Genomic DNA, 115,343 nt, shown 5'->3' on the forward strand with positions numbered 1-115,343 from the left:
TAGACAGCTAGGATGTTGGCTTGGAAGCAGCCATTCATTTAAAGAGTGCGTAACAGCTCACTAGTCGAGCGGTTCGGCATGGATAATAATCGGGCATAAACATACTACCGAAGCTATGGACTTGTAAAAGTGGTAGGGGAGCATTGTAGTGTCGTCGAAGGTGTACCGTGAGGTATGCTGGAGAAGCTACAAAAGAAAATGTAGGCATAAGTAACGATAATGCGGGCGAGAAACCCGCACACCGAAAGACTAAGGTTTCCTCAGCTATGCTAATCAGCTGAGGGTTAGTCGGGACCTAACGCGAACCCGAAAGGGGTAGTGGATGGACAACGGGTTAATATTCCCGTACCTGCTCACACTAAAAGTGACGGAGGCGTATATTTGGTGCGAACTGACGGAATAGTTCGTTGAAGCCAGTGGTAACACGGCGATAGTACACTGAGGCTACGGCCAAGGTGATAATCCAGAGAAGCGACTTCCAAGAAAAGCGAGTGAAGCAGCCCGTACCGTAAACCGACACAGGTAGTTGGGATGAGAATTCTAAGGTGCTCGAGAGATTCATGGCTAAGGAACTAGGCAAAATAGACGCGTAACTTCGGGAGAAGCGTCGCCTATCGTAAGATAGGCCGCAGTGAAAAGATCCAAGCGACTGTTTATCAAAAACACAGGGCTCTGCTAAATCGAAAGATGATGTATAGGGCCTGACACCTGCCCGGTGCTGGAAGGTTAAGTGGAGGGTTTAGCTTCGGCGAAGATCTCAAATGAAGCCCCAGTAAACGGCGGCCGTAACTATAACGGTCCTAAGGTAGCGAAATTCCTTGTCGGGTAAGTTCCGACCTGCACGAATGGTGTAACGATTTGGATACTGTCTCAGCCATGAGCTCGGTGAAATTGTAGTATCGGTGAAGATGCCGATTACCCGCAGTGGGACGAAAAGACCCCGTGAACCTTTACTATAGCTTAGTATTGGCTTTGGATAAGTAATGTGTAGGATAGGTGGGAGACTTCGAAGCAGCGTCGCCAGGCGTTGTGGAGTCATTGTTGAAATACCACCCTTTGCTTATCTAGAGTCTAACCTCTAACCAGGGACAGTGCTTGGTGGGTAGTTTGACTGGGGTGGTCGCCTCCAAAAGAGTAACGGAGGCTTCTAAAGGTTCCCTCAGCACGCTTGGTAACCGTGCGCAGAGTGCAATGGCATAAGGGAGCTTGACTGAGAGACATACAGGTCGATCAGGTACGAAAGTAGAGCATAGTGATCCGGTGGTTCCGCATGGAAGGGCCATCGCTCAAAGGATAAAAGGTACTCCGGGGATAACAGGCTGATCTCCCCCAAGAGCTCACATCGACGGGGGGGTTTGGCACCTCGATGTCGGCTCGTCACATCCTGGGGCTGGAGAAGGTCCCAAGGGTTGGGCTGTTCGCCCATTAAAGTGGCACGCGAGCTGGGTTCAGAACGTCGTGAGACAGTTCGGTCTCTATCTACTGTGGGCGTTAGAAATTTGAGTGGATCTGACTCTAGTACGAGAGGACCGAGTTGGACGAACCTCTAGTGTACCTGTTGTTCTGCCAAGGGCATTGCAGGGTAGCTACGTTCGGAAGGGATAAGCGCTGAAAGCATATAAGCGCGAAACCCACCACAAGATGAGATTTCTTTAAAGGGTCGTGGAAGATGACCACGTTGATAGGCTACAGGTGTAAAGGCAGTAATGTCATAGCCGAGTAGTACTAATAACCCGTAGGCTTATTGTACGCCGCTCTTTTTATAAGTACATATTTGTATAGCTCTCTAATTATCATATATCTATGACGTTTATCGTCTTTTTCAATATGTCAACAATATTAGTGTTGACCAAACTATAGTCAACCAAGATTTAAGGTGGTTATAGCGACGGGGCTCACCTCTTACCATTCCGAACAGAGTAGTTAAGCCCGTTAGCGCCGATGGTACTGCTTACTGTGGAAGAGTAGGTCGCCGCCTTTTTTGAAAACCCTTACTATTTATTAGTAAGGGTTTTTTGCTTTTTAGCCAGAGTGTTATTAACCAATTCCTTTTTTAACTACTCTTTTCTATTAAATAGTTATTTTTACCATTAATGGATAATAATAAAGAGTTACGGTTAGCTTGGGATTTTGTAAACAAAAGCCAGCGAAATATTTTCTTAACAGGTAAAGCTGGAACAGGAAAAACAACGTTTCTTCATAGATTAAAATTAAATTCACTTAAAAGAATGGTTATTGTTGCTCCTACGGGTGTAGCAGCAATTAATGCTAAAGGCGTTACTATTCATTCATTCTTTCAGTTACCATTTGGACCTATACTTCCTGATGATACACTTTCTGCTAGTAATGGATTTAAAAATAAGTTCAGTAAAACAAAAATTAATATTATTAAATCGTTAGACCTATTAGTGATTGATGAAATTAGTATGGTTAGAGCTGATTTATTAGATGCTATTGATAAAACGCTTAGACGATATAAAGATAGAAATCAAGTTTTTGGTGGTGTTCAAGTTCTTATGATAGGCGATTTACAACAGTTGTCACCTGTTGTAAGAGATAATGAATGGGAACTTCTCAAACCATTTTACAATAATGCTTATTTTTTTAGTAGCCATGCGTATCAATATTGTAACCCTATAATGGTTGAATTAAAGCACATATACAGACAAGATAATCCTAAGTTTATTAATATTCTAAATGAAATTAGATCTAATAATCTATCTCAGCAATCAATAGAAGAACTTAATAAGCGTTTTGATTCTAATTTTTCACCTTCAGAAAATGAAGGCTATATATTTTTAACCACTCATAATAATAAAGCTGATCAAGTCAATAAATCAGAATTAGATAAACTTTCAAGCAAAACAGTAAGTTATTCAGCTAAAGTTGAAGGTAAATTCCCTGAGTTTTCCTATCCTAATGAGGATAAATTAGTGTTGAAAGTAGGTGCGCAAGTCATGTTTATTAAAAACGATAGCTCTCCAGAAAAACGCTTTTTCAATGGGAAAATAGGAAAAGTAATTCATTTGGATAGAGACGAAGTTGTTGTAAAATGTCCAGATGATGATTTTACAATCATAACTAAACCTGAAACCTGGGAAAACATAACTTACAAAGTAGATAAAGAAACAGACGCTATTACCGAAGACAAAATTGGCAGCTACACGCAGATGCCTTTACGCTTAGCTTGGTCAATTACAATTCATAAAAGTCAAGGTTTAACCTTTGAAAAAGCTGTTATTGATGCAGAAGGTGCTTTTGCTCATGGACAAACCTATGTTGCTTTGAGTAGATGTAAATCTTTAGAAGGATTAGTTTTGAAAAGTAAAATTGATTCAAGACATATTATAAGTGATACCAATGTTTTAAACTTTACTAAACAAGCTGAAGAAAACCAACCAGATGTTGTCGAATTAGAGCAATCAAAATCTATATTTCAGCTTCAATTAATTTCAGAAGTTTTTGATTTTTTTCAATTTATATATCCTGTAAATAGAGTTTTAGATATTTATTATAAAAACAGAGGAAGTATTGAAGGCAATTTAGAGCAACCTTTAATCAATATAAAGGATTGTGCTACAAACTTACTGAAAGTAGCCAATTCATTTAAAATTCAACTAAAAGAATTAGCTAAAGTTAAGTTGCCAGAAAATGATCAAGTTATACAAGAGCGTTTTAAAAAAGCTATTACTTATTTTACTGAAGAAACTAAAAATAAGATTATTGATGCATATCAACACTTTAGTTTTAGCACAGATAACAAAGCTTTAAATAAAGATATTAGTAAACAATTAGATGCGATTGAAGAATTTATAGCGATTAAAAAACTCTATTTTTCTGAGTTGAAAGAAGGTTTTGAAGTCAATAAGTTTTTAGGATTAAGAGCTAAATCGGTCTTTTTAACTAAAGACAAACCAAAAAAGCTAAGAAAAACAGTCGTTGATGGTACAACAAATATCGAGTTATTTGAATTATTAAGAGAGTTAAGAAATACACTTGCTCAAGAACATGATTTAATTCATTATCAAATATTCACCCAAAAAGCACTTTACGAGATGTGCGAAACCTTACCAAAGACTAAAAAAGAATTATTACAAGTCAATGGTTTTGGTAAAGTGCGAGTTGAAAAGTATGGAAACGATATTCTATTAGTAATTAGAGAGTATTGTGAAGAGAATGATATTGATACTTCAGATGCAAATCAATTTGAATTTGTAGAAGAAAAAAAACCTAAACGTAAAAAAGGCGACACACAAAAAGAATCTTTAGCGCTTTTTAAAGATGGTAAAACCATAGAAGAAATTGCTCACATTAGAGAATTAAATGAAAATACAATTTTTGGTCATTTAGCTAAATTCATTAAGTCTGGTGAAATTAAAATTTACGATTTAATGCCAAAAGCGCATTATCAAGAGTTAAAAGAATTGATCCCAAAACATACATTTGATACACTTTCAGATTTAAAGCATCAACTAGATGATAAATATAGTTATGGTGAAATCAGATTGGTTTTAGAAGAATTAAATTCATAAAAAAGGCTTCAACATTACATGCGAAGCCTTTTCAGTTTTATATTATTGAAAATGTTATCCTTTAATAACACCTCTAGAAATTACAATCTTTTGGATTTCAGAAGTACCTTCATAAATCTGAGTGATTTTTGCATCACGCATTAAACGCTCTACGTGATATTCTTTAACAAAACCATTTCCACCGTGTATTTGTACAGCTTCAACCGTTTGTTCCATTGCAACTTTACTAGCGTATAATTTTGCCATAGCGCTAGACATATCGTAATTGTTACCTTGGTCTTTGTCCCAAGCAGCTTTCATAACTAACATACGTGCAGCTTCAATTTCTGTATACATGTCTGCAAGTTTAAAAGCAATAGCTTGATGGTTACATATTTCAGTACCAAAAGCTTTACGTTCTTTACTATATTTTAAGGCTAGCTCGTAAGCACCAGAAGCAATACCTAAAGCTTGTGCAGCAATACCAATACGTCCACCAGAAAGTGTTTTCATTGCGAATTTAAAACCAAATCCGTCTTCACCTATTCTGTTTTCTTTTGGTACTTTAACATCGTTAAATTGAAGTGTATGTGTATCACTTCCTCTAATTCCTAATTTATCTTCTTTTGGACCAACATCAAAACCTTCCATGCCTTTTTCAACTATAAAAGCATTGATTCCTCTATGTCCTTTTTCTCTGTCAGTTTGTGCAATTACTAAGTAAACATCAGCACGACCACCATTAGTAATCCAATTTTTTGTTCCGTTTAAAACATAGTGATCACCTTTGTCTATAGCAGTAGTTTTTTGCGAAGTTGCATCACTACCTGCTTCAGGTTCACTTAAACAAAACGCACCAATTTGTTCACCAGTTGCAAGTTTAGTTAGGTATTTTTGCTTTTGTTCTTCGCTTCCATAAGCTTCAAGACCGTAACAAACTAAAGAGTTGTTTACAGAAACCATTACAGAAGCAGAAGCATCTATTTTAGATAATTCTTCCATAATTAATACGTAAGAAATGGCATCCATACCACTACCACCGTATTTTGGATCTACCATGATTCCCATAAAACCAAGTTCGCCCATTTTTCTCACTAATTCTTGTGGGAATTGTTGTTTTTCGTCACGTTCTATAACACCAGGTAATAATTCTGTTCTTGCAAAATCACGAGCAGCGTCGCGAATCATCAAATGTTCTTCTGTAAGATTAAAATCCATGTAATATCTTAATTATTGATTTGATAAAAATTTCTTGCAAAGATAATTTTTTATTGCGGTATTTTCAATAAGTAGTATTATTTTTACTAATATGTTAAAATCAAAATATAAAGTCATCGGAGTAATGTCGGGAACATCATTAGATGGCATAGACATCATATTCGCAACCTTTGATTTTGATGAGTATTGGAAGTTTGAAATAAAAGAAGCCATTACTTTTCCTTATAGTGAACGTTGGAAGAAAATGTTGAGTCATCTAACTGGAGAATCAATGAAATCACTTCAAGATTTAGATGAAGATTATTCCACTTTTTTAGCAGAGCAAATCCAGATTTTTATTGATAGTGATAAAATTGAAGATATAGATTTTATTGCTTCTCATGGTCATACAGCTTTACATCAACCAGAACGAGGTTTGACATACCAAATTGGTAACCGTCAAATCATAGCAGATATTTTGAAGCAAAAAGTAATTTGTGATTTTAGAGTTCAAGATGTGGAATTTGGTGGGCAAGGAGCTCCGTTAGTTCCAATAGGAGATCGCTTACTTTTTCATAACTATGATTTTTGTTTAAACCTTGGTGGTTTTGCAAACATATCTTATGAAGAGGGTGATGAAAGAATTGCTTTTGATATCTGTCCTGTAAATATTGTGCTAAATCATTATGTTGCCCAAATACATTTGGAATATGATGATAAAGGACAATTAGCAAAAGAAGGTAGCATCAATGAAGAACTATTGAATAAACTGAACAAAATTGAGTTTTATAAAAACAAACCTCCTAAATCTTTAGGATTAGAATGGGTAAACAAAAACATTTTTCCTTTAATAGATGCATATCAGCTAGAGCTAAAAGATATTCTAGCAACATTTGTTGAACATATTGCCATTCAAATTTCAAAAGTTTTAAACATATCTAATAAAAGTGTTTTGGTTACAGGTGGTGGAGCTTATAATGATTTTCTAATTAATAGAATACAAGAACTTTCTAAAACTGAAATTGTAATCCCGAGCAAAGAAATTATAGAATACAAAGAAGCGTTGGTCTTTGGGCTCCTAGGAGTTCTAAAAGATCGAAATGAAATTAATTGCTTAAAAAGTGTTACAGGAGCAAGTCAAAATCATTCTTCAGGTAAAATATTAATTCCGAAAATTAATAATTAATTCACTTTTTAGGCTTTTTTGTTTTTTATATTTGTTTCAACTAAAAATTAACTAAAATTGATAAAAGAGTTACTTCACAAGTACGAAGATAAATCCCCAGAAATAGTCTTTCATTGGAATGACCCAGAAACCGAAGCAGAAGGTTGGACCGTTATAAATTCTCTTAGAGGAGGTGCTGCAGGAGGCGGTACCAGAATGCGTAAAGGTTTAGATATGAATGAGGTTTTGTCATTGGCAAAAACCATGGAAGTTAAATTTACAGTGTCTGGTCCTGCTATAGGTGGAGCCAAGTCAGGTATAAACTTTGATCCACAAGATCCAAGAAAAAAAGGAGTTTTAGAGCGTTGGTATGCTGCTGTTTCTCCTTTGCTGAAAAGCTATTATGGAACAGGAGGTGATCTAAATGTAGATGAAATTCATGAGGTAATCCCAATCACGGAAGAAAGTGGTGTTTGGCATCCTCAAGAAGGTGTTTTTGAAGGACATTTTAAACCAACACAAGCCGATAAAATCAATAGAATTGGTCAGTTGAGACATGGTGTTATCAAAGTTTTGGAAAACCCAACGTATTCACCAGATGTTACTAAAAAGTATACTGTAGCAGATATGATTACGGGTTATGGTGTTGCAATTGCAGCAAAACACTTTTATGACATCAACGAAGACTCTATCTATGGTAAGCGTGTTGTTGTACAAGGTTTTGGTAACGTTGGTGCTGCTGCAGCATTTTATTTTGCTCAAATGGGAGCAAAAGTAGTAGGAATTATAGATATCGTTGGAGGTTTGATTAATGAAGAAGGTTTTTCTTTCAAAGAAATTACAGATCTCTATTTGAATAAAACAGGAAATACTTTAGTAGCCGATAATTTAATTCCTTTTGAAGAAATTAATAAGCGTATTTGGTCTTTACAAACTGAAGTTTTTGCTCCTTGTGCAGCTTCTAGATTGGTAACCAAAGATCAGATTGATCAAATGATTGAAACAGGTTTAGAGGTTATTACTTGTGGAGCTAATGTGCCTTTTGCTGATAAAGAAATATTCTTCGGACCAATAATGGAACACACCGACCAAAAGGTAAGTTTAATTCCAGACTTTATTTCTAATTGTGGAATGGCAAGAGTTTTTGCGTATTTTATGGAGCGAAAAGTCCAGATGACAGATGAGGCTATTTTTAATGATACTTCTGAAGTCATAAAAAAAGCACTATTAGAAGTTCAAGAAAATAATTCAACTAAAAAAGGTGTAAGCGAAACAGCTTTTGAAATAGCACTACGACAACTAATATAAAACATCCCTTAATATGGAAACCGTAATAATTCTCGTTTTTGTTTTTGGCTACTTAGCTATAACATTAGAGCATAATATTAAAATTGACAAGTTAATCCCAGCACTTGTTATGATGGCGATAAGCTGGGCATTGATTTCTTTAGGAATAGATGATTTTTCTAATTGGTTCGATTCTTCAACTCACAATTTATTAGAAAATTTTGGTTTGATGGAGCATGAAGAGAAAATGCACCTTATGGAGGAAACCTTACTGCACCATTTAGGAAAAACAGCTGAAATATTAGTATTCTTATTAGGAGCTATGACGATTGTTGAAATCATTGATTACTTCGATGGCTTTTCTACGATAAAGTCAGCAGTAAATTTCAACAGTAGAAAAAAACTGTTGTGGATGTTCTCAATATTAGCATTTGTATTATCAGCTATTATCGATAACCTTACAGCTACTATTGTATTGATATCTATACTTCAAAAAATTGTAAAAGACAGAAGCGTAAGAATTTGGTATGCAGGTTTAATCATTATTGCTGCAAACGCAGGTGGTGCATGGTCGCCAATTGGTGATGTTACAACTACAATGCTTTGGATTGGAAATAAGGTGTCTACAGGACATTTATTTGGTTATTTATTTTTACCATCTGTTTTATGTATGGCAGTACCAACGTTCATAGCTTCTATGTTACCTGTTTTTAAAGGTGAAGTGGAACTTCAAGAAGACGATGGTAAAGCTAAAAGTAAGTTTAGCTCAACTATGTTATTCTTAGGTTTAGGCGCTATTGTGTTTGTACCAATTTTTAAAGTAATTACGCATTTACCTCCTTATGTTGGTATGATGTTATCTCTTGGTGTAGTAGCAATATTTGCTGAAGTGTATAGTAATTCTAAATTCGCTATTTCAGAAGCTAATTCAGGAGAGCACGAAGCCCATGCAAGCCATAGTCCAGTACATCATTCATTGTCAAAAATTGAATTACCAAGTATATTATTTTTCTTAGGTATTTTAATGGCTGTAGCTGCATTAGAGTCTTTAGGTATTTTATTTGGTTTTGCAGATTCTCTACAAACATCAATGCCAATGTTAGGCACTGAGCTTCATGGTGAAGGTGTTTCAGACCTTGTAGTGTTATTATTAGGTGTTGGTTCTGCAGTAATTGATAACGTTCCATTAGTAGCGGCTAGTTTAGGAATGTTCTCTGAGCCTTTAGATAACGAGTTGTGGCACTTTATTGCTTATTCTGCAGGTACAGGAGGAAGTATGCTAATCATTGGTTCGGCAGCAGGTGTTGTAGCTATGGGTATGGAAAAAATAGATTTCTTTTGGTACTTAAAAAAGATATCTTGGTTAGCTTTAGTAGGATTTTTGGCAGGAGCAATTGCATTTATGTTTACTAGAACTATATTCTAATATAATTTAGAACAAAACTTAGCGTTATAACTAACACAACTTAAAACTTAAAAAATTAATTATATGATATTACTAAGTAATATTCAAGATGGATCGGAGGTTTTACCTGAAGGTGAACAAGTAGAGAAAACGCTTTCTATTATTGAGCTTATCACCACTGGTGGTACAGCTGGTATGATTATTATACTAATTCTGTTTTTACTTTTAATAGTAGCTATATACATTTATTTTGAACGATTGTTCACCATTAAATCAGCTTCAAAAGTAGATTCAAACTTCATGAATCAAATAAAAGACCATGTTAGTAATGGAAAAATTGATTCTGCTCAAATGTTATGCGCACAACAAAATTCACCAGTATCAAGACTTATTGGTAAAGGAATTACAAGAATCGGGAAACCTTTAGAAGATATCAACACAGCAATAGAAAATGCAGGTCGATTAGAAATTTACGGTCTAGAAAAAAACGTTAGTGTTTTGGCAACTATATCTGGTGCAGCACCAATGATAGGATTTTTAGGTACGGTTATTGGTATGATAATTTCTATATTCGAAATCGCAAATTCTGGAGGATCGATAGATATAAAAACTTTGGCAGACGGACTCTACACAGCAATGACCACTACTGTAGGTGGATTAATTGTAGGTATTGTTGCTTATGTGGCTTACAACCATTTAGTGGTGAAAACCAATAAGGTGGTTTATCAAATGGAAGCTAATTCTGTAGAGTTTCTAGATCACTTAAACGAGCCTATCTAATATGAATATCAGAGGAAGAAATAAAGTAACACCAGAATTCAATATGTCGTCCATGACAGATATTGTTTTTTTGCTGTTAATATTTTTTATGATTGCATCTACATTGGTTTCGGCTGAGGCGATAGACTTATTATTGCCAAGTTCTACAAGTAAAACAACACAGACAAAAAACGTTTCTGTGAGTGTGAATAAAGATTTGCAATACTTTGTGGAAATGAAACAGGTGTCTAAAAGTCAATTGGAAGCTGAAATATTAGCGAAAGTAGGCAATTCAGATACTCCAACGATTACTATTCGTTCAGACGAAAATGTAGATTTAAAACATGTTGTTTATATTATGGATATAGCCAATAGAAATAGAATAAAATCTACGTTAGCAGTTAAATCACAATAATTAAATTTTCAGATTTAATAAAACCATCATATTAAGGTGAAATACTTAGAAACCAAACACGAACAGAATTCTGCAAAAATTACAGCACTTGTTGTTGTGATATTGCTTTTGCTTTTGTTTGTTGCAGGTCCTAATTATTTAGATCCACCGGAAGAATATGGAGTTGCAGTCAATTTTGGAACTACAGATGTTGGCAGTGGTAATAAGCCTTTAAGCGAACCAAGAAAAGCTGTGCAAGAAGAGGTTGTAGAAGAAACGCAACCTGAAGAAACAGAAGTTACTCCAGCAGCACCAGCCGAAGCAACTCCAAAAACGGAGGATGTAATGACGCAAGATGAAGCAGAAGCAATTGCTATAAAAAAGCAAAAAGAAGCTGAGGCAAAAGCAAAAGCAGAGGCGGAAGCCAAAGCTAAAGCTGAAGCAGAACGAATCGCTAAAGAAAAAAGAGAAGCCGAAGAGAAAAAGCGTAGAGAAGAGGAGGAAAAAAAGCAAAAACTAGATAATCTTATTGGTGGAGTGAAAAATGCTAATGGAAAAGATGATGGAGGCGAAGGTCCAGATAATAAAGGAGGTAATAAAGGAGAGTTAGATGGTAATCCTTATGCACCAAGTTATTTTGGAGGTTCAGGACCTGGTAAAGGAGGAGTAGGTTATGGGCTAGGTGGTCGTGGTCGTCCATCACGCCAAATCTATAAACAAGATTGTAATGAATATGGTCTGGTAGTTGTTAGAATAGAAGTGAATCAACAAGGTAAGGTTGTTAAGGCAACACCTGGTATTAAAGGTACTACCAATACAGCACCATGTTTATTAGAACCTGCGAAGAAAATCGCTCTATCTCATAAATGGCCAGCAGATTCTAATGCTCCTACAACTCAAGTAGGTTTTGTGAGTATTAATTTTGATGTAGGTCAGTAAACCATGAACTATCAAGATACTGTGAGTTGGATGTTCCAACAGTTACCTATGTATCAAAATAAAGGTAAATCTGCTTTCAAAAAAGATTTATCTAATACATTAAAACTTTCAGCACAGTTACATCATCCAGAACAAAAGTTTAAATCCATTCATGTTGCTGGGACTAATGGTAAAGGTTCTACAAGCCATATGATGGCTTCAATACTTCAAGAAGCTGGTTACAAGGTTGGGCTTTATACGTCACCACATTTAAAGGATTTTAGAGAGCGAATACAAATCAATGGTGATGTTGTGTCAAAACAATTTGTTACAGGCTTCATAAAGCGAAATAAAGCGTTTTTAGAGTCTAATAATTTGTCTTTTTTTGAAATGACTGTTGGTATGGCTTTCGACTATTTTGCAAAAAAACATGTTGATATTGCTATTATCGAAGTCGGATTAGGTGGTCGGTTAGATTCTACTAATATTATTACACCCGAATTATCTATAATTACCAATATAGGATTTGATCATACCCAGTTTTTAGGAACTACTTTACCAGAAATCGCTTCTGAAAAAGCAGGTGTTATCAAACAGAACATTCCAGTTGTAATTGGAGAAACACAACATGAAACGGAAAATGTTTTTAAAAATAAGGCTGAGGAGAATAATTCTGAAATCTATTTTGCAGACCAATTGATACATGACGTTTTAGAAAGTGATTTAAAAGGAACGTATCAGCTTAAAAATATAAAAACAGTAATGCAGTCTGTTGAAGTTTTACGAAAATCAGGCTTTAGAATTACTGAAACACATTTAAAAAATGGACTTTTAAATGTGGTAAAGAATACAGGTTTACAAGGAAGATGGCAGATTCTAAATTCTAACCCTAAGATTATATGCGACACAGCTCATAATAAAGAAGGGCTAACTTATATTTTTGACCAGATTGTGAAGGAAAGTTTTAATCAACTCCATATTGTTTTGGGTGTTGTAAATGATAAAGATTTAAATTCTATTATAAGCTTACTACCAAAAAACGCGACATATTATTTTTGTAAACCTAATGTGCAACGTGGATTAGACGAAAATACACTTAAGGATTACTTTCACGATAAAGGTTATGTAGGCAAGTCTTATGTTAGTGTAAATGAGGCATTAAAATCGGCTAAAATTAATGCTAATTCAGATGATTTAATTTATGTGGGAGGAAGTACTTTTGTTGTGGCAGAAATAATTTAATTTTTTTCAAAAAAATATTTTGAGATATCAAAAACTAATCTATCTTTGCAGTCCAAATAAATAAGGGCGCGTAGCTCAGTTGGTTCAGAGCACTTGGTTTACACCCAAGGGGTCAGGGGTTCGAATCCCTTCGCGCCCACAAAAGTTCACAGAAATGTGAACTTTTTTTGTTTATAAAGGGTCATTAACTCAGTTGGTTTAGAGTGTTACCTTGACAGGGTAGAAGTCACTGGTTCGAATCCAGTATGACCCACTTAAAAAAGGAAATCCAAACATTTTGTTTGGATTTTTTATTTCTAGATATACTCTAAAATACGTTCTAAAGCCATACCTCTGGAGCCTTTAATCAGCAGATAGGAGTTTGATAAATCTAGAGCAGGTAATAAGGGTTTTAGTTCTTCAAAAGTTGAGAACTTATTTATGGAATCTTTGGTGTTGGTTTCAAAGAAGTTTTTACCAACCAAATGCACATTGTTTGAAAAATTTTCTTCAATAAAGTTTACAATAGCTTGATGTTCTTTCTTTGCCGAATCGCCAAGTTCAAACATGTCTCCTAGAAATAAGTATTTATTGCCACTAGGCAGTTGTTTAAAGTTTTTTAATGCAGCAAGCATACTTGTTGGGTTGGCATTATAAGCATCTAATATTATTTTAGTGTTATTACCCTTTTCGATAATTTCTGAGCGGTTATTGTTAGGTCTATAGCTTTCAATAGCCTGTTTTATATTTTGGGAACTGACCTTAAAATGTTGTCCTATGGCTACAGCTACTGCAATATTACCGTAATTGTAATCGCCTATGAGTTGACTATTAATTTGTGTGTCATTAAAGCTTAATACAACATAAGGATTAGCTTCCTTAAACTTAATGGTATGATTGTTAGTAGATGTAGTACCAAAGGTTATAATCTTTGGATAATCGTTTATTTGTTGTATTTGTTTGTTGTCATCAGTATTGATAAAAGCTGTTTTGTTGTTAACCTTCAAATATTTGTAAAGTTCAGATTTACCTTCTATAATACCTTCTTCACTCCCAAAACCTTCTAAATGAGCTTTGCCGAAGTTTGTAATTAATCCATAGTCTGGTTGTGCTATGTTACAAAGAGATTCAATTTCTTTTTTGTGATTAGCACCCATTTCTACAATACCAAAATCTAAATTTTCATTGAAGCTTAGTAAAGTTAAAGGAACTCCAATGTGATTGTTTAAATTCCCAACGGTAGCTTTGACATTGAATTTAGAAGCTAGTACAGCATTTATCAGTTCTTTTGTAGTGGTTTTGCCATTACTACCTGTTAATGAAATGATCTTTATACCAATTTCATTTCTGTGGAATTTTGCCAATTCTTGTAACGCGATTAATGAATCGTTAACTAGAATGCAATTTTCATTTATCACAGCATTTTCGTTGTCAACAACACAATATTTTGCACCGCCTTCAAAAGCTTTATCTACAAATTTATTACCATCAAAATTATCGCCTTTGAGAGCAAAATACATACAGTCTTTATGAAGCTTTCTCGTATCTGTAGATACTGAGGAACAGGCTTTGAATTGTTTATATAGTTCTTCTATTTTCATATATCTAAAATAAAAAAGTCCTGATAATTTTATCAGGACTTTCTTAAAATTTATTTAACGAATATTAGTTACGCTTCTTTCCGCCAGCTTGAGATTTAGAACCAACTCTAGATACTGCACATCTAAAGCCAATATAATCTGTAGCCATATCTTGTGGGAAGTAACGACGTTGCGCTGGATCCATCCAGTAAGCTCTATCTCTCCAAGAACCTCCTTTATAAACTCTTACATCATCATTAATTAAAGAAGTTCTATTGTTAGATTTATCGTACTCTCTTACAAGTTTACCTTCTGTAGAATCTACCTCAACACTATGTTTAGGTGAGTTATACATTTTTCCTGTATTATTTGATTCATCATCAAAGTTTGATCTATAGTAACGAGAAGAACGCTTGTCACCATCTCTAAAGTTTCTGTTGTCACTTGTGCTAAAGTTATCTCTTAAGTAAGTTTCTTCTTCATCAATTGGAACTTTTGCGATTTCACCTGGTAAATCTCTAGCGATGATTTTACCATTACTTAATGTATCGTATACGATTTCATCAACAGTTACAATCTTTACAGAACCATCTTCGTTGATAGCATTTTTAGTATAAACGTTACCTCTATAGTAGTTAAAGTCATTAAACTCATCATCTACAATAGGTCTGTAAACATCAGCTACCCATTCTGCAACGTTACCAGCCATATCATATAAACCAAAATCATTTGGCTCATAAGATTTAACTTCAGCTGTAATATCAGCACCATCGTCAGACCATCCTGCGATTCCACCGTAATCACCTTTACCTTGCTTGAAATTTGCTAACTGATCTCCACGGTTAACACGTTTTCCAGATCTTGTGTATTGACCATCCCAAGGATATTTCTTACGACCTCTGTAAACGTTGTATTCTCTAAGTTCACTAAGACCAAGTGCAGCATATTCCCATTCAGCTTCAGTAGGAAGTCTATATTTTACAGGAATTAAGCCTGTTTCTCTACTTGCGTAGACGTTAATTGGGTTACCTTCTGCATCAGTTTGTTGTCTACGTTTACCACCTTCTAATACTTCAGTGTTTCCACCGTAAGTTTCAGATGGTGCATTGATGTAGGTGTCAGTGCTAAAAGTACTTTCTGCACTTACATCAGTAAGGTGAGCATCTCTTTTGATGTACCCAGCTTCTTGTAATGATAATTCAGCTACACGGTCTGTTCTCCAGTTCGCATATTCTACAGCTTGTATCCAGCTTACACCAACTACAGGGTAATTAGCATAACCAGGATGACGAAGGTAGTTTTCTGTCATCATTTCATTATAACCTAAACGATTTCTCCAAACTAGAGTATCAGGCAGGGCACCTTGATAAATTAAAGAGTAGTTTGGGTCGTCTGGTGGATATACATTCTTTAAATAATATAAATAAAGAGTATAGTTTAAATTCGTTACCTCATTCTCATCCATGTAAAAAGACTGTACATGTTGTTGGTTAGGTGTGTTATTCCAATCGTGCATTGGATCATCTTGTACTTTACCCATTGTAAAAGTTCCACCTTCAATGAACGCTGTTCCTGGAGGAGTTTCTTGTTCTTTAAACTGGGTGTTGTACTGAAAACCACCTTTTTTGTCGTTAATTTTCCAGCCAGTAGCACTATCTACATTGCCAGAATTAGAAGAACGCTTACAACTCACAATCGAGGCGCAAAGCGTTATTGCTAGTAAAAATTTTAGGTTTGAGACATTTTTCATATCCATACGTTTAAGTAAGCTCGTTAAATTTTAGATGCGCAATATAACAATTAAAGGTAAACTAACAACTTTTTTTTGGGTCAAAATTCAAAAAAATGTGCATTTCATCCTTTTTTTTGAACACGATAACGGATTTTTGGTCGATTTATCGTTGTTTTTTGCTCTTTAAGAACGACTGTCTAAATAAATTATTGTTGTACTTTTGAAATTAAAATTGCAATCTTATAATAAGGTGTTTGTATAGACGTTATTTTACAGAGCATATTAAATGTCTCAAAATGTGCTAATTTCTATGCTCACTAATCTAAATTGAATGAAGAAAAATTTTCTTGTATTTATTTTATTGTTCACTCTAAATTGCTTTGCACAGCAAAAACAGTTTAGTATTAATTGGACAAACGATAAAGTGTTACAAACAGATTTTGGTAAACTTATAGTTCCTGCTTTTGATACCGAACATTTTAATTACAATGACGAAAGAGGATTAACTTATTATGCGCAATGGGAAAATAATGGAGGTTTTATAGATGAGAACTCAGTAACAGTATCTAATGTAGCGTTTCAAACTATGGCCCAAAGCGAATTAAAAGATTTAGATCCAAAACTTATTCCTAGTTCAATTACCTATAATATATATAATGTAAACGCTCGTGGTAATCGATCTTATTACTTTCAAATAAGCCCTATTATAAAAGAGAATGGTGTTTATAAGAAAATAACGTCATTTTCTATACAATATAATACAAGGGCAAGTAGAAACGCTGTTACTTCAAATAGTGTAAATGCAATTACTAATTCTGTACTTAGTTCTGGTCAGTGGTATCGTTTTTATATAGAAAGATCAGGAGTGTTTAGACTATCAAAAAGTTTTTTAAATAGCCTAGGCATAAATACAAATGCAGTAGATCCAAGAACCATTAAGATTTACGGAAATGGAGGTAGAATGTTACCTTTATCTAATGCTGAAAATTACCCGTTTGATGTTGTTGAAAATGCCGTAAGATTTGTAGGTGAAGAAGATGGAAGTTTTGATAATGGAGATTATATCTTGTTTTATGGTGAAGGGCCAACGACCTACAGCCAAGAAAGTGACACAAATTTAAATTTGTATACAGACCGCACCTATTATTATGTTAATGTGGGTTCAGGTTATGGAAAAAGAATTGAAGCTATGCCAACAATTACAGCAGAAGCCGATATTCAAATAAATACATTTCAAGATTATCAGTTTTATGAAGTAGATGAATATAACCTAGCAAAACTTGGACGTAGGTGGTATGGTGATAATTTTAGTATAGAAAATGAGAGAGAATACAATTTTCAATTCCCTAATTTAGTATCCACAGAGCCAGTTCATCTTTCAGTTGGTCTTGGTGCTGTTTCAGAGCAAGCTTCAAGTTTTAGTATTACCGTTAATGGTAGTGCGGTTTCAACTCAAGGTTTAAACCCTATAGTGGATGGATCAGTTATGGCATCTGGTTCTACTTACTCAGGTGACATAAATATAACATCAGATGATATTTCGGTAGTCCTTAATTATAATAATAATGGTAACCCCTCTGCGGATGGTTATTTGGATTACATAAATATTGAAGCTATAAGAAATCTTATATATGAAGGAAGCCAGCTTGTATTTAAGAATGATGAAGTGGTTACAACACCCGGAATCGCAGAGTATACTTTGTCTAATACTTCAAATGTGAGAGAAATTTGGGATATAACAGATCGTTTTAATGTCACAGGTTTATCTAATTCTAATAACGAAAGTACTATAGTTTTCAAAGCGCAATCTGGTGAAGAACGTACTTATATAGCATTTTCAAATTCAAATACTTTTGAACCTCAAAGAGATGCTCGCTCTTCAGTAGCAAATCAAAATTTAAAAGGAACGATATTTAATGATAATCAAGGTCAGTTTGAGGATATAGACTATATAATACTTGCACCAAATCAATTATTGTCACAAGCAGAGAGGTTAGCCCAAATCAATAGAAACCAATACAACTTAAATGTAAAGGTTGTGGATTTACAAACGGTTTACAACGAGTTTAGTACCGGAAGTCAAGATATCGCAGCTCTTAGAAACTTCATTAAATATGTGTATGACAATGCAAGTAATCCTAGTGAACGACTAAAATATGTTTGTCTATTTGGTGAAGGCTCTTACGATTATAAAGATAGAATTAGAAACAACACTAATTTAGTTCCATCATGGTATTCCTTACCCAGTTTTAGTTTGACCAATTCCTTTGTCTCTGATGACTTTTATGCCATGTTAGACGATAATGAAGGAGCTATGACAACTGCAGATAGGATGGATGTTGCTGTTGGAAGAATTTTAGCAGAAGACATTCAACGAGCAACGGAAATGGTAGATAAAATAGATGCTTATTATAAGGAGCAATCTTATGGTAGTTGGAGGAATAATATAGTAATGATTTCCGATGATATAGACGAAGCTTGGGAACGTGTATTGCAAGAAACAACAGAAGAAATAGCGACTAATATAGAAGAGGAAAGACCTTTTTTTAATGTTGTAAGAATTCATACGGATGCTTTTCAGCAAGAATCATCTTTAGCTGGTGATAGATACCCAAAGGTTAATGAAGCTATTAAAGACGCTATAGAAGTAGGTGCGTTAATGGTTAATTATTTTGGACATGGTGGAGAGGACGGATTAGCCAAAGAACGTATTTTTGATAAGTTTGATGCACAAGAAGTCAACAATATTTGTAAATACAACTTATTCGTTACGGTAACTTGTGAGTATACAAAATTTGATGATCCTGGTAGAGATACTGCTGGTGAATTTACTTTTTGGAATACAAACGGTGGTGCTATAAGCTTAATAACAACTACAAGACAAATCTTTGTTAATGTTGGGGTTTCTTTTAATGAAGTGTTAGATGATTATCTTTTTGCTTTTGACTCTAATGAATATACTTCTATAGCAGAAGCTTTACGATTAACAAAAGCCAGCAACAGCATAGCAGGAAATACTCAAAAACGTTTAGTGTTTTTCATTGGAGATCCAGCAATGAAACTGGCAGTGCCACAACCAAATGTTAGGTTAACTAAAGTTAACGATGTTGATATTAGTCAGGCAACAGATATCTTAAAGGCACTTAGTTACACTAAACTGTCAGGAGAGGTAACCGATGTTAATGGAAATTTACTATCTAATTATAATGGTACGCTAACAGCTACAGTGTTTGACAAAGAAATAGAGCGTCAAACCTTAGGTAATGATGGAGTAACAGATAATAATGGATTGATTTTAATGGATTTTGAAACTTTAGGCGAAATCATTTTTAAAGGCCAAGCTACAATTATAAATGGTCAATTTGATTTTGATTTTATAGTGCCGAGAGACATTGGTATTCCTGTTGGAAACGGAAAAGTCAGTTTTTATGCGCAAACTACAAGTCCTCTGGTAGATCAAACAGGGGCAAATTTTGATATTCAAATAGGTGGTATTAATGAAAATGCACCTGAAGATAATATTGGGCCTTTGATCAATCTATATATGAATGACGAAAATTTTGTGTCAGGTGGTATTACAAATGAATCTCCAAGCTTATTGGTAAAGCTACAAGATGATAACGGAATCAATACAGCCAGTGGTATTGGGCATGATATTACAGCTATAATAGATGGAGATGAAACTAACCCTATTGTTCTAAATAATTACTATCAAGCCAATATCGATGATTATACAAATGGTACGGTTAACTATCCTTTCAGAGATTTAGAGCCAGGATTACACACCTTAACTTTGAAGGCTTGGGATGTATACAATAATTCATCTACTGCAGAAATCCAATTTACGGTTTATGATAAAGATGAAGAATTGGTGATAACAAATGTTTTAAACTACCCTAATCCATTCGTAAACTATACTGAGTTTTGGTTCAACCATAACAGCCCTGATCCATTAGATGTATCAGTTCAAATTTTTACTGTATCAGGAAAGTTAGTTAGAACGTTAAATGGGCAAACAGGTTCTGAAGAGTGTTGTAATGGTGGTTCTTCCTCGCTTTCTAGAAATATTGTTTGGGATGGAAGGGATGATTTTGGTGATAAAATTGGAAAAGGTGTTTATGTTTATAAACTAAAAGTGAAATCTAACCGTTTAAATAAACAAGTTGAAAAAATCCAAAAACTTGTAATACTATAATAAAGATTTATATTTGCTAACGATTTAGTGCTACTTTTTTAGTGCTAAAAATCAAAAAATAAAATGAAAAAATACGGACTACCCATAATCGCTTTTTTAGCATTAAATTTAATCTACGCTCAGAATACAGTTCAGATAATTCCTAACTCAGATGATACTAGAGTAATCACTACTGGTGTACCATTTATGCTTATTGCACCAGATGCAAGATCAGCTTCAATGGGTGATATGGGTGTAGCTACTTCGGTTGACGGATATTCGCAACAATATAATCCAGCAAAATATGCTTTTTCCGAGGCTAAATCAGGGGTGAGTTTAAGTTACACCCCTTATTTAAGTAAATTGGTTAACGATATTTCAATTAGTTATGCAACATATTTTAATAGGCTAAACGAATATAGTGCTGTTTCAGCAAGTTTTAAATATTTCAGTTTAGGACAAATAGACTTAACAGATCAAACCAACCCTGGTCCAGGAGAGGAAATAGTATATACACCTGTAAAACCTAACGAATTTACATTTGATGTCGCTTATACCTTAAGGTTAGCGGATCAATTTGCTATGGCAGTAGGTGTTAGATATATGAGATCTAATCTTAGAATTGGTCAATTGCCTAATTCAAATGCGCAACCTGCAAGTTCTTTTGGTGCGGATATAGCTGGGTACTATCAAAGTGAAGAGGAAGCTTATAATGATTTTAATGGTAGATGGAGATTAGGGTTTGCTATACAAAACTTAGGCCCAAAGTTTAAGTATGATGATGGTGGAGCTGAAAATTTTCAACCAACTAATTTGAGATTAGGAGCAGGGTTTGATTTTATATTTGATGAATATAATAAATTAGGAGTTACTGCCGAAGTAACTAAGCTTTTAGTCCCAACTCCACCAATTTTAGGAGAAAGAATAGTTTTTACAGATGTTAATGAAGATGGAGTTTTTGATGAAGACGATGGCGATTTTCAGACAGATGAACAATTAGCAGCTTCTGAAAATAACGTAATAGTTGAAGGTCAGGATAATAATGTGAGTTTTCTTAATGGGGTTTTTCAATCTTTTGGAGATGCACCAGGAGGTTTTAGTGAAGAATTAAAAGAGTTTACTTACGCATTAGGTGCAGAATATACATATCAAGAAAGTTTTGCTTTTAGATTAGGCTATTTTAATGAAGCTGAAGATAAAGGTGCTAGAAAGTTTTTTGCTTTAGGAGCAGGTTTTAAGTACACTACTATAAATGTAGATTTATCATACCTGTTTTCTGCATCAAAAGTACAGAGTCCTCTAGAGAATACGCTGAGGTTTTCATTGACTTTTAATTTTGGAGATGGTGAGTATGACGAATATTAGAAAGCAATTATAAATTAAGATATAAAAGACTATTGTTTTGTAATAAAGCAATAGTTTTTTTGTCTAAAAGCGATACTGAAATATGAAGGAAATCAACATTTCTACGCAATTACAGGTTTATGATGATTGTAGTGAGCTTACTGAAGATGTACAAAGTCTAATGAAAGCTGCTGTAAAAGCAAGGGAAAATGCTTATGCGCCTTATTCAAAATTTAATGTTGGTGCAGCTTTATTGTTAGATAATGGTGAAGTGGTAATAGGGAGTAATCAAGAAAACGCTTCTTATCCATCCGGACTTTGTGCAGAGCGTACAGCGGTTTATTATGCAGGTGCAAAGTATCCCAATTCCAAAATAATAAAAATGGCAATTACGGCATCGTCCCAAAATCAAATAACTGATTCTCCAATCCCTCCATGTGGTGCTTGCAGACAAAGTATTTCTGAGTACGAAATAAAACAAAAACAACCGATTGAAATCTTCTTCATGGGAGTCAAAGGAAAGGTTGTAAAATCTAACTCACTTGCCAATTTATTGCCTTTAGGGTTCGATAGAAGTTTCCTATAACGATTTCGTAACAAATTTTACGATATACAGTTTTTTCGTTACTGTCTAATATGTTATTTTTGTTATTCGATTTTTAAAGAACTCATCAAAAAATGCAAAAAATAACAAAAGAGGTATACCTTAAGTGGTACGAGGATATGTTATTCTGGCGTAAGTTTGAAGACAAACTTGCCGCAGTTTATATTCAACAAAAGGTTAGAGGATTCCTTCACCTATACAACGGTCAAGAGGCTGTATTAGCAGGAGCATTGCATGCTATGGACCTTTCAAAAGATAAGATGATTACAGCGTACCGTAATCACGTTCAGCCAATCGGAATGGGTGTAGATCCAAAGCGAGTTATGGCAGAATTGTATGGAAAAGCAACAGGTACTTCTCAAGGTCTTGGTGGTTCTATGCACATTTTCTCTAAAGAACACCGTTTTTATGGAGGTCATGGTATCGTTGGTGGTCAGATTCCTTTAGGTGCAGGTATTGCATTTGGAGATAAATATCACGGAAGTGATGCCGTAACAATTTGTTGTTTTGGTGATGGTGCAGCAAGACAAGGTTCGCTTCACGAATCTTTTAACTTAGCTATGTTATGGAACTTACCTGTAGTATTCGTTTGTGAAAACAATGGTTATGCTATGGGTACTTCGGTAGAGCGTACAGCAAATCATACAGACATCTGGAAATTAGGTTTAGGTTACGAGATGCCTTCAGGTCCTGTAGATGGGATGAACCCTATTAAAGTAGCAGAAGCTTTTGATGAAGCTATTCAACGTGCAAGAACAGGTGGTGGTCCGACATTCTTAGAGGTTAAAACTTACCGATATAGAGGGCATTCAATGTCTGATGCACAGCACTACAGAACAAAGGATGAGGTTGAAGAATACAAGAAGATAGATCCTATAACTCAGGTGAAAGATATTATTCTTGATAAAAAATATGCTACAGAAGCAGAGATAAAAGATATAGACAAACGCGTTAAAAAATTGGTTTCTGAATGTGAGAAATTTGCTGAAGAATCACCATTCCCAGAAAAGAATGTGATGTACGATTCAGTTTATGAGCAAGAAGATTACCCATTTATACAACACAAATTATAAGCTATGGCAGAAGTAATAAATATGCCTCGTTTGAGTGACACCATGGAGGAAGGTACTGTTGCAACTTGGTTAAAGAAGGTTGGCGACAAAGTAGAAGAAGGTGATATTTTAGCAGAAATTGAAACTGATAAAGCAACAATGGAGTTTGAGTCTTTCCATGAAGGAACATTATTACATATTGGTGTTCAGGAAGGAGAAACTACTAAAGTAGACGAGCTTTTAGCTATTATTGGTGATGAAGGTGAAGATATTTCAGGCTTGTTAGGTGGAGGTTCTTCAAAAGAAGAAACTAAGTCAGAAGAAAAGGCTGAAGATAAAGAAGAAGAAATAACTGAAGATGATTCTACAGAGAGTAGCTCAGAAGAATTGCCTGATGGTGTAACTGTTGTGACTATGCCACGCCTAAGTGACACCATGGAAGAAGGAACCGTTGCAACTTGGTTAAAGAAAGTTGGTGATGAGGTAGAAGAAGGTGATATTCTTGCTGAGATTGAAACTGATAAAGCTACTATGGAGTTTGAGTCTTTTCAATCCGGAACGTTATTGCATATTGGTTTAGAAGAAGGTCAGTCAGCAAAAGTTGATGCTTTACTAGCTATTATTGGTCCTGAAGGAACGGATGTTTCTGGTGTGGCTAAGAATTTCACTGCAGGAGGTGGTTCAACGGCTAAAAAAGAAGAAAAGAAAGAAACAAAATCTGAGTCTAAAAAAGAAACACCTAAGGCAGAAACTAAAAAGACAGAAGAAAAGAAAGAGGAAGTAAAATCTTCAAGTTCAGATTCTGGAAGAATATTTGTATCTCCTTTAGCTAAAAAAATGGCAGAGGAAAAAGGTATTAAACTTTCTGATGTTAACGGTTCAGGTGAAAATGGACGTATAGTAAAAAGAGATATAGAGAATTATAAATCGAGTCCAAAAGCTGAGACGTCTGCTGCTGCTGCAACTGTTACTAACTTTGCTATTGCAGGGGAAGAAAGTACAGAAGAGGTTAAAAATTCCTCGATGAGAAAAGCTATTGCTAAATCTCTTGGTAACTCTAAGTTTAGTGCACCTCATTTCTACTTAAACATTGAAGTAGATATGGATAACGCTATGGCTTCTCGTAAGACTATAAATGAATTACCAGATACAAAAGTATCTTTCAACGATATGGTGGTGAAGGCCTGTGCTATGGCATTGGTTAAGCATCCTCAAGTTAATACAACTTGGGCAGACGATGTAACTAAGTATCACAAACACATCCATGTTGGTGTAGCAGTGGCTGTAGATGAAGGTTTAGTTGTACCTGTAATAAAACATACCAATGCATTAAGCTTAACTCAAATAGGTGGTGCAGTACGTGATTTAGCTGGTAAAGCAAGAAACAAAAAGATTAAGCCAGATGAAATGACAGGTAGTACATTTACAGTGTCTAACCTTGGAATGTTTGGTATTGAAAGTTTTACTTCAATCATTAACCAACCTAACTCAGCTATTTTATCTGTTGGTGCAATAGTTCAAAAGCCTGTGGTTAAAGATGGTCAGATAGTTGTTGGTAACACAATGATGCTAACGTTAGCTTGTGACCACAGAACAGTAGATGGTGCTGTAGGTGCTCAATTTTTACAAACATTGAAAAGCTATATTGAGAATCCTGTAACAATGCTTGCTTAATGCATATTGTTGCTAATCAAAATAGATTTCAATAATCATAAACTAATCCTGATTTGATAATTTACAAATCAGGATTTTTTATATTTAAACTTTAACCAAAGTCATATGAAAAAATTTTTATTCATTGTTGTTATAGTACTATGCTATTCGTGCTCTTCTAATAAAATCACTGAAGCTTCCATAAAAAAAAGTATGGAATATTTAGCCTCTGATGAGCTACAAGGACGTGCTACAGGAAGTGAAGGCATAGAAAAAGCCGCTGTATATATTGAAGATTACTTCAAGAGCAATAATATTAAGCCTTATTTTGAAACTTATAGAGATTCCTTTCAATTAGGTGAGATAACAGGGTGTAATATTGTGGGTGTTATAGAGGGTAATGATCCTAAATTAAAAGACGAATACGTTATTCTTGGTGGTCACTATGACCATATAGGAAAAGGGAAAACTGTAGAAGGAGACAGTATTGCAAATGGTGCAAATGATGATGCTTCGGGTACTATTGCAGCGATGGAATTTGCGCGTTATTTCGCAAAGTCAAAATCCAACAAGCGTAGTATTTTAATCACGCTTTATTCGGCAGAAGAAATGGGACTTAAAGGTTCTGCTCATTTGGCAAAACGGTTAAAAGATGAAGGGTTAAATGCCTATACCATGATTAATTTTGAAATGATTGGTGTACCACGAGCTAAAGGAGAGTCTATGGCTTACATGAGCGGTTATGATATGTCTAATTTTGCGCAGATACTTAATGCGTATGCTGGTGAAGAGGTTGTTGGTTTCTTTCCAAAAGCAAAAGAGTTCAAACTATTTTATAGATCTGATAACTTTCCGTTTTATCAAGAATTAAACATACCGGCTCATGCGATTTCAACCTTTGATTTTACGAATTTTGATTATTACCATCATGTTGATGACGAAGCGGATAAAATGGATTATGTTCATATGAAAAGTTTCATGGATAAAATGATTCCAGCTTTGGAAGGTATGGTTAACGCAGAAACAAAAGAAGTCGTTTTAAAGGAAAAGGATGAGTAAAAATATAATTGTAACAGGGACCAGTAGAGGAATAGGTTTTGAATTGGTACATTTGTTAGCCAATCAAGGTCATAATGTTTTAGCACTATCAAGAAATGCTAAACCAGTTTCTAACCTTCAATTTGATAACATTTCGTCTTTTGCTTTTGATTTATGTGAAAAAGGTGACTATGAAAAGGTAACTGAATTCATAAAGCAAGAATGGACGCAAGTTGATGTGTTGATTAACAATGCAGGCGCTTTACTCAACAAACCGTTTGCAGAAACCACTTTTGAAGATTTTGAATATGTCTATAAAACCAATGTTTTTGGCGTCTCAGAAATGACTAGGCTTGTTTTGCCTTTTATGAAAGCTGATGGACATGTGGTAACGATTAGTTCTATGGGAGGTATTCAAGGGAGTATGAAATTTCCGGGTTTAGCAGCATACAGTTCTAGTAAAGGAGCGGTAATTACCCTTACCGAATTACTGGCAGAAGAGTATAAAGCGTCTGGTCCTCAATTTAACGTTCTAGCTCTTGGAGCTGTGCAAACAGAAATGCTTGAAGAAGCATTTCCTGGATATGAAGCACCAACAACAGCTAAGGACATAGCAAAATATATTTCTGATTTTGCACTTACAGGAAATAAATATTATAACGGTAAGGTTTTGCAGGTGTCTAATTCTACACCTTAAAAATGATCTTCATAACGTCTTAATCTATTTTTTGTAGAAATGAGTTCAGACTGAAGTTGATCTATTTTATTCAGTAAGTTGAATACGGTATCAATACCCTCAAAGTTGAGATTTAAATCACGATGGAGGCGTATCATTTTTTCAACATCAGCAATATAATCTTGATGAATACAATATGTTTTTTCAACAGAAAGTATTTCTATAAGTCCGTTGTCATTTAGCCCATTAAAAAAAGACATCTCTATTTGATGATGAGCACATAAATCTGGTAGTGAAATATAATTTTTATCTTTCATAACTATTTCAATTTTGCTAATTCTTCAAAGAGTTCTTTTTCTCTTTCGGTTAACTTTTTAGGAAGTTCTACTTTGTAGGTTATATAAAGATCTCCAAATTCTCCATCCTTTTTATATATAGGAAAGCCTTTACCTTTGAGCTTAACTTTTGTGCCGTTTTGAGTTAGTGGTTTTACATTGAGTTTAGCTTTGCCATCAAATGTGTCAATAGTGACTTCACCACCTAAAATCGCGTCATAAAGACTAAGGTTTACAGTTTTGTAAAGATTAGAACCATCACGTTTAAAATCTGTCGTATTTACAATATTAAACTCGATATAAAGGTCACCATTTGGACCTCCATTAATGCCTTCACCACCTTTTCCATTTATTTTTATGATTTGTCCATTACTAACTCCAGCTGGTATGGTTAATCTAATGTTTTTTCCATTTACAGTAAGGACTCTTTTTTGGGATGTATAAACATCTCTAAGGTCAAGTTGTAATTGTGCATTAAAGTCTTGGCCTCTGAATTTTACATTACCACCTCTGCTTCTTCCAGAAAAACCACCACCAAACATAGATTCAAAAAAGTCGGAATGATCACCATCTCCAAAGCCTTCAAAAGTTGAATAATCGGTATATTGTCTTTGTTGTTGGGATTGACGTTGCTGTTTTTGCGCTTCTTCATAAGCTTCACCATGTTGCCAATGCTCTCCGTATTTGTCATATTTTTTTCGGTTCTCGTCATTGCTAAGAACCTCATTAGCCTCATTGACTTGTTTAAATTTTAATTCGGCTTCCTTGTCGTTCGGATTTAAATCTGGATGATATCTTCTAGCTAATTTTCTGTAAGCTTTTTTAATTTCATCCTTGGATGCATTTTTATCAATACCAAGTATTTTGTAATAATCAATAAAAGCCATGATAGTAAATTTTCTGTGTTTTCAGACCTGTAGAAATCTCTTACTAAGTTACGCAATATTTAGTCTATTTTCAAGTGTGTTTTTATATTTGTATGAAAACTTTGTGTTTGCTTTAAGTTTTGTTTTTTCTTTTTAATATTAAGTTTTTTTCAATAAAAGAGGCTATTTAATTTTTATTTCACTTTAAATAAGTTAAAAAAACGAAAATAAATTGATTTTAATTTTAGTTAATAAAACGTTAAAACGAATTTTATATATTTAAAGTAAAATAGCATTTTTTATGATTGAAAAATTACTCAAAACTAAATATGTATTGCTTCTTTTTTCTTTGTATGTAATAAGTAATAATTACGTTTCTGCTCAGACTTTTGAACGTGTTGAAAATATTGTTGGTTTAGGAATTTTAGAGGAGAACAATGGTGTAGCTGTTGCAGATTATGATGGTGATAATGACTTAGATATTTTTGTTGTAGCAAAAGCAAAAGATAATACCGGAAGTCCGAAAACATTAAGCAGATTATTTAGAAATAATAACGATGGATCTTTTACTGATGTAACTGAGTTTGCAGGTTTTCAGGATCTATTGACCCAAGAAGAAGGAGGGAATCCTTATTTAGGTTTAGATGGGCATAAAAACGGAGCCTTTTGGGGAGATTACAACAATGATGGTTTTCCTGATTTATTACTCACATATTCCCTGAAAGTACAATTGTGGAGAAATTTAGGCAATGGAACATTTGCAAATATTACTTCAATTTCAGGTCTAGATACTGTTAACAGCTGTTTAAATACTGGTGCTACTTGGTTTGATTATGATAATGATGGTTTACTGGATATTTATATAAATGATTGGGCCGGATGTGGCAGTAACAGACTTTTTAAGAATAATGGTAATAATACATTTACCGATGTTACTGTTACTACAGGAATTCAACAAGCCTCTAATTACGGTAGCTATACGGCATTACCTTTTGATTTTAATGAAGATGGATATATCGACTTGTATGTTACTAATAATGCACAAGACTCAAACAGTCTATATATTAATAACAATGGAACTTCATTTTCTGATCAGGCACAATTGTATGGTTTAGATACCGCAGGAGAGGATAAAGGCATTTCAATTTCGGATTATAATAATGATGGTTTTTTTGACTTTTTTGTCTCTGATGAGAATAACAATTTTTTCTTAGAAAATAATGGTGACAATACCTTTGCGGATTCTGCGAACGACTTGGGTATAGGTAACTCGCAGTCATCCTGGGGAACGCTTTTTTCTGATTTTGATTTAGATGGAGATGAAGATTTATTAGTGTTGAATGGTAATTTCTACGGTTCGTCTTCACAAACAAATTATTATTATAAAAACCTAACTATTGAAGGTCAGGAGATTTTTGAAGATAATTCACTAACATCTATACTAGGTGAAACAGCAATTAGTGTTACCGCTGTAGATTTTGATTATGATAACGATGGAGATAAGGATGTAATAGTTACAAATAGTGACGGTTCTATATTCTTTTATGAAAACAAATTATTGAATTTTGATGATGCTGTCACTTCCAAAAATTGGTTCAAAATTAAGTTAGAAGGAACTACTTCTAATAGAGATGCTATCGGAACTATAATCACTTTGACCACTTCAAACGGTACTTTAAAGCGCTATTATCCAGGTGTTGGTTTTTTAAGTCAAAACTTAAACGGAGTTCACTTTGGGTTAGATAACGCTTCACAAATATTGAGTTTAGAAATTAAATGGCCTTCAGGATTGATTGAGACTTTTAATAATTTAGATGTTAATGCCACAATAAAAGCAACTGAGGGTTCAGGTTATGAAATTTTAAATATCATTCCAAGTCAAAAAATATATGGCTGTACAGATCCAATTTCTTGTAATTATAATCCAGACGCAACATTAGATGATGGCTCATGTAGTTATATAGATTCTCAGACCATAGTAGGAAATGTATCATCATCTTTTCTCAGTACAGAAACTTACAGTTATGCTATAGGTACAGAATCTACAGCATCTTGGCAAGTTACTGGAGGTGAAATTATGAGTGGTCAAGATACAGGACAAATAACAGTAAAATGGGCCATAGAGGAAATGGGACATATTTCAGTTACTGAATCTAATGACACTTGTTCTAGTTTACCAGTTTCTATTGATGTAAGTTTAGGTGCAGATAATCTTCCGACAAATGTTTCTGTGGCAAGATTATGGAATGAAGCTTTGCTAGAGTCTATAAGAGGTGACTTTGCAAGACCTACTGTCCATGCTAGAAACTTATTTCATTCAAGTGTAGCAATGTATGATATTTGGGCAATTTATGATGATGTTGCCAGTCCATATTTAATGGGGAATTCAGTTCATGGTTTTTCAAGCGCATTGGCCGATTTTATACCTTCAGAATCTGTAGTTGCCTCACAAGAAAAAGCAATAAGTTATGCCATGTATCGTCTACTGTCTTATCGCTTTCAAAATGCACCACAAGCAGCATCATTGCAAGTTTTGTACGACTTGCTTATGGATGAATTGGGTTATGATATAAATGACACCTCCTTATTATACGATTCTGGCAATGCAGCAGCTTTAGGAAACTATGTAGCTCAAACTATAATCGATTATGGACTTCAGGATGGTTCTAGAGAATCAACTGGCTATGATAATGATTATTATGCACCTATAAATACTCCTCTTGCTTTAGATGTAAATGATAATACACCTATGACAGATCCAAATAGATGGCAGCCTTTGGCTTTTGAGGTTTTTATTGATCAGTCAGGGAATGTTATTGATGGAAATATACCTGGCTTTCTAAGTCCTGAATGGGGAAATGTCCTTCCTTTTGCTTTAACAGATGAAGATAAAGTAACCTATGAAAGAGATGGTGATTTTTACAATGTATATCATGATCCTTCTTCACCACCTCGGATAAGTCTAATCGATAATAATGATTCTAGTGATGCATATAAATGGGGGTTTTCTATGGTTTCTATTTGGCAATCGCATTTAGATCCTACAGATGGAGTAATGTGGGATATATCACCAAATTCTTTTGGTAATGTGGATATTAGTAATTTTCCAACAACCTATTTAGACTTTCCTAGTTTTTACAACTTTTTTGATGGAGGTGCTATGAGTAATGGTCATACAGTAAATCCCATAACCGGAAACCCGTATGAAGTGAATATGGTGCCAAGGGGTGATTACGGAAGGGTATTAGCTGAATTTTGGGCGGATGGACCACATTCTGAAACTCCACCAGGACATTGGTTTACAATATTAAACTATGTCAATGATCATCCGCAATTTGAAAGACGTTTTCAAGGTGAAGGAGATGAATTAGACCCGCTTGAATGGGATGTAAAAGCCTATTTTATCCTTGGTGGTGGTATGCATGATTCGGCTATTTCAGCATGGAGCGTAAAAGGTTGGTACGATTATATTAGACCTATTTCTGCAATTAGGTCTATGGCTTTACGTGGACAAAGTACCGATAATACCTTGAGTAATTATCATGTGGGAGGTATTGAACTCATTGAAAATTATATTGAAGTCGTAGAAGCTGGAGATCCTTTAGCTGGGTTTGCAAACCAACACGTAGGCAAAATAAAATTATACACATGGAAAGGGCACGATTATATCGGAAATACCGAAACAGATATGGCTGGTGTAGGTTGGATTTTAGCTGAAAATTGGTTTCCTTACCAAAGGCCTACATTTGTTACACCCCCTTTTGCAGGCTATGTTTCAGGGCATTCAACATATTCAAGAGCTGCATCAGAATTGATGACAATGATGACAGGAAGCGAATATTTTCCTGGAGGTTTAGGTGAGTTTGTGGCTAGAAAAAATGAATTTTTAGTTTTTGAGGAAGGACCATCCGTAGATGTAGTTTTACAATGGGCAACTTATAAAGACGCTTCAGATCAAACGAGTTTAAGCCGTATTTGGGGTGGAATTCATCCACCAGCAGATGATATTCCAGGAAGATTTATTGGTCATGAAGTTGCAACAGAGGTGTTTGATTTTGCTGTGCCTTATTTTGAAGGTTCGTTAAGTATAGAAGATTTTGAAGTTTCAAATCATAAAATTTATCCTAATCCAACTCAAGATAAGGAAGTGTATGTAACCAATACTAATATCTCAGATGTGATTAGTGTATTTGATTTAAGAGGGAGACAAATAAATGTTTCTACCAGTTTTGATAGTGTCAATAATACTACCAGAATTAAATTTAGCTCTTCTCAATCTGGAATTTATCTTTTGAGGGTAAATAGTTATTCAGAAATGATAGTGGTTAAGAACTAGATTTGAGGTTTTCTATTCTTTGGAAAATTGAATCTTATTAGAAATTAAAGTTTCATCATCTACTTTAATCTGTTTTTTAGTTATAATCGCATAGATGGTGTCTGTTGTTTTTGAGTTGTCAGATACCTTATTATAAGAAAGCTTTAGTTTTTGAGTACTATCATTAACAAAAACAGCCTTGCCTATAGGTTTTATATTTTTTATGATGAAAAAATCATCGGTTTTATATTTGTTGATGGAGTCGTTAGTGAAGTTTTTTAATTGTTCAGCGACTTCATTGTTAAACTCGGGATGCTCGCTTTGTAAGGCTAATAAGTCGTAGAAGTCTTGTAATTTTTGGTTGATAAGCTGATTATTAAACTCATATTCTGCATCAATAACATATTCTTCTAAAGCCTCGACTTCTTCTGAAGCTTCTACTTCTTCCGTTGCAAATACATCATAGCTTTCACTTTTTGCTTTTTTTGTTTCCATGGCACATGCAACAAAAAGCATACTTACTATAAATAATGTGATATGTTTTAGCTTTAAATTCATATCTAATTAATTATAAATTTTAGCTTAACAATCTTTCCTTCTATTTCCTTTTTCTCTAAAATTTTCATCCCTTTTAAGCTTCGGGTTGGTATTGTTAATTTCTGAATAAATTCTTGTTTAGAGTAAATTTCTACAAAATCACTATTCTCAAAAAACTGATATATTTCGGCATTATCACTAAAAATAGTATTCAGTTTTTCTCTATGCTTTTTCCATTCTTTAATGTTTTTGTTGGTATAGTAATTAAGCATTAAAGCATAATCATCAGTTTTTAGTTTTATAATTTTGTTCTTACCAGAATTGTGTTTTCTTACAATAGTGTCCGTTTTATAATAAGGTGATTCAACAATAAACTTTATTTCCTTTTCATCAGTTTCGTAATTAAAACAACCCAAAGAATCTGTGTGCTGATGTATTGGAGATTGTCCGTTTTTTAAAACTTTAATATTTAAAATAGTGCTTTTTATAGGTTCATTTTTTATTGAATCGTAAAAACAGAATTCATAATTGTAGCTAGTGTTAATGATAGAAAAAGCAAGCAATGCACATGGCACTATTAAAAGTATCCACAGATACTTTGAGAAAGCTTTTTTGTGAGTCTTAATTTGCGTTGAGGTTTTATGATGTGCTTTAAAATCATTCCAGTTTTGATAGCCAACATAATTGCTAAGTAGGTTGAGCATGTCGATTCTGGGTAATTTTTTGGCTTCATTCTTTATATAAGTATAAAACCATTTTTCGCTAACTCTTGCTTTTACTTTACTAAATAAATCTTCCTGAAAGGCAACAATATCATCTCCTTTCCAGTCTTCAATTATTTTAGAAGCACTATTGTTTTCCAAAAACTTTGAAGCTATAGCCAGTTTCAACTGGGAAAAAATATGTTGTTCTTCTAAATTCAAAATTAATTTAAGAGGTTAAAAACCAGTTGTATATAGGTTGTAAACTGTTTACAAAAGATATACAAGTGTTTTTCAAAAGATAGGTGTTAACGAATTATAGGTTTGCTCTTATAACGATTAAAAATATAAAATTATGAAGGCAAAATCATCTAAATCTCTAATTAAATTATCAGTAGTATTGTCAATACTATTGTTAAGCAACGCATGCGAAGTACATTCGGGTAAAGCAAAAAGTGACATGTACGAAATTGAAGCAGTAGAATTATATGAAGCTACTGATGAAGAAGTTGTTTTAGAACATAACACAGAAGAATACGATCGTATCTACGAAAACGACTTTAAAAATGCAATTCAGAATCCTTTATCCACATTTTCAATAGATGTAGATAATGCATCTTATAGTAATGTAAGACGTTTTTTATCTAACAATCAACTACCGCCAAAAGATGCTGTGAGAGTAGAAGAGATGATTAACTATTTTAATTACGATTATCCACAACCTAAAGATAAGCATCCCTTTTCCTTTTCTAATGAAGTTACAGATTGTCCGTGGAACACTAAGCATAAGTTGGTACATATTGGACTGCAAGGAAAATCATTAAACTACGATGATTTAAAACCAAGTAATTTGGTATTCCTAATTGATGCATCTGGCTCTATGAGCGACAACAATAAATTGCCATTGCTAAAGAAAGCTTTAAAGTTGCTAATTAATGAACTAAATGATAACGATAGAATCGCTATTGTTGCTTATGCTGGTTCGGCAGGTGTTGTTCTGCCATCTACCAAAGTTTCAAACAAAGAAGAAATTATTGAAGCTTTAGATAGGATTGAGTCTGGCGGTTCTACGGCTGGTGGTCAAGGCATTCAGTTAGCTTATAAAATTGCAAAGGAGAATCTATTTAAAGATGGAAATAATAGAGTCATCTTAGCAACAGATGGCGATTTTAATGTTGGAGTTTCCTCAAGTTCAGAATTGGTGAGATTGATAGAAGAAAAACGAAAAGAAGACATCTTTTTAACGATATGTGGTTTCGGAATGGGAAATTATAAGGATGGTAGAATGGAGCAAATTAGTAATGCAGGAAATGGAAATTACTTTTACATAGACAATATTAAAGAAGCCAAAAAAGTGTTTTCTACAGAGATGAGAGCCAATATGTTTACTATAGCTAAGGATGTAAAAATTCAAATTGAATTTAATCCCAATCAAGTAAAAGCATACCGATTAATTGGTTACGAAAACAGAGTAATGAATAATGAAGACTTTAACGATGATAAAAAGGATGCAGGTGAGTTAGGTGCAGGTCATACAGTGACAGCATTGTATGAAGTTGTACCAGTAAATTCAGAAGATTCTGTAAAGAAGCATGATGATTTAAAATATCAAAAAACAGAAATAGTAAATGCTTCAGAAAATGATGAAATGCTGACCATTAAATTCAGATATAAAAAGCCTAAAGAGGATAAGAGTTTATTAATAACAAAAACTATTATAGATAATGGCTTGAAGCTGGAATCAACATCAGATAATTTTAGATTTTCTTCAGCTGTTGCAGGTTTAGGGCTTTTGTTAAGAGATTCAAAATATAAAGGAGATATGACTTATGAACTCGCTAAAAAACTAGCAGTTGGCTCAAAAGGAAAGGATGCAAACGGTTACAGAAGTGAATTTGTAAGCATGATAGAGACCGCAGAATTACTTTCTGAAAAACTGTAAGAATAAAACCAGGAAAATATCATTCTATCAAAATTGAAAAAGCACTTCTCTAAAAAGGAGTGCTTTTTGTTTTATAGATTTCATAAAAGCATTAAATCAATTATTTTTGTGCTAATGCAAACAAAGCTTTTAGAATTCATTCCTATCGAAGCTCAGTCAATGGTTAATAATCTATTGGCTGTTGATAATCTTACTGTTAAGATAAAAAGTGAACGAAAAACCAGACATGGTGATTACAGGGAATTACCAAATGGTGAACATCAAATTACGGTAAACTCAAACTTAAATCCGTACCGTTTTTTAATTACACTGATTCACGAGATAGCCCATTTTGAAGCTTATAAAAAGTACGGAAGGTTCATAAAACCCCATGGTAAGGAATGGAAGCATACTTTTCAGTATTTAATGTTGCCATTTTTACACCCTGAAATTTTTCCCTTGGAAATATTACCGCTTTTAGCTAGGCATTTTAAAAATCCAAAAGCTTCTAGTGATACAGATACGCATCTCGCCTTGGCTCTTAAGCAATTTGACGAACCAAGCGATAAAACTTACGTATTTGAAATACCTTTAGGGCAAAGTTTTAAGCTCTATAACGGGCGAGTTTTTAAAAAAGGAAACAAAAGAAGAAAACGTATAGAATGTGTTGAGGTTAAAACAGGAAAGTTATATTTGTTCAGCCCTAATGCAGAAGTAGAATTAATAGATTAACTACTAATATGAAAAATAAAAATTATTACGCCATACTAATGGCAGGTGGAGTAGGTTCGAGATTTTGGCCTGTGAGTACGCAGGATTTTCCTAAGCAATTTCATGATATGTTGGGAACAGGCGAAACTTTAATTCAAAAAACGTTCAACCGTTTAGCAAACCTTATTCCCGAAGAAAATATTTTTATTTTAACCAATGAGCGTTACAATGATTTGGTTTTTGAACAATTACCGAGTGTTACAAAGCGTCAGGTGGTACTTGAACCTGCAATGCGTAATACAGCACCATGTATTTTATATGCGGCGTTAAAAATTCAGAAAGAAAATGAAGATGCGGTAATGATTGTGGCACCAAGTGATCATTGGATTGAAGATGAGCAATCGTTTTCAGACAATGTCCAAGTGGCTTTTGATTTTTGTGAATCCAACGATGCGCTGATGACTTTAGGCATAAAACCTACGTTTCCAAACACAGGTTATGGTTACATTGAGTATGATAAGGAGGCGCAAGACAATATTAAGCCAGTTAATCAATTTAGAGAAAAGCCAGATTACGAAACGGCAAAATTGTTTATAGATCAAGGCAATTTCTTATGGAATGCAGGAATTTTTATGTGGAGTGCAAAATCTGTCATTTCAGCTTTTAAAAATAACCAACCGGAATTATTTCAATTGTTCGAAAATGGTATTAGTTCTTATAATACAGAAGCTGAAGATGTATTTATATTAGAAAATTATCCTAAGGCAGAGAATATATCGGTTGACTACGCTATTATGGAAAAGAGTAAAAATGTCTATGTTATACCAGCAACGTTTGATTGGAATGATCTTGGAACGTGGGGAAGTCTTTACGATAAACTTGATAAGGATAGTAGCGAAAATGCAGTGGTGAATTCAAAAACTTTACTTGAAGATGCTTCAGGTAATATGATCAGATCTAAAAAAGGTAAGGTAGTCGTTGTTGATGGATTAAATGATTACATTATTGTAGATAAAGACGAAGTTTTACTTATCTTTCCTAAACAAAAAGAACAAGATATTAAAAAAGTGCTCCAAAATGTTAAAGACACTTTTGGAGAGTCTTATGGTTAATTAATTCATGGAAGAAAACAAATTCAATTTCTCTGAGGATGAAAATTCGCAGATGACCAATGAGATGAACAAAGAAAATACCGTTGAAGAAAAAAAAGAAGCGGTAAAGAAGGATGCTCAGGGTTTATTTACAAGTGTAAAAACTTTTCTAAGTGAATTACTAGACTTTAGAGAAGATACAGATAGAGATGCTACTATCGCAGCCATAAAAGCGGATATTCCTTTTAAGGGAGCCACAGCTTGGATTTTGGTATGTTCTATTTTTGTGGCATCAATTGGTCTTAATGCAAATTCAACAGCAGTAGTTATTGGAGCCATGTTAATTTCACCACTAATGGGACCAATTTTAGGTGTGGGTTTATCTATCGCTATTAATGATATTGATACATTAAAACGGTCACTGATAAACTTGGCTATAATGATTGGTCTAAGTTTATTAACCGCATTTTTATTCTTTAGATTTTTCCCTTTAAGTGAGGATACCTCTGAGCTTTTAGGAAGGGTGAAGCCTGATATACGTGATGTGTTAATTGCATTTTTTGGTGGGTTAGCATTGATTATAGCACGTACTAAAAAAGGAACAATTGCTTCGGTAATTTTTGGTGTGGCTATTGCTACAGCATTAATGCCTCCACTTTGTACGGCTGGTTATGGGTTAGCCAAGGCAAATTGGGAGTACTTTGGTCAGGCTATGTATTTATTTACAATTAACACTATTTTTATTGCTCTAGCGACATTTTTAGTGTTGAAGATTTTACGTTTCCCAATGCTTAAGTATGCAAACTCTAAAAAGCGTAAGCGTATTGCAAGGTTAGCTTCTTTAATTGCTATTATAGTAATGATCCCAGCATCTTTCACATTTTTCGATGTGTATAGAGAAAGTACTTTTAATAGAGATGCAAGCCGATTTATTGATGAAGAACTAGGGGCACTGCCACATGCTGAGTATATAAAAAATAATGCTTATCCAGAGTATAGTCATGATAGTATATCTACAATTACCTTAAATACGTTTGGTTTAGATGAAATTCCAGAATCAACAGAACGTGTGTTGCAAAGTAGAATGACTAATTATAGTTCTTTGAAAAATGCGAAATTGATTGTAAATCAAAATAGACTTAAAAATTTGGATAACCTTCGCTATATGGAAGAATTACGTTCTAGGGATTCATTGGATTTAATGAGTCAACAGCAAAAGATTACTTATCTAGAAAGTAAACTAAAAGGTTTATCTAGATTGGAAAAAGATCAGATTCCTTTTGGTGAGCTTATTAAGGAGCTAAAGATAAATTACGAAAAATTAGAAAGTATTTCTTATGCCAATGAGGTCACTTCAAATATGAAATCTATCGATACAATGAAAGTATTTAGTGTCAAATGGATAGATTCAGTATCTACAGTAGAATCAAAAGCAAGTGATACAAAAAAACTTAGATTATTTTTGAAAGAAAGGTTGGATTTAGATACGCTTAATGTAATCGTCAGAAATTAATTATTCATTCTCTTCAAGATACATTCTGCGTACTTTTTTGAATAACTCCGAAGAATAAACAAAATCAGTTACAGCTTTGTTTTCGGTTTTGAAGATATTGTCTTTAGAACCTTCCCATTCTTTGAGACCATCTTTAAGAAAGACAATCTTTTCACCAATTTCCATTACAGAATTCATGTCGTGTGAGTTGATTACTGTTGTAATTTGATATTCGTCTGTAATTTCTTGAATAAGGTTGTCAATTACTATAGATGTTCTAGGATCTAAACCCGAATTGGGTTCATCACAAAACAAATATTTAGGCTTATTTACAATAGCTCTGGCTATAGCAACACGCTTTTGCATTCCACCAGAAGCTTCACTTGGCATTTTTTTATGAGCATCAGGTAAGTTAACACGTTTTAAAACAAAGTCAGCTCTATCTTCCATTTCACTTTTACTTTGTTTAGTAAACATTCTTAGTGGAAACATTACATTCTCAGCTATGGTCATAGAGTCAAACAACGCACTACCTTGAAAAACCATACCTATTTCAGATCTTAAATCTCTTCTTTCGTCATGGTCTAGGTTTTTGAAAATTCGTCCTTCATAAGAAATAGTGCCTTCTTCATAATCAAAAAGGCCAAGTAGACATTTTAAAAATACTGTTTTCCCGGAACCACTTTGTCCAATGATGAGGTTGGTTTTTCCTTTTTCAAAAGTTGTAGTAATTCCTTTTAAAATATGGGCTTCACCAAAAGATTTATGTAAATTTTTTACTTCAATCATTAGCCTAACATTATACTGGTTAATAAATAGTTCACAAGGATGATTACTACACTAGTCCAAACAAATGCTGTTGTACTGGCTTTACCAACTTCTAAAGCACCACCTTTCATAAAGTAACCATAATAGGAAGGTATGGTAGCTAGTATAAAGGCAAAAACCATAGTTTTTATAAAAGCATAAGCCATATGAAAAGGAATAAAATCATTTTGAATTCCGTAAATGTAATCTTCAAAAGTTCCGTAACCACCATAAACACAAGCAGCCAAACCACCAAGAACACCTAAGAACATTGCGATTGAAATTACAAAAGGGTATAGTGTCAAGGCAATAAACTTAGGAAATACCAAATAGTTTATAGCATTAATTCCCATAACCTCAAGCGCATCAATCTGTTCTGTGACTCGCATGGTTCCGATACTAGAGGTAATAAAAGAGCCAACTTTACCAGCCATAATAATAGAGATAAAAGTAGGAGCAAATTCAAGAATTATTGATTGACGCGTAGCAAAACCAACCAGATATTTTGGTATTAACGGATTGCTAATGTTAAGTGAGGTTTGTATAGCTACAACACCACCAACAAAAAAGGCTATAAAAGCCACAATACCAAGTGATCCGATAATAAGATCATCAATATCTTTAAGGATTAAATTTTTCATCACAGACCATTTGGTTGGTTTGCGAAAAATGTCTTTAATCATTATAAAATAAGCGCCAATATTATGAAGGTACTTCATGTAAGAATTTCTTATTGCTAAAGTATAAAAAAAGATGTGTTTATTAATATTAATTTAAATTTAAGATGGTCTGAAATCCGTATTTTTGGACTTTAAAAGACACCTAACTTCAAATGAAAAAAATACTTTCTATAGTAGCAATTTCAATAGCTTGCTATTCGTGCTCTGCACAAAATACTCAAAACACTTCGGTTCAGGAAATTAATGATGTTACAAACGAGCGACCAAAATTGGTTGTAGGTATTGTAGTAGATCAAATGCGATATGATTATCTAACTCGTTTCGAAAATCAGTTTGGTGAAGGTGGTTTCAAACGTATGATTAATGAAGGTTTTAATTGTAAAAACAATCATTTTAATTATGTGCCAACTTATACAGGACCAGGTCATACTTCGGTTTATACAGGTACGACACCAAAGTATCATGGTATTATTTCTAATAATTGGTATGATAAAGAAATTAAAGAATCGGTTTATTGCGCTCAAGACGATTCTGTTGCGTCTGTAGGAACAGAGCATTCTGCAGGAAAAATGTCTCCACATAGAATGTTAACAACAAGTGTCGCAGACGAGAACAGATTATTTACGCAAATGCGAGGAAAAACTATAGGTATAGCTATAAAGGATAGAGGAGCTATTTTACCTGCAGGTCATACAGCTAATGCAGCTTATTGGTTTCATGGAAAAGATGAAGGAGTTTGGATAACAAGTACATTTTACAGAAATGATTTACCGCAATGGGTGAAAGATTTTAATGATTCTGATACAGTTGAATCTTATTTAAAAGTTTGGGATACCTACAGACCAATTGAGACATATATTGAAAGTGGAAGTGATCTTAATGATTTTGAACGTGGATTTAATGGTAAAGAAACAGCAACATTTCCTTACGATTTGGCAGCTTTAAAAGATGAAAATGGTGGTTTTGATGTTTTAAAAGCAACAGCTTACGGCAACAGTTTAACTACAGACTTTGCAATAGCAGCTATTAAAGGAGAGGCTCTGGGGAAAGATAACGATACCGATGTGTTAACAGTTAGTTTTTCTAGCACAGATTATGTAGGGCACAACTTTGGTGTTAACTCCAAAGAAGTAGAAGATACTTATATAAGACTAGATAAGGACTTAGAGCGTTTATTCAATTATTTAGATAAAAATGTTGGTAAAGGAGAATATACGGTATTTTTAACTGCGGATCATGGTGCTGTTGATGTTCCTGCATATTTAGAGTCGGTAAAAATTCCGGCAGGTTATTTAGATTATAATTCTAGAAAAGAAAAATTCAATAAGTTTTTGACTGATACTTATGGAACTACAGACATTGTTGAAAATATAAGTAATAATCAAGTCTTTTTGAATAAAGCAAAACTTAAAGAGTTGAATTTAGATCTACATGAAGTAGAACAAGCTCTGGTAGATGAGCAAATCAGTTATTCAAACATCGCAAAGGTGTATACTGCAACAGCAATGAATAGTACAGATTTTACTACTGGAATAGAAGCGTTATTGCAAAATGGTTACAACCAAAAGCGTTCAGGTGATGTGATAATTGTCGATGATATAGCACATATAGCTTATAGTAAAAAAGGGTCTACGCATGGTAGTGGACTTAACTACGACACACATGTACCATTATTGTTTTTTGGAAAAGGAATTAAGCATGGCGAAACGGTAGATAAAACGGTTATACCAGATATAGCACCAACAATTTCAGCTTTATTAGGTATAAGTTTTCCTAACGGAGCTACAGGACAGCCTTTGGGAATTGTATTAAGACATACTAAAAAATGAAAAAAGAATGGGGTGCTAAAACAAGTAAGCACCCCATCATAAATGTAAATTAGTAATAGCAATAACCATCTGATCCACAAGTTCCGTGTACTGCTGGTGGAGCCATATATCTACAATCCATATCGTCAGAACAGCATCCATATGGGCTGTTATAGCAATCCCGAGGGTCATTTTTGTCTTTAATAACATCATCACCACCAAAAACTTGTTTTTGTTCGTTTCTGTTTAAGGGTTTTCCTAAATTCAATAAATTTTTCATAATTAAAATATTTAAAAGTTTATAAGCCTTGATCATTTAAGGACATTCAAGGTTTATGTCCATTCTTTGCGAGAGAATGTTTTTTCTTAATTCATAATCTTTTTTATGCTTACTAAAGAATTTAATCACATACACACATGCCGGTAATCAAATTATCTGGGTGTCCAGGTATAAAAGTAAAAGGAGTACATGTGGCTCCGCTAGGACAAACATCATCACCGCCGTCTAATGCACATGACATAGTATTTGATATGCTTGGATCACATGGTGGTGCTGGATCCCATTCAAAATCTCTTTCAAGCCCCCCAAAAACTTGTTTTTGTTCAGATTTGTTCAGGGTCTTACCTAACTTTAATAATTTTTTCATAATTAAAATATTTAAAAGTTTATAAGCCTTGATCGTTTAAGGACATTCAAGGTTTATGTCCATTCTTTGCGAGAGAATATAATTTTGTTTAATAACAAGGTACAATATGTGGCAACCTACAATCACCAACATAAATTTTTGTTCCGTCAGAGCATGTGTAATAGCCGTCAACACAACCATTACCATTGGCTCCTCCGTTTATATTTCGTTGCTCTAATTTGTTTAGAGTTTTTCCTAGATTTAATAGATTTTTCATAATAAGATTTTATTTCTTTTATTTAATATCATCCGAAACAACACTGGTTATTTTGCAATGTGCCATTAGAGCATGTAATACCATATGTTGGGAAGTAAGTACTGCATTGTCCTCCATCTTGAGGGTCATCAGGATTGATAATAACGTTAGATGGTGGATAACATCGATTAAGGTTTTCACAACCTACAAATGCACCTCCATTTACAGATTGTTGTTCTGTTTTACTTAAAACTTTGCCTAAGATTTTTAAATTTTTCATAATTAAAAATGTTTAAAAATTAAATTAATCTTGGTCATTTAAAGACGTCCAAGTTTACGTCTATTCTTCGCGAGAGAATATTTTTAGGTATCGAACACATTTTTCAATTGATAAAAAAAGCGTTCTATTAATCTTAAATCTTCTGTTATAATTTCAGCTGAGCCTCGCATCTCAAATTTGAAGGGTATTTCTCTATTGTAGGATGTTATCAATTTACTTGGTAGTGCAACGACAACATTATAAAAACCATCTTCATTAGTTAATAAAGAGATAGACTCAACAGTCCCTTTTAATAAGCCAAATTCATTATCAGGGTAATTTTCTAATTTAATATTTACAGTTTGCCCTTCTTTTATTTTGCCTGAGTTTTGTGCTGGAGTTTTTAGTTTTGCTATATATGATGAGTTTTGTGCTGGGATTATCGTAAAAAGTAAATCTCCTTGGTTTACAGATTGATTTTTTGTCCATAGTTTGGAAAAAGCTACTTTTCCATTAATATTTGAAATTAAGGCATACTTCATTTCCCAGTCTCGTATAGCTCGCTTAAGTTGATTGAAAGACTGTATCACATTTTTAAGCATACTAATCTCATCCTTTCTCTTTTGTATAGACGTGCTTACTTCACTGGTGTTGGTATTTGTTATTGCTTCTTTAATTTGTGATATTGAAGCGTCTATATTAGCAAAATTGCGTTTGGCTTGTAAATAGCTTAATTCTTTAGATTCTAAAGTTTGTTTAGATATAACTCCTTTTTCAAAAAGGTGTTCTTGTCTTTCAAAGTCCTTTTTTTGGAACTCGAGTTCGACTTTGTTGATCTCTTTTTGAGATAACAAGGTGTTTAGCCTAGACTTAAGCTGTATTTTAGAATATTTATTACCTTGTTGTTCATTTTCGTAAGGGTTATATTCTTTGTTTAGCTGATACTGTATGTAATTATTTTCAAATAGTGCATATTCCGTATCTATTTCTCCGAGGAATAAAACTGGAAGTTCTTCAAGTGGAAAATTAAAATTTTTGGTGTTAATTTTGGTTGAATCAATAATAGACTTTAATAGTTTTATATGCTCAAAATTTGCTGTGTTTTCTAGGATTGCGATTATTTCATTTTCCTTAATTGAAGCATTGTTTTTTATGAGTATACTATCCAATCTACCAGAAACTTGAGCGTACTTTTTTTGAGGAGGTAATTTTGAAGTAATTTCAGCCTCAGTACTGATTATATCAGGATATTTTATAAACCAAGAAAGTGTAAAAAACATGATTATAAAGATTAGTATAAGCATGTTTCCATAGCGGATCATCCAATTAGGAACAGCTTCTAATAGTTCTTGAACATGTTCGCTTCTTAAGTCTATATTATTATTTTGTCTTTGTGGCATAGTATGTTTAAGAGGCAGTTTTAAACTGCCTCTTTTTTAATTAAAAGCAATATCCATAACAACAAATCTCATGCATCTCACAGCTTAGTCCTGTGTCACCTCCACATTCAAACTGCTCGTCAGGATCATATTTTTTTAATTTTGGTGGTGGACATCCATTGTTATTACCTCCGTTAATCATTCTTTGTTCAGCTTTGTTTAAAGCTTTTCCTAGATTCAATAAATTTTTCATAATAAAAATTTTTAAAAATTAAATTAATCTTGGTCATTTAAAGACGTCCAAGTTTACGTCTACTCCTCGCGAAAGAATATTTTTATTTACCTAATTCTAATTGGTTTTTAACTAGGTTATAATAGTTTCCTTTATTATTAATTAACTCATCATGAGTTCCTATTTCTACAACTTTACCTTGGTCTAAAACCACAATCTGATGTGCGTTTTTTACGGTACTTAATCTATGTGCAATTACAATAGCAGTTTTATCTTCGAAAAAGTGATTTAGTTTTTCCATAATGGTCTTTTCATTGTTGGCATCTAAAGCAGAAGTTGCTTCATCAAAAAACAAAAATTTAGGATTTTTATAAACAGATCTAGCAATGAGTAGTCGTTGTTTTTGACCTGTACTCAGTCCTTTTCCTTCACTACCGATTTTGGTGTTAAAGTTTAAGGGCAGCTCTTCTATGTAATCGGAAATATTTGCTACATCTATAGCATGTTTGAGACGGTCAATATCGATATAGTCTTCACCAACAGCAATATTGTTTGCAATAGTATCGTTGAATATATATCCTTCTTGCATTACCACACCACAGTTTGCCCTCCATGTTTTTTGTGAAACATTGTTTAGATTAAATTTTCCTAAATAAATTTCCCCTTTATCAATATTGTAAAAACGTAGTAGTAATTTCATCAATGTGGTTTTACCGCTACCGCTAATACCTACAATGGCTGTTGTTTTATTTGCAGGTATAGTTAGAGAAAGGTCTTTGATTACTGGTTCTAATTCACCAGTATATCTAAAGGTTACATTTTTTAAAGTTATATCTGTGTTTTCTGGGATTTTGGTGATTTTGTGATCTTCTGGTTTTTCCTCGTCATCCATATTATGAATCTCACCTAATCGTTCTATGGAAATTTTAGCATCTTGCACTTCCCTCATAAAGTTTATAAGTTGTACAATAGGCGCGTTAAGCTGACCTACCATATAACTTATAGCCATCATCATACCTAGTGTTATGTTACCGTCTATTACTAATGTTGCTGAAAGTATGGTAATAAAAATGTTTTTAAGCTCGTTTATTAAATTTGAACCTACACTTTGAGTCTGTTCTAAAGCTAAGTTTTTAGATGCTATTTTAAATAGTTTTGCTTGAACGTACTCCCAGTTCCAACGCATGCGTTTTTCGGCATTATGCAGTTTTATTTCCTGCATACCATTTATCAGTTCTATAACCTTACTTTGTTCTTCACTGACTTGAGAAAACCGTTTATAATCAAGTTCTTTTCTTTTTTTAAAGAAAAATAATACCCAACCTATATACAAAACACTTCCGATAAAAAAGACTCCAAAAATTTGAAGACTATAAAAAGCTAAAATGAAGCTGAAAACAATTAGATTGAAGAATGAAAAAATGATTGTTAGGGATGACGTTGTAAGTATACGTTCTATACGTTTATGGTCATTAATACGCTGTAGTAAGTCACCTGTCATTTTTACATCAAAGTAAGAAATAGGTAATTTCATTAACTTAATGAAAAAGTCAGAAATTAAAGAGATATTAATCCTAGTACTCAAATGCAGTAGTATCCAACTTCTGATAATCTCTAAAGAGGCTTTGCCAACAAAAAGAGCTAATTGAGCTAATAGAATTAAATAAACAAAATTTAAATCTTGGTTTTGAATACCAATATCAACTATACTTTGAGTTAAGAAGGGTAGAATTAGTTGTAGCAAGCTACCGGCAATTAAACCTATTATAAGTTGAATAATGAATTTCTTGTACTTGAATAAATATTTAAATATAAAACTGAAACCAAATTTTTCATCGTCATCAAACTCTGTTTGATAAAATTTAGGGGTCGGTTGTATCATTAAGGCAATGCCTTCTTCTGTATTTTTTTCAGCATTATTACCTATCCAATGTTTTAAAAAATCTTTTTCATTGTAGTTAATTAATCCATGTGCAGGGTCGGAAATATAATAGGTGTCCTTTTTAATTTTGTATAATACCACATAGTGGTTGTTATTCCAATGTATTATACATGGCAAAGGAGCCTTTTGTATTTTTGTTAGTGAGGTTTGTAATCCTAATGTATGAAAACCTATGGATTCAGCAGCATCGCTTAAACCTAACAAGCTACTTCCTTCTCTAGTGGTTTCGCTTAAAGTCCTTAATTCTTGAGTGTTAATGGTTTTTCCGTAGTGTTTGGCAACAATCTTGATACAAGTTGGTCCACAATCTTTTGCTTCAGTTTGTCTATATGAAGGGAATTTTTTAATCAATTGAGTATATTTGCGTGAATATTTTTAGGTGTATACAGTTTACGTCTATTCTTCGCGAGAGAGAAATATTCAAAATAAAGCCCTCTAAGAGGGCTTTTCTATTTTCACTACGCCTTTTGTAATATTAAATTGTCAGTTGAATTTTCTTCTAATTCTTCAATAAAATAAATTAGGTCATCTCTACTGTATTCCTTAGGATACATTTTTTCATTAATTAGTAATGCTGGAGTGAAATTTAAATTACTTTCATTGCACCATTCTCTACTTTGTAAAAGAATATCATAGAAATAGTCAAGGTTTTCACAATTCCCCCATTTTTTTAGCCAATCTTCAGTATTGACATCACCATAAATATCATGCATTGCGCTTAAACTCTCATTCCTTCCTTTAGAAAAATAAAGTTCTAGCAAGCGACCAGTAACATTCACAGCTTGTGCACCCTTGTCATTAGTATTTATGTTGAAGCGAATCTTTATTTCAACATCGTCTTTGTGCAAATCAAGAATTTTAGAGATGAGTTTATGTACAGATTTACAATGGCCACAATAAGGGTTTGTGACAATAACAATTTTTAAGTTTGATTCCTTATTTCCAAAGCTCATTTCTTGAAAATCAGGAATAAAAGTATTTACTGTTTCTGAATTTTGTATTGCCAAAGAGAATAAGCCAAAATTCTTTTTGAATTTTAAATAGTCAATCTTTAACTTATTAAAATCAATATTTGATTTTTTTGCATTTGATGTAAAGTTCCAAATAAAAATTGCAATCGAGTAAGATGCTATGATTGCTAATATAGATTGGATAGGTATGTCAAAATATAATAGGTTGTTTGTTATCAAAAGACCAGCTTGTAACCAAAGTATTGTTACTATTGTTAAACATAGTGCACACCATTTTTTTATAATAAATTTCTGATAGTAAATAGAATATACAGTAACAGGTAATGCGAGTAAACTTATTAGGTAATTTACGCTTAAAGAAAATCCAGATGCTTTAAGCATAAAAATAGAAATGCTGCTAGCTAAAAAGTAAACCATACTAATATCACTTAGTTTGATTGTTTTGAAAAGTGTAGCACCCTTGGAATTCAATACAGAGTCGCAGTCTTTTTTTTCATTTGAAATATTGCAAAGTGTACTGTTTATGATTGTAGTTTCACCTTGTTCTTGTTTGAAAATGGCGTAACTGACAATAACTCCAAAAATGGCTAAAAGTATATATAAGAAAGATGTGAGATTTGATATACCATAAAAATATTGATATAATATGATAAATAAGAAAGCGGAAGCTAGTAAGTAGTGTTTATTATTGTTAATTATTGCTTCAGGTTTATTTGTGATATCATTTTCTATTATAGAAACAACACCTGTAAAGTTTTCTAAAAACTGTTTTTTATTTAAGCTTTCTTGTTTCTTTTCTGAGTAAGTTACTTTAAAGCTTTCTTCTTCTTTATGAACGAGTGCTAGTTGAGGTGCGTTATTATAATTTACTTGAGCTATAAAATATTCAGGTAGTTCTTTTAATACATCTTTATTGACAGGTAGCCTTATGGCTGCATTTTCAATATTAAAGTGATTTAGAACACCAGTTAAAGCGTGTAAACTTGGGTAAGAAGGGTGAGAAAGGAACTGTATTTCAAGTTCGTCAAAATCGATTCTAACGTTAGATTTTTTAAGAAAAGATTTTAATACATAGAGCAAATTATATCCCATAAACTATCATTTTTAGATGAATTTGCAAAAAACAACTACTAGTATATACCAGAAAGGAAAGTTGTTTTCAGCAATAAAATGTAGTCAACAAGAATATTGCTGTATAAATTTAGAAAAAAAAATCTTACAAAAAAGTTTATTAACTTTTTAATAATATTTCTAAATAGATTTTTTTTAAAATATATTTTTTGGTGGGTTCATGGCGTAAGGGTTTAAGCTTTATCTAATTAATAGATTAGCTAAATTATTTTTTAATAAAATTTATTTCTAATCCCCTCCCAACGCAAATCTCTAATAAATTTACCTTCATCTTTAGAAACCAAAAATTCTGTGTTTGAGGATTTGGCTTTAAAATAGCCAGCCATATAATCTTTGAATAATCTGAAACTTCTTTTTTTCGAAGCTAATTTCAGAGCAGAAATTAAGGTAATCCAAAAGCCATAACGCATTCTATACATCGCTTCTCCTTGTAAATATTTTGAAGCCTTATTGTAGGACTGTCCAGTAGGTTTTAGATGTTTAATGTGTAGCGATTCGTCGGTTTTAATTTTCCAACCATGGTATTTTGCTAGTAGCTCATCCACAGTATCCCAACCCATTGAAGGTTTTAGTTGCCCAATTTGTTCAAAGCAATCTTTTCTGTATGCTTTTAAAGCTCCTCGTATATGATCTTTGTTGGTCAGATTTTCAAGTACCCATTCATTATCTTTTTCTATATAACAAAAGCCTGAAGCCATACCAAGTTTAGAATCGTTTCTAAAGTGTTCAGCAAGTTTTTCGAGGTAATTTTCTGGAAAAATAAGGTCGGCATCAAACTTACAGATAATGTCATACGAGTCATCTAGAGTTTCAAAACCTTTGTAAAACGCATTTATAATTTTAGAGCCTGGTAAATGCTGATCAGAAGATTTTGAAATGACCTGAGAAATCCAAGAATGTCTTTTTGAAAAATCATCAACTATAGCTTCGGTTTCGTCAGTAGAATTATCATTAACCACAACCAATTTTTTAGGTAAAAGCTTTTGTTTGGCTAGTGATTCTAGTGTTTTGCTAATAAAAGCCTCTTCGTTATGAGCAGGTATGACGATGTAGAAATTCAATATCTAAATTCTAAATTTCAAATCTAAAGAATTCTATCCGGAAATTCTTTCAGCGTAGACAATATAATAGCGATTTGTAAACCGTCTCAAAAAAGGTCTGATTCCAAACTTTTTTACAGGATTTGTCCATTGTTGACGATCAATAATTTTCCAGCCTGTTTTTTCTAAAAGCCAATCGAGCTGCCAGTCTTCAAACTCATGGTAATGTCTATCCCATTTATCAGTTTTACTTCTGTAGGCGGAAGCAAACCATAATCTCATAGGAACGCTAATAACAAGTTTTTGAGATTTAATAGATTTTAAAACCTCGTAAGGTGAGAGTAGGTGTTCAAAAATTTCAAAAGCAGTAACAACTTCTGCTGAAGAATTTTCAATCGTAGAACGATCTTCATCTAAGTCTTCACCTTTGGTATTTTCAACCACATATCCTTCAGAAATCATAATTTCTGAAAAAGGATTTTTGACTCCTAAATCTAAAATAGTTTCAGAAGGATCAATATGCTTTTTTAAAAACTGAAGTGTGAGTTTAAATCGCTTATTAGGAAATGTTTTTTCGTACATCGTATCCGAAAAATGATTTACAAATTAATATTTGTAAACAATAGCATTAATGTGCATACCTGCTCCGACACTTGCTAAAATAATAACATCACCTTTATTGATTTCGTGCCCTTCAAGTTTATGACTTGTAATAAGATCATAAAGCGTAGGTACTGTTGCTACAGAGCTATTACCTAGTTTATGAATACTCATTGGCATGATACCTTCAGGTGCTTTAGTTTTATATAGTCTATAAAAACGATTTACGATAGCTTCATCCATTTTCTCATTGGCTTGATGGATAAGGATTTTTTTGACTTCAGAAATATCAATACCACTTTTATCCAAACAATCTTTCATTGCCTGAGCAACATTGGTTAAGGCGAACTCGTAGATTTTACGACCATGCATTTTTATGTAACGAGTATCTGGACATAAATCTTTATTGTTTGAATTTCCAAAGAATAAATAATAAGCTTCGTCATATGTGAAAGAAGCAGATTCGTGTGCAATAATACCACCCTCTTCTTCAGTAGCTTCAATAATACTTGCGCCAGCTCCATCAGAATAAATCATAGAATCTCTATCATGCTTATCTACCACACGGGATAAGGTTTCAGATCCAATAACGAGACATCGTTTTGCTAAACCAGCTTTAATAAATGCTTGAGCTTGTATAACTCCTTCAATCCATCCTGGACAACCAAAAAGAATATCGTAAGCAACACACTTCTGATTCTTAATTCGTAAGCTGTGTTTTATACGAGAGGCTAAACAAGGTAAAATATCACTTTGAATAGTGTTAGCTTTTACGTCTCCAAAATTATGAGCACAAATAATGTAGTCTATCTCTTCAGGATTAACATTAGCATCGTCTATTGCTTTTTGAGCAGCTAAAAAACCGATGTCTGAAGCTACTAATTGGTCATCAGCATAACGACGCTCAACAATACCAGTAATAGCTTTAAATTTATCTACAATAATTTCATTAGGATGCTCTATTGAAGAACCGTCAGTATTTAAAAATTCATGCTGATGAAAGTCTTCATTCTTTTCAATACTTTCTGGAATATAGCTGCCAATACCTGTGATCTTAATGTTCATATATAGTTTCCGAATTTATTATTCTGTCTGAGGCGACAATGTAACTATATTTAATTTTAATATAAAGCTAAAGTGCCATTATTTTACGATGTTCAACGAGGTGATTATGCCTCCATATACTCTTCAATTGGCGCACAACTACACATTAAGTTTCTGTCGCCGTAAGCCTCGTCTACACGTCTTACACTTGGCCAAAACTTATTGTCTTTTACATACTCCAAAGGATAAGCAGCAACTTCTCTAGTGTAAGGTAAACTCCAGTCGTCAGCAGTTAACATATTTAAAGTATGCGGAGCATTTTTAAGAATGTTTTCTGTGTCTTCTTTGGTAGAGTTATCAATTTCTTGACGAATAGAAATCATCGCATCACAAAAACGATCAATTTCAGCTTTACTTTCACTTTCTGTAGGTTCAATCATCATTGTTCCGGCTACTGGGAATGATACTGTAGGAGAGTGGAAGCCGTAGTCCATAAGACGCTTGGCGATGTCAACAACTTCAATACCATTGTCTTTAAAAGCTCTACAATCTATAATCATTTCATGTGCAGCTCTACCATTTTCACCTGAATAAAGTGTAGGGTAGAAATCATTTAGTCTTTCTTTGATATAGTTAGCGTTAAGTATAGCAATCTCTGTAGCTTTCTTTAATCCTCTGTAGCCTAACATTTTTATGTAGCCATAAGAAATCATACATACTAAAGAAGAGCCAAAAGGCGCTGCAGAAATAGCAGAAATAGCTTGATGACCTCCTGTTTTTATAATTGGGTTTCCTGGTAGAAATGGCACTAATTGTTCTGCAACACAGATTGGCCCAACTCCAGGTCCACCACCACCATGAGGAATGGCAAACGTTTTATGAAGATTTAAGTGACAAACATCCGCACCAATATTTCCTGGGTTTGTTAGTCCTACTTGAGCATTCATATTGGCACCATCCATATAAACTTGACCACCATTATCATGAATGATTTGGGTTATTTCTTTAATTGCAGATTCGTAAACTCCATGAGTTGAAGGATACGTTACCATTAAAGCAGCAAGATTGTCTTTGTGTAATTCTGCTTTTTCTCTTAAATCATCAACATCAATATTACCATTTTCAGAAGCTTTGGTAACAACTACTTTCATTCCTGCCATCACTGCACTCGCTGGATTTGTACCATGAGCGGAAGATGGAATTAAACAAATATTTCTGTGGTCATCACCTCTAGATTCGTGATAAGCTTTGATAACCATTAGTCCAGCAAATTCTCCTTGAGCACCAGAGTTTGGTTGTAATGATGTTGCTGAAAAACCTGTAATTTCAGTAAGTTGATTTTCTAGAGCATTCAACATTAAAGTGTAACCTTTAGCTTGTTCTGTTGGAACAAAAGGATGCATATTTCCCCAGCTACTCCAGCTTAATGGTAACATTTCAGCAGCAGCATTTAACTTCATTGTGCAAGATCCTAGAGAAATCATAGAATGATTTAAAGCTAAATCTTTACGCTCTAAACGTTTGATGTAACGCATCAATTCAGTTTCTGAATGATAGGTGTTAAATACATCGTATGTTAAAAATTCTGATTGACGTTTTAGATCGTTCGGAATGGTTTCAGAGTCTGAAATGGAAGTGATTTTATCAGTTGTTTTTCCTGTTACAGTTTCAAAAACTGAAATGATATTATTAAGATCAGAAATGGTTGTGGTTTCGTTGATAGCAATAGTTACTCGGTGTGTATCTGGGTAATGGAAGTTGATTTCATTTTGCTCAGCTTCAAACTTCACTTTTACAGCATCTGCTTTAATACTGATGGTATCAAAGTAGTGTGAGTTAGTTTGCTCTAAACCTAATTTTTCCAAAGCCTTTGCCAAAGTAGAAGCCGAATTTTTAACTTTTCGAGCAATGAACGAAAGCCCTTCAGAACCATGATATACCGCATACATACTAGCCATAACAGCTAATAAAACCTGAGCGGTACAAATATTTGAAGTCGCTTTATCTCTCTTAATGTGTTGTTCGCGGGTTTGAAGTGCCATACGAAGCGCTCTATTACCATCAGCATCTTTAGTAACACCTATAATACGACCAGGAACATCACGTTTATATGCTTCTTTAGTAGCGAAGTAGGCTGCATGAGGTCCACCATAACCCATAGGAATTCCAAAACGTTGCGTCGTACCAACTACAACGTCTGCACCAAATTTTCCTGGAGCTTCAAGCATCACTAAGCTTAATATATCAGCAGCAACTGCTACTTTTATATTTTTTGCATTTGCTTTTTCAATGAAGCTTTTAATATCTGTGATTTGACCATTTTTACCAGGATATTGTAATAATGCGCCAAAGAATTCATCAGACAGGTTGAACTCAGCTTCATTTCCTATGACTAATTCTATACCAATAGGATTTGCTCTTGTTTCTAATAAAGAAATAGTTTGTGGCAATACTAAATCTGAAACAAAGAACTTATTAACTTCTGCTTTTTTCTGTGCACGATCTCTTACTGCAAATAATAGACTCATTGCTTCAGCAGCTGCAGTACTCTCATCTAAAAGTGAAGCATTTGCTATTTCCATACCTGTTAAGTCAATAACCATAGTTTGGAAATTTAAAAGTGCTTCTAGTCGACCTTGAGCAATCTCAGCCTGATAAGGTGTATAAGCAGTATACCAGCTTGGGTTTTCTAAAATATTCCTTTGAATTACCGCAGGTAAATTACACGGATGATATCCTAAACCTATGTAAGATTTAAACACCTTGTTGAATTGTGATAATTCGTATATATGATTTAAATATTCTTGCTCGCTCATTGCAGCATCAAGATTTAAATCATTCTTTAGGCGAATGTCTGCCGGAATAGTTTCAGAAATTAATTGCTCAATGCTATCTGCACCAATGGTGTCTAACATTGCTTGTTGTTCTTGTGAACTTGGTCCAATATGTCTGAGTGCAAAAGAAGTCGTATCCATTAAAAAAAGATATAGGTTGTTATATTTTGCAAAAATACGGTTTTAGGTATTTTATTTCGTTAATGAAAACTAAAGTTTTTAACCGAAACCAAGGGTTATTAACACAATGCGTATTTTTGTTTTATGGCTGTGCTAAAACGTATCCTTAATTTTTATATCAATAGTAGTGTTCATGTGGCATTAAGTGTTTATGCTATGACTTGGATAACCTTAATTGAATATGGTATAGAATACGATGAAAATACACTGTATTTTGTTTTCTACGCATCTATTACTGGGTATAACTTTGTGAAATATTTTGGTTTGGCAAAATTTCATCACAGGAGTTTAGCAGGTTGGTTAAAAGCTATTCAAGTTTTTTCATTTTTAGCTTTTTTAGCAATGTGCTATTATGCCATTCAGCTAGAGGTGAAAACAATAGTAGTTTTATCAATTTTGGGTTTGATAACTTTTCTTTATGCCATACCTATTGTACCAAAAAAATACTTTGTAGATGATAAAAAGAACCTCAGGCAGATTAGTGGACTTAAAGTGTATATCATTGCCTTAGTATGGAGTTTTACAACGGTTATTCTTCCACTTATTAATAATAATATTGATTTAAATTTTGATACAGCAATAGTTTGCTTGCAACGCTTTTTGTTTGTTATAGCACTTATGTTGCCTTTTGAAATACGCGATTTAAATTACGATAGTTTAAAATTGGGTACGATACCTCAAACTATTGGAGTAAAAAAGACAAAATGGTACGGAGTTATACTTTTACTTGTATTCGTATTGTTAGAATTTTTTAAGGATGACGTTTCCAATTCTGTACTAATTTCAGTAATGGTAATATCAATTATAACACTTGCGTTTATTCTATTTTCAAATAAAAAGCAATCTAAATATTACAGTGCGTTTTGGGTAGAAAGTCTGCCAATAGTTTGGTTGGCAATTTTATTGATGCTTGGTTAACTCTTGGTTGAATTTGTCTTGAAGTTTTTGGCGTTCTTCAGCTTTCAAGCATTTTACATTAGATTCATCAATAGTTTTGGTTAACGTACTGTTTCGTTTTGAGTAGGACTTGGTCATATTGCAATACGTTAGGCGAATTGAAAGTTTGAAGCGTTCCCAAAAAGTAGCTTCTCCATATTGCGCCTTGTCGCAGATGTGCTGTGCTTCTTCACAACTAATAAATAAAAAATGTTTCTTCATTTGTTAATCTTAAAACCAATTTTCTTCCATACAATCGGCCAATGCTGTACGTGCTCTATGAATGATTACCCAAAGGTTAGACGCAGTAATATTCAATTCATTACAAATAGTTTCAGTGTCGTAACCCAAAATAGTTTTCATCTTAAAAACCTCGGCCTGTTTTTCTGGTAATTTTTCCAAACAGGCATGTATAGCGTCTCCAAGCTCAGTGTTTTCAAGTCTTTCGTCAGCTGTTTTATAGGATGTGTCTTCTACGCGTTCTTCAAGCCAATCACCTTCGGCATTATCGTCATTGTAAGTCATTCTAACTTCAGCTTTACCTTTGTTAGAATTTATTTTACGGTAGTAATCTATGATTTTTCTTTTTAATATGGAAACGAGCCAAGTACGTTCGCTTGCTTCACCTTTAAAATTTTTCATGGATTTTAAACCTGCCAAAAAAGTTTCGGACACCAAATCTTGAGCAACCTCTCTGTCATTGACACGTGTAATGGTGTAATTAAAAAGATAATCTGAATACAGTTTTATCCAGTTGTTAGGGTTTATTTGGTGGTTAGGCATTTTTTAATTTCAATTGCTTCACAAAAATAGCTTAAAAAAATGAAATCATACTAGTGGTTAAATAGTTGTAGATTGATTATTTACGTAAAAAAATTACTTAGTGGCGCTGATGATATAATACCCGAAACTTTTCATGTGAAGTCCTGTGAGTAAAGCATAAAATGAGCCTTTAAGATTATGAAAACTTTCTCTCTTTAAGGTTTTAAAACTGAGAAGTTTTTTTAAAATGAATCCAGTAATAGCAAAAGGTACATGCAAAACAGAGGGAGCAACTCTGTAGGAGATGTCTTCAATTGCTATGTTTTTAAAACCAGCGGTTTTTAATTGCTGCTCAATTTCGGTGTAGGTTTCTAATTTTTCTAAACTCCAATGGTCACATAATCTATTGTAAGAATGTTTTGCTCCTCTACATAGTTTAGACGTATTCTTTTTAAGAAAAGCATCTGCAATCACCAATCTACCACCAGGTTTTAGTATTCTGTAGGCTTCAATTATAGAGTTTTTGTTGTGACCAGAATGACAAAAACTTTCTATCGCAACTGCAGAATCAAAGCTATTAGCTCTAAAAGATGTCGAGTTATAGTTTTCTTTGAGGATAATTCCATTTTTGCCTCTCAAAAGTGCATTACCTTGTTTAACCTGAAAATCAGAGAGTGTAACACCATAGGCAATAAGGTTTTTATGTTCACTTAAAGCGTATCGCATGGTGCCACCCATACCACAACCTAAATCTACCAATCTGTTTTTTACGGTACCAATTTTAAGTCGCTTAACAACCTGTGCATTCATTTGATTAAGCATACTGTCTCTTTTAAAAGGATTGGTTTTAAAAGGAATGAAATAACCAAAGTGCATATTGTAATCGTTACTCCAAAATTCATAATCTTCAGAAGCTTCGTTGTAGAAATCTATCATTCCTATTCGGTTTTGTTCTGCGTAATTTGTGTAGGGTATGGATTGTGTTTTCATGGTGTTATAATTTAGGTAATTTCCAGTTTGTAAAATCATAGGCAATGGCTGTTGGCTTTAAATTCCCCTTTTGTGTTTTTACAGAGGTAATTATTTTAAATTTTCTTAATAACCATGTAATCATCCATCCAAAATCTATTTCATACCACTTTGAAGAAAATTTTGCTGAAGTAGGATAAGAATGATGATTGTTATGAAAACCTTCTCCAAACGAAATGAGTCCTAGTAAAACATCATTAAATCCACTTTCGTCAGCACCTTTAATTTTGTGTCTTGAGTATCCATATTTATGAGATGCGTAACCAATATACCAATGACCAAGAATGATAGTAGATGTACGAAGGCATGTTGCAATTAGCATACTGTTAAAGCCAACAAGTAGATAAAGAGCAATCATGAAAATTATGTATTGTAATTGCCATGTTTTGTGAAGCCAGAGTATGGCTGAATCATTTAAATCCTCTTTAGGAATTTGATAGCGTGATAAATCTTTTGGAATAAAGGTGAGATGAAGATTCCAATAATAATCTGTTATTAATGAATGTTTATATTGAAAATACCTAGGACAGTCATTTCTGTTTTGCCAATAGTCTCTAAAGTAATGCTGTTTTAACCAATTCAATGGACTTCCCAATCCTGTTAATACAAAAAGATAGAGACTGATTTTTCTAAATGCTTTACTTGTTTTGTAGGATTTATGTATGACGCCTCTGTGCAAGCCAACAGAGTGACCTATACCTACTGTTAAGAATATACCTACTGTTAAGAATAAGAGTAAAATATTTAAAAAAATATCTTGTGTATTTAATGATGAGAAATCAATAAACAAGATTGGAAATAGCATTGTGTATAACCAAAGCGTTTTTATCCATGAAAACTGAATTTTTCCAAAGGGTGTTTTAAGGTTTTTATTCATTATTTCTGGACTTTATAGGTTATGAATAAATTATGAAGCGCAAGACAAATTGATGTAACAAAACACAAGGTTATAAGTTGTTGTCCAGAATCTAAAAAACCTTTATTAACAAGGAAGAATGTATAAAGTACAGATGCAACTAAAAATATGTAAATAAGGTAGTTTGTCTTAATAGCAGGTGACATTTCTTTAAAATGAAATCCAATTATTATCGTAAATAAAATCTGAAATGCACCTAAAATCATTAAGAAAAGTAGTGCATAGAAAGGTGTAAGAATAAGTATTAAGTTAAAGATAATTAATGTTATATTAAGCAGATAAATAACTCTTGTTGTTTTCATAATTCTATTATTTTAAAACTTTCAAAAAATATTGAAAGTTTGATTTAAAAAAATATTGTCTATTTGATAAGTTTAAAAACAGACTTGGTCAACCAGTTTTGTTTTTGGTCTACAAGTTTGTTCATTAGAATATCTAAATCATCTGTAAGTTCCTTTAGAGCTTTAGTTTGTTTTATTAATTCTTTAGTTTCGGCTGATCCGTTATCTTCAATAGAAGAGACCTCTTCTAAAACTTTTATAACGGGTTTTATTTCTCTTCGGCTACGCTCTTTGGCTACAATTCTCGCGAGTTCTTGTACGTTTTTTTCGGTAGTAAAAAACTCTTTACGCTCACCAGAAACTAAAACTTTTGTTACAATACCCCAATCCATAAGTTGTCTTAAATTCATGCTGGTGTTACCACGTGAAATTTTAAGATCCTCCATAATATCTTCCATAGAAAGCGGTTTGGTGGATATAAAAAGCAAAGCTTGTATTTGAGCCATCGCTTTATTAATGCCCCAAAGCGTACCCAAACTTCCCCAAGTACTAATAAATTTTTCTTTTGCTTCTGTATATTCCATGAAGCAAATATATGAAATATTTTAAACTTTCAATAATTATTGAAAGTTTATTTGATTTGCAAATGAATATGATCATCATGTCTTACTGCTTGGCAACCATGAAACCTTATTCTTGAATCTTGAAGATTTAAATTGCTTTTAAGATAAGGTTCAATGAAAATCTTTTGTGTTTCAGAATGAGATAAAAGATGTTGAATTAATTTTTTTGTTGAAGATTTATCAAAAGACAGTTTTCTGTCTGTGCCGAAAGTAAGATGTTTAGTGAAGTCATATTTCCAATACCCTTTGTTAATACAGTTTTTAGATGTTGGGTTATTTGAATTTACGAAAGCTCCATAGCCGGAGAATGATGGTTTTTTATTTGTAGGATGTCCTTCCTTGTTTAAATACATAAAGCTAAGATCTATTTTTCTACCATCATTGTGGCTTAAGTGTGGTAATAAAGGAAATTCATCAAAAAAAGGAAAATTGGCATCTAAGTAAGTTATTTTAATTCTACTAGTTTTAGCGCTTTTAAGTAGAATATTTTTTAATTCTGGGTTAACATAGTTTCTAAAAGCTAAAGCGTAAAACCAGTTTTTAGGAGCCAAACTATTGTTGAATACAGGTAATTTTTCCCTTTCAAAAATAGGAGCTACAGAAGGGACAAGCAAAATGTTGAATACTAAATAAATTATTGGAAAAACATAACGTTTTTTCCAATTTTTAGTTTTTGAGAAGATAATAGTAATTATCCAAACAAAACCGCCAACTTGCGTTAAGGCGGTTAAGAATGTAATGATTAAAATGTGTCCAACAAGTTTTAAAAACTTCATAGAACACTAACGTATAATTTAGATGTTTTATTTCAACAACCCAGCGCGTCTCAATAGTGCTTCTGGTTGAGGTTCTTGCCCCCTAAACTTTTTGTACAAATCCATAGGGTTTTCAGTTCCTCCTTGAGATAGTACAAATGTTTTAAATTTATCAGCAACTGTTTTGTTAAATATACCTTCTTGTTTAAAGTATTCAAACGCATCTGCATCTAAAACTTCGGCCCATTTGTAACTGTAGTACCCAGACGAATAGCCTCCTTGAAAAATATGAGAAAATGCTGTACTCATACAGTTTTCTTCTACTTCAGGATAAAGTTTTGTTTCGCCAAAAGCTTCAACTTCATGTGCTTTTACGTCTGTAATTTTTGTTGGGTCTACACCATGCCAGCTCATATCTAAAAGTCCAAAACTCAACTGACGTAAAGTTTGCATACCTTCATGGAAGGTAGAAGAGGCTTTTATCTTTTCAACTAGTTCCATCGGAATAACTTCACCTGTTTCGTAATGCGTGGCAAAGAGTTTTAATGACTCTTCTTCGTAACACCAGTTTTCTAAAACCTGACTAGGTAATTCTACAAAATCCCAATACACACTTGTGCCAGAAAGGCTAGGATAAGTGGTATTGGCTAACATGCCATGAAGTGCATGCCCAAACTCGTGAAACAACGTGGTAACTTCATTAAACGTAAGTAAAGAAGGTTTGCTTTTTGTTGGTTTGGTAAAATTACAAACGATAGATACATGCGGTCTTTCATTAATACCGTTTTTAATCATTTGCGGTTTGTAAGAGGTCATCCAGGCACCATTGCGTTTTCCAGATCTTGGGAAAAAGTCAGCATAAAATATGGAAACCAATTCACCTTCGCTATCGGTAACTTTATAAGTTAAAACATCGTCATGGTATTTGTCTATATCATCGATTTCTTCAAATTGAAGTCCAAATAATTTATTGGCAACAGTAAAAGCACCATTAATAACATTTTCTAGTTTGAAATAAGGTTTTAGTTTTTCGTCATCTAAATCGAATAATTTTTGTTTCAATTTTTCAGAATAGTACGCCGAATCCCATTTTTGTAATTGATCTATGTTGTCTGTTTCTTTAGCAAAAGCTTCAAGTTTTTCAAACTCTTCTTGTGCAGCAGGTTTTGCTTTATCTAACAATTCGTTTAAAAATTCATTAACCTTCTCAGGTGTTTCTGCCATGCGCTCTTCTAAAACAAAATGCGCATGAGTTTTATAACCTAAAAGTTGAGCGCGCTCAAAACGAAGATTAGCAATCTTTAAAACAACATCTTGGTTGTCTAAGTTATCGTTATGAAATCCTTTACTACCAAAAGCTTTAGACAGTCTTTCTCGTAATTCACGGTTGTCTGCATAAGTCATGAAAGGAATATAACTTGGGTAATCTAAAGTGATTAACCAACCGTCTTTCTCTTTTGATTCTGCCAATTGTTTTGCGGCTTCTTTAGCTCCTTCAGGTAAGCCAGAAAGATCAGCTTCATCAGTAAGAAGCATTTCAAACTTGTTGGTTTCGGCTAAAACATGCTCGCCAAATTTTAATTTTAATTGACTTAATTCTTTATCAATAGCGCGCAATTTTTGCTTTTTATCTTCTGATAAATTGGCGCCATTTCTTGAAAAACTTTTATATTTTTTATCTAGAAGTGTTTCTTGTTCTGTAGTTAAATCTAGTTCTGATTTTGAATCATAAACTGCTTTTACACGTTTGAATAAATCCTCGTTTAATGTAATGTCGTTACTGAATTCAGATAAAAGCGGAGATACCTCTTGAGCTATTTTTTGAATATCATCATTAGTTTCTGCGGAATTCAAGTTGAAAAATATACTCGAAATTCTATCTAATTCTTCACCAGAATAATCCAAAGCTTCAATAGTGTTTTGAAAAGTAGGAGTTTCATCATTATTGGTGATATCATCAATTTCTGCTTTAGCATTTTCTATAGCTTTTTTAAAAGCTGGTAAAAAATCCTCTGTTTTTATTTTAGAGAATGGTGCAGTTTTATATGGAGTATTGAATGATGTATTAAGAATATTCATTTTATGTTAATTTTTTTACTAATGTTTTGGTAATCTGATTTTTAACTAAACTTTAATACAGATTGTGAGGGAGTTATGAGTATCTTTGCACTATCTTTTAGCATTGAAGTTTTGCTAATTGGAATTGATTAATAGCGAGAAGCCTCGACCACTGTGTTGAGGCTTTTTTTTATAAGTCCTTGGCAGACTCTATAACTTTAGCTTTTAATCCTTCTTTGTAAACCATTACTTTGTCTAAGACACATTGATCGGAGCTACCTAGAATCTGAGCAGCTAATATTCCGGCGTTTTTAGCACCATTTAAGGCAACTGTGGCAACAGGTACTCCGCCTGGCATTTGTAAAATAGATAGTACAGAATCCCAACCGTCAATAGAATTGCTGCTTTTTACAGGAACTCCAATTACTGGCAATGGAGATAATGATGCCACCATTCCAGGTAGGTGAGCTGCACCTCCTGCACCAGCGATAATAACTTTTATGCCTCTAGTATGCGCATTTTTACCATAATCGAATAATTTTTCTGGTGTACGATGTGCGGATACAATATCAACTTCAACCTCAATATCAAAACCTTTTAATATATCTATAGCGTCTTGCATTACTGGCAAATCGCTTTTACTTCCCATTATTACTCCTACTTTACTCATGATTATATATATTTTATGTCAGGTCGAGCGCAGTCGAGACCTCAATAAAGAAAATAAATTTTTTTAGAATGACCTCTCGACTGCGCTCGAGGTGACATTTTTTATTCACTAATTACTTCTATTGTTTTCTTTACTTTTTCCGCAACTTCTCGTGCTTTGGCAATATCTTTATCAACTATGGTAACGTGTCCCATTTTACGGAACGGACGCGTTTGCTTTTTACCATAAATGTGAGGTGTAACACCATCCATTGCCATAATCTTTTCAATATTTTTATAAACCACATTACCAGTGTGGTCCTCAGCACCAACCAAGTTTACCATAACTCCTGCAACTTTACTTTCGGTATTTCCTAAAGGTAACCCAAGTACACATCTAATATGCTGTTCAAATTGAGATGTGTAACTGCCTTCAATACTGTAATGTCCAGAGTTGTGAGGTCTAGGTGCAACTTCGTTTACTATGATGTCATCATTTTCCGTTTGAAACATTTCAACCGCCAACAAACCAACATGCTTAAAAGCAGCAGCAGTTTTCAAAGCTACAAGTTCAGCTTTTTTTGCAATCTCGTTAGGTATTCTTGCTGGGCAAATAACATATTCTACTTGGTTAGCTTCGGGATGAAATTCCATCTCAACAACTGGATATGTTTTTAAATCTCCTTTTTCATTTCTAGCAACAATAACAGCTAATTCATTTTTAAAAGGAATTAATTTTTCTGCAATACATTCTACATTTGGAAGATCGATTAAATCTGTGTAGCGTCTTACAACTTTTACACCCTGACCATCATAACCAAATCGCGCGCTTTTCCATACAAAAGGATAACTTAAAGCTCCATTTCCTACAGCATCTTCAATTTCTGATGTGTGCGCATATCTCGAAAAATCAGCAGTTGGTATGTTGTTATCGCGATAAAATAATTTTTGTGTAGCCTTATTTTGAATAGTCCGCAACGTTTTAGAAGAAGGGAAAACTTTAATACCTTTATCTTCCAAAGTTTCTAGGGCATCTACATTGACGTTTTCGATTTCTATAGTCAATACGTCAACATCCTTTCCAAAATTAACTACGGTTTCATAATCTAAAAGATCACCAACTGTAAATTCATTGCAGGCTAATCTTGAAGGTGCGTCCTCACTTGGGTCTAAAACCGAGGTGTAAACATCAAATTTTCGAGTGTCGTAAAGCATCATTTTGCCTAACTGTCCACCACCTAAAATACCAAGTTTAAAATCTGAAGAGAAATAGTTCATATTTGATTTTCGTACTTTCCAAAGCGCGGAAAGTTGAAATATTTATTAGATTCAACATAACTTAGCACAAAAATAAGGTAATTATGGCACAAAGTTCTAAAATCATAAATCAAAAAATCGTCATACTTTAATCAAATGATTATCTTTGTGTTTCTAAAATAATTCAGCAGTGATAAAGCTTCACGATTTATACTTTAAGCCCTTCATTTCAGAAAAAGAAATAGATAATGCAGTGCAAAAAATGGTTAATGCCATTGCTGCAGATTTAGGAGACGAAATTCCTGTGTTTGTAGGAATTTTGAATGGCTCTTTTATGTTAGTGAGCGATTTTGTAAAAAAATACCCAAAAACTTGTGAGGTCACTTTTATAAAACTAGCATCTTATGAAGGTGTTAAATCTACTGAAGATATTCAGCGTTTAATTGGTTTAACCCAAGATTTAACGGGTAGAACAGTAGTTATTTTAGAAGATATAATAGATTCTGGAAACACACTTGAAGAAGTGCATCGCATTTTTAAGAATGAAAATGTAAAACAATTGCTAATAGCAACCTTGTTTTATAAACCAGAAGCTTACGATAAAGATTTTAAACTTCATTATGTTGGTATGGAAATTCCAAATAAATTCATAGTAGGTTACGGTTTAGACTATGATGGATTAGGAAGAGACCTGCCAAACGTATACCAATTAAAAACAACACAACACATGACAAACTTAGTGCTATTTGGCCCTCCAGGTGCAGGCAAAGGAACACAAGCTAACTTCTTAAAAGAAAAATACGATTTAGTACACATTTCTACAGGAGATGTTTTTAGATACAACATTAAAAATGAAACCGCTTTAGGTATGTTGGCTAAATCCTACATGGATAAGGGTGAATTAGTACCAGATCAGGTAACCATTGACATGTTGAATAAAGAGGTAGAAAAGAATGCTGATGCTAACGGATTTATATTTGATGGTTTCCCAAGAACGGATGCTCAGGCCAAAGCACTTGATGAATTAATGGATAGTAAGGATTCTCAAATTAATGCTATGGTGGCTTTAGAAGTAGATGACGAAGTATTAGTAGCACGTTTATTAAAAAGAGGCGAAACAAGTGGAAGAGCTGATGATGCAGATGAGAACATTATTAGAAACCGAATCAAAGAATACTACGACAAAACAGCAATATTAAAAGATTATTATTCTACACAAAGCAAATACTATGGTGTTGATGGTGTAGGTAGTATTGAAGATATTACAGAACGCTTAAGTGCTGTGATTGATAAATTATAAACGTTTATTCGTTTAACTGTTTATTTGATTAATTGAAAAAAATCATAATGTATCAACACTCATTTGAGAAGTTAACTGTTTGGCAAGACTCAATTGATTTAGTTGAATTGATTTATAAAACAGTTAGCTCGTTTCCAGATGATGAAAAGTATGGGCTGGTCAGTCAAATGAAAAGGTCGACTGTCTCTATTTCTTCAAATTTAGCAGAAGGAACATCAAGAATAACTAAGAAAGATAAAGCACATTTTTCTACGATGGCATTTAGTTCTACTATGGAACTATTGTGTCAAGTTGAAATTTGCAAACGTTTAGCTTTTGTAGATGAAGACCAATATTCTAATCTTAGAAGTAATATTTTCAAAATTTCTAATAAGATTAATTCATTGAGGAAATCTCAATTAAACGGTTAAACAAATAAACCATTCAACTTTAGATGACAGAAGGAAATTTTGTAGACTACGTAAAAATGCACATCTCTTCCGGTAATGGAGGAAAAGGTTCTGCACATTTACATCGTGAAAAATATATAGCCAAAGGTGGTCCTGATGGTGGTGATGGTGGTCGTGGAGGTCACGTCATCATTAGAGGAAACGAAAACCTATGGACATTACTTCACTTAAAATTTAAACGACATGTAAGGGCTGGTCACGGTGAACACGGTAGTTCTGGTAGAAGTACTGGTGCCGATGGTGAAGATGCTATTATTGAAGTGCCTTTAGGAACCGTAATTCGAGATACGGAAACTAACAACATCTTATTTGAAATTACAGAAGCTGGTGAGGAAAAAATCGTAGCTGAAGGAGGTAAAGGTGGCCGTGGTAACTGGCATTTTAAAAGTTCTACAAATCAAACGCCACGTTATGCGCAGCCAGGTATTCCTTTGGAAGAAAAGGATATTACTTTAGAGTTAAAAGTATTGGCAGATGTTGGTTTAGTTGGCTTTCCAAATGCAGGTAAATCTACCTTACTTTCTGTTTTAACTTCAGCAAAGCCAAAGATTGCAGATTACGAGTTTACAACACTTAAGCCTAATTTAGGTATTGTACAATACCGCGATTTTCAGTCGTTTGTAATGGCAGATATTCCTGGGATTATAGAAGGTGCCGCTGAAGGAAAAGGGCTAGGATATTACTTTTTAAGACATATAGAGCGTAACTCAATCTTACTGTTTTTAATTCCAGCAGATGCTAAAGATATTGTTGAGCAATACGAAATTTTAGTGGATGAGTTGAGACGTTACAATCCTGAAATGCTAGACAAAGAACGTTTTGTTTGTATTTCAAAATCAGATATGTTAGATGAAGAACTTAAATCTGAAATGGCTTCAATTTTGGATAAAAATCTAGAAACAGAATATATGTTTATCTCTTCTGTAGCACAACAAGGATTAACAGAATTGAAAGATAGACTTTGGAAAATGCTTAATGATTAAGATTACAAACTGTGAAAGAGTATATCAAAAGTATTGTAAAATATAATGATAATAAACTCAGCAAGAGTTTTGCTTTTTTCATTCAGTTTTTAATTATTCTTTCGGTTATAACATTTTCTGTTGAGACATTACCTAACCTAAAGCCACAAACAAAAGTCATCTTAAATTCTATCGAGGTATTCTGTGTGATAATTTTCACTGTAGAATATGTAGCTAGAATTTATGTTTCAGATAAAAAGCTAAAATTTATTTTTAGCTTTTTTGGCTTGATAGATCTTCTGGCGATACTCCCATTTTATTTGTCTTTTGGCATTGACCTAAGATCGCTTAGGGTGTTGAGGATGTTTAGGCTGTTTCGTTTGTTAAAGCTGGCAAGGTATAACAGAGCTATGCGTCATTTTGCCAAAGCTATGGTAGTTGCTAAAGAGCAAATTATATTATTTATGGCAATTACCTTAATACTCATTTACTTTGCGGCAGTTGGTATTTATTACTTCGAAAATGAAGCTCAGCCAGAGCATTTTTCATCAATTTTTGATAGTCTATGGTGGTCTATTGTTACTTTAACTACAGTTGGATATGGTGATGTGTATCCTATTACGGTAGGTGGTCGTATCTTTACATTTTTTATTTTATTGATTGGTTTAGGTATTGTGGCTATACCAACAGGAATTATTTCATCTTCGCTTACAAAAGTCTTTGAGCCAGATTCTGATGAAGAATAGTTAAAGTTTACTTTCGGTCGTTCTGTAGTTGATACAAAACCTATTTTTTTAAGTATCTTTAAAGTAAAAAATGAAAGCTATAAAATATATCTTCATACTTGTTTTAGTATCCTCTTGTGGGACAGTTGTCAATTACGATTACGATACATCTACCGATTTTACAAAGTATAAGACTTATAACTATTTTAGTGATATGCAAACTGGTTTAAGCCAGTTAGACACAAAGCGTATTATGCGTTCTATTGATGCTAAACTTACAGAAATGGGATTGGTACTTTCGGAAAATCCAGATTTTTTCATTGACATTCAAAGTCAAGATGTGATGAATAGAAATAACTCAACCGTAGGTGTTGGTGCAGGCGGTGGAAGTAGAGGTGGTTTTGGTGGTGTTTCTGTTGGAATTCCGTTAGGAGGCAATCAAAATACAAGACAAATCGTTATCGATTTTGTGGATAAAAAGCAAAACGAAAAATTGTTCTGGCAAGCTGTTAGCGAGAGTAATTATAATGAGAATGCTTCACCAGAAAAACGTCAAGCTTATTTTGATGCTTTGGTTGAAAAGATTTTAGCTAAGTATCCACCTAAACAATAGTTGTGTCATTCCGAACTTGATTCGGAATCTATGGTAAGCTTAGAACTTTATCATTTTCCTAACATAATAAACTTCATCTTAGTAAATCGGTTTTGTAATTTTGATTGAAATCAAAAGAACAAAAATCATGAGCACATTAGAAGGTAAAGTAGCACTGATAACAGGTGGAACTAAAGGTATTGGTTTTGGTATTGCAGAGGCATTACTTAACCAAGGGTTTAAAGTTGCTATAACAGGAAGAGATCAAGAATCTACAAAAGCAGTAGCGAAAGAACTAGCATCTAAAACCAATTCAGAAAACGCAGTCATCGGACTTGAAGCAGATGTCAGACAATTAGAAAGTCAAGAAAAAGCAGTAAAAGCAACACTTGATGCTTTTGGTCAGTTAGATCTTGTTGTTGCAAATGCAGGATTAGGACACTTTGGAAGTATTGAGGAATTAACTGTAGACCAATGGAACGCTGTTATTGACACCAACTTAACAGGTGTGTTTAATTCTATAAAAGCTAGTGTTGATGCATTAAAGGATTCTAAAGGCTATTACATTACGATTTCTAGTTTAGCAGGAACCAATTTCTTCGCAGGAGGTTCTGCATATAACGCAAGTAAGTTTGGTGTTACAGGATTTACACAAGCTGTAATGTTAGATTTACGTAAATACGGTATCAAAGTCAGTACGATAATGCCAGGTTCGGTGTCTACACATTTTAATGGAAACGAACCAAGTGAAGCAGGAGCTTGGAAAATTCAAATTGAGGATATTGGTGAATTGGTTGTAGATTTATTAAAAATGAATCCAAGAACCTTACCAAGTAAGATCGAAGTAAGACCAACGACTCCACCGAGTAGTAAGTAAAAATTAAAAATCTGTCTGAAAATTTAAAAAATCTGTCATTCTTAATTTATTTCAGAATCTCAATAGATAGATTTCTTATTGTTTAAGAATCTGAATCAAGTTCAGATTGACCAAACACAAATTTCCAGACAGCTTTAGTTTTTTCCTTTGCGTCTTTTGTGCCTTAGCGAGAAGCGAGAAGAAAAAACTAATCAACTTTAACTCTCACACCCTCACTATGGCTACTAAATTCAGGTGCATACATTGACTGAATCGTGCTAATGCCATTACTCATATCTCCAGCATTATTTACGCGTAAATCATATTCAAACACATAAACGCCTTTAGGTAAATAATCCATAAAGAAGTTTGTCGCAGCATCTTTAGTGCTTTCGTAATAGCCTAAACCATCTTGCCATTTGTATTGTGATAACACGTTGATAGGTTCAAAACCTGCGGCACGCATATCTTTTAAATGTACAAATTCCATATCTCTATCTGAACGTAATTCAATACGAACGCGAACTAGATCACCAACATTCAATTTAGTGTCTTTAGTTATTTCTGAAATTTCTTCACCTGTGTCAGTATTCGATTTTAAGAATAGTTTTTTACTTAACTTTAATGGTGTCTCAGCTGAAGTAATCTTATCTAAATCTTCAAAATATTGCCAGTATAAAGCTCCCCAAGCAATACCATCTCCTTTTTTAGAAATAGTAACATTGGCTTGTTCTGCTGTAATTTCTTTGCCTGTCCACGAAGTTTTGTAATAGCCTGTACCAGCTTCAACATTTACATTATCTAATGTTGAAGGGTTTATAATTTCGTTACCGACTTTTACGTCAACCATTTCAGTGACATCTAACCAAGAACTACCTTGAAGCAATAAGGCATAAACAGCTTCTGTGGTTGCTTTGGTGGTTTCCCACTTATTGGTTTGCTTGTTTTTAAGAAGCCAGATTTTTAGGTTGTCAACGATTGTGGTGGTTTCTTTTTGAGCTTCGACTGCGCTCAGCGTGACATCGTAACTACCAACTCCAACTTCTGAAAACGCTTCAACTAAAAGTGACTGTGTTTCAATAGGTGCTTGGTGCCAGTACCAAGAACTCGTGTTCGCTTTCCAGTACATACCTAATTCGTCTGAGGTAATGCTATTTTCTTTAAGTGATTTTAAAATCTTTGCTGCTGTGGTATCATCATTCATTCTGTGAAGCGTTAAGGTCATTAAACCTTTGGCATATAACGAACGTTTTAACCAATACTTCTGCATCTGAGATTTGTAGTAATCCATTATAGTTTCTACTTCTTGTGAAGCTTTTACTTCAGGGTAAAAACTACGTATATACATATAGTGCAGTTGCGTGTAAGACAAATGGTCTTTGCTTAAATCAGCATCCTTATTATATTTTTTAATGTCTTTATATTCTTTTACGAATTCTGCATCTAGATATTGAATGGCGTTTTTAATCATACTGTTTTCAGAAGAGCCTTCGACTGCGCTCAGGCTGACACCTAATTTGTTTAGATGTCCAAAACCTGAAATAATATGTTGCGTGATAAAACGATTAGCATAACCTCCATTAAACCAGGGCCAAGCACCAGATGGTAACTGGTTTTGTTTCAGTTTTCGCAATGCTGAATTGAGTTCGTTATTCATTTTATTAAGATCGAATAACAAGCCAATACGCTTTTTCTGCTCAGTTTCAGATTGTGCATCTCGTAACCAAGGTGTTTCTTGAATTAAAAGTGATTTTAATTCTTGATTTTTCTCAAGGTTAGAAAGTAATGCATCTGAGGATTTCCATTGATTGAAGACTGCTTCAATCTTAGGGTTAGAGCTTACAATATGCTGTGCTAAAGCATTGGCATAATATCTTGAAAACGTTTGCTCGTTACAATCGTATGGATATTCCATTAAATAAGGCAAGGCTTGTACAGCATACCACGCAGGATTGGACGTCATCTCTAAAGTTAACTTATGATTGGTTAACGTCGTTGAGGTGTTGTCTTTTAGTTTGTCTAACGTAAACGTCTTCGTTTCGTTTGAACGTATCCACATTGATAGCGTTTCGGTTACCAACATTCTGTTGGATAAGACTGGTAAAGCGTTTTGCTCACCATCGCTAAAATCATCTGACTTTGCAATAATTTGGTATTGTACTGCTTGTAAGTCTTTTGGAATTGCTAGTGACCAAGAAACTTGGGTGTTGCCTTCTCCTCCTACCTCGAAGTTCTTGGTCGCTGAGGCACTCAAAGCGACATCGCTCTTAGTGCCTTCGAGAACCTCAGGCACCAGCAAGTTTGCGGATATATCTTCTCCTGTAATAGGATTGGTTAATATGAGTTGTGCAACTCCAGACAATTCCTTCTCAGTAAGATTAGCAATTTTTGTGCTTATGGTAATCTGGTCACCTTCACGTAAAAAACGTGGTGCGTTTGGTATCACCATCAACTCTTTTTGAGTCACCGTTTCTAATTGTATTACTGCACTTTCTAAATTTTTGGTATGTGCTAATAATTGCAATTTCCATTTGGTTAAGGCTTCTGGTGCTTTAAAGTTGAAACTTACATTACCATCTTCATCGGTTTGTAATTGTGGAAAGAAAAAAGCGGTTTCGTTGAGGTTTTTGCGGATTTGGATAGAGCCAGAACCTAAATTTTCCTTTTCTTTTTCAATTCTTTTAGCAATAATTGCTCCTCCACTTTGTTCAGTAACACTATTAAAAACAAGAGTTTTTTTTGAATCAGAAACCATAAAACCAATTCCCAAATCAGTTTCTTGAACTTCCATATTGCCAACCTTGTCTTCTGTAACAATTAAATGTTCTTCTGGTGTGTCTTTATACTTTTCATATTTTAATCCAGGCGCATTTGAAAGAAGTCTTCTTATTCTCGAGCTTCCGTAGCCAAAATACAAACCAAACCAATTCAACTGATCAAAATTCTGTTGTGGGTAACTCAGTGTATTGTTAAAGCGATTAAACAATCTAAAGTTGCTTGCGCCAAAACTTTCAGAAGCATTTTTATTTGTATTACTGTAATAGGTTGGATTTGAGATTGGGTTGAAATTCCAATTATGTGCTCTAAACTCATCTAAAGAGGCATCGTACATACTTGCTAAAAGTTCAGCAGAAACTTTATCTCCTTTTGGACCTTTGATTTTAAAACTCCAGGTTTCATTTTGTCCTGGTTGTAGCTTATCTCTAAAAGTTGTAGTTTCAATTTCTAAATCGGTCTTCGGATATGGTACGTTAATTTTAAGACTTTGAGAAACAAAAGCATTAAAAGCCGCAAAGCTAATATGCACTTCAAAACCACCTAAATCACCATCTAAAACAGGAATAGGAATTACCGTTTTTGAGTTGCTTAGCCTCACCAATTGGGTAGAAATAATTTTATGGTTTTTCTCAATATCAACTGTTATTGTAATGTCTGTTGCAGCCGAGCCTAAGGTTAACTTAGCAATATCTCCAGTTTTATAATTGTTTTTATCTAATGAAGTTTCAAATAATTGGTTATCGGCTACGGTTTTATCGTCGTTACTATATAATGTAGTGTAAACTTCATCTTTAACCTCTTGCCCGAATTTATCCTTGCTTTCAGCAACAATAATATATTTTCCTGAATCCCATTTTTTCAATTTCTTTAATGTGATGATTTTACTGGTTTCGGTATTGAAATCTGTACTAAAAACTTCTTCTCCCTTTTTCCAATTTTGCACAAGTTGCTCATTGGAGTAAGCATCATGAGGAAATAAACTTTTAAATTCTTCTTCAGAAATCACTTGATAATCTGGAGCTTTCCATGGTCTCGCTCTAAGAACATAATCAGGTGCTTCAAGCTTGTAAATTTTTAAGGTTCCTTTTGCTGGTGCTTCTTCACCATTCAAATTTTTTGAGTTCAGTGAGATTTCAATCTCTTTTTTAGATTTGTCAATAGTTGTAGGTGAAGCAATTTGCAAAGTCATGGCATGATAACCTACATTAACCACTGTTGTGGCTGTACGTGTTTCTCCGTTAACGTCTGTGATATCTGCGGTAACTTCATAATTGAAAATTGGAAGGTTGTCTTTTGAAACACTCTCGTCTGGTAGAGCTTTAAAGGTGATTTCAAATTCTCCCTTATCATTAGTTATACCTTCGCCAAAAGTGATTTCCTGTGCTTCTGAATTGTAATAATTTGGGCGTCTCCAATACCACCAATCAGGATATCGTACTTGACGCTTTACACGATACACTACTTTGGCATCTGTAATATTGCTACCGGCAAATGCAATGGCTTTTCCTTTTACGGTAATACTGTCGTTAACTTTATACGTTTCAGTAATGGGTTGAAATTCTGGTTTAAACTTTGGACGCTTATATTCTTCAACAGAAAAATAGGTAGCTGTTACTTTTCCTCTTCCAAATTCAATATAGTATTGTCCTGTAAGTCCATCATTCGGTAAAATAAACTCACCTGCTGCAGAACCAAAATCATTGGTTTGGAGTTGTAATTCTTTTATTAGCTGTCTGTTGTTATTGTATAAGCGAACATCTACTTCTTTATTTGGTGTTACAGTAGTTTTGTTATTTTCTGTTTTTATGGTAATACCTTTAAAGTATACGGTTTGGCCAGGTCTATAAATACTACGGTCTGTAAATAAAAACACGTTGTGTTCGGTGTCGTTATCTTCTGTTCTATCATAATAGCGATAGATGTAATAGTTGCCAAAATAGCCTTCTTCGTTATTGAAGTTTGCAATTATTGATACATTCCTTAGTGTGTTATCATCCTTTTGAAAACTGAATTTACCATAGCGATTTGTAGTAAACGTTTTGGTTACGGTTTTATCTCTATTGGTAACATAAGTTAGTTTTATGTTGGCATCAACAATTGGTTTGCCATTATTTCTATCAATCAATTGAAAGCTTTGAGTATTGTTAGCGCTACTTTCAATCAAAGCGAAATCAGTAATCTGTATTTGAGATACAGCAAAAGCATTCTGCTTTGAGTCGGTTTCTGCTTTTATAAGGTAAAGTCCGTTTTCTAATTTTGGTATGATGATTTCTGTACTGTGATATTGGTAATCACTTTCGTTTTTTAGTGGGCTTTCAAAAGTTTTAAAAACATTGAGTTTATTTAGAATATTTTCTTTTTTGTCAGTGTCGTATGTAGTGTTGAAATCTCTGAGTTGTTTTTGGGAAACCTTATAAATCTTAAAATTTAGGTTGTTGAGGTTTTTGTAATTCACTTTTAAAAGTGAAGACGAATTGATTGTAATAAAGCGTTCAGCAACCAAATTAATACTCGGTTTTAGAATCTCTTCTTTTAAAACTTTACACTTTTCAGCACCTTCGCTTTTTGGGAAATCTTGGATAACTTTGTTGCATAATTCTAGAGCATCTTTCAGCTCCCATCGGAAATTTTCTTCTTTTTCATTAGCGTTGGCGTTATAAGTATCACCTTGATTTTTATAAAGTGAAGCAATTTCAAAATTATAAAGTGCAGAAACTGATGAAGCTTTCAATTCTTCTACTTTCTTTTCTAAAGTTTGAAGAAGCAATGCTTCCTTATTCTGGATTGTAGCATTTTGAAAAACAAAATTTAAGCGTTCAATATCAACAATAGCAAAGGCTTTTGAAGATTTATCTTTCTCATGAAATTTTAATAGATTTTGGTAAACCTTCAAGGCGTTTAGTTGAAGTGAAGTAGAGTCTTTAGAGTTGATCTTAGAGTCGATAAACTTTTCGCCATCTGATAAATATTCAGGTTGGTCTATTTTGAATTGGTATGCAGGTTTTGTAATACTGTTTTCATCCGTTTTATAAAATTCAAGAGCATTGTGGCTTAGCAAATCAAACAAAGTCGGTCTATAGGTTTTAGACTCCTTAGCTTCATTTAATAGTAAGCTATAGTTTTCAAGTGACTCTTGCTGTAATAAAGACCTGTTCTCTAAAGATTTTTGATAATAGATATGGATTTCATTAAACAGTGTTTCTAAGTCCCAAGTTCTAAAATCACCACTAAGTTTACTTTCAGTTTTTGTTCTGTTGTAAAATTTATAGCGGTTTTGTTGAAAATATTGCCAGTACATTGTAGCTAACATATTTTCTAAAAGACTTTTGGTTACAATAGCTTCAGAGGTTTCAATTTCTTTTTTGAAAAGCGAAACAATATTAAGTTGTGCATCTTCTTCAAGAATAAGCATATACTTACTTTTATGCAAAAGCGCCTTAATTTGTTGTTGCTTGTTTTTGGTTTTAAGTGCATCTTGGTATATGGTTTCAACCAATTCAGAAGCACTTTTTGTTAAACCTTCTTTCTCAAGTTTTACAACATTCTCCCACTGATTTTCATAATCATTTTGGGCATTAGAAAAAGAAGCGAAGCATATAAGCATGAATATAGGTATGTAGTTTTTCATCCGTTTTATTTTTTCTACAAAGTACCTTCAAAAGGTATTCCAAAAGTAGAGGGAACTCGTTAAGTATCAATTTGAATGAGTGAAGTTAAACAATTTGTTAGGGAACAGGAACGTTATTATGTTGTATTTTTGCTAAATATACAGACCGTTTTTTATGAGGCATTTTTTCTTATTTTTTTTTATTTCTTCGCTTGGATTTTCACAATCATCTATAGAAAAAGCTAAAACCTATATTGACCAAAAAGACTACAAGAAAGCGGAACAAGAAATGGAGGCTTATTTGGAGGCCAATAAAAAAGATGATGAAGGCATAGAACTATTGGGTGATATTTATGGACATCAAAAAAAATGGGATAAGGCTATAGAGCAATATGAAAAATTAAAGAAAAGTTACCCTAACAATGCTAATTACCAATACAAATACGGAGGAGCGTTAGGTATGAAAGCTTTAAGTGTAAGTAAATTTAGAGCTTTAGGCTTAATTGGAGATGTAAAAGATGCATTTCATAAAGCTGCGGATTTAGACCCTAATCATATAGATACACGTTGGGCTTTGGTAGAATTATATGTCTCTTTGCCAGGTATCGTTGGTGGCAGTTTTTCTAAGGCTTTAAAATATGCAGAAGAACTAGAAAATTTATCAGAAGTAGATGGCTATTTGGCTAAGGGTTATGTTTATAAAGCTGATGATGAGCCAGAACTAGCTGAAAAATACTATAAACTAGCAGTGAAAATAGGAGGTTCAGTAACTTGTTATGAAAAGTTAATCAACTTTTATGAATCTCAAGAACTACCTGAAAAAGCTATACATACCATAGAGGAGGCTCAAAAAAAACATCAAAACAATGTATTTTATTATCAATTGGGTAAGATCTGTGCAGATTACAATATACAATTAGATAAAGGTGAAAAGCACATAAAAACCTTTCTATCAAACTACTCTGTTAAAGACGGAGTGCAAAAAAAGTGGGCCTATTATAAACTGGCTCAAGTCTATAAACACCGCAATAATAAAAGTGAAGCTTTACAGTGGATTAATAAAGCCATATCCGCTTCTTCTGAAGAAATATTTCTAGAAGAGAAAGCAAAAATTGAGGCACTTTAATTAAAAGGTTATTTTAATGTTAAGTCTTATGCTGTCAAGCTTTTTGATGGCATAATTTTTTGTTAAAAATTTTACCCTGATAGTAATACTATTAAATTTGCAATCAAATGTTTTAAAAATGATAAATCTGCTATCAAATTTAAAAATTTCGGTACCTGAAAAACTGTTTTTAAAAGACCCAGAATCTTCTGACTTGGGGAAAAGAATTATTGAAAACAGTATTCTTTTAATCGATGAAATTGGTTTTGATCATTTTACCTTTAAAAAATTAGGTGCCAAAATCGGATCTAACGAAAGTTCTATATATCGCTATTTTGAAAGTAAGCATAAACTGTTGTTATATCTAACTTCTTGGTATTGGGCTTGGGTAGAGTACCAATTGGTTTTTGCAACTCATAGTATATCTGATGACGAAGAAAAATTACTTAGGGCTATTGAAATAGTTACACAAACTATAGAAGAGGATATGACCTATTCGCACGTTAACGAAGTAGTTTTAAATAGAATTGTAATTAATGAGTATTCAAAATCGTACCTAACAAAGGAGGTGGATAATGAAAATAAAGATGGCTATTTTGTAGTGTACAAAAGTTTGGTGACTAGAATTAAGGAAATGATTTTAAATATCAATCCAGATTATGAATATCCTTCAAGTTTAGCTAGTACTATAGTAGGTGGATCGTTACACCAGCATTTTTTGAAAGCACATTTTGAATCTATTACAGATTGCCATACGGACAATTGTCCTACCCAATTTTTCAAAGATTTAGTTATTAAAACTATTAATAAAAGTATATGACCGAACAAAAATCAGGAATGTCTCCATGGGAGAGACTTATTGGACTATTAAAACTTGAAAAGAGAGACATTTTTCAAGTTGTATATTATGCCATTTTTTCGGGACTATTGGGCTTAACTCTCCCTTTAGGAGTACAGGCAATAATAAACTTAATTCAAGGAGCTCAAGTTAGTACCTCATGGATTGTCCTTGTTGTTTTGGTTACAACAGGTGTAGCGTTTGTAGGTGTTTTACAGGTTATGCAGTTGAGAATGATTGAAACCATTCAGCAGCGAATTTTTACCAGAGCATCTTTTGAATTCACATACCGTTTTCCAAAGATTAAGATGAACGAGTTGCGTAATTACTATCCACCAGAATTAGCTAACCGTTTTTTCGATACATTAACAATTCAAAAAGGTTTGGCTAAGTTGTTAATCGATATTCCTGCAGCTGTGCTTCAAATTATATTTGCATTAATTCTATTATCGTTTTATCATCCATTTTTTATAGCCTTTGGAATTCTTCTACTACTTCTAATTTATATAGTTTTCAAGTTCACAGCAAGGAAAGGATTAGAAACAAGTATAAAAGAGTCTAAGCACAAATACCGAGTAGCACACTGGATAGAGGAGATTGCCAGAACAGTAGTGAGTTTTAAACTATCGGGTAAAACCAACTTAGGTATGAAAAAAAGTGACGATATCGTAAATAGTTATCTAGAAGCTAGAGAAGGGCACTTTAAAATACTAGTGCTGCAGTTTATTCAGATGATTGGTTTTAAAGTTATCGTAACGGCTAGTTTACTATTGATAGGTGGTTTACTTGTATTAAATCAAGAAATGAATATTGGCCAGTTTGTCGCAGCAGAAATTATCATCTTACTAGTCATAGCTTCGGTTGAAAAATTAATCCTTGGTTTAGAGTCTTTTTACGATGTGCTGACATCTCTCGAGAAAATGGGAGAGGTGGTAGATAAAGAATTAGAATCTCAGGAAGGTGATAAACCAGAGTTTAAAGATGATTTTGTATTGGAGTTAGATAAGGCTACCTATAGTGTGCCGAATAGACAACAACCAATTCTAAAAAACATCTCTTTAAAAATAAAACCAAAGAGTAGAATGCTGATTAAAGGTGAGAGTGGTTCCGGAAAATCTACTTTACTTATGCTTTTGGGAGGTGTTGTAGAACCAACAAAAGGAAATATTTATTTGGACAAGTTTATGTTAAGTAACATAAATCTTAATCATTACAGATCACATCTAGGGTTGGCACTTTCAGAAGAAACAACTTTTGAAGCTACTATTAGGGAAAATATCACATTTGCAAATTCAGAGGTGTCTGACGAAGAATTAATGTGGGCTGTAGAGAAAGTAGGACTATATCAATTTGTAAAAGAAAGTCGAAAAGGTTTAAATACTATTCTTCATCCTGCTGGAAATCAGATTCCATATACCATTACTAGAAAAATTGTTTTAGCGAGAGCAATTGTAGGGAAACCAAAGATTCTAATTCTCGAAGATCCACTAGAGCAATTAGAAAAGTCAGAAGCTGATAGAATTATTAAATTTTTATTAGACAAATCTAATCCTTGGGCATTAGTTGTTGTTAGTAAAAGTAATGACTGGTCTTCAGGTTGTTCAGAGATTATCACGTTAAAGGAAGGTGAAATAATTTAAAGAAAGTAAAGGATGCTAAATATATCACAAAACCAACTTAATAAAACTGTTGACATAAAGTCCTCAAAATCGGGTCAACGTGTTTTTCATGGGAGGTATTATAAATACTTTAACCGTTTTTTGGGAGCCTTTGCCATTGTTGGGATTATTATACTTTTTCTTCCTTGGACTCAAAATATAACAGGAAGAGGTAATGTTACCACATTAACACCAGATGAACGACCGCAAACCATTCAATCACCAATTCCAGGTAGAATAGAAAAATGGTTCGTTAGGGAAGGAGATTTTGTATCTAAAGGAGATACTATTCTTCAAATTTCTGAGGTGAAAAGTGAATATTTTGACCCTAATCTTGTTGAAAGAACAGAACAACAACGAAATGCAAAAGCGCAATCTGTAGGGTCTTATGCGGAAAAAGTAAAAGCGCTAGATCGTCAAATAAGTGCTTTAATAAATGAACGTTCTTTAAAATTAGAGCAAGCCCAAAATAAATTAACTCAAGCTAGACTAAAAGTAAAGAGTGATAGTATTGATTTAGAGGCAGCAAAAACTAATATTAGCATTGCTCAAAGACAGTACGATCGTACTGTAACCTTACAGCAGGAAGGATTTAAGGCTGTAAAAGATGTAGAGGAAAAACGTTTAAAACTTCAAGAAACACAAGCGAAATTAATTTCTCAGGAAAACAAACTGCTTGCAAGTAAAAATGAAGTGATAAATGCACAGGTAGAATTATCACGATTGGGCGCAGAGTATGCAGATAAAATTTCAAAAGCGCAAAGTGAAAAGTTTACGGCACAATCTACTCAGTTTGATACGGAAGCTCAGGTATCTAAATTGGATAATCAATATTCCAATTATCAAATCAGGAATGATTTACGTTTTGTCAGAGCACCTTACGATGGTTATATTAATAAAGCATTGAGAGTTGGTATAGGGCAAACCTTTAAGGAAGGTGAAGCATTGGTAGGTATTATGCCTGCAAGAGCGAGCTTAGCTGTAGAAACTTATGTGGAACCAATAGATTTACCACTAATTCATATAGGTGAAAAAGTAAGAGTTCAGTTTGATGGTTGGCCAGTAATTGTTTTTAGCGGTTGGCCTAATGTATCTTATGGAACTTATGGTGCCAAGGTTGTTGCCGTTGAGAATTTTATTAGTCCAAATGGAAAGTTTAGAGTGCTTTTAGCACCTGATGAAGAAGATCATAAATGGCCAGAAGAGATTAGAGCAGGTTCTGGTGCTTATACGATGGCATTGTTAGAAGATGTTCCGATTTGGTTCGAATTATGGAGGCAGCTCAACGGATTCCCGCCAAATTATTATCAGCCAGATACAGCCAATACAGCTAAAACAACTACAGAAAAGAAATGATAAGACCTTTAGCCATAATTATATTTTTTGGTAATTTCTTAATTGGGTTTTCTCAGAATAGTCCATTAGATGATAATGTGCTTCGGTTTGATGAATACTTAGGTTATGTCAAAAAATTTCATCCAGTAGTGAAACAAGCGCAATTGGTGATAGATGAAAGCCAAGCAAAACTCATGAAATCTCGTGGAGCATTCGATCCAAAGGTTGAAGTCGATTATAGCCGAAAGAAGTTTGGGAATACTGAGTACTATGATAAGCTAAACGGAATGTTCAAAATACCCACTTGGTTTGGTGTAGAACTTAAAGCAAAATTTGAAGACAATTCGGGTTATTATTTAAATCCAGAATCTACAGTTCCAGAAGATGGTTTGTTTAGTGCTGGCTTTTCAGTACCTATAGGTCAAGGTTTATTTATTAATAACCGAATGGCCTCGTTAAAGCAAGCCAAATTATATAGAGAGCAGGCCAAAGCCGATAGAGATATCTATGTCAATAACATATTATATGAAGCTTCTCTTGTTTATTTTAAATGGCTTCAAGCGTATAATGAACTGCTGTTGTTTCAAAATTTCTTAGCTAATGCCGAATTGCGTTATGAAGGTATTGCTAAAGGTGTTGAAGTTGGTGAAAATGCTGAAATTGAAGCCACAGAAGCGCGAATAGCCGTTAGCAATAGAAAGCTTGGATTAGAGCAATCTAGAGTGAAATTGATGAAGGCCGCTTTAGAATTATCTAACTTTTTATGGTTAGAAAATAACATTCCTGTAGAGTTGCAACCAGAAGTTATTCCAGATATCAATGCAGAAGCAACTATTGATGCTACTTTTGATATTAATACATTACAGACAGAAGAGCAAGAATTGGCTGCACATCCAAAAATGCAATCTTTAGATTATAAACTTCAGGGTTTGGAAGTTGATAGAAGGCTTAAAGCAAATAAATTATTGCCAAAAATAAGTTTAGAATACAATTTCCTAACAGAAACTCCAGATGAGGTTAATACCTTAAATACTGAAGATTATAAAAGCGGTTTAAACATTAGTTTGCCTTTATTCCTTAGAAAAGAACGTGGAGATTTAAAATTGGCAAAAATAAAACAACAAGATGCAGAGTTTGAAATTGATGCTACACGTGTTACTCTTCGAAATAAAATTAATGCTATAAAACAAGAGTTAGAATCCTACGTTACCCAAACTGAAATAACAACAGAAATGGTATCAGATTACCAAATGATGCTACAAGCAGAGGAGCGTAAGTTTCAATTGGGTGAAAGTTCTCTGTTTTTAGTAAATTCTCGTGAGTCTAAACTTATTGACGGACAGTTAAAGGCTATTGAACTTCAGAACAAATTCTTTAGTACAAAAGCAAAGTTGTTTAATAGTTTGGCGGTAAATCCAGATCTTTAGTCTCCAGTCTCCAGTCTCCAGTCTCCAGTCTCCAGTCTCTAGTTCGTCAGTTCGAGTGATTTGTGAAGAATGAGCAAATTGTATCGAGAACTTTTAATCATATTCACGATGTAAATTCTATTCATTTAAATCATAGAATTCACTTGAATTGATGCTTTATGTTAAATTATTTTTTTCAGTTAAAGATTTGACTTTTGTTGAAAATAGTATGTTCTTGATTTTTCTCATCGCTCTACTCTAATATCTCTTTTCTATAATTTATATTTGTTGTATGAACGTACATTTTATAGCTATAGGTGGTGCTGCTATGCACAATTTGGCGTTAGCGCTACACAACAAAGGATATAACGTTACAGGGAGTGACGATGAGATTTTTAATCCTTCAAAATCTAGACTTGAAGCCAAAGGTCTTTTGCCTGAAACTTTTGGTTGGTTTCCAGAAAAAATCACTTCAGATTTAGATGCTGTAGTTTTGGGTATGCATGCTAAAGCAGACAATCCAGAGCTATTAAAAGCGCAAGATTTAAGTTTGAAAATTTATAGCTATCCAGAGTTTTTGTACGAACAATCCAAAGACAAAACCAGAGTAGTTATTGGTGGAAGTCATGGTAAAACCACCATTACGTCTATGATTTTGCACGTTATGCATTATCACGATAGAGATGTGGATTATATGGTTGGGGCTCAGCTTGAAGGTTTTGATGTGATGGTAAAACTTACCGAAGACAATGATTTTATCGTTTTAGAAGGTGATGAGTATTTGAGTTCGCCAATAGACAGACGACCAAAGTTCCATCTTTATAAACCTAATATTGCGTTGTTAAGTGGTATTGCTTGGGATCATATTAATGTTTTTCCGACCTATGAAAACTATGTGGAGCAATTCAAAATCTTTGTAGATTCAATTGTTAGAGGTGGAAGTATTAATTACAATGAAGAAGATGCAGAAGTAAAGCGCGTCGTTGAAGCTTCAGAAAATCAAATCCGTAAAATTCCGTATTACACACCAGAATATACTGTTGAAGATGGAGAAACTTTATTGGAAACTCCTGAAGGTCCTATGCCAATTGAAATTTTCGGTGCTCATAATTTAAATAACCTTGCTGGTGCTAAATGGATTTGTCAGCATATGGGTATTGATGAAGACGATTTTTATGAAGCTATTTCTACATTCAAAGGTGCAAGCAAACGTTTAGAAAAAATTGCAGAAACTTCAAAAAGCGTGGCTTATAAAGATTTTGCACATTCACCAAGTAAAGTAGAAGCCACAACAAAAGCGGTAAAAGCACAATATAGTGACAGAACTTTAGTAGCGTGTTTAGAATTACACACTTATAGCAGTCTCAATGCTGAATTTTTAAAAGAATACAAAGGTGCGTTAGACGCTGCTGATGTAGCCGTAGTTTTCTACTCTCCACATGCCGTAGAAATTAAAAAATTAGATGAAGTCACGCATGATCAAATCGCCAATGCTTTTGAACGTGATGATTTAATTATTTATACCAATCCAGATGACTTTAAGGAGTTTTTGTTTTCTCAAAACTTTGATGACAAATCCTTGCTCTTAATGAGTTCAGGTAATTATGGTGGTTTAGATTTTGATGAAGTAAAGGGATTGTTTTAAAACTAATTTCACACAGCGCATAGCCGAAGTGTTATTTTAGAATCTTGAAATTATTCTTTATTCAGAATCTTTTTTATAAAGCTAGTTACTTGCTGTTTGGTTTCATTGGTTTTAGAAATAAATACTACAAATCCCATACTTGCAAGCAAAGCAATAAAAGCCATAGTTCCCAAAGCTCCACCATAGCCTTCAAAAACTTCATTTTTGTTGATATAGATAATAGTGAACAAAATGCCAGCAAGTGCAATAGTTTTTTGGTTAGCCACTGTTTTTGAAGATACCATACCAATGAATGATGTACCAACAAAAACAATAGGAATATGCTTTGTTAAATATGGATTAAGTAATTCAGGAAAACAATAAAAAAACAAACCAACAATTAATGAAAGTAGAGCAGAGGCTCTAACGGCTCCTTGCTTTTTGTTCTCGCTAATGTAGAAGGTTAAGACGGCTCCTAAAATACCTGTAATTATAAGGATAAAAGTATTCATGCAACGAGCCAATAAATTAAGGATGATAAAATAACACCACCAAAAGCCATTGTGCCGAGTTTACCACCAACACCTAAGTAAAGATTTTTGGAAACCATCAATAACAAACCAGCTAAACATCCAGCTGCAAAAACAAATAGTATAGATGGTGAGGTTTCAACACTAGACATCCCAACAAAAGCACCACAATATATACTTACAGGTATCTGTTTTAGATATAGGGAATCTTTATTTATGACTGGTAAAAATGAAGCGCTAGTACCAACTATACCAGCTGCGAGTATGCTACCTAAACCACAGGTTACATTTAGAATGTAACACAGCACAGCACCAACAGGAACCCAAAGTACATAAGATAACTTCTCGTAAGCAAAATCTTCATGATGAAGATCTAAGTATTTGTAGCCAAATACCATTATTAGAATAATTAAAACAGCTGTGATAACAAATGCTAGGTTGGTCTCTAGATGAGTTCTAATGATCATGGTTAAGAGTGTTATTTTAATAAACAACACTGTGATAATCATAAACAATCGAAGCGCTTTATGTTTTTTCAATAGATTTTTTAATGCTTTAATAATTCATCTGTGTATAATACAAATGAAAGCGCAAAGTTCTGAGAAATAATTTAAGAACCCAAGATATTATTAGTAATAACTAGCTCTGGTCTGATTTTTATTGAGTTATGAGTTAAATAACATGTTTGATATACTGAAGCAATTTTGAAATATTCTTTTGTATAAGTAACAAAGTATTAATTCCAAAGACTTATTTTTAGAGGTATGTCAATAATGAAGTTCAATCATCTTTTTTACGATTCCAATATAAATTTTAGATCAATTTCTATTAAGAAAATTGTATTGTCAATTTTACTTGGTTTAGTTTCAGCGGTGTTGCTTTATAGTTTCTTTTATGGCTTGAGAGAGACAGAACGAATAATGTTTCTAGATTTTGAGGGGAGACCAATGGTTTTATCCGAAAATGATCGTCAACTGTTTAATCTTTTTTTTGCTGCGATTTCAGTCATTTTAGGTAATTCTTTAGCTATTAATTTATTATTCTCTAGACCACAAAGTGTCTTCTCTAGACACAATAATAAGCGCAGTAGAATATTAAATGATAATACATTTTTGGGTTTTAATTTTATCCATTGGTTTGCAAAAGTTTGGTTTTTGTTTGCTACATTTTCTTCTTCATTTATAGGTTCTAAATTCATAACCAATTTTTTGTGGCCATCAATTTTTTTGATCATTGTACTCTATTTAGATGCTTGGAAAACACTTAGCTTAGTCATAAAAAATAATAGACTAAAAATTATAGTCATTCATTTCTGCTCATTTGTTTTATTATCATTTTGTTTGAGTAGACTTAATGTAATTGACTATAAATCTTTAGATAAAGCTGCTTATAGAACACGCCCAAATATCGATGTACCACGCAGTGACTTTAGTGATGAACCATACGAAAGGCGATATTATAATTATCTCGTTTTTAAAATAGACTTTGACTCACATGGTAATATTCAGTTGCTTAATGAGCAATACGAACCAATAGAGTTAAGCGATGCATATAATTATGTAAATAATATGAAAAACGAATTAACAGAAGCGGTGAGTTATAGGGCTGCAACAAGATTGAGAGCAAATAAATCTATTCCGATACGTTATGTAAAGGAGTTTGAGTTTGAGCTATTTAAATATGGGCAAACTAAAATTATTTATGAAGTTCAAAATGATGACGATTTAACAAAGCGATTTTATAACAATCAGATAAAGAATTATATTTCACCATCACTTCATGAGACTTTCCCGAGAAAACCTTACGATCCTTCTAGTGTGCCTTTTTTTGATAGCTATAAAAGGCGTGTATTCTCAGATACTATACGTGTTGATGTCGGAAAGAATATTATGATTAATGGAAATAGTAGCCTTGAAGGATTTAGTGGATAAATTTAAAGACTTTGTTAATTCATCTACGATTTTTGAGTATGTACACACAGATAAGACATCATATCAAAATTATATTGACGTGTTATCTGCTCATAAAAAAGCAATTAAGCAATTAAAGGTTAGAGATTCAAAATATGATTATGATGAAATGATGTTTCAAATTCATCGTAATCAATTTAGTAGAGATACAATTCTTAATAATGAAAGAGATCGTTTAAGAAAAAAATATCCCATTCTTATTGTAGAAAAGTTTGAGTAAATCTTAAATGTCATCAACAAAATCCAAAAACACAGATTTATGCTTTTCCAAATCTAAATCTGGAGATACTGAAACACGAGCAATATAGTCTTTGTCACCTTCTTTTGTAGTACCCTGGGTTGAGGTCGCAGGAACTGTCCAATAACAACCTTTAAGTTGTCCGTAACTTACGCAGTATTTGCTTTCATTAGGTATTTCAGTTATCATTTGGTTGATAAGCTTAAGATTTAAAGCACGTTTATAAGCTTCACGTTCTTCGCTAGTGTTTCCTTTTGTTGGTAGATCTAATGAGAATACAGAAGGTGTAAATCCTTGATTGGCTAAGTCTTCCGAAACAAAATTTATTTTAGCTTCTGGCAATACCTCATGAATATAGTTTACAAAATCTCTAGTGTTTTTATAAGCTTCAGCAATACGAGTAAGCATAGAAGGCAACTGTTCTGCTAAAATTTGGTACTGTAAGCCTGTCGCTTCATTATCGGAAATTTCTAGATGTGTTGCAATTGGCTGAATTAAATATTCGGCTTTAGCATTAGCTACACAATAGCCAGCGGTACATTTTCCACCACTTGGAAATTTTGAACCACTCACATAAGCAATAGTTTTTACATCAGACAAAATACCGTCGTTAGCTAAAAATTGCACATTAGGACAAAATGTTTGATCTAAAATAAATACTGGTGCTATGGCATCTTGATTGTTTTTGGTCTTCCTCTTTTTTGTTAAAGCAGCTTTAAGCTGTTCTAAATTAGGAACTTCTACTCGTGGATTTGTTGGGATTTCGGCAATAATGTATGGTACGGCATCTTCATTAGCGATTTGGGTTAAAACACGCTCAACGCTATTTACCATATCATTGTCACCATCTACAGGTAAATCTACAATATCAACATTATCTGAACATGCGGCTACACGTCTAGCTTGGTCGTTAGTTCCACCATAACAGTTTGGTGGCACTACAAATTTTATAGCTTTTCCTGGATGTTGTTTTTGGGCATTATCCACTAATCCCATCATAATAGCGTATTGCATAGACAAACCGCTAGATGCTACTAGAGCTTCACCAGATGTAGCATTGATATTATTAATAATTGAAGTCACTTCGGTTTTGTGATTTTTGACTTCATTAGTTGTCATTGAAATAGCTTTTTGCTCAGTGAAAGCTTCTAAGGCTACAAGACAATTGGCAGGTGTCATAGCAATAGTTTCACGACGTCTTACATGTTGTATATCTGAAATAAAGCTATTTTTTGTTTCAGCCGAAACCAAAAGAACACTACCTAAGCCTTCAAAAAGATTTACATAAAAATCGATATGTTTATGTTGGAGGTTAGTTTCAATGCTTTTCTGTTTTGAGATAAGAATTGTAGTGCCTTCAAAAGCTTCAACAGTCTCTAAATTTTCAATTTGTTCAACTTCAAAGTTGTAGTTGTAAACCGATTTTAAAAGATCAGAATTAAATCCTTTTGGTAAAGTATCAGTATATAAAATTTTGGTAGCTCTGTTTTCCAAAAGATTGGTACGTAAAATTGCCAACAAAGGCATAGTTTCTGAAGAGAAGCTAATAACATTTTCGGCATTTAAGTTATTGAGTTTACCAATAGTCCATTCTAGGATTGAAGATAACGGATGACCTAACCTGATATAATCGTAAGCTGTTGGTAATTCACTTAGTGATTTGTTGCTAGAATCGTTGGATTCGTAAAGACTTTCAAACTGTGTTATAAACTGCGTTTTAGCTAATTTTTCATTATAAATATCCAAACGATGAGTAGTTAATTTTAACCAATCGTTAGGCATATTTTGGATAGTATCTTTTATGTAATTCAGCATTTGAAAATCGTGCATGTGTTCAATAATTTTAGGCTTGCAAAGATACATTAGTTGATAGTTCTTTGAAACCTTACAACTTGTTTTATTGGTATTGGTTTGTAATAAAGGGGTTGTGTTTTAGGTAAGAATAATATTAGCTTATTGAATGCTTTCAAAGTTTAAAAAACAATTAAAGAATAAAAAAGTAAGTACTCATGAAATTATAATTCACCACCAACTATTGGGTTTGTATTTGATATAATAAAGATTTTGTCGAAATTTAAGTCAAAATCGATACTATTTCTTAATTGTTTTAATTCCGATTTACTCAATCCATTTCCAATGTTATCAATTAGGGCTAACCACCAAATATCGTAATCAGATCTAAATGGTTGAACTTTTTCTTTCTTTTCTTTAACTATTAGTTTTAAGCTATTATAGATATTATTTAAAACAAAACCACCTTCATTAAAATCAGTAGATGAACCAAAATGATACTGAACATCTAATTTTTTCTCAGATGGAAAAATATCTATTTCTAAATTATCAGTGATTTTATATGCTTTAGGTATTCCCATATTTAATGAGTGAGATTTCAAAATTGAATTTATTTTTTCTTTTATTTCCTTATTATATTTTATTGGTCTCAAGTATGTGATACCTATGAATGCAGAGCTTTTATGAGAACCGTCACCATAAGACTCTATTTGATTAATTATTCTAGGAATCAAATTATATGTTACTTTTTCTAAAGGTATATCATAATGAAATTGATTAAGTCTACGTACTTCTACTGCAATTTGATTATTAATTAAAAAGTCAGGTGTTCGATTGCCGTTAGGTTCAAATTTAATTTTTTCAAAACCTATAGATTTAAAATAAGTTTCAGCATTTTTTTCTTCTCTGTTCAAGCTTTGTTTGATTTTATTTAATAGGCTATATGTGAGTTGATTAAAATGAGCTCTTAATGAATAATAATTATATCAGGCTTAGATCAAAACACCTTATCTAAAAACACTCTAATACTATCTTGGTTGGCTTTAATCAATTCCTCACGAGCCGCTAAAATATCCTTGGGCTTTTTGTCTTGTGAGAGTTTAAACTTTCCTTCCCATTCGCTTATGGTAATTTCAAACATCTCAATGTAGTTAAGATTAGCATCTAGTCTTGGGTTGTCAGGCTCTAATGTGTACTTTGGATTTGGAGCTTCTAGAAACTCTGTCATAGTAATTAGAGATTGCTTTAAGGCTTGCTTGTCTTCAATAGCTTTTACTTTGCCTTTGAGGTGTACTCTAATATAGTTCCAAGTGGGTAATTGCGTAGTGGAGTAGATGCTTGGAGAAATATAACATTGTGGTCCATAGAAGAGGATTGTAATGTTAGTATTGTCTTTTAGCAATTTAGCTTGTGGGTTGTAAATGTCAATATGCCCAATAAGTTTTCCATCTTCAAAAATCAAAGGTAAATGTGTAACCAGAGGTTCGTTATCCTTTACGGAAATAATAGTTGCTAAAGGGTAAGTTTTAATCACGTCTATGATGTGATTTTTATCCGAATCTTGATGATGTGTTGGTGGATATTTCATGTCTTGTCATGCTGAACTTGTTTCAGCATCTCATTTATAAAAGTTTATTAAATTCAGAAACTTCACTTAGATAAACTTAGTGATGATGTTAAGTTTAAACACCAAACTGTCTAAAATGATGATCTAAATGTTTATAGGCACTTTTTCCCCATTGTTCAGCAGTAAACGTACCGAAGTAAGGATGGTCTTTAGTGGGTTCAAAATAATCTTTAGACTGACTCATTTGCTCAATCTTAGTTTTCAATTTTTCTTTTTGCGTATTGAAGTTGAAGCTATCAGTAATAATATATTCTTTTGCAGTTGGTAAGCCTTGTTTCCAAGGTTTATCGTTATAAAGACTTGGTGCAACCAGCTTAAATATACTTCTCTTTAACCAGTTTGGTTTCTCTATTTGAGATTCGCCCAATGATAATTCTATAGGTTTTGTACAGTGCTCTAGCATTTGTTCAACATTCATTTTTCCCCAGTTTGCTTTGGCATTGTCATTAAGGTTTTCTAGGCGTGACATAATTTCGTTACAAGCACTTTCTTCGAAAATAGATTTCATTTTTGATTGATTTTTAATGCATTAAATTAGATGCTTCAATGTACAATTTTTTATCTTTAGTGCATGTCGGAAAATTCAGGTTCATTCTCCATAAAAAATTGGTCACAAGATGATCAGCCAAGAGAAAAGTTAAGAGATAAAGGAAAAGCGGTTTTGAGCGATGCCGAACTCGTAGCAATTCTTATAGGTTCTGGTAGCAGAAATGAGAGTGCTGTAGATTTGTGCAAGCGTATTTTGGCGAGTGTAGATCATAACCTAAATGCACTTGGGAAGCTATCCATAAAGCAATTAATGGAATTCAAGGGTATTGGTGAAGCCAAAGCAATCACTATTGTAGCAGCTATGGAGTTGGGACGTAGACGACGACTCGAAGATGTGGTACAATTAGATAAAATTACATCTAGCCGTTCGGTTTTTGATGTAATGCAACCCATTCTTGGAGAGTTACCTCATGAAGAATTCTGGATTCTTTATCTCAATAATTCCAATAAAGTCATTCAGAAAAATCAATTAAGCAAAGGAGGAATTACCGGAACTTTGGTAGATGTTCGTTTGGTACTAAAAACGGCTTTAGAAGTTGGATCAACAGCATTGATTTTATGTCATAATCATCCTTCAGGAACTTTAAAACCAAGCGAAGCTGATAAGAATTTAACTCATAAATTAAAATTAGCAGCAGAAAGTTTAGATATTAAAGTCCTAGATCATTTAATAATTACAGAGAAAGCGTATTTTAGTTTCGCAGATGAAAATATTCTGTGATATTAAAACTTTCAACCGCTGCCAAACACCGCAAACTTAAAAGATGTTATTAGTTTACACTCATAAGATTACACCTCGTTTAACCTATACGTTTAAGCATATTTGTAAACGGATTTTGGGTATTGAAGTGAGTTTTACATCTAAAGTAGAGGATTTTATTGCGCACAATAGTCTTAAAATGTCATACGCTAAACAACCATTGAGTAATGAGTTGTTTGTAAGAAGTAATGACTTGTTGTTTGAGCAAGGTTTATCCGATTTAGATATTCACGTACAAAAATGGGGTAATACCAAAGGCTTTTTTGCTACAGGAGAGCGTAGCGATTTACCCTTTGATATTTTTGCAGCATCCTTTTATTTATTGAGCCGTTACGAAGAATATTTACCACATGTCAATGATGCTTATGGCAGGTTTATGGCTAAAGATAGTTTGGCATATAACAATAAGTTTTTAAACCAACCTGTAGTAGATATTTGGGCATATAAGCTAAGAGATGTCCTTAAGAAACGATTTCCGGATTTTGTTTTTCCAGAACGAAGCTATCAAGTAAAGCCGGTTATAGATGTGCCATCGGCTTACTATTTTAGAAAAAAAGGGTTATTGAGAACCATAGGTGGAATTTTTGGTGACTTAGGGCGTTTAAAGTTGAAACAGGTTTATCAACGTTTTTCTGTTTTAATGGGTTTTAAGCGCGATCCTTATGATACTTTCAAATGGATTATTACAAAGCAAAAACAATATGATTTTAAGTTTATAGTACTGTTTTTAATTGGAGATTATTCCACTTACGATAAAAATGTAAGTACTAACAAGAAGGAATTTGTATCGCTTATTAAGTCTGTGGCAGACTATTGTGATGTAGGTATTAAAGCATCTTATTTTTCATTAGATGACATTTCTATTTTAAAGAAAGAAAAACAAAAAATGGAATCTATTGTTAATACGGACTTAAAAGCGGTTAGACATTCATTTTCAAAACTCAATTTACCCATTTCATATAGAAATTTAATTGAGCTTGAAATTAATCAGGATTTTACAATGGGTTATGTTAATGTGCTAGGTTTTAGAGCTGGTACATGTACTCCATTTCAGTTTTACGATTTAGATTACGAAGTGCAAACACCGTTACAAATAAATCCTTATCATTGTATGGATTTTGGTTTGTTGAAATACCAATCCAAATTAGATAAAACGGAACATTTACAAAAACTCATCAATCAGGTAAAAGCTGTTGATGGCACCTTTACTCCAATTTTCCATAACTATTCTTTTAGTGATTTAGACCGTTGGAAAGGGTTTAGGTCTTTGTTTAATATGATTTTGCAGTCGGCGGAATGAGTACAAGAATAAAGCATGTTTTTTTTGATTTAGATCACACCCTTTGGGACTTTGATAAAAATTCGGGTTTAACGTTTGAAAAGATTTTTAAGTTGAATGCTATAGATGTAGAGCTCAATAGTTTTTTAAATGTTTATGAGCCAATTAATCTAAATTATTGGAAACTTTATAGGGAAGAGCGTGTTACTAAACCTCAGTTACGTTATGGTAGGTTGAAGGATGCTTTCGATCAGTTAGAGCTTGTCGTTGAAGATGATATGATTCACCATTTATCCGAAGCTTATATAGAACATTTGTCGAGTTTTAATTATTTATTTGAAGGTACTCACGAACTACTTAAATATTTAGAAGGAAAGTATGAGTTACACATCATTACAAATGGTTTTTCAGAAGCTCAAGAAAAAAAAATGATTACATCTAATATTAGAACCTATTTTAAAACCGTTACTAATTCTGAGATGGTAGGTGTAAAAAAGCCTAATCCAAAAATATTTAATTTTGCATTAGAGGTTGCTAAAGCGAAGGCTAACGAAAGTATTATGATTGGTGATAGTCTTGAGGCAGATATTGAAGGTGCTCATAAAGTAGGGATGGATACAATTCATTTCGACTATAATAATGCAAATAGCAATCACAATTACAAAAAAGTATCACATTTAAAAGCTATAGAATATCATCTATAAAAAAGAAGTTATGTTAAAAAAAATAATATTTATTGGTTCGTTTATTTTATGCTCATTATTTGCTCAGGCACAAAAAAGCATTAATGATTATAAATATATCATCGTGCCGAAATCTTTTGAGTTTTCTAAAAGTGAGGATCAATATCAGTTAAACTCTATCTTAAAATTTTTATTTAATAAATATGGTTATCAGGCTTATTTTTTAGATGAAGAATTGCCGGAAGATTTAAAGGAGGATAGGTGCTTAGCGCTAACTTCTGAGGCATCTAATGATAAAGGAGGTATGTTTACTTCTAAAATAGAGATTATTCTAAAAGATTGTTTTGGAAATAAGGTGATGACCTCCAAAGTTGGTGAGTCTCGCTTGAAAAGTTTTGATAGAGCATATAGCGAAGCGATGAGAGATGCTTTTGAGACATTCCAGGAAATAGATTATGCTTATAAACCCAAAGAAGTCAAATCTGAAATTAGTAAAACAACTGTTGTAAAAGTAGAAGAGGAGAAACAACCAGTGAAGGATGTAGAGTCCGAAGTAAAAGAAGTAAAGGTTGAAGTTGTAAAGGAGTCTAAATCTATTGTTGTTGAAAAAGGTATAGAAAATAAAAATGAAGAAATTTTTTATGCTCAGCCTAAAAATAATGGTTATCAACTAGTGGATTCTGAACCAAAAGTAGTTATGTTTTTATTGAGTACTACTGCTGAAAATGTATTTATTGTAAAAGGAAAAAGTGCTATTGTTTATAAAAGAGATGGGTTTTGGTATTATTCAGAAAACAATGGCGAGCTTCAAGAAACAAAGGTTATGAATATTAAATTTTAGTTTCCAAAACACCCAACACCCAACACCAAACACAAATATTAGTATCCATACTTGTTTTTCCAAAGTGCTTTTAGATAACTACGCTGAGCTTGTTCTCTGGAATTATTTCCTGGGTTGTATAATCTTGTGTTTTTAATCTCTTCTGGTAAAAACTCATGTTCTGCAAAGTTGTTTTCATAACTATGCGCATATTTATAATCATCTCCGTAGCCAAGTTCTTTCATTAACTTGGTAGGAGCATTTCTAATAGACATAGGAACAGGTAAATCACCAGTTTCTCTTACAATTTGTAACGCTCTGTCTATTGCTTCATAAGCTGCGTTACTTTTTGGTGAACTAGCTAAATAGGTTGCGCATTGGCTTAATATTATTCTGGACTCTGGATTACCGATGACAGATACCGCCTGAAAAGTATTGTTAGCAATGACCAAGGCGGTAGGGTTTGCGTTACCAATGTCTTCACTGGCTAAAATAAGTAGCCGTCTTGCAATGAATTTTACGTCTTCACCACCATCAATCATACGTGCTAAATAATACACTGCAGCATTTGGATCACTTCCTCTTATTGATTTTATAAAAGCAGAAATAATGTCGTAATGTTGCTCACCTGTTTTATCGTATCTAGCAGCTTTAGTTTGGACTTGTTTAGTAACCAAATCGTTAGTTATGGTAACTTTTGGGCCTTCAAACGACGTAACTAACAGTTCAAAAATATTAAGTAATTTTCTGGCATCACCACCAGAAAGTCTCAGTAAAGCTTGGGTTTCTTTTAATTCGATGTCTAATTTACTCAATACTTCATCTTCAGAAATAGCTCTTTGCAAAAGTGCTTCTAAATCATCCTTGCTAAAAGGATTTAATGTGTAAACTTGACATCTTGAAAGTAATGCCGAAATGACTTCAAAACTAGGGTTTTCCGTAGTGGCACCAATCAATGTTACCCAACCTTTCTCAACAGCTTCCAATAAAGAGTCTTGTTGCGATTTACTAAATCTATGGATCTCATCAATAAACAAAATCGGGTTTTTAGCTGTAAATAACCCTCCGCTTTTTTTTGCTTTATCAATAATGTCCCTAATATCTTTTACTCCAGAATTAATGGCACTCAACTTAAAAAATGGTCGCCCAGATTCGTTGGCAATAATATTAGCTAAAGTTGTTTTCCCTATTCCAGGTGGTCCCCAAAGAATTAATGAAGGAATAACACCACTCTTAATTTGCTGATAAAGCATACCGTTTTTTCCAACCAAATGTTGTTGGCTTAAATAATCATTGAGTGTCTTAGGACGGAGTCTTTCAGCTAGTGGAGTGTTCATAGTAGTTTGCCTTGGCGCAAAATTACGAAATGCGAATATAAAGAGCTCACTTATGACAATATTTCATAAAATTCTATTTTGGTTATAGATTTGAAGTAATGTGAAACAATATGTCGTCAGAGCAATTTAAATATTCAACAAGTGTTATTTTATACCCTGTACTTATACTGTTTACAGTTTGGTTAGTCTTTTGGTATCAAGTACGTATAGATTATGGTATTAAATCTTTCGGAATTAGACCACAAGAATTAGAAGGGTTGCTTGGCATCTTCACGAGTCCTTTTTTGCATGGTGATATTAATCATTTGTACAACAATTCTATTCCACTGTTTATACTATCCATGGCCTTATTTTATTTCTATAATAAGATAGCATGGAAAGTTATAATTTATGGTATCCTATTGTCTGGTTCATTAACATGGCTCATTGCTAACAGAGGAAATCATATAGGTGCAAGTGGATTAATCTATGTTTTGGTAAGTTTTATATTTTTCAAAGGAATTTTCGCAAAACATTATCGATTAATAGCCTTGTCTTTAATGGTGATTTTTTTATATGGAAGCATGATTTGGTATGTGTTTCCTATAAGAGATGGAATGTCTTGGGAAGGTCATTTAGGAGGTTTAATTACAGGACTAATATTTGCGTTAATTTTTAGAAAGCAAATAGCCAAACCACAACGTTATAAATGGGAAGAACCAGATTATAATGAAGAAGAAGATCCGTTTATGAAACATTTTGATGAAAACGGAAATTTTATTGAGATTTTACCTGAAGAAGATAATATAGAGGAAAATGAGTTTGACAATAATCCGCAAACAACAATCAATTATATCTTCAAAAAGTCTGAAGATAAAAGCTGATTTTTATTAGTTATGAGCGTTGTCTCACAGCTTCATAGAGAAAAGCACCGCAAGCAACAGATACATTAAGAGATTCTATTTCTCCTAAAATAGGAAGTTTGGCTTGTTCATCTACGACCTTTAATACAGAAGGATTAATACCTCTACCTTCAGAACCCATGATAATAGCACAAGGTTCTTTAAACGATACATCGTAAATAAAATCATTAGCTTTTTCGGTTGCTGCAATAACTTTAATTCCTGATGATTGCATATGAAAAACGGCATCTTTGATGTGGTCTACTTTACAAATAGGAATTTTAAAAATTGCCCCTGCACTTGTTTTTATAGTATCTCCATTAATAGGAGCTCCTCCTTTTTTCTGAATAATGATTCCTGAGACTCCAGTACATTCTGCTGTTCTAACTATAGCACCAAAATTTCTGACGTCACTTAACTGATCGAGTAATAAAAATAAAGGTGCTTTTTCAGATTCTATAGCTTCTAAAACTAAATCATCTAAGTTATGAAATGCTACAGGAGATATTTGAGCTACTGCACCTTGATGATTCCCTCCTTTGCTAAGACGGTTAAGTTTTTCAACAGGCACATAAGAAGAGTTTATACTTTCTGAACGTAATAGTTGTTCTAGCTCTTGAAATAAATCGCCTTTCAATCCTTTCTGAATAAAAACCTTATCTAGAGTTTCGTCAGATTTAATAGCTTCTATAATAGCTCTTATACCAAAAATTGTAGTTTCGTTTTTCATGAGCACAAAGGTATGTAATCCCAATCAAAAAGTTGCTGTTAAACTTATATGGACTTTAGAATCTGATAATCTAAATTGACGATTTTCAGTTTTTCCGCTAGAATAGTTTAATCGAAATAATCCAGAATTGGTTAAGAGTCCAAATCCAAAGCCAAACCCAAATAATTTTTCTTTAGCATCCGTTAAACTATTTTCAAAATATGCAGCATCTAGTACAGAATGCACATACAGTCCGTTACTGAGTCGGTACCTGTACTCGGTATTTATAACTCCGAATAAATTAGCAACCAAGCTATTTTCTTCAAAACCTCGAATGGAATTAATACCACCAAAGCGAAATAATTCGTTATCTAAATAATTGTCAGAGGAGAGTAGTGAGCCATTAAATCTCGTATAGATGCTATTCTTTGGATTGAGATTAAATATTTTATATGTTTCTAGATTAAGCATTGTTTGTGTTTCCTTCCCAAAGTCGTTACTTCTGTTTCCAAAACCAGATGAAATATCAAACCAAAAATTAATTGGAAACAATCTATCATAGTACTGGGTCTTGGTGAAGTTGTAATTGGCAGTAAAATAGTTTTTAGAATAATCATTGAGTATATCAGTATCGTTGTCTAATAGATTTGTTGAATTAATATTTGTAATACCAAAACCTACTTTATGTTGTGCATTGATCTGATAATTTAGCTTTGCGGATTGATCTACGGTTATAAAGGTTGAATCTTTTCTAAATATTTTCAAACCAACTTGGAGTCCAACTGGAGAGGCGAATAAATATGGTAAATCGGCATCAACTCTAAATGTTTGTTGATCTATTTCGTCGCTTTTATAATATAGGTTTAGCGATTCACCAAAATTCAAGTTGTTAATAAGCCTCAAATCTAAGTAGCCATCAAATTCTAGTTTGTTCGTGTTTTCATTTGTGCCAAATCCTAAAAAACCATCAAAGTTATTAGACTTTACTTTTTCAATATATAAATATAAAGTTGTAGAGTCTTTGGTGAATAAGACTTCGGATTCTCGAATTTTATTGGCAAATCTTAAGTTGTCAATTAAATCAACTTTTTGCTTTATTGAACTTAGATTAAACGATTTTCCTTTTCTTATCTTAAGAAACCTTTTTAAAAATGACTTTGGAAATTGTTCATAGCCTTTTACTATAATATGATCTATTTGTCGTTTTTGATTAGTGACAATTTTTAGTTTAGCTGAAATCATTTCTGAATTCATCTTAGAAATTTCTGTAAGCTGAAGTGTTGAGAAAGGATCACCTTGTTCGGCAATTTCAATATTTAGTTGGTTTAAAGTGTTTTCAAGTTCATTGATATTTAGTTCAAAGAAATTATCGTCTGTTTTGTTATTAAGGACACGGAGTAAATTTTCATCAAAATTATTGTCATAGTAAATTCTAATACGTTCAATTTTCTTTCCTAAGAAAAACCGAGCGACAAATAGGGTGTCGTTCTCTTTAGAGATATCTTCAATTGTTGTGTCTATATATCCTAACCTTGTCAGGTTCTTTTTAACAAGGTTGATTTCCTTTTCAATATTTTGATAATTTTTAAAAGACTTTGCATAGCTAATAGAATCTATAACAGCAGAGGTTTTTTCATTTTCGCCTTCAATTTTTAACAAAACGGATTGTCCGCTCATAAGGCTTGTAAAAGCTAAAGCGATTATGGTTATAATTAAATGAAAATGTTTGAGCTTATTCAATGCAATTTCTATTCTATAATTATGAATGAGAAGTAATGGTTTGTTTTGTTTAATTACAACGTAAAAATAGACCTTTCTATATATGTGAAAATCAAAACTAAAGATTCTTTGTAAATTTAATCTACTACTATTTGAATTATTCATTTTAATTTCTACCTTTGCAGCCCTCAAAAGTGAGGGTTAACAAATTTTTATATAGAAATATATGCCAACAATTTCACAATTAGTACGAAAAGGAAGAGCCAAAATAACCAAGAAGAGTAAATCGGCTGCTTTAGATTCGTGTCCTCAGAGACGTGGTGTATGTACTCGTGTTTATACAACGACACCTAAGAAACCAAACTCAGCAATGCGTAAGGTAGCAAGGGTTCGTTTAACAAACGGAAACGAGGTTAACGCATACATCGGTGGAGAAGGTCACAACCTACAAGAGCACTCGATAGTATTGGTTAGAGGTGGAAGGGTAAAAGATTTACCAGGTGTTAGATATCACATCGTTCGTGGAGCTTTAGACACAGCAGGTGTTGCGGGTAGAACACAACGTAGATCTAAGTATGGTGCAAAACGCCCTAAAAAGTAATTAAAAAACTTTAAGAAGAAGACATGAGAAAAAGAGCAGCGAAAAAAAGACCGCTTTTACCAGATCCAAGATTCAACGATCAGTTAGTAACTCGTTTTGTTAACATGATGATGTGGGATGGTAAGAAGTCTGTAGCTTTTAAAGTATTCTACGATGCAATTGATATTGTTGAGGAGAAAAAAAATGATGACGAAAAAACAGCTTTAGAAATTTGGAAAGAAGCTTTATCTAATGTGATGCCTCACGTAGAAGTGCGTAGCCGTCGTGTTGGTGGTGCTACATTTCAGATTCCAATGCAAATTCGTCCAGACCGTAAAGTTTCAACTGCAATGAAGTGGTTAATTGGCTATGCGCGTAAAAGAAACGAAAAATCTATGGCACAACGTTTAGCTGCAGAAGTATTAGCTGCAGCTAAAGAAGAAGGTGCGGCCGTTAAGAAAAGGGTTGATACTCATAAAATGGCTGAAGCAAATAAAGCATTCTCACATTTTAGATTTTAATAAAAGATGGCACAAAGAGATTTAAAATATACAAGAAATATAGGTATTGCTGCACATATTGATGCAGGTAAAACAACAACTACAGAGCGTATCCTTTATTATACAGGTGTATCTCACAAAATTGGTGAGGTTCATGATGGTGCTGCTACTATGGACTGGATGGAGCAAGAGCAAGAAAGAGGTATTACAATTACTTCTGCTGCTACTACTTGTACATGGAAGTTCCCTATGGAAAATGCACAGCCATTACCTGAAACTAAGGATTACAATTTTAACATTATCGATACTCCTGGTCACGTTGACTTTACAGTTGAGGTGAACCGTTCTTTACGTGTGTTAGATGGTTTAGTTTTCTTATTTAGTGCTGTTGATGGTGTTGAGCCACAATCTGAAACTAACTGGAGACTTGCTGATAATTATAAAGTACCACGTATTGGTTTCGTAAATAAAATGGACCGTCAAGGATCTAACTTTATGGCAGTTTGTCAACAGGTTAAAGATATGTTAGGTTCTAACGCAGTTCCAATCGTAATGAATATTGGTGATGAAGCTGATTTCAAAGGAATTGTAGATTTAGTTAAGAACCGTGCTATTGTTTGGCATGACGAAACTCAAGGGGCAACTTTTGATGTTATTGATATCCCTGAAGAATTAAAAGAAGAAGCTGCTGTATTAAGAGGTCAGTTGATCGAAGAAGTTGCTGCTTACGATGAAAATCTTTTAGAAAAATTCATGGAAGATGAAGATTCTATTACAGAAGAAGAAGTGCACGCTGCACTAAGAGCTGCTGTAATGGATATGTCTATCATTCCTATGATATGTGGTTCTGCATTTAAGAACAAAGGTGTTCAGTTCTTGTTAGACGCTGTTTGTCGTTACTTGCCTTCTCCAGTAGATAAGGAAGGTATTACAGGAATTAACCCTGAAACTGAAAAAGAAGAGCTTAGAAGACCAGATGTAAAAGAGCCATTCGCGGCTTTAGCTTTTAAAATCGCTACAGATCCTTTCGTAGGTCGTTTAGCTTTCTTTAGAGCGTATTCAGGTCGTTTAGATGCTGGTTCTTATATCTTAAATAACCGTTCAGGTAAAAAAGAGCGTATCTCTCGTATTTACCAAATGCACTCTAATAAGCAAAACGCTATCGATTTTATTGAAGCTGGTGATATTGGTGCTGCTGTAGGTTTTAAAGATATTAAGACAGGTGATACTATGTCTGATGAAAAACACCCTATAGTTTTAGAATCTATGGACTTTCCAGATCCAGTAATCGGTATCGCTGTTGAGCCAAAGACTAAAGCAGATGTTGATAAATTAGGTATGGCTTTAGCTAAGTTAGCTGAAGAGGATCCAACTTTTACAGCAAGAACAGATGAGGCTTCTGGTCAAACAATTATATCTGGTATGGGTGAGCTTCATTTAGATATTATTGTAGATCGTTTAAAGCGTGAATTTAAAGTAGAAGTTACTCAAGGTCAACCACAAGTTGAGTACAAAGAGGCTATTACTAGACGTGCAGAACACAGAGAAGTTTATAAGAAACAATCTGGTGGACGTGGTAAATTCGCAGATATCGTATTTACTCTAGAGCCTGCTGAAGAAGGAAAAGAAGGATTAGAATTTGTTTCTGAAATTAAAGGTGGTAACGTTCCTAAAGAATTTATCCCTTCAATTGAGAAAGGATTCAAAATGGCAATGGTAAATGGTCCATTAGCTGGATATGAAGTAGACGCTATGAAAGTTACTTTAACTGATGGTTCTTACCACGATGTGGATTCTGATCAGTTATCGTTCGAATTAGCTGCTAAACTTGGATTTAAAGCTGCTGCAAAAGCTGCAAAAGCTGTAATCATGGAACCAATTATGAAACTTGAAGTTATTACTCCAGAAGAAAATATGGGTGATATCGTAGGTGACTTAAACCGTCGTCGTGGTCAAGTAAGTAATATGGGTGATAGAGCAGGTGCAAAAACTGTAAAAGCTACTGTACCGTTATCTGAAATGTTTGGTTATGTAACTACATTAAGAACATTATCTTCAGGTAGAGCAACATCAACAATGGAATTTTCACACTATGCTGAAACTCCTCAAAATATTGCAGAAGAAGTAATCAAAGCAGCAAAAGGCGTAGAAGCTTAAAACTAAAAGAAAATGAGTCAGAAAATTAGAATAAAATTAAAATCTTACGATCATAATTTAGTTGATAAGTCTGCTGATAAGATTGTAAAGACTGTAAAGAATACAGGTGCTGTTGTTACAGGTCCAATTCCTTTACCAACTCACAAAAAGATTTTCACTGTATTACGTTCACCACACGTTAATAAGAAGTCTAGAGAACAATTTCAATTAAGTTCTTACAAGAGATTATTAGATATTTACTCTTCGTCTTCTAAGACTATCGATGCTTTGATGAAGCTTGAATTACCAAGTGGAGTTGAAGTTGAGATCAAAGTGTAATTTGAACAGGGTTTTTTCAATAAAAGCCAAATACATGTCCTAAGCTGCGAGCGAGGGAAAAACGGAAAAAATACAATTCAAGGCTGAAACGTATTTTCAGCCTTGAGTTTTAAATAACAAATAGTAATAATTAATAATTAATAAATATGTCTGGGTTAATTGGAAAAAAAATCGGTATGACCAGCATCTTTGATGAAAATGGAAAAAACATTCCATGTACAGTAATCGAAGCAGGTCCATGTATCGTTACCCAAGTCAGAACTGAAGAAGTAGATGGTTATTCAGCACTTCAATTAGGTTTCGATGACGCGACAGAAAAAAACGCTACTAAAGCTGAGTTAGGTCATGCTAAGAAAGCGGGTACTTCTGTAAAACGCAAAGTTGTTGAATTCAAAGGTTTTGATGAGGAGTACAAATTAGGTGATGCTATCACTGTTCAACAGTTTATCGAAGGTGAATTCGTTGATATTTCAGGAATCTCTAAAGGTAAAGGTTTTCAAGGTGTAGTAAAGCGCCATGGTTTTGGTGGTGTAGGTCAGTCTACTCACGGTCAGCATAACCGTTTAAGAGCTCCTGGTTCTATCGGTGCTGCTTCTTATCCTGCGAGAGTATTCAAAGGAATGAAAATGGCCGGAAGAATGGGTGGCCAAACAGTTAAAGTAGAAAATTTAAGAGTTTATAAAGTAGTTCCTGAAAAGAACTTACTAGTTGTAAAGGGTTGTGTACCTGGTCACAAAAACTCTTACGTAATCATTGAGAAGTAATGAAGGTAGCAGTTTTAGATATTAAAGGAAAAGACACTGGTAGAAAAGCTGAGCTTTCTAAAGAAGTGTTTGCTATTGAGCCAAATAATCATGCAGTTTACTTAGATGTTAAGCAATACTTAGCTAATCAAAGACAAGGAACGCATAAGGCAAAAGAAAGAGGAGAGATTGCTGGAAGTACACGTAAGATTAAAAAACAAAAAGGAACTGGTACAGCTCGTGCAGGTTCTATTAAGTCTGGTGTATTTAAAGGTGGTGGTCGTATGTTTGGTCCTAGACCAAGAAACTATGGTTTTAAATTAAACAAAAACCTAAAACGATTAGCACGTAAATCAGCATTAAGTATCAAAGCAAATGATAAGTCAATTGTAGTATTAGAAAATTTCGATTTCGATGCTCCAAAGACAAAAAATTTCACTGATATTTTGAAGGCATTAGAGATTGAAAACAAAAAGTCTCTGTTTGTGTTGGGTGAGTCAAATAATAATGTATATTTGTCGTCACGCAATTTGAAAGGGTCTGAAGTTGTAACAAGCTCAGAATTAAGCACTTATAAAATCATGAACGCTAATAAAGTTGTTCTTTTAGAAGGTGCATTAGAAGGAATTGAATCGAATTTAAGTAAATAGAACAAGATGAGTATCTTAATAAAACCTATTATCACGGAAAAAGCAACCATGCAAAGTGAGTTGTTAAATGCTTATGCATTTGAAGTGAATACAAAGGCGAACAAGGTAGAAATCAAAAAAGCGGTGGAAGCTGCTTATGGTGTTTCTGTTGAAAAAGTTCGTACTATAAATGTCCGTCCAGAAAGAAGAACTCGTTATACAAAAACGGGTATTCAACATGGTAAAACAAATGCTGTTAAAAAAGCAATTGTACAACTGGCGGAAGGTGAGACAATAGATTTATACGCTAACATGTAATTAGACTTATGTCAGTAAGAAAATTAAAACCGATCACATCAGCTCAGCGATTTAGAGTAGTAAATGGATTTGACGCCATCACTACTGATAAGCCGGAGAAAAGCTTGCTTGCTCCGAAAAAAAGATCTGGTGGTAGAAACAGTCAAGGAAAAATGACTATGCGCCATGTAGGTGGTGGTCATAAGAAAAAGTATCGTATTATAGACTTTAAACGTAACAAAGCTGGTATTCCGGCTGAAGTTAAGTCTATAGAGTATGATCCAAACAGAACAGCATTTATTGCTTTACTAAATTACCAAGATGGTGAAAAACGTTACGTTATCGCTCAAAATGGTTTACAAGTAGGGCAAAATATTGTATCTGGTGAAAGTGGTATCGCACCTGAAATAGGAAATGCAATGCCATTAAGTGAAATACCATTAGGAACAATTATTTCTTGTATAGAGTTACGTCCTGGTCAAGGTGCTGTTATGGCACGTAGTGCTGGTGCTTTTGCTCAGTTAATGGCAAGAGATGGAAAGTTTGCTACTATTAAATTACCTTCTGGTGAGACTAGAATGGTGCTAGTAACTTGTATGGCTACAATTGGAGTAGTGTCTAACTCAGATCACCAATTATTAGTTTCAGGTAAAGCTGGTAGAAGCAGATGGTTAGGAAGACGTCCAAGAGTAAGACCAGTAGTAATGAACCCGGTAGATCACCCAATGGGTGGTGGTGAAGGAAGATCATCAGGTGGTCATCCAAGATCTAAAAACGGTATTCCTGCTAAAGGTTATAGAACACGTTCTAAGACGAAAGCGAGTAATAAGTATATTGTAGAACGTAGAAAGAAATAATTAAGATAGTATGGCACGTTCATTAAAAAAAGGACCTTATATCCATTATAAATTAGAGAAGAAAGTTGCTGAAAATGTAGCTTCAAACAAGAAGACGGTTATTAAGACTTGGTCTAGAGCTTCAATGATTTCTCCGGATTTCGTTGGGCAAACAATAGCAGTTCACAATGGTCGTCAGTTTGTTCCAGTATATGTTACTGAAAATATGGTAGGTCATAAATTAGGAGAATTTTCACCAACAAGATCATTTAGAGGTCACGCTGGTGCTAAAAATAAAGGTAAAAAATAAGAATCATGGGAAGTCGTAAAAAACAAATGGCTGAAGCTATTAAGGCAGAGAAGAAGCAAGTTGCTTTTGCTAAGCTTAATAACTGTCCTACTTCACCTAGAAAGATGCGTTTAGTAGCAGATTTAGTTAGAGGTGAGAAGGCAGAAAAAGCTCTTCAGATTCTTAGATTTAGCCAAAAGGAAGCATCTCGTCGTTTAGAAAAACTTGTAATGTCTGCAATTGCAAATTGGCAAGCAAAAAATGAAGATGCTGATGTAGAGGAAGCTAATTTATTTATTAAAGAAATTAGAGTAGACGGAGGATCTATGTTAAAGAGATTGCGTCCAGCTCCTCAAGGTAGAGCACATAGAATTAGAAAAAGATCTAACCATGTAACAGTGGTAGTAGATGCATTAAATAAAACACAAAGCTAAGATAGAGATATGGGACAAAAGACAAATCCAATCGGAAATCGCTTAGGAATTATCAGAGGATGGGAATCTAACTGGTATGGCGGAAATGATTATGGAGATAAACTTGCTGAGGACGATAAAATCCGTAAGTATATCCATGCTCGTTTATCTAAAGCTAGTGTTAGTAGAGTAATTATTGAGCGCACGCTTAAACTTGTAACCGTTACTATCACAACTGCTAGACCTGGTATTATTATCGGTAAAGGTGGTCAAGAGGTAGATAAGTTAAAAGAAGAGCTTAAGAAAATTACAGGAAAAGAAGTTCAATTGAACATCTTTGAGATTAAGAGACCTGAACTAGATGCACATTTAGTAGCAGCAAGTATTGCTCGTCAAATAGAAAGCCGAATTTCTTACAGACGTGCAATAAAAATGGCTATCGCTGCTGCAATGCGTATGAATGCTGAAGGAATCAAAGTTCAAATTAGTGGTCGTTTAAACGGTGCTGAAATGGCACGTTCAGAGCACTATAAAGAAGGAAGGATTCCATTATCTACATTTAGAGCAGATATAGATTATGCTCTTGTTGAAGCTCATACTACTTATGGTAGATTGGGTGTAAAAGTGTGGATTATGAAAGGTGAAGTATATGGTAAGAGAGAACTCTCTCCATTAGTTGGTCTTTCTAAAAAGCAAGGAAAAGGTGGAGGACGAGGAAATAATAATAAATCTCGTCGTAGAAAGTAATTTTTTAAAGAACAGAAAAAATGTTACAGCCTAAAAGAACAAAATTTCGTAAGCAGCAAAAAGGTCGTATGAAAGGAAACTCTGGAAGAGGACATTTGTTATCAAATGGAACTTTCGGTATTAAATCCTTAGACTCTGCTTTTATAACTTCTCGTCAAATTGAAGCTGCACGTATTGCCGCAACTCGTTATATGAAAAGAGAAGGTTCGTTATGGATTAAAATATTTCCAGACAAGCCTATCACAAAGAAACCTCTTGAAGTACGTATGGGTAAAGGTAAAGGTGCTGTAGAATACTGGGCAGCTGTTGTAAAACCAGGACGTATCTTATTTGAAATAAGTGGAGTGCCATTAGATACAGCTCAAGAAGCTTTACGTTTGGCAGCACAAAAACTTCCAGTTAAAACTAAGTTTATCATAGCTAGAGATTACGAAGCTTAATAAAAGAAATTATGAAGCAATCAGAAATTAAACAGCTTTCTACAGCTGAGTTACAAGAAAAACTTAGTGAGACACAAAAGAGTTACGCAGACCTTAAAATGGCTCACACAGTTTCTCCTTTAGAAAATCCAATCCAATTACGTACTGTAAGACGTACTGTTGCAAGATTGGCAACAGAGTTAACTAAAAGAGACGAACAATAATTGTATTCTGCTGAAAGATGGAAAAAAGAAATTTAAGAAAAGAACGTATAGGAGTGGTTACAAGCAACAAAATGGAGAAATCTATTGTTGTATCTGAAGTAAAGAAAGTAAAGCACCCTATGTATGGAAAGTTCGTGTTAAAGACAAAGAAATATGTTGCGCACGATGAGAAAAACGACTGCAACGAAGGTGATACTGTAAAGATCATGGAAACAAGACCTTTAAGTAAATCTAAGTGTTGGAGATTAGTAGAAATAATTGAAAGAGCGAAGTAATTATGGTACAACAAGAATCAAGATTAAAAGTAGCTGATAACACTGGCGCAAAGGAAGTATTAACAATCCGTGTGTTAGGTGGTACAAAAAAGAGATACGCTTCTGTCGGTGACAAAATCGTAGTATCTGTTAAAGATGCAACTCCAAACGGAAACATTAAAAAAGGAGCTGTATCTACAGCTGTTGTTGTCCGTACTGCTAAAGAAGTAAGACGTCCAGATGGATCTTACATCAGATTTGATGACAATGCATGTGTATTATTAAACCCACAAGGTGAAATGAGAGGTACTCGTGTATTTGGTCCTGTAGCTAGAGAACTTCGTGATAAACAATTCATGAAAATTGTATCATTAGCACCAGAAGTGCTTTAATTGATAAATAAGATGACAAAGCTTAAAATAAAATCAGGAGATACTGTAAAAGTAATAGCTGGAGATCATAAAGGATCAGAAGGTAAAGTACTTAAAGTATTTAAAGATAAAAACAAAGCCATCGTAGAAGGCGTGAACATGGTGAAAAAACACACTAAACCAAGTGCACAAAATCCTCAAGGTGGTATTGTAGAAAAGGAAGCATCTATTCATATCTCAAACTTATCACTTTTAACTGGTAAGGGTGAAACTACAAGAGTAGGCTATAGAATGGATGGAGATAACAAAGTAAGATTTTCTAAAAAATCTAATGAAGTAATTTAATTATGGCTTACGTTGCAAGATTAAAAAAAGAGTATTTGGAAAAAGTTGTTCCAGCTCTTACAGAAGAATTTGGATATAATAATGTGATGCAAGTGCCTAAACTTCAAAAGATAGTTTTATCTAGAGGTGTGGGAGCAGCTGTAGCAGATAAAAAGTTAATTGACCACGCTGTTGATGAACTTACAAAAATATCTGGTCAGAAAGCTGTAGCTACAATATCTAAGAAAGACGTTGCATCTTTCAAGTTACGTAAAGGTATGCCAATTGGTGCTAAAGTAACTTTAAGAGGAGAGCAAATGTATGAATTCTTAGATCGTTTGGTTACTTCTGCTTTACCACGTGTTAGAGATTTCAACGGAATCAAAGCTAATGGTTTTGATGGTAGAGGAAACTATAACTTAGGTATTACAGAACAGATTATTTTTCCAGAGATTGATATCGATAAAATAAACAAGATTTCTGGTATGGATATTACATTCGTGACTTCAGCTGAAACAGACAAGGAAGCTAAGTCATTATTATCAGAACTAGGATTACCATTTAAAAAGAATTAATTATGGCTAAAGAATCAATGAAAGCTCGCGAGGTGAAGCGTGCAAAAATGGTTGCTAAATATGCTGAGAAAAGAAAAGCTTTAAAAGAAGCTGGAGATTACGAAGCATTACAAAAGTTACCAAAAAACGCATCACCAATACGTAAGCACAACCGTTGTAAACTTACAGGAAGACCAAAAGGTTATATGAGACAATTTGGTATCTCTCGTGTAATGTTTAGAGAAATGGCTAACAAAGGGTTAATTCCTGGGGTTAAAAAAGCAAGTTGGTAACATTGAGGAAGCGAATTAGCTTCTGTACAATTATCAATATAACTATTGTATAATCGGAATTTAGGTTCGAGAGTTTCGAAAACCATTTTCCAAAATTTAAAACTATGTACACAGATCCAATAGCGGATTATTTAACGCGAGTTAGAAATGCTGTGAATGCAAACCACAGAGTGGTAGAGATTCCTGCTTCTAACTTAAAAAAAGAGATAACTAAGATCTTATTCGAGCAAGGATATATCTTAAGTTACAAGTTTGACGATTCTACTGCTCAAGGCACTATCAAAATAGCTTTGAAGTACAGTAAAGAAACTAAAGAATCTGTCATCAAAAAAATTCAAAGAATCAGTAAACCAGGTTTACGTAAGTACGCTGGTGCTAACGAAATGCCAAGAATCTTAAATGGTCTTGGTATCGCAATTGTTTCTACTTCTCATGGAGTTATGACAGGTAAACAAGCGCAAAGAGAAAACGTTGGTGGCGAAGTATTATGTTACGTATACTAAAAACAGGAAATTATGTCAAGAATAGGTAAAAACCCAATAACAGTTCCTGAAGGCGTTACAGTTGAGATTAAAGACAACGTAATTACCGCTAAAGGTAAATTAGGTGAATTAACTCAAGAGTATTCAGATGTTGAAATTAAATTAGAAGACGATACTATCACATTAGAGCGTCCTTCTGATAAGAAAGATCACAGAGCAAAACACGGTCTATACAGAGCGTTAATTGCTAATATGATAGAAGGTGTGTCTAACGGATTTACTAAACAATTAGAATTAGTAGGTGTAGGTTATAGAGCATCTAATCAAGGAAATAAATTAGATTTAGCAATAGGATTTTCTCACAATATCGTTATGGACATTGCTCCAGAAGTTAAAGTAGAGACAGTTACAGAAAAAGGTAAAAATCCAATCGTTAAATTAACATCTCATGACAAGCAATTGGTTGGTCAAGTAGCTGCGAAAATCCGTGGTTTCCGTAAGCCAGAACCTTACAAAGGAAAAGGTATTAAGTTTGTTGGTGAAGAAATTAGAAGAAAAGCAGGTAAATCAGCTTAATAAGTAAGTTATGGCATTGACAAAGAACGAAAGAAGATTAAGAATTAAAAGCAGAATCCGTAAGGTAGTTTCTGGTACAGAAGCTAGACCTAGATTAGCTGTTTTTAGAAGTAATAAAGAAATTTATGCTCAAGTCGTGAATGATGTAACTGGTGTAACTATTGCTGCTGCATCATCAAGAGACAAAGACATAGCGTCATCTAAAGGAAACAAAACTGAAATTGCTGCTTTAGTAGGTAAATCAGTTGCAGAAAAAGCTATGAAAGCTGGTGTTGAAACGATCTCTTTTGATAGAGGTGGTTACTTATATCACGGAAGAGTAAAATCATTAGCAGAAGGTGCTAGAGAAGCAGGACTTAAATTTTAAGACATTATGTATCAAAAATATAAAAACGCAGAATTAGTAAAACCAGGCGGATTAGATTTAAAAGACCGTTTAGTAGGTGTACAGCGTGTGACTAAAGTAACAAAAGGTGGTAGAGCTTTTGGTTTTTCTGCTATTGTTGTTGTAGGTGACGAAGCTGGTGTTGTTGGCCATGGTTTAGGAAAGTCTAAAGATGTAGCTACTGCAATCGCTAAAGCTGTTGAGGACGCTAAGAAAAACTTAGTAAAAATTCCTATTTTAAAAGGAACTTTACCTCACGAGCAAAAAGGTAAGTACGGTGGAGCTAGAGTAAACATCATCCCAGCTGCACCTGGTACAGGAGTTATTGCTGGTGGAGCTGTTAGAACTGTTCTTGAAGCTGTAGGTGTACACGATGTATTATCTAAGTCTCAAGGTTCATCTAACCCTCACAACGTAGTAAAAGCTACTTTTGATGCATTGTTACAATTAAGAGATGCTAAATCTGTAGCTAGAGAACGTGGAATTTCACTTGAAAAAGTATTTAACGGATAATCGATAGGATAAGATGGCAAAAATTAAAGTAACTAAAGTAAAAAGTGCTATCAATCGCACAAAGAACCAAAAGCTAACATTAGAAGCTTTAGGTCTTAGAAAGATTGGTCAAGTTGTAGAGCACGATGCCACACCAAATATCCTTGGTATGGTTAAGAAAGTTGAACATTTAGTTTCTGTAGAAGAAGCTTAAAAATATAAACTTAACAATGGATTTAAGTAATTTAAAACCTGCAGAAGGTTCAGTAAAAAATCAAGGTAAACGAGTTGGTCGTGGTCAAGGATCTGGTAAAGGTGGTACCGCTACAAGAGGACACAAAGGTGCTAAGTCTCGTTCTGGATATTCTAAGAAAATAGGATTTGAAGGTGGACAGATGCCAATACAAAGACGTGTTCCTAAATTTGGTTTTACCAATATTAACCGTGTAGAATATCAAGGTGTAAACATTGACACGTTACAACAGTTAGTAGATGATAAGAAAATAAAGGACACTGTTGATTTTGAAACTCTTGTATCTTTAGGTTTAGCTGGAAAAAATGATCTAGTTAAAGTATTAGGTAGAGGTGAGTTAAAAGCAAAATTAACTGTAACAGCTCATAAATTTACTGCTACGGCAAAAGCTGCTATTGAAGCTGCTGGTGGTGAAGCTGTAACTTTATAAGACGTATAAGGATGAAAATAATAGATACATTAAAGAACGTTTGGAAAATCACAGAACTTAAGGATAGAATTATTCTAACCTTAGGTTTGTTATTGGTTTACCGTTTTGGTGCACAGGTAATATTACCTGGTATCGATCCTGATAAACTAGGTGGTTTACAACAAGGAACTGCAGACGGGTTATTAGGCCTTTTAAATGCCTTTACAGGTGGTGCTTTTGCTAATGCATCAGTATTTGCTTTAGGTATTATGCCATACATTTCTGCGTCTATCGTAGTTCAATTAATGGGTATTGCTATTCCTTATTTACAAAAACTCCAAAAAGAAGGAGCTAGTGGTCAAAAGAAAATCACTCAGATAACACGTTGGTTAACTATTGGTATTTGTTTAGTACAAGCACCAGGTTATTTAGCAAGTGTACCAGCTTTATCTGGTGTACAATCTATGAGTGCCTTATTAGCGCCAGGATTTAGTGAAAATATATTTTACTTTTCTTCAGTAATTATCTTAGTAACAGGTTGTGTTTTCGCAATGTGGTTAGGAGAGAAAATTACAGATAAAGGAATTGGAAACGGTATTTCATTATTAATTATGGTAGGTATCATTGCTACATTACCTCAGTCATTTGTTCAAAATGCACTTTCTAGATTAGAAGGTGGTAACGGTGGTTTCATGATGATTTTAATAGAATTAGTAATTTGGTTCGTAATCATATTAGCGGCAATATTCTTAGTAATGGCAGTACGTAAAGTAGCTGTTCAGTACGCAAGAAGAACGGCTTCTGGTGGTTATGAGAAAAATGTTTTCGGATCACGTCAATTCTTACCATTAAAATTAAACGCTTCTGGTGTAATGCCAATTATTTTTGCACAAGCAATTATGTTTGTACCAGGTTTAATAGGTAAATCATCATTTTTGGAGAATACAGATGCTGGTCAATGGATGCAGGCTAATTTTCAAGACATATTCGGTTTTTGGTATAATTTCGTTTTTGCTTTATTAATTATAATATTTACGTATTTCTATACAGCAATTACAGTTCCAACAAACAAGATGGCAGACGATCTTAAGCGTAGTGGTGGATTTATTCCAGGCATACGTCCAGGATCAGAAACGTCTGAGTATTTAGATAAAATCATGTCGCAGATTACCTTACCAGGTTCTATATTCTTAGCACTGATTGCAATTTTCCCTGCAATTATCGTTAAGCTTATGAACGTTCAGCAAGGATGGGCTTTGTTTTTTGGCGGTACGTCACTATTAATTATGGTAGGTGTGGCAATAGACACAATGCAACAGATTAATTCTTATTTATTGAATAAGCATTATGATGGCTTAATGAAAACTGGTAAGAATAGAAAAGCCGTTGCGTAATTAATAAATAGTATGGCAAAACAAGCAGCAATAGAACAAGACGGAACAATTATAGAAGCATTATCTAATGCGATGTTCCGAGTAGAATTAGAAAATGGTCACATTGTGACAGCACACATTTCTGGTAAGATGCGTATGCACTACATTAAATTATTACCAGGAGATAAAGTTAAATTAGAAATGAGTCCTTATGATTTAACTAAGGCTCGTATAACATATAGATACTAATACTATGAAAGTAAGAGCATCAGTAAAAAAGAGAAGCGCAGACTGTAAGTTAGTGCGCAGAAAAGGTAGACTTTACGTCATTAACAAAAAGAATCCTAGATTCAAACAAAGACAAGGATAATTATGGCAAGAATCGCAGGTGTAGACATACCAAAGCAAAAAAGAGGAGTTATCTCTCTAACTTATATCTATGGTATAGGTAGAAGTAGAGCTAAAGAAATTTTAGCAGCAGCTAAAGTTGATGAAAGTACAAAAGTTCAAGATTGGACTGACGATGAAATCGGTGCAATCCGTGAAGCAGTAGGTAGTTTTACCATTGAAGGTGAATTACGTTCTGAAACTCAATTAAACATTAAGCGTTTAATGGATATCGGATGTTACAGAGGTATTCGTCACAGAGCTGGTCTTCCTTTAAGAGGACAACGTACTAAGAACAATTCTCGTACTAGAAAAGGTAGAAGAAAAACAGTTGCTAACAAGAAAAAAGTAACTAAATAATAATTAAAGACATTAGTCATTAGTAATTAGAAGTTAGATGAATCTGCTTGAAATCGCAAGGTTTAGGATTCTAACAACTAAAAGCTAACAACTAGAAACTAAAAAACATGGCAAAGTCAAGTACAAAAAAACGTAAAGTAATTGTTGATGCGATAGGTGAAGCGCACGTAACTGCATCTTTCAACAACATCATCATTTCTTTAACAAACAAAAAAGGTGACGTTATTTCTTGGTCATCAGCTGGAAAAATGGGCTTCAGAGGTTCTAAGAAGAACACTCCTTATGCTGCTCAACTAGCTGCTGAAGATGCTGCAGGTGTAGCAAAAGAAGCGGGACTTAAGAAAGTGAAAGTTTATGTAAAAGGTCCTGGTAACGGTAGAGAATCTGCTATCAGATCAATACACAATGCTGGTATAGAAGTATCAGAAATCATAGACGTTACTCCACTACCTCACAACGGTTGTCGTCCACCAAAAAGACGTAGAGTTTAACAAATTATACATACCTAAGTTAATATCAATCGATTATTCGGTTGATATTAACTTTTTTATGTACATTTGCAAACTGAAAAATTTAAAAATTAACAAGTATCACCGAGAGGTTAACGATTGTAGAAGGATAAGCTTAAGACCTTAATTTTATAATCAACTCTCATAATCAATTAGAAATGGCAAGATATACTGGTCCTAAAACTAAAATAGCTCGTAAATTCGGTCAAGCTATCTTCGGAGACGATAAAGCCTTCGAAAAAAGAAATTATCCTCCAGGACAACACGGTCCTAACAAAAGAAGAGGTAAGAAATCTGAATATGCTATCCAATTAATGGAGAAGCAAAAAGCTAAATACACTTATGGTATTTTAGAAAAGCAATTCAGAAACATGTTCAAAAGAGCAACTGCTGCTCAAGGTATCACTGGTGAAGTATTATTACAATTATGTGAATCTCGTTTAGACAACGTGGTTTTCAGAATGGGAATTTCTCCAACTAGAAGTGGTGCTAGACAATTAGTATCTCACAGACATATTACTGTAAACGGTGAAAAGGTAAACATTCCTTCTTACCAATTAAAAGCTGGTGATGTTGTGGCTGTAAGAGAAAAATCTAAATCTTTAGAAACTATTCAAAACTCATTGGCTAACTCTAGCAATGTATACGAATGGATTACTTGGAATAACGATACTATGCAAGGTACTTATGTTTCTGTTCCTGCAAGAATTCAAATTCCTGAGCAAATCAACGAGCAGTTCATCGTCGAACTTTACTCTAAATAATAAATTAATAATCACATTGGTATTTGGCCAAAGGGTTTATAAGTTCTCTTCAAGCTTTTAAACCGCGCAACCAAATAACAATTAAAACGAAGAAAAATGGCAATATTAAATTTTCAGAAACCAGATAAAGTAATCATGATTGATTCTACTGATTTTGAAGGTAAGTTTGAATTCAGACCTTTAGAACCAGGATACGGATTAACAGTAGGTAATGCTTTAAGAAGAGTATTATTATCTTCTTTAGAAGGTTTCGCAATAACTTCAGTTAGAATAGAAGGAGTAGATCATGAGTTTTCTACAATTTCTGGTGTAGTTGAAGACGTTACTGAAATGATTTTGAACTTAAAGCAAGTTAACTTTAAGCGTCAAATCGATGAAATAGATAACGAAACTGTTACTATTTCTATTTCAGGACAAGATCAAATCACTGCTGGAGATTTCCAAAAGTTTATTTCTGGTTTCCAAGTATTAAATACGGATTTAGTAATCTGTAACTTAGATCCTAAAGTAAACATTAATATGGAGTTAACAATTGAAAAGGGTAGAGGTTATGTGCCTGCTGAAGAAAACAAAAAAGCTTCTGCACCAATAGGAACAATCTTTACAGATTCTATCTACACTCCAATTAAGAATGTAAAGTATAGTATCGAAAACTTTCGTGTTGAGCAAAAAACGGATTACGAAAAATTAGTTTTCGAAATTATTACTGATGGATCTATTCATCCTAAAGATGCTTTAACAGAAGCAGCTAAGATTTTAATCCACCACTTCATGTTATTCTCTGATGAGCGTATTACACTTGAAGCTGATGAGATTGCACAAACAGAAACTTATGATGAAGAATCACTTCACATGAGACAATTATTGAAAACTAAATTAGTTGATATGGATCTTTCTGTACGTGCGCTTAACTGTTTAAAAGCTGCTGAAGTAGATACTTTAGGTGACTTAGTATCATTCAACAAAAATGATTTAATGAAGTTCAGAAACTTTGGTAAGAAATCTTTAACAGAGCTTGAAGAGCTTGTAAATGTTAAAGGCCTTAATTTCGGAATGGATTTAAGCAAATATAAATTAGACAAAGATTAATAAATTCTAACTCTTCTATAATTTGCCCCTCAAAAAGAGTTGATGCAAGATAGAAGTTTAAAACAAAAGTCATGAGACACGGAAAAAAAATCAATCATTTAGGAAGACAGTCTTCGCACAGAAAAGCAATGTTGGCTAATATGGCATGTTCTTTAATAGAGCACAAACGTATTAACACTACTACTGCTAAAGCTAAAGCGTTAAAGTTATTTGTTGAGCCTTTGATTACTAAATCTAAAGAAGACACTACACACAACAGACGTTTAGTAATGTCTAGGTTAAAACAAAAGGAAGCTGTTGCGGAATTGTTTAGAGATGTAGCTGCTAAAGTTGCAGATCGTCCAGGTGGTTATACTCGTATCATCAAGTTAGGAAACAGATTAGGTGATAATGCTGATATGGCAATGATAGAGTTAGTTGATTACAACGAACTTTACACTGCTGGTAAGCCAGAG

Annotated in this window: 115 protein-coding genes, 2 tRNA genes and 2 rRNA genes (2 of these 119 cut by a window edge); 77 read left to right on the forward strand and 42 right to left on the reverse strand. The window is 33.6% G+C overall.

Annotated elements, in window-relative coordinates:
* From AC2H4K_RS11240 to AC2H4K_RS11250, 3 genes are all read left to right on the forward strand, one after another.
* A 23S ribosomal RNA gene (locus AC2H4K_RS11240) occupies window positions 1–1,749 on the forward strand; it begins 1,069 nt to the left of the window's first position.
* 123 nt (window positions 1,750–1,872) lie between these two features.
* Window positions 1,873–1,981, forward strand: a 5S ribosomal RNA gene (rrf, locus tag AC2H4K_RS11245).
* 112 nt (window positions 1,982–2,093) lie between these two features.
* A complete protein-coding gene (locus AC2H4K_RS11250; protein WP_281141598.1) occupies window positions 2,094–4,532 on the forward strand; it encodes a helix-turn-helix domain-containing protein in 2,439 nt (812 codons plus the stop codon).
* 54 nt (window positions 4,533–4,586) lie between these two features.
* On the opposite strand, the gene AC2H4K_RS11255 is transcribed toward AC2H4K_RS11250, so the two are convergent.
* Complete coding sequence (locus AC2H4K_RS11255) at window positions 4,587–5,729, reverse strand: acyl-CoA dehydrogenase (protein ID WP_281141597.1); 1,143 nt, start codon at window positions 5,727–5,729, stop codon at window positions 4,587–4,589.
* Window positions 5,730–5,820: 91 nt separating this feature from the next.
* Between AC2H4K_RS11255 and AC2H4K_RS11260 the strand changes: the two genes are divergently transcribed.
* The 9 genes from AC2H4K_RS11260 to AC2H4K_RS11300 all read left to right on the forward strand — a co-directional run bounded on the left by AC2H4K_RS11260 (window position 5,821) and on the right by AC2H4K_RS11300 (window position 13,131).
* Window positions 5,821–6,894: an anhydro-N-acetylmuramic acid kinase gene (locus AC2H4K_RS11260; protein WP_281141596.1), complete on the forward strand. Its 1,074-nt coding sequence runs from the start codon at window positions 5,821–5,823 to the stop codon at window positions 6,892–6,894.
* Between the two features lie 60 nt (window positions 6,895–6,954).
* Window positions 6,955–8,181, forward strand: coding sequence for a Glu/Leu/Phe/Val dehydrogenase dimerization domain-containing protein (locus tag AC2H4K_RS11265; protein WP_281141601.1), 1,227 nt, complete (start codon window positions 6,955–6,957; stop codon window positions 8,179–8,181).
* 13 nt (window positions 8,182–8,194) lie between these two features.
* On the forward strand, window positions 8,195–9,586 hold the full coding sequence (gene nhaD, locus AC2H4K_RS11270; protein ID WP_281141595.1) for a sodium:proton antiporter NhaD: 1,392 nt from the start codon (window positions 8,195–8,197) through the stop codon (window positions 9,584–9,586).
* A 63-nt stretch (window positions 9,587–9,649) separates the two neighbouring features.
* A complete protein-coding gene (locus AC2H4K_RS11275) occupies window positions 9,650–10,345 on the forward strand; it encodes a MotA/TolQ/ExbB proton channel family protein (RefSeq protein ID WP_281141594.1) in 696 nt (231 codons plus the stop codon).
* A 1-nt stretch (window position 10,346) separates the two neighbouring features.
* A complete protein-coding gene (locus AC2H4K_RS11280; RefSeq protein ID WP_281141593.1) occupies window positions 10,347–10,739 on the forward strand; it encodes an ExbD/TolR family protein in 393 nt (130 codons plus the stop codon).
* 36 nt (window positions 10,740–10,775) lie between these two features.
* Window positions 10,776–11,657, forward strand: coding sequence for an energy transducer TonB (locus AC2H4K_RS11285; RefSeq protein WP_281141592.1), 882 nt, complete (start codon window positions 10,776–10,778; stop codon window positions 11,655–11,657).
* Window positions 11,658–11,660: 3 nt separating this feature from the next.
* Window positions 11,661–12,878 carry a bifunctional folylpolyglutamate synthase/dihydrofolate synthase gene (locus AC2H4K_RS11290; RefSeq protein ID WP_493742406.1) on the forward strand — a complete coding sequence of 406 codons (1,218 nt, stop codon included), beginning with the start codon at window positions 11,661–11,663 and terminating at the stop codon, window positions 12,876–12,878.
* Between the two features lie 64 nt (window positions 12,879–12,942).
* A tRNA-Val gene (locus tag AC2H4K_RS11295) sits at window positions 12,943–13,017 on the forward strand.
* A 39-nt stretch (window positions 13,018–13,056) separates the two neighbouring features.
* Window positions 13,057–13,131 (forward strand) — tRNA-Val (locus tag AC2H4K_RS11300).
* A gap of 43 nt (window positions 13,132–13,174) precedes the next feature.
* Here AC2H4K_RS11300 and AC2H4K_RS11305 read toward each other — a convergent pair.
* Together AC2H4K_RS11305 and gldJ are read right to left on the reverse strand one after the other, a co-directional pair.
* Window positions 13,175–14,458, reverse strand: a complete 1,284-nt coding sequence (locus AC2H4K_RS11305; protein ID WP_493742407.1) for a UDP-N-acetylmuramoyl-tripeptide--D-alanyl-D-alanine ligase — start codon at window positions 14,456–14,458, stop codon at window positions 13,175–13,177.
* 64 nt (window positions 14,459–14,522) lie between these two features.
* On the reverse strand, window positions 14,523–16,193 hold the full coding sequence (gene gldJ / locus AC2H4K_RS11310; protein WP_493742408.1) for a gliding motility lipoprotein GldJ: 1,671 nt from the start codon (window positions 16,191–16,193) through the stop codon (window positions 14,523–14,525).
* Between the two features lie 307 nt (window positions 16,194–16,500).
* On the opposite strand from gldJ, the gene porU reads away from it, so the two are divergent.
* From porU to AC2H4K_RS11345, 7 genes are all read left to right on the forward strand, one after another.
* Entirely contained in the window at window positions 16,501–20,364 is a 3,864-nt protein-coding gene (gene porU / locus AC2H4K_RS11315) for a type IX secretion system sortase PorU (protein WP_493742409.1), read from the forward strand.
* A gap of 63 nt (window positions 20,365–20,427) precedes the next feature.
* On the forward strand, window positions 20,428–21,708 hold the full coding sequence (porV, locus tag AC2H4K_RS11320; protein ID WP_281141586.1) for a type IX secretion system outer membrane channel protein PorV: 1,281 nt from the start codon (window positions 20,428–20,430) through the stop codon (window positions 21,706–21,708).
* A gap of 82 nt (window positions 21,709–21,790) precedes the next feature.
* Window positions 21,791–22,273: a cytidine deaminase gene (cdd, locus tag AC2H4K_RS11325; RefSeq protein WP_281141585.1), complete on the forward strand. Its 483-nt coding sequence runs from the start codon at window positions 21,791–21,793 to the stop codon at window positions 22,271–22,273.
* 92 nt (window positions 22,274–22,365) lie between these two features.
* Window positions 22,366–23,364 (forward strand): pyruvate dehydrogenase (acetyl-transferring) E1 component subunit alpha, encoded by a 999-nt coding sequence (gene pdhA, locus AC2H4K_RS11330; protein WP_281141584.1) that lies wholly within the window; start codon window positions 22,366–22,368, stop codon window positions 23,362–23,364.
* A gap of 3 nt (window positions 23,365–23,367) precedes the next feature.
* Window positions 23,368–25,017, forward strand: a complete 1,650-nt coding sequence (locus AC2H4K_RS11335; RefSeq protein WP_281141583.1) for a pyruvate dehydrogenase complex dihydrolipoamide acetyltransferase — start codon at window positions 23,368–23,370, stop codon at window positions 25,015–25,017.
* 105 nt (window positions 25,018–25,122) lie between these two features.
* A complete protein-coding gene (locus tag AC2H4K_RS11340) occupies window positions 25,123–26,055 on the forward strand; it encodes a M20/M25/M40 family metallo-hydrolase (RefSeq protein WP_281141582.1) in 933 nt (310 codons plus the stop codon).
* Window positions 26,048–26,731, forward strand: a complete 684-nt coding sequence (locus AC2H4K_RS11345) for an SDR family NAD(P)-dependent oxidoreductase (protein ID WP_281141581.1) — start codon at window positions 26,048–26,050, stop codon at window positions 26,729–26,731. Before AC2H4K_RS11340 ends, AC2H4K_RS11345 begins: the two co-directional genes overlap by 8 nt.
* On the opposite strand, the gene AC2H4K_RS11350 is transcribed toward AC2H4K_RS11345, so the two are convergent.
* On the reverse strand, window positions 26,728–27,027 hold the full coding sequence (locus AC2H4K_RS11350) for a chaperone modulator CbpM (protein ID WP_281141580.1): 300 nt from the start codon (window positions 27,025–27,027) through the stop codon (window positions 26,728–26,730). The two genes, AC2H4K_RS11345 and AC2H4K_RS11350, sit on opposite strands and share 4 nt — an antisense overlap.
* A gap of 2 nt (window positions 27,028–27,029) precedes the next feature.
* A complete protein-coding gene (locus AC2H4K_RS11355) occupies window positions 27,030–27,932 on the reverse strand; it encodes a DnaJ C-terminal domain-containing protein (protein ID WP_281141579.1) in 903 nt (300 codons plus the stop codon).
* A 280-nt stretch (window positions 27,933–28,212) separates the two neighbouring features.
* On the opposite strand from AC2H4K_RS11355, the gene AC2H4K_RS11360 reads away from it, so the two are divergent.
* A complete protein-coding gene (locus AC2H4K_RS11360) occupies window positions 28,213–32,247 on the forward strand; it encodes an FG-GAP-like repeat-containing protein (protein ID WP_281141578.1) in 4,035 nt (1,344 codons plus the stop codon).
* Between the two features lie 12 nt (window positions 32,248–32,259).
* Here AC2H4K_RS11360 and AC2H4K_RS11365 read toward each other — a convergent pair whose 3' ends face one another.
* The gene (locus AC2H4K_RS11365; protein WP_281141577.1) at window positions 32,260–32,784 is read right to left on the reverse strand and encodes a hypothetical protein; all 525 of its coding nucleotides are present in this window, start codon (window positions 32,782–32,784) and stop codon (window positions 32,260–32,262) included.
* A gap of 2 nt (window positions 32,785–32,786) precedes the next feature.
* Window positions 32,787–33,686 carry a hypothetical protein gene (locus tag AC2H4K_RS11370; protein WP_281141576.1) on the reverse strand — a complete coding sequence of 300 codons (900 nt, stop codon included), beginning with the start codon at window positions 33,684–33,686 and terminating at the stop codon, window positions 32,787–32,789.
* 133 nt (window positions 33,687–33,819) lie between these two features.
* Here AC2H4K_RS11370 and AC2H4K_RS11375 point away from each other — a divergent pair, with 133 nt between their 5' ends.
* The 4 genes from AC2H4K_RS11375 to AC2H4K_RS11390 all read left to right on the forward strand — a co-directional run bounded on the left by AC2H4K_RS11375 (window position 33,820) and on the right by AC2H4K_RS11390 (window position 38,700).
* Entirely contained in the window at window positions 33,820–35,406 is a 1,587-nt protein-coding gene (locus tag AC2H4K_RS11375; protein ID WP_281141575.1) for a vWA domain-containing protein, read from the forward strand.
* A 114-nt stretch (window positions 35,407–35,520) separates the two neighbouring features.
* Entirely contained in the window at window positions 35,521–36,117 is a 597-nt protein-coding gene (locus AC2H4K_RS11380) for a SprT-like domain-containing protein (RefSeq protein ID WP_281141574.1), read from the forward strand.
* Between the two features lie 8 nt (window positions 36,118–36,125).
* Entirely contained in the window at window positions 36,126–37,208 is a 1,083-nt protein-coding gene (locus tag AC2H4K_RS11385; protein ID WP_281141573.1) for a mannose-1-phosphate guanylyltransferase, read from the forward strand.
* 7 nt (window positions 37,209–37,215) lie between these two features.
* On the forward strand, window positions 37,216–38,700 hold the full coding sequence (locus AC2H4K_RS11390; RefSeq protein WP_281141572.1) for a DUF389 domain-containing protein: 1,485 nt from the start codon (window positions 37,216–37,218) through the stop codon (window positions 38,698–38,700).
* Here AC2H4K_RS11390 and AC2H4K_RS11395 read toward each other — a convergent pair whose 3' ends face one another.
* Window positions 38,701–39,468 carry an ABC transporter ATP-binding protein gene (locus tag AC2H4K_RS11395; RefSeq protein WP_281141571.1) on the reverse strand — a complete coding sequence of 256 codons (768 nt, stop codon included), beginning with the start codon at window positions 39,466–39,468 and terminating at the stop codon, window positions 38,701–38,703.
* The gene (locus AC2H4K_RS11400) at window positions 39,468–40,205 is read right to left on the reverse strand and encodes an MlaE family ABC transporter permease (protein ID WP_281141570.1); all 738 of its coding nucleotides are present in this window, start codon (window positions 40,203–40,205) and stop codon (window positions 39,468–39,470) included. The genes AC2H4K_RS11395 and AC2H4K_RS11400 overlap by 1 nt, the downstream gene beginning before the upstream one ends.
* A gap of 113 nt (window positions 40,206–40,318) precedes the next feature.
* Between AC2H4K_RS11400 and pafA the strand changes: the two genes are divergently transcribed.
* Entirely contained in the window at window positions 40,319–41,995 is a 1,677-nt protein-coding gene (gene pafA, locus AC2H4K_RS11405) for an alkaline phosphatase PafA (RefSeq protein WP_281141569.1), read from the forward strand.
* A 49-nt stretch (window positions 41,996–42,044) separates the two neighbouring features.
* On the opposite strand, the gene AC2H4K_RS11410 is transcribed toward pafA, so the two are convergent.
* The 12 genes from AC2H4K_RS11410 to gcvP all read right to left on the reverse strand — a co-directional run bounded on the left by AC2H4K_RS11410 (window position 42,045) and on the right by gcvP (window position 54,429).
* Window positions 42,045–42,254 (reverse strand): hypothetical protein, encoded by a 210-nt coding sequence (locus tag AC2H4K_RS11410; protein ID WP_281141568.1) that lies wholly within the window; start codon window positions 42,252–42,254, stop codon window positions 42,045–42,047.
* 121 nt (window positions 42,255–42,375) lie between these two features.
* Window positions 42,376–42,621, reverse strand: coding sequence for a hypothetical protein (locus AC2H4K_RS11415; protein WP_281141567.1), 246 nt, complete (start codon window positions 42,619–42,621; stop codon window positions 42,376–42,378).
* An 88-nt stretch (window positions 42,622–42,709) separates the two neighbouring features.
* Window positions 42,710–42,877 (reverse strand): hypothetical protein, encoded by a 168-nt coding sequence (locus AC2H4K_RS11420; protein ID WP_281141566.1) that lies wholly within the window; start codon window positions 42,875–42,877, stop codon window positions 42,710–42,712.
* A 28-nt stretch (window positions 42,878–42,905) separates the two neighbouring features.
* Complete coding sequence (locus AC2H4K_RS11425) at window positions 42,906–43,136, reverse strand: hypothetical protein (protein ID WP_281141565.1); 231 nt, start codon at window positions 43,134–43,136, stop codon at window positions 42,906–42,908.
* An 83-nt stretch (window positions 43,137–43,219) separates the two neighbouring features.
* Window positions 43,220–44,515, reverse strand: coding sequence for an HlyD family secretion protein (locus AC2H4K_RS11430; protein ID WP_281141564.1), 1,296 nt, complete (start codon window positions 44,513–44,515; stop codon window positions 43,220–43,222).
* Window positions 44,516–44,555: 40 nt separating this feature from the next.
* On the reverse strand, window positions 44,556–44,747 hold the full coding sequence (locus AC2H4K_RS11435; RefSeq protein WP_281141563.1) for a hypothetical protein: 192 nt from the start codon (window positions 44,745–44,747) through the stop codon (window positions 44,556–44,558).
* Between the two features lie 82 nt (window positions 44,748–44,829).
* Window positions 44,830–47,016: a peptidase domain-containing ABC transporter gene (locus AC2H4K_RS11440; protein WP_281141600.1), complete on the reverse strand. Its 2,187-nt coding sequence runs from the start codon at window positions 47,014–47,016 to the stop codon at window positions 44,830–44,832.
* A 110-nt stretch (window positions 47,017–47,126) separates the two neighbouring features.
* Window positions 47,127–48,731: a vitamin K epoxide reductase family protein gene (locus AC2H4K_RS11445; protein WP_281141562.1), complete on the reverse strand. Its 1,605-nt coding sequence runs from the start codon at window positions 48,729–48,731 to the stop codon at window positions 47,127–47,129.
* Window positions 48,732–48,982: 251 nt separating this feature from the next.
* On the reverse strand, window positions 48,983–49,831 hold the full coding sequence (locus AC2H4K_RS11450) for a glycosyltransferase family 2 protein (RefSeq protein WP_493742410.1): 849 nt from the start codon (window positions 49,829–49,831) through the stop codon (window positions 48,983–48,985).
* Window positions 49,832–49,864: 33 nt separating this feature from the next.
* Complete coding sequence (locus AC2H4K_RS11455) at window positions 49,865–50,392, reverse strand: class I SAM-dependent methyltransferase (protein WP_493742411.1); 528 nt, start codon at window positions 50,390–50,392, stop codon at window positions 49,865–49,867.
* 24 nt (window positions 50,393–50,416) lie between these two features.
* Window positions 50,417–51,475 carry a 3-oxoacyl-ACP synthase III family protein gene (locus tag AC2H4K_RS11460; RefSeq protein WP_493742412.1) on the reverse strand — a complete coding sequence of 353 codons (1,059 nt, stop codon included), beginning with the start codon at window positions 51,473–51,475 and terminating at the stop codon, window positions 50,417–50,419.
* A gap of 104 nt (window positions 51,476–51,579) precedes the next feature.
* The gene (gcvP, locus tag AC2H4K_RS11465; RefSeq protein WP_493742413.1) at window positions 51,580–54,429 is read right to left on the reverse strand and encodes an aminomethyl-transferring glycine dehydrogenase; all 2,850 of its coding nucleotides are present in this window, start codon (window positions 54,427–54,429) and stop codon (window positions 51,580–51,582) included.
* Between the two features lie 123 nt (window positions 54,430–54,552).
* On the opposite strand from gcvP, the gene AC2H4K_RS11470 reads away from it, so the two are divergent.
* Entirely contained in the window at window positions 54,553–55,386 is an 834-nt protein-coding gene (locus tag AC2H4K_RS11470) for a UbiA prenyltransferase family protein (protein ID WP_493742414.1), read from the forward strand.
* On the opposite strand, the gene AC2H4K_RS11475 is transcribed toward AC2H4K_RS11470, so the two are convergent.
* The 10 genes from AC2H4K_RS11475 to AC2H4K_RS11520 all read right to left on the reverse strand — a co-directional run bounded on the left by AC2H4K_RS11475 (window position 55,369) and on the right by AC2H4K_RS11520 (window position 63,754).
* The gene (locus AC2H4K_RS11475; RefSeq protein WP_281141557.1) at window positions 55,369–55,626 is read right to left on the reverse strand and encodes a hypothetical protein; all 258 of its coding nucleotides are present in this window, start codon (window positions 55,624–55,626) and stop codon (window positions 55,369–55,371) included. The two genes, AC2H4K_RS11470 and AC2H4K_RS11475, sit on opposite strands and share 18 nt — an antisense overlap.
* Before the next feature lie 9 nt (window positions 55,627–55,635).
* On the reverse strand, window positions 55,636–56,187 hold the full coding sequence (locus AC2H4K_RS11480; RefSeq protein ID WP_493742415.1) for a sigma-70 family RNA polymerase sigma factor: 552 nt from the start codon (window positions 56,185–56,187) through the stop codon (window positions 55,636–55,638).
* 93 nt (window positions 56,188–56,280) lie between these two features.
* Window positions 56,281–57,195 carry a methyltransferase domain-containing protein gene (locus AC2H4K_RS11485; RefSeq protein ID WP_493742416.1) on the reverse strand — a complete coding sequence of 305 codons (915 nt, stop codon included), beginning with the start codon at window positions 57,193–57,195 and terminating at the stop codon, window positions 56,281–56,283.
* Complete coding sequence (locus AC2H4K_RS11490) at window positions 57,161–58,072, reverse strand: fatty acid desaturase (protein WP_493742417.1); 912 nt, start codon at window positions 58,070–58,072, stop codon at window positions 57,161–57,163. Before AC2H4K_RS11490 ends, AC2H4K_RS11485 begins: the two co-directional genes overlap by 35 nt.
* Window positions 58,072–58,413 carry a hypothetical protein gene (locus AC2H4K_RS11495; RefSeq protein WP_493742418.1) on the reverse strand — a complete coding sequence of 114 codons (342 nt, stop codon included), beginning with the start codon at window positions 58,411–58,413 and terminating at the stop codon, window positions 58,072–58,074. The genes AC2H4K_RS11490 and AC2H4K_RS11495 overlap by 1 nt, the downstream gene beginning before the upstream one ends.
* A gap of 59 nt (window positions 58,414–58,472) precedes the next feature.
* Window positions 58,473–58,976: a GbsR/MarR family transcriptional regulator gene (locus AC2H4K_RS11500; protein WP_493742419.1), complete on the reverse strand. Its 504-nt coding sequence runs from the start codon at window positions 58,974–58,976 to the stop codon at window positions 58,473–58,475.
* Window positions 58,977–59,023: 47 nt separating this feature from the next.
* Window positions 59,024–59,791, reverse strand: coding sequence for a hypothetical protein (locus AC2H4K_RS11505; protein ID WP_493742420.1), 768 nt, complete (start codon window positions 59,789–59,791; stop codon window positions 59,024–59,026).
* A 27-nt stretch (window positions 59,792–59,818) separates the two neighbouring features.
* Entirely contained in the window at window positions 59,819–61,849 is a 2,031-nt protein-coding gene (locus AC2H4K_RS11510; RefSeq protein WP_281141551.1) for a M3 family metallopeptidase, read from the reverse strand.
* Window positions 61,850–62,018: 169 nt separating this feature from the next.
* The gene (gene purE / locus AC2H4K_RS11515; protein ID WP_281141550.1) at window positions 62,019–62,498 is read right to left on the reverse strand and encodes a 5-(carboxyamino)imidazole ribonucleotide mutase; all 480 of its coding nucleotides are present in this window, start codon (window positions 62,496–62,498) and stop codon (window positions 62,019–62,021) included.
* A gap of 101 nt (window positions 62,499–62,599) precedes the next feature.
* Complete coding sequence (locus AC2H4K_RS11520; RefSeq protein ID WP_281141549.1) at window positions 62,600–63,754, reverse strand: 5-(carboxyamino)imidazole ribonucleotide synthase; 1,155 nt, start codon at window positions 63,752–63,754, stop codon at window positions 62,600–62,602.
* A gap of 169 nt (window positions 63,755–63,923) precedes the next feature.
* On the opposite strand from AC2H4K_RS11520, the gene AC2H4K_RS11525 reads away from it, so the two are divergent.
* From AC2H4K_RS11525 to AC2H4K_RS11550, 6 genes are all read left to right on the forward strand, one after another.
* The gene (locus tag AC2H4K_RS11525; protein WP_281141548.1) at window positions 63,924–65,033 is read left to right on the forward strand and encodes an adenylate kinase; all 1,110 of its coding nucleotides are present in this window, start codon (window positions 63,924–63,926) and stop codon (window positions 65,031–65,033) included.
* 47 nt (window positions 65,034–65,080) lie between these two features.
* Entirely contained in the window at window positions 65,081–65,443 is a 363-nt protein-coding gene (locus tag AC2H4K_RS11530; protein ID WP_281141547.1) for a four helix bundle protein, read from the forward strand.
* A 23-nt stretch (window positions 65,444–65,466) separates the two neighbouring features.
* Window positions 65,467–66,465: a GTPase ObgE gene (gene obgE / locus AC2H4K_RS11535; protein ID WP_281141546.1), complete on the forward strand. Its 999-nt coding sequence runs from the start codon at window positions 65,467–65,469 to the stop codon at window positions 66,463–66,465.
* Between the two features lie 11 nt (window positions 66,466–66,476).
* Window positions 66,477–67,190: an ion transporter gene (locus tag AC2H4K_RS11540; protein ID WP_281141545.1), complete on the forward strand. Its 714-nt coding sequence runs from the start codon at window positions 66,477–66,479 to the stop codon at window positions 67,188–67,190.
* Window positions 67,191–67,260: 70 nt separating this feature from the next.
* Window positions 67,261–67,782, forward strand: coding sequence for a DUF4136 domain-containing protein (locus tag AC2H4K_RS11545; RefSeq protein WP_281141544.1), 522 nt, complete (start codon window positions 67,261–67,263; stop codon window positions 67,780–67,782).
* Between the two features lie 127 nt (window positions 67,783–67,909).
* Entirely contained in the window at window positions 67,910–68,638 is a 729-nt protein-coding gene (locus AC2H4K_RS11550; protein WP_281141543.1) for an SDR family oxidoreductase, read from the forward strand.
* A gap of 187 nt (window positions 68,639–68,825) precedes the next feature.
* Here AC2H4K_RS11550 and AC2H4K_RS11555 read toward each other — a convergent pair whose 3' ends face one another.
* Complete coding sequence (locus AC2H4K_RS11555) at window positions 68,826–75,023, reverse strand: alpha-2-macroglobulin family protein (protein WP_493742421.1); 6,198 nt, start codon at window positions 75,021–75,023, stop codon at window positions 68,826–68,828.
* Window positions 75,024–75,177: 154 nt separating this feature from the next.
* Between AC2H4K_RS11555 and AC2H4K_RS11560 the strand changes: the two genes are divergently transcribed.
* From AC2H4K_RS11560 to AC2H4K_RS11585, 6 genes are all read left to right on the forward strand, one after another.
* Window positions 75,178–76,128, forward strand: coding sequence for a tetratricopeptide repeat protein (locus AC2H4K_RS11560; RefSeq protein WP_493742422.1), 951 nt, complete (start codon window positions 75,178–75,180; stop codon window positions 76,126–76,128).
* A 118-nt stretch (window positions 76,129–76,246) separates the two neighbouring features.
* The gene (locus AC2H4K_RS11565; RefSeq protein ID WP_281141540.1) at window positions 76,247–76,927 is read left to right on the forward strand and encodes a TetR/AcrR family transcriptional regulator; all 681 of its coding nucleotides are present in this window, start codon (window positions 76,247–76,249) and stop codon (window positions 76,925–76,927) included.
* A complete protein-coding gene (locus AC2H4K_RS11570) occupies window positions 76,924–78,585 on the forward strand; it encodes a peptidase domain-containing ABC transporter (RefSeq protein ID WP_493742423.1) in 1,662 nt (553 codons plus the stop codon). Before AC2H4K_RS11565 ends, AC2H4K_RS11570 begins: the two co-directional genes overlap by 4 nt.
* A gap of 12 nt (window positions 78,586–78,597) precedes the next feature.
* A complete protein-coding gene (locus tag AC2H4K_RS11575) occupies window positions 78,598–79,959 on the forward strand; it encodes an HlyD family secretion protein (protein ID WP_281141538.1) in 1,362 nt (453 codons plus the stop codon).
* Window positions 79,956–81,365, forward strand: coding sequence for a TolC family protein (locus AC2H4K_RS11580; RefSeq protein WP_281141537.1), 1,410 nt, complete (start codon window positions 79,956–79,958; stop codon window positions 81,363–81,365). Before AC2H4K_RS11575 ends, AC2H4K_RS11580 begins: the two co-directional genes overlap by 4 nt.
* 271 nt (window positions 81,366–81,636) lie before the next feature.
* Window positions 81,637–82,989 carry a UDP-N-acetylmuramate--L-alanine ligase gene (locus AC2H4K_RS11585; protein ID WP_281141536.1) on the forward strand — a complete coding sequence of 451 codons (1,353 nt, stop codon included), beginning with the start codon at window positions 81,637–81,639 and terminating at the stop codon, window positions 82,987–82,989.
* Between the two features lie 50 nt (window positions 82,990–83,039).
* On the opposite strand, the gene AC2H4K_RS11590 is transcribed toward AC2H4K_RS11585, so the two are convergent.
* The 3 genes from AC2H4K_RS11590 to AC2H4K_RS11600 all read right to left on the reverse strand — a co-directional run bounded on the left by AC2H4K_RS11590 (window position 83,040) and on the right by AC2H4K_RS11600 (window position 84,732).
* Window positions 83,040–83,480, reverse strand: coding sequence for a hypothetical protein (locus tag AC2H4K_RS11590; protein WP_281141535.1), 441 nt, complete (start codon window positions 83,478–83,480; stop codon window positions 83,040–83,042).
* Complete coding sequence (locus AC2H4K_RS11595; RefSeq protein WP_281141534.1) at window positions 83,477–84,037, reverse strand: hypothetical protein; 561 nt, start codon at window positions 84,035–84,037, stop codon at window positions 83,477–83,479. Before AC2H4K_RS11595 ends, AC2H4K_RS11590 begins: the two co-directional genes overlap by 4 nt.
* Before the next feature lie 431 nt (window positions 84,038–84,468).
* Entirely contained in the window at window positions 84,469–84,732 is a 264-nt protein-coding gene (locus tag AC2H4K_RS11600; RefSeq protein ID WP_281141533.1) for a hypothetical protein, read from the reverse strand.
* A gap of 106 nt (window positions 84,733–84,838) precedes the next feature.
* On the opposite strand from AC2H4K_RS11600, the gene AC2H4K_RS11605 reads away from it, so the two are divergent.
* Window positions 84,839–85,429, forward strand: coding sequence for a hypothetical protein (locus tag AC2H4K_RS11605; protein ID WP_493742424.1), 591 nt, complete (start codon window positions 84,839–84,841; stop codon window positions 85,427–85,429).
* Window positions 85,395–85,688, forward strand: coding sequence for a hypothetical protein (locus AC2H4K_RS11610; protein ID WP_493742425.1), 294 nt, complete (start codon window positions 85,395–85,397; stop codon window positions 85,686–85,688). Before AC2H4K_RS11605 ends, AC2H4K_RS11610 begins: the two co-directional genes overlap by 35 nt.
* Window positions 85,689–85,691: 3 nt before the next feature.
* Here the strand turns inward: AC2H4K_RS11610 and AC2H4K_RS11615 are convergent, their stop codons facing one another.
* The 4 genes from AC2H4K_RS11615 to AC2H4K_RS11630 all read right to left on the reverse strand — a co-directional run bounded on the left by AC2H4K_RS11615 (window position 85,692) and on the right by AC2H4K_RS11630 (window position 89,632).
* A complete protein-coding gene (locus AC2H4K_RS11615) occupies window positions 85,692–87,536 on the reverse strand; it encodes a PLP-dependent aminotransferase family protein (RefSeq protein WP_281141531.1) in 1,845 nt (614 codons plus the stop codon).
* A gap of 185 nt (window positions 87,537–87,721) precedes the next feature.
* Window positions 87,722–88,411: a hypothetical protein gene (locus tag AC2H4K_RS11620; RefSeq protein ID WP_281141530.1), complete on the reverse strand. Its 690-nt coding sequence runs from the start codon at window positions 88,409–88,411 to the stop codon at window positions 87,722–87,724.
* An 83-nt stretch (window positions 88,412–88,494) separates the two neighbouring features.
* Entirely contained in the window at window positions 88,495–89,085 is a 591-nt protein-coding gene (locus AC2H4K_RS11625) for an FMN-binding negative transcriptional regulator (protein WP_281141529.1), read from the reverse strand.
* 94 nt (window positions 89,086–89,179) lie between these two features.
* Window positions 89,180–89,632, reverse strand: a complete 453-nt coding sequence (locus tag AC2H4K_RS11630) for a DUF1569 domain-containing protein (RefSeq protein WP_281141528.1) — start codon at window positions 89,630–89,632, stop codon at window positions 89,180–89,182.
* Window positions 89,633–89,695: 63 nt separating this feature from the next.
* On the opposite strand from AC2H4K_RS11630, the gene radC reads away from it, so the two are divergent.
* From radC to AC2H4K_RS11650, 4 genes are read left to right on the forward strand one after another with little or no spacing between them, the layout of a single operon-like run.
* On the forward strand, window positions 89,696–90,394 hold the full coding sequence (gene radC, locus AC2H4K_RS11635) for a RadC family protein (RefSeq protein ID WP_281141527.1): 699 nt from the start codon (window positions 89,696–89,698) through the stop codon (window positions 90,392–90,394).
* 43 nt (window positions 90,395–90,437) lie between these two features.
* Window positions 90,438–91,733: a polysaccharide deacetylase family protein gene (locus AC2H4K_RS11640; protein WP_281141526.1), complete on the forward strand. Its 1,296-nt coding sequence runs from the start codon at window positions 90,438–90,440 to the stop codon at window positions 91,731–91,733.
* A complete protein-coding gene (locus tag AC2H4K_RS11645; protein WP_281141525.1) occupies window positions 91,730–92,416 on the forward strand; it encodes a YjjG family noncanonical pyrimidine nucleotidase in 687 nt (228 codons plus the stop codon). Before AC2H4K_RS11640 ends, AC2H4K_RS11645 begins: the two co-directional genes overlap by 4 nt.
* 10 nt (window positions 92,417–92,426) lie before the next feature.
* Entirely contained in the window at window positions 92,427–93,236 is an 810-nt protein-coding gene (locus AC2H4K_RS11650) for a hypothetical protein (protein WP_281141524.1), read from the forward strand.
* 38 nt (window positions 93,237–93,274) lie between these two features.
* Here the strand turns inward: AC2H4K_RS11650 and AC2H4K_RS11655 are convergent, their stop codons facing one another.
* A complete protein-coding gene (locus AC2H4K_RS11655; RefSeq protein ID WP_281141523.1) occupies window positions 93,275–94,552 on the reverse strand; it encodes a replication-associated recombination protein A in 1,278 nt (425 codons plus the stop codon).
* 110 nt (window positions 94,553–94,662) lie between these two features.
* On the opposite strand from AC2H4K_RS11655, the gene AC2H4K_RS11660 reads away from it, so the two are divergent.
* Window positions 94,663–95,415 carry a rhomboid family intramembrane serine protease gene (locus AC2H4K_RS11660; RefSeq protein ID WP_281141522.1) on the forward strand — a complete coding sequence of 251 codons (753 nt, stop codon included), beginning with the start codon at window positions 94,663–94,665 and terminating at the stop codon, window positions 95,413–95,415.
* 10 nt (window positions 95,416–95,425) lie between these two features.
* Here AC2H4K_RS11660 and rlmB read toward each other — a convergent pair whose 3' ends face one another.
* Window positions 95,426–96,163, reverse strand: a complete 738-nt coding sequence (gene rlmB, locus AC2H4K_RS11665) for a 23S rRNA (guanosine(2251)-2'-O)-methyltransferase RlmB (RefSeq protein ID WP_281141521.1) — start codon at window positions 96,161–96,163, stop codon at window positions 95,426–95,428.
* Window positions 96,164–96,187: 24 nt separating this feature from the next.
* Complete coding sequence (locus AC2H4K_RS11670) at window positions 96,188–97,882, reverse strand: BamA/TamA family outer membrane protein (protein ID WP_493742426.1); 1,695 nt, start codon at window positions 97,880–97,882, stop codon at window positions 96,188–96,190.
* A 205-nt stretch (window positions 97,883–98,087) separates the two neighbouring features.
* Between AC2H4K_RS11670 and rpsL the strand changes: the two genes are divergently transcribed.
* From rpsL to rplQ, 32 genes are all read left to right on the forward strand, one after another.
* Window positions 98,088–98,462, forward strand: a complete 375-nt coding sequence (rpsL, locus tag AC2H4K_RS11675; RefSeq protein ID WP_008269190.1) for a 30S ribosomal protein S12 — start codon at window positions 98,088–98,090, stop codon at window positions 98,460–98,462.
* Window positions 98,463–98,485: 23 nt separating this feature from the next.
* Window positions 98,486–98,962 carry a 30S ribosomal protein S7 gene (gene rpsG / locus AC2H4K_RS11680; RefSeq protein ID WP_281141519.1) on the forward strand — a complete coding sequence of 159 codons (477 nt, stop codon included), beginning with the start codon at window positions 98,486–98,488 and terminating at the stop codon, window positions 98,960–98,962.
* A 6-nt stretch (window positions 98,963–98,968) separates the two neighbouring features.
* Window positions 98,969–101,098 carry an elongation factor G gene (fusA, locus tag AC2H4K_RS11685; RefSeq protein WP_281141518.1) on the forward strand — a complete coding sequence of 710 codons (2,130 nt, stop codon included), beginning with the start codon at window positions 98,969–98,971 and terminating at the stop codon, window positions 101,096–101,098.
* A 12-nt stretch (window positions 101,099–101,110) separates the two neighbouring features.
* The gene (gene rpsJ / locus AC2H4K_RS11690; RefSeq protein ID WP_155089970.1) at window positions 101,111–101,416 is read left to right on the forward strand and encodes a 30S ribosomal protein S10; all 306 of its coding nucleotides are present in this window, start codon (window positions 101,111–101,113) and stop codon (window positions 101,414–101,416) included.
* Window positions 101,417–101,562: 146 nt separating this feature from the next.
* Window positions 101,563–102,180, forward strand: coding sequence for a 50S ribosomal protein L3 (gene rplC / locus AC2H4K_RS11695; RefSeq protein WP_281141517.1), 618 nt, complete (start codon window positions 101,563–101,565; stop codon window positions 102,178–102,180).
* Entirely contained in the window at window positions 102,180–102,809 is a 630-nt protein-coding gene (gene rplD, locus AC2H4K_RS11700; RefSeq protein WP_281141516.1) for a 50S ribosomal protein L4, read from the forward strand. The genes rplC and rplD overlap by 1 nt, the downstream gene beginning before the upstream one ends.
* A gap of 6 nt (window positions 102,810–102,815) precedes the next feature.
* Complete coding sequence (rplW, locus tag AC2H4K_RS11705) at window positions 102,816–103,106, forward strand: 50S ribosomal protein L23 (protein WP_281141515.1); 291 nt, start codon at window positions 102,816–102,818, stop codon at window positions 103,104–103,106.
* Between the two features lie 8 nt (window positions 103,107–103,114).
* Complete coding sequence (gene rplB / locus AC2H4K_RS11710) at window positions 103,115–103,942, forward strand: 50S ribosomal protein L2 (RefSeq protein WP_281141514.1); 828 nt, start codon at window positions 103,115–103,117, stop codon at window positions 103,940–103,942.
* Window positions 103,943–103,952: 10 nt separating this feature from the next.
* The gene (gene rpsS / locus AC2H4K_RS11715) at window positions 103,953–104,231 is read left to right on the forward strand and encodes a 30S ribosomal protein S19 (RefSeq protein ID WP_008269180.1); all 279 of its coding nucleotides are present in this window, start codon (window positions 103,953–103,955) and stop codon (window positions 104,229–104,231) included.
* Window positions 104,232–104,236: 5 nt separating this feature from the next.
* The gene (rplV, locus tag AC2H4K_RS11720) at window positions 104,237–104,644 is read left to right on the forward strand and encodes a 50S ribosomal protein L22 (RefSeq protein ID WP_281141513.1); all 408 of its coding nucleotides are present in this window, start codon (window positions 104,237–104,239) and stop codon (window positions 104,642–104,644) included.
* Window positions 104,645–104,653: 9 nt separating this feature from the next.
* Window positions 104,654–105,370, forward strand: a complete 717-nt coding sequence (gene rpsC, locus AC2H4K_RS11725; protein WP_281141512.1) for a 30S ribosomal protein S3 — start codon at window positions 104,654–104,656, stop codon at window positions 105,368–105,370.
* Between the two features lie 20 nt (window positions 105,371–105,390).
* Window positions 105,391–105,810: a 50S ribosomal protein L16 gene (gene rplP / locus AC2H4K_RS11730; protein WP_281141511.1), complete on the forward strand. Its 420-nt coding sequence runs from the start codon at window positions 105,391–105,393 to the stop codon at window positions 105,808–105,810.
* Window positions 105,811–105,821: 11 nt separating this feature from the next.
* A complete protein-coding gene (rpmC, locus tag AC2H4K_RS11735) occupies window positions 105,822–106,013 on the forward strand; it encodes a 50S ribosomal protein L29 (RefSeq protein ID WP_493742427.1) in 192 nt (63 codons plus the stop codon).
* 17 nt (window positions 106,014–106,030) lie between these two features.
* A complete protein-coding gene (gene rpsQ, locus AC2H4K_RS11740) occupies window positions 106,031–106,288 on the forward strand; it encodes a 30S ribosomal protein S17 (RefSeq protein ID WP_111685488.1) in 258 nt (85 codons plus the stop codon).
* A gap of 2 nt (window positions 106,289–106,290) precedes the next feature.
* The gene (gene rplN, locus AC2H4K_RS11745) at window positions 106,291–106,659 is read left to right on the forward strand and encodes a 50S ribosomal protein L14 (RefSeq protein WP_111685487.1); all 369 of its coding nucleotides are present in this window, start codon (window positions 106,291–106,293) and stop codon (window positions 106,657–106,659) included.
* A gap of 12 nt (window positions 106,660–106,671) precedes the next feature.
* Window positions 106,672–106,983 (forward strand): 50S ribosomal protein L24, encoded by a 312-nt coding sequence (rplX, locus tag AC2H4K_RS11750; protein ID WP_281141509.1) that lies wholly within the window; start codon window positions 106,672–106,674, stop codon window positions 106,981–106,983.
* Window positions 106,984–106,985: 2 nt separating this feature from the next.
* Window positions 106,986–107,537: a 50S ribosomal protein L5 gene (rplE, locus tag AC2H4K_RS11755; protein ID WP_281141508.1), complete on the forward strand. Its 552-nt coding sequence runs from the start codon at window positions 106,986–106,988 to the stop codon at window positions 107,535–107,537.
* A gap of 2 nt (window positions 107,538–107,539) precedes the next feature.
* Window positions 107,540–107,809 carry a 30S ribosomal protein S14 gene (gene rpsN, locus AC2H4K_RS11760; RefSeq protein ID WP_188375182.1) on the forward strand — a complete coding sequence of 90 codons (270 nt, stop codon included), beginning with the start codon at window positions 107,540–107,542 and terminating at the stop codon, window positions 107,807–107,809.
* 104 nt (window positions 107,810–107,913) lie between these two features.
* Window positions 107,914–108,312 carry a 30S ribosomal protein S8 gene (rpsH, locus tag AC2H4K_RS11765; RefSeq protein ID WP_281141507.1) on the forward strand — a complete coding sequence of 133 codons (399 nt, stop codon included), beginning with the start codon at window positions 107,914–107,916 and terminating at the stop codon, window positions 108,310–108,312.
* Between the two features lie 12 nt (window positions 108,313–108,324).
* Window positions 108,325–108,867, forward strand: coding sequence for a 50S ribosomal protein L6 (gene rplF, locus AC2H4K_RS11770; RefSeq protein WP_493742428.1), 543 nt, complete (start codon window positions 108,325–108,327; stop codon window positions 108,865–108,867).
* Window positions 108,868–108,877: 10 nt separating this feature from the next.
* Complete coding sequence (gene rplR / locus AC2H4K_RS11775; RefSeq protein WP_493742429.1) at window positions 108,878–109,234, forward strand: 50S ribosomal protein L18; 357 nt, start codon at window positions 108,878–108,880, stop codon at window positions 109,232–109,234.
* Window positions 109,235–109,240: 6 nt separating this feature from the next.
* Entirely contained in the window at window positions 109,241–109,765 is a 525-nt protein-coding gene (rpsE, locus tag AC2H4K_RS11780; RefSeq protein WP_281141504.1) for a 30S ribosomal protein S5, read from the forward strand.
* A 13-nt stretch (window positions 109,766–109,778) separates the two neighbouring features.
* The gene (rpmD, locus tag AC2H4K_RS11785) at window positions 109,779–109,958 is read left to right on the forward strand and encodes a 50S ribosomal protein L30 (protein ID WP_281141503.1); all 180 of its coding nucleotides are present in this window, start codon (window positions 109,779–109,781) and stop codon (window positions 109,956–109,958) included.
* 16 nt (window positions 109,959–109,974) lie between these two features.
* Window positions 109,975–110,427 carry a 50S ribosomal protein L15 gene (gene rplO, locus AC2H4K_RS11790; protein WP_281141502.1) on the forward strand — a complete coding sequence of 151 codons (453 nt, stop codon included), beginning with the start codon at window positions 109,975–109,977 and terminating at the stop codon, window positions 110,425–110,427.
* A gap of 11 nt (window positions 110,428–110,438) precedes the next feature.
* Window positions 110,439–111,800, forward strand: a complete 1,362-nt coding sequence (gene secY / locus AC2H4K_RS11795) for a preprotein translocase subunit SecY (protein ID WP_281141501.1) — start codon at window positions 110,439–110,441, stop codon at window positions 111,798–111,800.
* Window positions 111,801–111,812: 12 nt separating this feature from the next.
* Window positions 111,813–112,028, forward strand: coding sequence for a translation initiation factor IF-1 (gene infA, locus AC2H4K_RS11800; RefSeq protein WP_007094967.1), 216 nt, complete (start codon window positions 111,813–111,815; stop codon window positions 112,026–112,028).
* A gap of 4 nt (window positions 112,029–112,032) precedes the next feature.
* Entirely contained in the window at window positions 112,033–112,149 is a 117-nt protein-coding gene (gene ykgO / locus AC2H4K_RS11805) for a type B 50S ribosomal protein L36 (protein ID WP_008269159.1), read from the forward strand.
* 2 nt (window positions 112,150–112,151) lie between these two features.
* On the forward strand, window positions 112,152–112,526 hold the full coding sequence (gene rpsM, locus AC2H4K_RS11810; RefSeq protein WP_281141500.1) for a 30S ribosomal protein S13: 375 nt from the start codon (window positions 112,152–112,154) through the stop codon (window positions 112,524–112,526).
* Window positions 112,527–112,633: 107 nt separating this feature from the next.
* Entirely contained in the window at window positions 112,634–113,017 is a 384-nt protein-coding gene (rpsK, locus tag AC2H4K_RS11815) for a 30S ribosomal protein S11 (protein ID WP_281141499.1), read from the forward strand.
* Window positions 113,018–113,193: 176 nt separating this feature from the next.
* Window positions 113,194–113,799, forward strand: a complete 606-nt coding sequence (rpsD, locus tag AC2H4K_RS11820) for a 30S ribosomal protein S4 (protein WP_281141498.1) — start codon at window positions 113,194–113,196, stop codon at window positions 113,797–113,799.
* Window positions 113,800–113,895: 96 nt separating this feature from the next.
* Window positions 113,896–114,888 carry a DNA-directed RNA polymerase subunit alpha gene (locus tag AC2H4K_RS11825; RefSeq protein ID WP_281141497.1) on the forward strand — a complete coding sequence of 331 codons (993 nt, stop codon included), beginning with the start codon at window positions 113,896–113,898 and terminating at the stop codon, window positions 114,886–114,888.
* A 71-nt stretch (window positions 114,889–114,959) separates the two neighbouring features.
* Window positions 114,960–115,343 carry the 5' portion of a 50S ribosomal protein L17 gene (gene rplQ / locus AC2H4K_RS11830; RefSeq protein WP_281141496.1) on the forward strand. The gene runs 90 nt beyond the window's last position, so the window shows 384 of its 474 coding nt (coding positions 1–384); it begins with the start codon at window positions 114,960–114,962; its stop codon lies beyond the right edge, outside the window.

This window comes from Winogradskyella sp. 266wxhm, from assembly GCF_058964685.1.

Excerpts from the sequence above, each read along its gene's own strand:
- AC2H4K_RS11290 (WP_493742406.1), top strand. The coding sequence starts at position 11,661 with ATGAACTATCAAGATACTGTGAGTTGGATGTTCCAACAGTTACCTATG.
- AC2H4K_RS11460 (WP_493742412.1), bottom strand. The coding sequence starts at position 51,475 with ATGAACATTAAGATCACAGGTATTGGCAGCTATATTCCAGAAAGTATT.
- AC2H4K_RS11345 (WP_281141581.1), top strand. The coding sequence starts at position 26,048 with ATGAGTAAAAATATAATTGTAACAGGGACCAGTAGAGGAATAGGTTTT.
- rplV (WP_281141513.1), top strand. The coding sequence starts at position 104,237 with ATGGGAAGTCGTAAAAAACAAATGGCTGAAGCTATTAAGGCAGAGAAG.
- AC2H4K_RS11510 (WP_281141551.1), bottom strand. The coding sequence starts at position 61,849 with ATGAATATTCTTAATACATCATTCAATACTCCATATAAAACTGCACCA.
- rpsQ (WP_111685488.1), top strand. The coding sequence starts at position 106,031 with ATGGAAAAAAGAAATTTAAGAAAAGAACGTATAGGAGTGGTTACAAGC.
- AC2H4K_RS11400 (WP_281141570.1), bottom strand. The coding sequence starts at position 40,205 with ATGAAGTACCTTCATAATATTGGCGCTTATTTTATAATGATTAAAGAC.
- gldJ (WP_493742408.1), bottom strand. The coding sequence starts at position 16,193 with ATGGATATGAAAAATGTCTCAAACCTAAAATTTTTACTAGCAATAACG.
- AC2H4K_RS11415 (WP_281141567.1), bottom strand. The coding sequence starts at position 42,621 with ATGAAAAAATTATTAAAGTTAGGTAAGACCCTGAACAAATCTGAACAA.
- AC2H4K_RS11490 (WP_493742417.1), bottom strand. The coding sequence starts at position 58,072 with ATGAATAAAAACCTTAAAACACCCTTTGGAAAAATTCAGTTTTCATGG.
- AC2H4K_RS11505 (WP_493742420.1), bottom strand. The coding sequence starts at position 59,791 with ATGAAGTTTTTAAAACTTGTTGGACACATTTTAATCATTACATTCTTA.
- gcvP (WP_493742413.1), bottom strand. The coding sequence starts at position 54,429 with ATGGATACGACTTCTTTTGCACTCAGACATATTGGACCAAGTTCACAA.
- cdd (WP_281141585.1), top strand. The coding sequence starts at position 21,791 with ATGAAGGAAATCAACATTTCTACGCAATTACAGGTTTATGATGATTGT.
- rpsG (WP_281141519.1), top strand. The coding sequence starts at position 98,486 with ATGAGAAAAAGAGCAGCGAAAAAAAGACCGCTTTTACCAGATCCAAGA.
- rplW (WP_281141515.1), top strand. The coding sequence starts at position 102,816 with ATGAGTATCTTAATAAAACCTATTATCACGGAAAAAGCAACCATGCAA.
- rpsD (WP_281141498.1), top strand. The coding sequence starts at position 113,194 with ATGGCAAGATATACTGGTCCTAAAACTAAAATAGCTCGTAAATTCGGT.
- AC2H4K_RS11260 (WP_281141596.1), top strand. The coding sequence starts at position 5,821 with ATGTTAAAATCAAAATATAAAGTCATCGGAGTAATGTCGGGAACATCA.
- fusA (WP_281141518.1), top strand. The coding sequence starts at position 98,969 with ATGGCACAAAGAGATTTAAAATATACAAGAAATATAGGTATTGCTGCA.
- AC2H4K_RS11385 (WP_281141573.1), top strand. The coding sequence starts at position 36,126 with ATGAAAAATAAAAATTATTACGCCATACTAATGGCAGGTGGAGTAGGT.
- AC2H4K_RS11355 (WP_281141579.1), bottom strand. The coding sequence starts at position 27,932 with ATGGCTTTTATTGATTATTACAAAATACTTGGTATTGATAAAAATGCA.
- AC2H4K_RS11825 (WP_281141497.1), top strand. The coding sequence starts at position 113,896 with ATGGCAATATTAAATTTTCAGAAACCAGATAAAGTAATCATGATTGAT.
- purE (WP_281141550.1), bottom strand. The coding sequence starts at position 62,498 with ATGAGTAAAGTAGGAGTAATAATGGGAAGTAAAAGCGATTTGCCAGTA.
- AC2H4K_RS11475 (WP_281141557.1), bottom strand. The coding sequence starts at position 55,626 with ATGAAGAAACATTTTTTATTTATTAGTTGTGAAGAAGCACAGCACATC.
- AC2H4K_RS11340 (WP_281141582.1), top strand. The coding sequence starts at position 25,123 with ATGAAAAAATTTTTATTCATTGTTGTTATAGTACTATGCTATTCGTGC.
- AC2H4K_RS11550 (WP_281141543.1), top strand. The coding sequence starts at position 67,910 with ATGAGCACATTAGAAGGTAAAGTAGCACTGATAACAGGTGGAACTAAA.
- rpsE (WP_281141504.1), top strand. The coding sequence starts at position 109,241 with ATGTATCAAAAATATAAAAACGCAGAATTAGTAAAACCAGGCGGATTA.
- AC2H4K_RS11375 (WP_281141575.1), top strand. The coding sequence starts at position 33,820 with ATGAAGGCAAAATCATCTAAATCTCTAATTAAATTATCAGTAGTATTG.
- rplN (WP_111685487.1), top strand. The coding sequence starts at position 106,291 with ATGGTACAACAAGAATCAAGATTAAAAGTAGCTGATAACACTGGCGCA.
- AC2H4K_RS11645 (WP_281141525.1), top strand. The coding sequence starts at position 91,730 with ATGAGTACAAGAATAAAGCATGTTTTTTTTGATTTAGATCACACCCTT.
- AC2H4K_RS11580 (WP_281141537.1), top strand. The coding sequence starts at position 79,956 with ATGATAAGACCTTTAGCCATAATTATATTTTTTGGTAATTTCTTAATT.
- AC2H4K_RS11570 (WP_493742423.1), top strand. The coding sequence starts at position 76,924 with ATGACCGAACAAAAATCAGGAATGTCTCCATGGGAGAGACTTATTGGA.
- pdhA (WP_281141584.1), top strand. The coding sequence starts at position 22,366 with ATGCAAAAAATAACAAAAGAGGTATACCTTAAGTGGTACGAGGATATG.
- AC2H4K_RS11275 (WP_281141594.1), top strand. The coding sequence starts at position 9,650 with ATGATATTACTAAGTAATATTCAAGATGGATCGGAGGTTTTACCTGAA.
- AC2H4K_RS11425 (WP_281141565.1), bottom strand. The coding sequence starts at position 43,136 with ATGAAAAATTTAAAAATCTTAGGCAAAGTTTTAAGTAAAACAGAACAA.
- rplD (WP_281141516.1), top strand. The coding sequence starts at position 102,180 with ATGAAGGTAGCAGTTTTAGATATTAAAGGAAAAGACACTGGTAGAAAA.
- AC2H4K_RS11655 (WP_281141523.1), bottom strand. The coding sequence starts at position 94,552 with ATGAACACTCCACTAGCTGAAAGACTCCGTCCTAAGACACTCAATGAT.
- AC2H4K_RS11495 (WP_493742418.1), bottom strand. The coding sequence starts at position 58,413 with ATGAAAACAACAAGAGTTATTTATCTGCTTAATATAACATTAATTATC.
- AC2H4K_RS11545 (WP_281141544.1), top strand. The coding sequence starts at position 67,261 with ATGAAAGCTATAAAATATATCTTCATACTTGTTTTAGTATCCTCTTGT.
- AC2H4K_RS11470 (WP_493742414.1), top strand. The coding sequence starts at position 54,553 with ATGGCTGTGCTAAAACGTATCCTTAATTTTTATATCAATAGTAGTGTT.
- nhaD (WP_281141595.1), top strand. The coding sequence starts at position 8,195 with ATGGAAACCGTAATAATTCTCGTTTTTGTTTTTGGCTACTTAGCTATA.
- AC2H4K_RS11480 (WP_493742415.1), bottom strand. The coding sequence starts at position 56,187 with ATGCCTAACCACCAAATAAACCCTAACAACTGGATAAAACTGTATTCA.
- rpsS (WP_008269180.1), top strand. The coding sequence starts at position 103,953 with ATGGCACGTTCATTAAAAAAAGGACCTTATATCCATTATAAATTAGAG.
- AC2H4K_RS11250 (WP_281141598.1), top strand. The coding sequence starts at position 2,094 with ATGGATAATAATAAAGAGTTACGGTTAGCTTGGGATTTTGTAAACAAA.
- AC2H4K_RS11530 (WP_281141547.1), top strand. The coding sequence starts at position 65,081 with ATGTATCAACACTCATTTGAGAAGTTAACTGTTTGGCAAGACTCAATT.
- AC2H4K_RS11585 (WP_281141536.1), top strand. The coding sequence starts at position 81,637 with ATGAACGTACATTTTATAGCTATAGGTGGTGCTGCTATGCACAATTTG.
- AC2H4K_RS11390 (WP_281141572.1), top strand. The coding sequence starts at position 37,216 with ATGGAAGAAAACAAATTCAATTTCTCTGAGGATGAAAATTCGCAGATG.
- AC2H4K_RS11610 (WP_493742425.1), top strand. The coding sequence starts at position 85,395 with ATGGAAATAGTAGCCTTGAAGGATTTAGTGGATAAATTTAAAGACTTT.
- rplB (WP_281141514.1), top strand. The coding sequence starts at position 103,115 with ATGTCAGTAAGAAAATTAAAACCGATCACATCAGCTCAGCGATTTAGA.
- secY (WP_281141501.1), top strand. The coding sequence starts at position 110,439 with ATGAAAATAATAGATACATTAAAGAACGTTTGGAAAATCACAGAACTT.
- AC2H4K_RS11420 (WP_281141566.1), bottom strand. The coding sequence starts at position 42,877 with ATGAAAAATCTATTAAATCTAGGAAAAACTCTAAACAAATTAGAGCAA.
- AC2H4K_RS11365 (WP_281141577.1), bottom strand. The coding sequence starts at position 32,784 with ATGAATTTAAAGCTAAAACATATCACATTATTTATAGTAAGTATGCTT.
- rplR (WP_493742429.1), top strand. The coding sequence starts at position 108,878 with ATGGCATTGACAAAGAACGAAAGAAGATTAAGAATTAAAAGCAGAATC.
- infA (WP_007094967.1), top strand. The coding sequence starts at position 111,813 with ATGGCAAAACAAGCAGCAATAGAACAAGACGGAACAATTATAGAAGCA.
- AC2H4K_RS11560 (WP_493742422.1), top strand. The coding sequence starts at position 75,178 with ATGAGGCATTTTTTCTTATTTTTTTTTATTTCTTCGCTTGGATTTTCA.
- rpsK (WP_281141499.1), top strand. The coding sequence starts at position 112,634 with ATGGCAAAGTCAAGTACAAAAAAACGTAAAGTAATTGTTGATGCGATA.
- AC2H4K_RS11335 (WP_281141583.1), top strand. The coding sequence starts at position 23,368 with ATGGCAGAAGTAATAAATATGCCTCGTTTGAGTGACACCATGGAGGAA.
- AC2H4K_RS11380 (WP_281141574.1), top strand. The coding sequence starts at position 35,521 with ATGCAAACAAAGCTTTTAGAATTCATTCCTATCGAAGCTCAGTCAATG.
- rplC (WP_281141517.1), top strand. The coding sequence starts at position 101,563 with ATGTCTGGGTTAATTGGAAAAAAAATCGGTATGACCAGCATCTTTGAT.
- AC2H4K_RS11395 (WP_281141571.1), bottom strand. The coding sequence starts at position 39,468 with ATGATTGAAGTAAAAAATTTACATAAATCTTTTGGTGAAGCCCATATT.
- AC2H4K_RS11600 (WP_281141533.1), bottom strand. The coding sequence starts at position 84,732 with ATGATCAAAAAAATTGATGGCCACAAAAAATTGGTTATGAATTTAGAA.
- rlmB (WP_281141521.1), bottom strand. The coding sequence starts at position 96,163 with ATGAAAAACGAAACTACAATTTTTGGTATAAGAGCTATTATAGAAGCT.
- AC2H4K_RS11255 (WP_281141597.1), bottom strand. The coding sequence starts at position 5,729 with ATGGATTTTAATCTTACAGAAGAACATTTGATGATTCGCGACGCTGCT.
- rplF (WP_493742428.1), top strand. The coding sequence starts at position 108,325 with ATGTCAAGAATAGGTAAAAACCCAATAACAGTTCCTGAAGGCGTTACA.
- pafA (WP_281141569.1), top strand. The coding sequence starts at position 40,319 with ATGAAAAAAATACTTTCTATAGTAGCAATTTCAATAGCTTGCTATTCG.
- rpsC (WP_281141512.1), top strand. The coding sequence starts at position 104,654 with ATGGGACAAAAGACAAATCCAATCGGAAATCGCTTAGGAATTATCAGA.
- AC2H4K_RS11485 (WP_493742416.1), bottom strand. The coding sequence starts at position 57,195 with ATGATTTTACAAACTGGAAATTACCTAAATTATAACACCATGAAAACA.
- AC2H4K_RS11430 (WP_281141564.1), bottom strand. The coding sequence starts at position 44,515 with ATGCCACAAAGACAAAATAATAATATAGACTTAAGAAGCGAACATGTT.
- rplP (WP_281141511.1), top strand. The coding sequence starts at position 105,391 with ATGTTACAGCCTAAAAGAACAAAATTTCGTAAGCAGCAAAAAGGTCGT.
- AC2H4K_RS11360 (WP_281141578.1), top strand. The coding sequence starts at position 28,213 with ATGATTGAAAAATTACTCAAAACTAAATATGTATTGCTTCTTTTTTCT.
- AC2H4K_RS11615 (WP_281141531.1), bottom strand. The coding sequence starts at position 87,536 with ATGCACGATTTTCAAATGCTGAATTACATAAAAGATACTATCCAAAAT.
- obgE (WP_281141546.1), top strand. The coding sequence starts at position 65,467 with ATGACAGAAGGAAATTTTGTAGACTACGTAAAAATGCACATCTCTTCC.
- AC2H4K_RS11660 (WP_281141522.1), top strand. The coding sequence starts at position 94,663 with ATGTCGTCAGAGCAATTTAAATATTCAACAAGTGTTATTTTATACCCT.
- AC2H4K_RS11630 (WP_281141528.1), bottom strand. The coding sequence starts at position 89,632 with ATGAAATCTATTTTCGAAGAAAGTGCTTGTAACGAAATTATGTCACGC.
- AC2H4K_RS11305 (WP_493742407.1), bottom strand. The coding sequence starts at position 14,458 with ATGAAAATAGAAGAACTATATAAACAATTCAAAGCCTGTTCCTCAGTA.
- AC2H4K_RS11565 (WP_281141540.1), top strand. The coding sequence starts at position 76,247 with ATGATAAATCTGCTATCAAATTTAAAAATTTCGGTACCTGAAAAACTG.
- rpsH (WP_281141507.1), top strand. The coding sequence starts at position 107,914 with ATGTACACAGATCCAATAGCGGATTATTTAACGCGAGTTAGAAATGCT.
- rplX (WP_281141509.1), top strand. The coding sequence starts at position 106,672 with ATGACAAAGCTTAAAATAAAATCAGGAGATACTGTAAAAGTAATAGCT.
- AC2H4K_RS11650 (WP_281141524.1), top strand. The coding sequence starts at position 92,427 with ATGTTAAAAAAAATAATATTTATTGGTTCGTTTATTTTATGCTCATTA.
- AC2H4K_RS11625 (WP_281141529.1), bottom strand. The coding sequence starts at position 89,085 with ATGAAATATCCACCAACACATCATCAAGATTCGGATAAAAATCACATC.
- rpsL (WP_008269190.1), top strand. The coding sequence starts at position 98,088 with ATGCCAACAATTTCACAATTAGTACGAAAAGGAAGAGCCAAAATAACC.
- AC2H4K_RS11410 (WP_281141568.1), bottom strand. The coding sequence starts at position 42,254 with ATGAAAAATTTATTGAATTTAGGAAAACCCTTAAACAGAAACGAACAA.
- AC2H4K_RS11455 (WP_493742411.1), bottom strand. The coding sequence starts at position 50,392 with ATGTACGAAAAAACATTTCCTAATAAGCGATTTAAACTCACACTTCAG.
- rplO (WP_281141502.1), top strand. The coding sequence starts at position 109,975 with ATGGATTTAAGTAATTTAAAACCTGCAGAAGGTTCAGTAAAAAATCAA.
- rpsN (WP_188375182.1), top strand. The coding sequence starts at position 107,540 with ATGGCTAAAGAATCAATGAAAGCTCGCGAGGTGAAGCGTGCAAAAATG.
- porV (WP_281141586.1), top strand. The coding sequence starts at position 20,428 with ATGAAAAAATACGGACTACCCATAATCGCTTTTTTAGCATTAAATTTA.
- rpmD (WP_281141503.1), top strand. The coding sequence starts at position 109,779 with ATGGCAAAAATTAAAGTAACTAAAGTAAAAAGTGCTATCAATCGCACA.
- rplE (WP_281141508.1), top strand. The coding sequence starts at position 106,986 with ATGGCTTACGTTGCAAGATTAAAAAAAGAGTATTTGGAAAAAGTTGTT.
- AC2H4K_RS11555 (WP_493742421.1), bottom strand. The coding sequence starts at position 75,023 with ATGAAAAACTACATACCTATATTCATGCTTATATGCTTCGCTTCTTTT.
- rpsJ (WP_155089970.1), top strand. The coding sequence starts at position 101,111 with ATGAGTCAGAAAATTAGAATAAAATTAAAATCTTACGATCATAATTTA.
- rpmC (WP_493742427.1), top strand. The coding sequence starts at position 105,822 with ATGAAGCAATCAGAAATTAAACAGCTTTCTACAGCTGAGTTACAAGAA.
- ykgO (WP_008269159.1), top strand. The coding sequence starts at position 112,033 with ATGAAAGTAAGAGCATCAGTAAAAAAGAGAAGCGCAGACTGTAAGTTA.
- AC2H4K_RS11435 (WP_281141563.1), bottom strand. The coding sequence starts at position 44,747 with ATGAAAAATTTATTGAATCTAGGAAAAGCTTTAAACAAAGCTGAACAA.
- AC2H4K_RS11575 (WP_281141538.1), top strand. The coding sequence starts at position 78,598 with ATGCTAAATATATCACAAAACCAACTTAATAAAACTGTTGACATAAAG.
- AC2H4K_RS11445 (WP_281141562.1), bottom strand. The coding sequence starts at position 48,731 with ATGGGATATAATTTGCTCTATGTATTAAAATCTTTTCTTAAAAAATCT.
- AC2H4K_RS11640 (WP_281141526.1), top strand. The coding sequence starts at position 90,438 with ATGTTATTAGTTTACACTCATAAGATTACACCTCGTTTAACCTATACG.
- AC2H4K_RS11280 (WP_281141593.1), top strand. The coding sequence starts at position 10,347 with ATGAATATCAGAGGAAGAAATAAAGTAACACCAGAATTCAATATGTCG.
- AC2H4K_RS11500 (WP_493742419.1), bottom strand. The coding sequence starts at position 58,976 with ATGGAATATACAGAAGCAAAAGAAAAATTTATTAGTACTTGGGGAAGT.
- rpsM (WP_281141500.1), top strand. The coding sequence starts at position 112,152 with ATGGCAAGAATCGCAGGTGTAGACATACCAAAGCAAAAAAGAGGAGTT.
- radC (WP_281141527.1), top strand. The coding sequence starts at position 89,696 with ATGTCGGAAAATTCAGGTTCATTCTCCATAAAAAATTGGTCACAAGAT.
- AC2H4K_RS11350 (WP_281141580.1), bottom strand. The coding sequence starts at position 27,027 with ATGAAAGATAAAAATTATATTTCACTACCAGATTTATGTGCTCATCAT.
- AC2H4K_RS11520 (WP_281141549.1), bottom strand. The coding sequence starts at position 63,754 with ATGAACTATTTCTCTTCAGATTTTAAACTTGGTATTTTAGGTGGTGGA.
- AC2H4K_RS11590 (WP_281141535.1), bottom strand. The coding sequence starts at position 83,480 with ATGAATACTTTTATCCTTATAATTACAGGTATTTTAGGAGCCGTCTTA.
- porU (WP_493742409.1), top strand. The coding sequence starts at position 16,501 with ATGAAGAAAAATTTTCTTGTATTTATTTTATTGTTCACTCTAAATTGC.